The sequence below is a fragment of the Pseudomonas sp. TE3911 genome (genome assembly GCF_054062775.1).
The window spans coordinates 4,575,478-4,689,901 of record NZ_JBSSFP010000001.1; the positions used below are offsets into that span (position 1 = coordinate 4,575,478).

Here is a 114,424-nt window from a genome sequence, read left to right on the forward strand (position 1 = left end):
CGATGACACGGCCCTGGCGCTCGGAAGTTCGCGTCAGGAGCATTTCCTGAATGATGTCCGTCAGCGTCTCGGCTTCGGACTCCACCGCGCCCGTCAACGGGTAGCAGCCAAGGGTACGGAAACGTACTTTCTTTTTGACGATACGGGCTTTGTCTTCGTCGGACAGGTGCTCGAGGATGCGGTCGTCGTCGATCATGATCAACGTGCCGTTCTTCTCGATGACATCGCGTTCGGCGGCAAAGTACAGCGGCACGATCGGGATGCCTTCAAGGTAGATGTACTGCCAGATGTCCAGCTCGGTCCAGTTGGACAGCGGGAACACACGGATCGACTCACCCTTGTTGACGTTGCCGTTGTAGACATTCCACAGCTCGGGGCGCTGGTTCTTCGGATCCCAGCGGTGCTTGCTGTCGCGGAACGAGTACACGCGCTCTTTGGCACGGGATTTCTCTTCATCGCGACGGGCACCGCCGAAGGCAGCGTCGAAACCATGCTTGTCCAATGCCTGCTTAAGGCCTTCGGTCTTCATGATGTCGGTGTGTTTGGCGCTGCCGTGGGTGAACGGGTTGATGCCCTGCGCAACACCATCGGGGTTGACGTGGGTGATCAGGTCCAGGCCCAGTTCTTCGACCATTTTGTCGCGGAACGCGTACATCTCCTGGAATTTCCAGCGGGTATCGACGTGCATCACCGGGAACGGCAGTTTGCCCGGGAAGAAGGCCTTGCGTGCCAGATGCAACATCACGGCGGAGTCTTTACCGATCGAGTAGAGCATCACCGGGTTGTCGAACTCGGCGGCGACCTCGCGGATGATGTGGATGCTTTCCGCCTCCAGCTGTTTCAGATGCGTCAGTTTGTCGACCATGGCTACTCACGGAAAAACGATCTTATGGACGGCCAGCGGGCCGTGTTCGAGCGAGGCATGCTAGCACAGCACCTTCTTCTATTCAGGGAGCCAGCTAGATCGAAACGATATAAGAATATGCCCCCAGGTTTGGCGCTCAAATCGGGTTGGGACAATCGATAAACAGATGCTCCAGGGCGAAACGTCGCGCTAAATAATCTCCCAAAGCCTGCACACCGTAGCGCTCGGTTGCGTGGTGCCCGGCGGCGATGAAGCTGATGTCGTTTTCCCGCGCACTGTGGAAGGTTTGCTCGGAAGCTTCACCGCTGAGGAACAGATCGACGCCGGCGGCAATCCCATGGTCGATGTAGCCTTGGCCACCGCCGGTGCACCAGCCGACGCGGCGGATCATCTCGCTGCCTTCGATCAGCAGCGGTTCGCGGCCCATGACGTCCTGTACGCGGCGGGCGAAGTCACGGGGCGACAAAGGTTCGGCGAGGGAGCCGACGAGGCCGACGATCTTGGGGTTGCTTGGGTCCAGCGGGCCCTCGACGGTGATGTCCAACTGCTTGGCAAGCTGCACGTTGTTGCCGACGTCAGGGTGCAGGTCCAGCGGCAGGTGGTAGGCCAGCAAACTGATGTCGTGCTTGAGCAGGGTTTTCAGTCGCCGTTGCTTCATGCCGGTGATGCAGGGGTTTTCGCCTTTCCAGAAATAACCGTGGTGCACCAGGATCAAATCGGCCTGGGCTTCGACGGCTGCGTCCAGCAGGGCTTGGCTGGCGGTCACGCCGCTGACGATGCGCATCACCTGCGGGCGACCTTCAACTTGCAGGCCGTTGGGGCAGTAGTCGGGGATTTTTGCACTGCCGAGGTAGCGGTCTGCTTCCTCAACGAGGGTGGTAAGGGGGACGGCCATAAAAGACTCCTAAATATCCCGTTCCGAGGCGCTCGCAGCCTCGTATAATGCGCGACATTATGGGCGCTCTCCCGCCCCCTGCAACCTGTCAGGACTTACTTGATGCTCAAGGCACTGCGTTTTTTTGGATGGCCATTGTTGGCTGGCGTGCTGATCGCGATGCTGATTATTCAGCGTTTCCCCCAATGGGTGGGCTTACCGAGCCTTGATGTGAACCTGCAACAGGCACCGCAAACCAGCGCGGTGGTACAAGGCCCGGTGACATACGCGGACGCAGTGGTCATTGCCGCTCCGGCAGTGGTCAACCTGTACACCACCAAGGTCATCAACAAACCAGCGCATCCGCTGTTTGAAGACCCACAGTTCCGCCGCTATTTCGGCGACAACGGGCCCAAGCAACGGCGCATGGAATCCAGCCTGGGTTCCGGGGTGATCATGAGCCCCGAGGGCTACATCCTCACCAACAACCACGTGACCACCGGCGCCGACCAGATTGTGGTGGCCCTGCGTGATGGTCGCGAGACCCTGGCTCGTGTGGTGGGCAGCGACCCGGAAACGGATCTGGCGGTATTGAAGATCGATTTGAAAAGCCTGCCGTCCATCACTCTCGGCCGCTCCGATGGACTGCGGGTGGGTGATGTGGCACTGGCCATCGGCAACCCGTTCGGGGTGGGACAGACGGTGACCATGGGCATCATCAGCGCCACCGGACGCAACCAGCTGGGGCTTAACAGCTACGAAGATTTCATCCAGACCGACGCGGCGATCAACCCTGGCAACTCCGGCGGCGCGCTGGTGGATGCCAATGGCAACTTGACCGGTATCAACACGGCGATTTTCTCCAAGTCGGGCGGTTCCCAGGGCATCGGTTTTGCGATCCCGGTGAAGCTGGCGATGGAAGTGATGAAGTCGATCATCGAGCACGGCCAGGTGATTCGCGGCTGGCTGGGGATCGAAGTGCAGCCGCTGACCAAGGAACTGGCCGAGTCATTTGGCCTGACCGGGCGCCCAGGCATTGTGGTCGCCGGGATCTTCCGCGACGGTCCGGCACAAAAAGCCGGGCTGCAATTGGGTGACGTGATCCTGAGCATCAACGGCGAACCGGCGGGTGATGGTCGCAAATCGATGAACCAGGTGGCACGGATCAAGCCGACCGATAAGGTGACGATCCTGGTGATGCGCAACGGCAAAGAGATCAAGTTGTCGGCGGAAATCGGACTGCGCCCGCCGCCGGCTCCGGTTAAAGAAGAGGAATAAGCCGCTTCGCTCAGGTGCCCGTTCGCGGGCACCTACAAGCCAACATTTCATAGCGATTCATTCTCATTGGTCATGTTATATTGTTTCAATATCGCTATTGGAACGCTCTATCATGCCGTCTCGAAGAATTGCCCCCTTAGCTGGCCTGGCCTTGGGCTTGCTGCTTGATCCCGCTTTTGCCGAAGAAACCACCGTCGAACTCGATACCATCAGCGTCACCACCGACGCCTATGAATCCGCAACCGGCCCAGTGAAGGGCTACCGCGCCACGCGTTCAGCCAGTGCGACTAAAACCGACACGGCCCTGCGCGATATCCCACAATCCATCAGCGTTATTCCGGCAACGGTGCTCAAAGACCTGGGCAGCACCAACGTGGAACGCGCCCTGGAATTCGCGGGCGGCGTATCCAAGCAAAATAACTTTGGCGGCCTGACACTCTACGAATACAGCGTGCGCGGCTTCACCACCTCAGAATTCTATCAAGACGGTTTCAGCGCCAACCGTGGTTACCCGAGCACACCGGACGCGGCCACTATCGAACGCATCGAAGTGCTCAAAGGCCCCGCGGCCAGTTTGTACGGGCGTGGCGACCCAGGGGGCACCGTGAATATCGTGACCAAAAAACCTCAGCCAGAAGCCTTCACTACCCTGCAAACCAGTGCCGGCAGTTGGGACCGTTATCGCACCGCTCTCGACGTCAACACGCCGCTGGACAACGAAGGCCACGTGCTGTCGCGGGTCAACCTGGCAGTCGAAGACAACCACAGCTTCCGCGATCACGTGCAGAGCAAGAGCGTGTTCGTCGCGCCCTCGTTCAGTTGGCAATTGGACCCAAACACCAGCCTGCTCGTCGAAAGTGAATTCGTGCGCCACAGCTCAACCTTCGACCGTGGCATCGTCGACGCCCCCGGCCTGTCACGCGAAACCTTCCTCGGCGAACCCAACGACGGTGACATCGACAACCACAACAATCGCATCCAGGCGACCCTCGAACATCACCTAAACGACGCCTGGAAACTGCGCCTGGCCAGCCACTACAAACAAGGTAGCCTGTGGGGCGACGCCTCGGAAAACCGAGCTCTCAATGCAGATGGCCATACCCTAAACCGCCGCTACCGCGAACGCGCCATGGGCTGGCACGACAGCATCACCCAGTTGGAACTGCGCGGCCTGTTCGACGTCGGCAGCTGGCAGCATGAACTGTTGATCGGCACTGAATACGAGGACTACCGCAAGAAGGAACGCGTGACGGCCATCGCCGGCAGCCCCGGTAGCTCGTACGCCATCGACATCTACAACCCGGTCTACGGCCAAACCAAACCCAATGGCATACGCTCCGGCACCGACTTTTTCGAGCACACCAAAAGCCACGCGCTTAACCTGCAAGACCAGATCGTCTTTACCGATCGCCTGCGCGGCATGGTTGGCGCACGCTTCGAGCATTTCCAGCAAACCGTCGACGACTTCACTCGAAATGTCCCACCGAGCCGGCAAACTCACCACGCTCTCACCCAGCGCGCCGGCCTGCTTTATCAACTCACCCCGAAGTCGGCGTGTTCGCCAATGCCTCCACTTCGTTCAAACCCAACAGCGGCCTGGACGCGACAGGTAACACCTTCAAGCCCGAGGAAGGCGTAGGTTATGAAGTTGGGATCAAGAGCGAGCTGTTCGACGACCGCCTCAGCGCTACCCTCGCGGCGTTCCATATCGAAAAGTAAAACGTATTGGCCCTGGACCCGGCCACCAACACCAACCGTGCAATGGGCAAGGCGCGCAGCCAGGGCTTTGATCTGCAACTGACCGGACAACTGACCGACGCAGTGCGAGTGATCGGCGCCTTCGCCTACATTGACGCCGAGGTGACCAAGGGCGACAAGGCCATTCCGGCGGGCAACCGTATTCTCGGCGTGGCCAAGCGCAGCGGCAGTCTGTTGGGGGTGTATGAATTCCAGGACGGCGCCTTGCGCGGCTCAGACGTGGGCGCGGCGTTCACCTATGTGGGTGACCGCTCGGGTGAAGCCGGCAGCAGTTTTGAACTGCCGGCCTACCACACCGTGGATTTGCTGGCGCACTACAAAGCCACCGAGAACGTGACTGTGGGCCTGAATCTGAACAACCTGTTTGACGAGAAGTACTACGAGCGGTCCTACAGCAACTACTGGATCAGCCCCGGCGAACCGCGCAATCTCACCGTCAGCTTGAGCCTCAGCCTATAGGGACAACGGCGCTCTTTCGCACAAAGTATTGAGCGCCGCCGCCCACTGCGGATCATCATTCAAGCACGGCACCAACACCAACTCCTCGCCCCCCGCCTCACGGAATTGCTCCAACCCCCGATCGCCAATTTCTTCCAGGGTCTCGATGCAATCGGCCACAAACGCCGGGCACATCACCAGCAGCTTTTTCACGCCTTGCTGGGCCAGCGCCTCCAGGCGAGCTTCAGTGTAGGGCTCGATCCACTTCGCACGGCCCAGACGCGATTGAAACGCCACCGACCATTTGCCATCCGGCAAACCCAGACGGGCGGCCACATCGCGGGCAACACTGAAACATTGTGCGCGATAGCATTTGGCAAGCACTTCAGGCGAGGCTTTCTTGCAGCAGTCGGCATCCTTGAAACAATGCTGGCCGGTCGGGTCGAGCTTAGTCAGATGGCGCTCGGGCAAACCGTGGAAGCTCAGCAGCAAGTGATCGTAATCCTGCTCGACATAACGCCGTGCGCTCGCCGCCAGGGCATCAAGGTATTCCGGCTGGTCGTAGAACGGCTGCAGAATCGAGAGTCGCACATTCAGTTTCTTGCTTCGCACCACGCGCCGGGCTTCTTCGATCACCGTGGTCACGGTGCTGTCGGCGAACTGCGGGTACAACGGCGCCAGGGTGATCTTCTGAATACCCTGGGTGGCGAGGCGCGTCAGTGTCGTTTCCAGGGACGGCTCGCCATAACGCATGGCCAGTTCCACCGGGCCTTGTGTCCACTGCGCCGTCATCTGCTGTTGCAGGCGACGACTGAGCACAACCAGCGGCGAACCTTCATCCCACCAGATCGACGCATAGGCATGGGCCGACTGCTCGGGGCGCTTGATCAGGATCAGCGACACCAGCAATCGACGTACCGGCCACGGCAAGTCAATCACATAAGGGTCCATCAAAAACTGGTTAAGGTAGCTGCGCACATCCGCCACCGAAGTGGACGCCGGTGAACCCAGGTTGACCAGTAACAACGCGTGATCCGTCATGCAACATCCTATTTCTAGAGGCGGCTGGACAAGTCATCCAAAGCCGTATGCAACTCAGTGAACTGGAAAGTGAAACCGGCGGCCATCAAGCGTTCGGGAATCGCCTTCTGCCCGCCCAGCAACAGCCCCGACAACTCACCCAAGCCTACCTTCAGCGCAAAGGCTGGCATCGGCATGAACGCCGGGCGGTGCAGTACCTGGCCCAGGGTCTTGGCGAACTCGCGGTTACGCACTGGGTGTGGGGCGCAGGCATTATAAGGACCGCTGGCGTCATCCTTGTGCAGAAGAAAATCAATCAGGGCGATTTGATCCTTGATATGCACCCATGGCATCCACTGCCGACCATTACCGATAGGCCCGCCCAGCGCCAGTTTGAACGGCAGCAGCAGCCGCGACAAAAAGCCGCCCTCGGCCGCCAATACCAAACCGGTGCGCACCAGAACCACGCGCATGCCCAAAGCTTCGGCACGCTGGGCGGTTTCCTCCCAGGCGATACAGAGCTGGCTGGGAAAATCGTCCTGTACCGGACCACTGGCCTCGGTCAGTTCGCGCTCACCACCGTCGCCGTACCAGCCCACCGCCGAGCCGGAAATCAACACCGCCGGCTTTTGCGCAAGACCTTCCAGCCACGCCAACAGGGTTTCGGTAAGACCGATGCGACTGCTCCACAACAGCGCCTTGCGTTTGTGGGTCCAGGGACGATCGGCGATGGCGGCGCCGGCGAGGTTGACCACAGCGTCCACGACGCCGATCACCTCTTCCAGGCGCGCAACGCCCAGCACCTCGGCGCCACACAAGGCGGCAACCTCTTCGGGATGACGGCTCCACACGGTCAGGCGATGGCCTTGACCGAGCCAGTGTTGGCAGAGTTGGCGGCCGATCAAGCCGGTACCGCCGGTCAGCAAAATGTGCATGGGATCTTCCTCATGTAACGTTCGCCGCCGATCACTGGTCTATTTTATAAGCAGGGATCAATTTGTAATCGTGCGTGACTGTTGTTTAAGCCTCAGCTTTAACCATAGGCCACGCCACACGTTCAGGTACGCCAAAACTTATACCAAAAAACAATATTGTACAGCTATTGGTGTCGGCGTAGTCTGTACCCAACGGTAGAACGAGGCCCTCCATGACTGTCCCCATCGCGATCATCGGTACCGGCATCGCCGGTCTCTCCGCCGCCCGAGCGTTACGAGACGCCGGGCACGCTGTGCAACTCTTCGATAAAAGCCGCGGCAGTGGCGGCCGCATGTCCAGCAAGCGCAGTGATGCCGGTGCGCTGGACATGGGCGCCCAATACTTCACCGCCCGCGACCGACGCTTCGTCAATGAAGTGCAACGCTGGCAAAGCAACGGCTGGGCCGAGCAGTGGAAACCGCAGTTGTACAACTTCAAATCCGGCCAGCTCACCCCTTCCCCCGACGAGCAGATCCGCTGGGTAGGCTCACCGCGCATGAGCGCCATCACCCGTGCCCTGCTCGATGACTTGCCGGTGGAGTTCGGTTGCCGCATTACCGAGGTGTTCCAAGGGACTCAACACTGGAACCTGCTCGACGCTGACGGTGGCAATCATGGACCATTCAGCCACGTGATCATCGCCACGCCAGCGCCACAAGCCACCGCCCTGCTCGCTGCTGCGCCAAAGCTGGCCAGCGCCGCCGCAGGGGTAAAAATGGACCCCACCTGGGCCATCGCCCTGGCCTTCGACACCCCCCTTGATACGCCAATGGAAGGCTGCTTCGTGCAGGACAGCCCCCTCGACTGGCTGGCGCGTAACCGCAGCAAACCTGGACGCGACACCACCCTCGACACCTGGGTGCTGCACGCCACCAGCGCCTGGAGCAAAGCCCACTTGGACCTGTCCAAGGAAGCCGTGATCGAACACCTGCACGGCGCCTTCGCCGAGTTACTGCACAGCGCCATGCCTGCGCCGTCGTTCAGCCTGGCGCACCGCTGGCTCTATGCGCGGCCGTCCAGCAGCCATGAATTCGGTGTGCTGGCCGATGCCGACCTGGGTCTGTACGTGTGTGGCGACTGGTGCCTGTCCGGTCGAGTGGAAGGCGCCTGGCTCAGTGGCCAGGAAGCCGCGCGACGCCTGATCGAGCACCTGCAATGAACCGCATCAACCCCGCCAAGCTGCTGCTGTCAAAGTGGACAGCAGCCCATCCCCTTAATAAGGAAAAACACTTTTTGGTCACCGAGCTGTTTCGGGATGAAGAAGGCACGGTGCTGGAAATCGAGCTGCAAGCCATCATGACCAAACGCGGCGAACGCCTTCCGTGGCAGACCTTGCAGAATGCCGAGGCATGGAAAATGGGCTGGAAATAGTCCCCCGCAAAAAAACCTGTACAAATAATTTGACTTGTACAGCTTCAGACCTATGATGAGATTAGTTGTACAGAAATCAACGCTTGTACAAGAATCTTGCAGAGGTTTGGCCATGTCCAGCAGCGCAAAACCGAAGATCGCTATCAGCGCCTGCCTACTAGGCGAGAACGTGCGCTTCAATGGCGGCCATAAACAGTCCCTGCTCTGCAGCCAAACCCTCGCCGACTACTTCGACTTTGTGCCCCTGTGCCCCGAAGTTGCGATCGGCCTGGGCATCCCCCGCGAACCGATCCGCCTGGTTGGCGACCCTGCCCATCCGCAGGCCGTGGGCACTGTGCGCCGCGAACTCAACGTGACCCAGCCCCTGAACGAATACGGCCAGCAGATGGCTGAAGAACATACCGATCTGTGCGGCTACATCTTCATGCAGAAGTCGCCGTCCTGTGGACTGGAGCGAGTCAAGGTGTACCGCGAAAACGGCACACCGGTCGACGGTGGCGGACGCGGCATCTATGCCCAGGCGTTTTGCGCGCGCCACCCCAACCTACCGGTCGAAGAAGACGGCCGACTTAACGACCCGGTGCTGCGGGAAAACTTCCTGACCCGCGTTTTCGTCTACGCCAGTTGGCAAAAGCTGCTGGCCGAAGGGCTGACCCGTCACCGCCTGCTGGCCTTTCACTCGCGCTACAAATACCTGCTGATGGCCCACAGTCCCGCCCATTACAAAAGCCTGGGTCACCTGCTGGGCAGCATGGGCAAAGGCACCGACCTCAATGAACTCGCCGAGTCTTACTTCAGCGATTTGATGACCGGCCTGACCAAATGCGCCACTCGCGGCACCCACACCAATGTGCTGCAACACATCAGCGGCTACCTCAAGCAGGTGATCAGCGCCGATGACAAGCAGGAAATGCAAACCGTCATCGGCCAATACCGCCACGGCATCGTGCCGCTGGTGGTGCCGCTGACGCTGCTCAAGCATCACTTTCGCCAACACCCGGACCGCTACATCGCGCAGCAGGCGTACCTGCAACCGCACCCGGAAAATCTCAGCCTGCGTAATGCGATCTAGACCATGAAAGCTGCCCTGCAAGACGAACCCGGCGAAGACATCGCTCAAGCCCTGGAAGACGGCTGGCTGCCGATCCGCGAAGTGGCGCGCCAGACCGGCGTCAACGCTGTGACCCTGCGCGCCTGGGAGCGTCGCTATGGCCTGATCGTGCCCCAGCGCACACCCAAGGGCCATCGGCTGTTCAGCGCCGACCATGTACAACGCATCCACGCCATCCTCACCTGGCTCAATCGCGGCGTGCCGGTCAGCCAGGTGAAGCACCTGATCGACTCTGCCCAGGCCAACACCGACACGTCGCAGAATGAATGGCACACCCTGCGCCAGACCTTGATACAGGCCATCAGCGAACTGACCGAACGCCGGGTCGACGATGCCTTCAACCAGGCCATGGCACTGTACCCACCGCGCACCCTGTGTGAACAACTGCTACTGCCCCTGATCAAGGAGCTGGAGCAGCGTTGGCAGGGCCAGTTCGGCGCGCAGATGGAGCGGGTATTTTTCCTGTCCTGGCTGCGCAGCAAGTTCGGTGCGCGCATCTACCACAACAATCGCCAGTTGCACGGTGCGCCGCTGCTGCTGATTAACCAGTCCGACCTGCCCCTGGAGCCGCATTTGTGGCTCAGCGCCTGGCTGGCCAGCAGCGCCGACTGCCCCGTGGAAGTGTTTGACTGGCCGCTGCCCGCCGGCGAGCTGGCCCTTGCAGTCGAGCACCTGCAACCGCGCTCGGTCTTGCTGTATTCGAGCAAAGCCCTACACCTGCCGGGCCTGACCAAGCTGCTCACGGGCGTCAGTCGCCCGACGCTGCTCGTCGGACCAACGGTCTGCATCCATCAGGCGGAGTTAGCCGTATTAACCCATGACACTCCTGAATTATTCGTGGCCGAAGATGTGTTGTCGGCCCACCAGCTACTGATACAGCGTGGACTTATTTAAATGCACTTGATCTGGCTGCGCACCGACCTGCGCCTACACGACAACACCGCCTTGGCCGCCGCGACCCAGCGAGGCCCGGTTGCCGCCGTGTACCTGATCACGCCTGAGCAATGGCTGGCCCACGATGATGCTCCGTGCAAGGTCGACTTCTGGCTGCGCAACCTGCAGCACTTGAGCAAAGACTTAGGCGAGCTGAACATTCCCCTGCTGATCCGCACAGCTGCCACCTGGGACCAGGCGCCCAGCGTGCTCAGCGAACTGTGCCGGGACCTGTCGGCGCAATCGCTGCACGTCAACGAGGAGTACGGCATTCATGAAAGCCGTCGTGACGCCGCCGTGGCCCAGGCGCTGGAAGCCGAGGGCGTGACCTTCCACAGTTACCTTGATCAATTGTTCTTCCAACCGGGCAGTGTGCTGACCAAGACCGGCACCTACTTCCAGGTCTTCAGTCAGTTCCGCAAGGTCTGCTACACACGGCTGCACAGCGCGCTTCCACAGTTAGTGCCCACGCCAAAGGCCCAGGCCAAACTCGACCTTAAAAGCGATCCGGTGCCGACCACCGTCGCAGGCTTCGAGCCGCCCAGCGACACCCTGCGCGCCCTCTGGCCCGCCGGTGAGGACGAAGCCCGGCGGCGCCTCGATGCATTCGCCGACCAGCAGATCAGCTACTACAAAGACGAACGCGACTTCCCCGCCAAGCCCGGTACCAGCCAGCTGTCGGCCTACCTCGCTGCCGGCGTGGTTTCGCCGCGCCAGTGCCTGCATGCAGCGTTGCAGAGCAACCAAGGCGAATTCGAAAGTGGCGACATCGGCGCCATCACCTGGATCAACGAACTGCTCTGGCGTGAGTTCTATAAACACATTCTGGTGGGCTACCCACGGGTGTCCCGTCACCGTGCGTTCCGCCCCGAGACCGAGGACGTGGCCTGGCGTGATGCGCCCAAGGATCTGGCAGCCTGGCAAGAAGCTCGCACTGGCCTGCCGATCATCGACGCCGCCATGCGTCAATTGCTGGAAACCGGCTGGATGCACAACCGCCTGCGCATGGTAGTGGCAATGTTCCTGACCAAAAACCTACTGATCGACTGGCGTGAAGGCGAGCGCTTCTTCATGCGTCACCTGATCGACGGAGACTTGGCCGCCAATAACGGTGGCTGGCAGTGGAGCTCGTCCACCGGTACCGACTCGGCGCCCTACTTCCGGATTTTCAGCCCGCTGAGCCAGTCAGAAAAATTCGACAGCGAAGGCGTGTTCATCAAGCACTGGCTGCCGGAATTGGCCGCACTGAATAAAAAAGAAGTGCATAACCCCGAAGCCGCCGGTGGTCTGTTCGGCGTGGCAGATTATCCGCGCTCGATTGTCGACTTGAAGAAGTCCCGCGAGCGCGCCCTGGCCGCTTTCCGCAGCCTGCCTTCACGTCAATCGGTCGTCGAACATGAGTGACTTCCTGCAACGCTTCGCCCAAACCTTCGCCACGCTGGACAAGCACAACCTGCACCTGCTCGACAGCCTGTACAGCAAGGACATTGCCTTTACTGACCCGCTGCACGAGGTCCATGGGCTGACCGCGTTGCACAGTTATTTCGCCGAGTTGTACAGCAACGTCAGCCAACTGCGCTTCGACTTCCACGGTTTCGACCAAGTGGCCGAAGGCGAAGGCTACCTGCGCTGGAAAATGAGTTTTTGCCACCCACGCCTGGCCAACGGCCAAGTCATCCGGGTGGAAGGATGCTCGCACCTGATGTGGCGGGACAAGGTGTACCGCCACCGCGATTACTTCGATGCCGGCGCCATGCTCTACGAGCACCTGCCCGTGCTGGGCAGAGTCGTCAGTTGGCTCAAAAGGAGAGTGGGATGAACGCAGTGTCGCCACGTCGTTATTGGCTGACCGGTGCCAGCAGTGGGATCGGCGCCGCCTTGGCCGTGGAGCTGCTTAACAGCGGCGCCCATGTCGCCTTGAGTTCTCGCACCCAGGCACCGCTGGATGCGCTGGCTCTACGCTACCCCGGCCAAGTGTTGGTGGTGGCCGGTGACCTGACCAACAGCCAGACCGTGCGCGAAATTGGCGAGCACATCGGTGACGTCTGGGGCTCGCTCGACACCGTGATCCTTAACGCCGGCACCTGTGAATATGTCGACGCCAAGCAGTTTGATTCATCGATCATCGAGCATGTGGTGCGCACCAACCTGCTGGCCAGCAGTTATTGCATCGAAGCGGCCCTGCCGTTGTTGCGTGTCGGGCGTGCACCGCATCTGGTGGGCGTCGCCAGCGCCGTGACCTACCTGCCGATGCCCCGCGCAGAAGCCTATGGCGCGTCCAAGGCCGGCCTGCGTTATCTGTTCGAGTCCCTGCGCATCAGCCTGTCGCCGGAAAATATCGATGTCACCGTGATCAGCCCAGGCTTCGTCGATACGCCACTGACCGAGCGCAATGACTTCCCGATGCCCCTGAGCTGGCCGGCCGACAAGGCTGCTCGGCATATATTCTCCAAGCTGGACAAACGCCCACTGGAAATCGCCTTCCCGGCCTTGTTTATCGCCACCCTGTGGCCGCTGTCGAAACTGCCTAATCGCGCGCAATTGATCATCGGCAAACGCATGCTGCGCAGCCCGCCACCGAAAAAGGACGACCTGTGAAGATCGCCATTATCGGCAGCGGCATTGCTGGCCTGACCAGCGCCTACCTGCTTAGCCGCAGTCACGAAGTCACCGTGTTCGAAGCGGGCGACCGTATCGGCGGGCATACCCATACGGTCAACGTCAGCGTCGACGGCAAAAGCTACGCAGTGGATACCGGCTTCATCGTGTTCAACGACTGGACCTACCCCAACTTCATCCGCCTGCTGGGGCAGATCGGTGTCTCGTTCAAACCCACCGAAATGAGCTTTTCGGTGTGTGACGAAAAAACCCGGTTCGAATACAACGGCAATAACCTCAACAGCCTGTTCGCCCAACGCCGCAATATCCTGTCGCCGGGCTTCTGGGGCATGTTGCGCGACATCCTGCGGTTCAACCGCCAGGCACCGCTGGACCTGCAGGAGCAACGCATCAGTGCCGAGATGACCTTGGGCGATTACCTCACGGCCGGCGGCTACGGCGAGCGCTTTGTGCGGCACTACATCGTGCCGATGGGTGCGGCGATCTGGTCGATGTCCCTGGCGGACATGCTGAGTTTTCCGCTGCAATTCTTTGTGCGCTTCTTCAAGAACCACGGCTTGCTGTCGGTGAACAACCGGCCGCAGTGGTGTGTGATCGAAGGTGGATCCAGCAGCTATATCGAACCGCTGACCCGCGGCTTTCGCGAGCAGATCCGCCTCAACAGCCCTGTGCATAACGTCGAGCGCACCGAGCAAGGCGTAGTTATCCACAGTCCTGCCGGCAGCGAGGCATTTGATCGGGTGGTATTCGCCTGTCATAGCGACCAGGCGCTGGCATTGCTCGCCGACCCAAGCCAGGCCGAACAAGAGATTCTCGGTGCCCTGCCCTACGCCGACAACGACGTGGTTTTGCACACCGACACGCGCCTGCTGCCCGACCGCAAACTGGCCTGGGCCAGTTGGAATTACCGGCTGAGCGGTAACATCCAGACTCAGGCCGCCGTCACCTATGACATGAACATCCTGCAAGGCATCGACAGCGCCACCACCTTTTGCGTCAGCCTCAACCAGACGCCGATGATCAACCCGCTGAAGATCCTCGCGCGCTTCACCTACGCGCATCCGCAATACAGCCTGGCGGCGGTGGCCGCGCAAAACCGCTGGGAAGAACTGGCCGGCGTGCGCAACACGTTTTATTGCGGCGCCTACTGGGCCAATGGTTTCCACGAAGACGGCGTGGTCAGTGCGCTGCGCGTGGCCCAGGCCTTTGGGGAAACCCTGTGAACAGCGCCCTGTACAGCGGCTGGATTGCCCATCGACGGTTTGCGCCCAAGGCCCATGCCTTTCGCTACCGCATCGGCCTGCTGTACCTGGATTTGAGCGAACAAGACGAAGTCCTCGGACTGTCACCGTTGGCCGGACCAAGTCGCCTGGCGCCCTTCGGCTTTCGTCAGCAGGACTATCTGCGTGAATTCACGCGTCACGGCATGAGCTTGAGCGATGCCGTGCGCCAGGAAGTCGGCAAGGCTCTGGGGCATACGCCTCAGGGCGTTATCTGCCTACTGACCCAGGCCCGCAGTTGGGGCCTGGCTTTTAATCCCGTGAGTTTCTTCTACTGTTTCGAGGCCGATGGGCAACTGGCCGCGATCTTGTGTGAAGTGACCAACACCCCGTGGCGCGAGCGCTACCACTACGTACTGCCGGCCCAAGCCCTGGGCGCTGATGAGCACCGGCATTTCGCGGTGGCCAAGGCCTTCCATGTGTCGCCGTTCCTGCCTCGCGACCTGGAATACCGCATGAGCTTCAGCCCGCCCGCAGACAGGCTCGGCGTGCACATGGCCGACTGGCAGGGCGAGCTGAAAGTCTTCGACGCCACCTTGAGCCTGCAAAAGGAAGCGCTGACCCGCGCCAGCCTGCATCGCTACTTGTGGCGATTTCCGTGGATGACCGCCAAGACTTGCCTGGCCATTTACTGGCAGGCGATACGCCTGTTTCTTAAACGCACACCGATTTTTTCCCACCGGGCCGCCGATGGCGCCTCTCGTACAGCAGTCGGGTATACCAAGGATCGCCGCCATGAAATCCCCTAGCTTATCGGTCAAGACCAGCCGCCTGAACGTCAACGGCGTGACCAGTGCGCTGCTGCGCAAGGGCGTACTGCGCCAACTCAGCCAATTGCGCCATGGCCAATTGGTGGTGATCGAGGACGGCGAACGGCAGGTGTTCGGCGCACGGGAAGCGCACTTGCTGGGGGAAATCCAAATCCTCGACCCTGCGGTGTGGGGCCTGGTGGCGGCCAACGGTTCCATCGGCGCCGGCGAGGCGTTTATTCACGGCTATTGGAGCAGTCCGGACCTGACCGCGGTGGTACGTGTGATGGTCAGCAACCTGGACGTGCTCGACGCCATGGAAGGTGGCCTGGCGCGGCTGGCACGCCCGTTCACCCAAGGTCTGCACTGGCTCAACCGCAATACGCGCAAGGGCTCGCAGAAAAACATCGCCGCGCACTACGACCTTGGCAACGACCTGTTCGAAGAATTCCTCGACCCGACCATGATGTATTCGGCGGCGCAATTTCTGAGCGACGACGACACCCTGGAACAGGCGCAACTGAATAAGCTTGAACGCATCTGCCAGAAACTCGCGCTCAAACCCACCGACCACCTGCTGGAAATCGGCACCGGCTGGGGCAGCATGGCGCTATACGCGGCGCAACACTATGGCTGCAAGGTCACCACCACGACCTTGTCCAAGGAGCAATTCGCCTACACCGAAAAACGCATCGAAACCCTCGGTTTGCAAGGCAAGGTCACGCTGCTGCTGAGCGACTATCGCGACCTCACCGGCCAATACGACAAGCTGGTATCCATCGAGATGATCGAAGCCGTGGGCCATCGCTTTCTGCCCACCTATTTCAAGCAGTGCGCGCATTTGCTCAAGAGCGATGGGCTGATGCTGCTGCAGGCCATCACGATCCGTGAGCAACGGTTTGAGCAGGCCAAGAACAGCGTGGACTTTATCCAGCGCTACATTTTCCCCGGCGGCGCCTTGCCCAGTGTGCAGAACATGTTGCAGATCGTCAGCCGCGACACCGATATGAACCTGCTGCACATGGAAGACTTTGGCCTGCACTACGCGCGAACCTTGCGCCTGTGGCATGAGAACTTTCGCCGCGCCCACGGCCGTCTGACGGAGCTGGGCTATGACGAATACTTTTTGCGGTTGTGGGAGTTTTACCTCTGCTACTGCGAAGGTGGCTTTATGGAGCGCACTATCGGCACCGCGCAATTGCTGCTGGCCAAACCGGCAGCCATCAACCCGCCGTTGCTCGGGCGCTTCAATGCTTAAAACCCTGGCCAATGCCGCGCTGTTCCAGTGCGGCTGGTTTGCCTGTGTGCTGGGCGGCGACAGCCTATGGCTGCTGGTTGGCCTGGCGGTGCTGGCCGTTCACCTGCTGTGGATAAGTGCGTGGGCCAAGGACGGTGTACTGATCATCAGCGTGATGCTGGTGGGCACCGCAGTGGACACGCTGTTGCGCGCCGTAGGGGTTTTCCAGTTCAGCGAGCCGGGGCCATTGATTCCGTTCTGGTTGATGCTGCTATGGGCATTGCTGGCGACCACCCTGCGCCATTGCCTGGCCTGGAGCGCGCGGCCGTGGTGGCGTGCCGCACTGCTGGGCGCGATGGGCGGGCCGTTGTCCTACTACGCGGGGAGCCAATTGACCGATGTTCAATTTGGCTATGGCGTGGGCCCTACAATGGCCGGCCTTGCCGTGCTTTGGGCGGTGCTTTTTGTCGGGCTGCACCGGCTGGCACGCTGACGTCCGTCAGAGCATTCATACGCAAATGACCGGCTTGCCTTACACTGCTCGCCTATGACCAACATCCCCCACACCCAAATCACTGAGCCCACCGTCACCTGCTCAACGTGCGCGGCCTGCTGCTGCCAGCTGGAAGTCATGTTGATCACCGACACCGGCGTGCCGGAGCGCTATATCGACACCGACGACTGGGGCGGCGAAGTGATGCTGCGCCTGGACGACGGCTGGTGCGCGGCGCTGGATCGGGACACGATGATGTGCACGATTTATGAGCGTCGGCCGCTGATTTGTCGGGAATTCGAGATGGGCGCACCGGAGTGCCTGACCGAACGCGAAGGAATCGCCACGGCGTACCGCTGATCTCAGGCCAGTGACGACCTCAATGTGGAAGGGGGCTTGACCCCGATAGTGGTGGATCAGTTGGAAAATTCCGCGACTGACACTCCGCCATCGGGGCAAGCCCCCTCCCACAAGGTTTTGAATTACAGCGGCATCGTGTAGTGCAGTGAGTAGCTTTCTACACCGTCGTTATTGCTGCTGATCCCGGCATTAGAGTAGTGCGTGGCGCGAATGCCCACTTCATGCCCACCGGTGAAGCGCAGGCCGAAACCCAAGCGGTCTTCGAACTGGAAAGCCTGGCCGATGTTGTTGTCCTCCAGCTTGGTACGGGAGAACACCGCCACGCCAATCCCGGCTTCGATGTAGGGCTTGACCGACTGACCGGCAAATTCATACACAAAGACAGGCGAGAACGACAGGCTGCTGGCGCCTGCACGGTCATCACCTTCCCAATAGGTATAGGCGCCGCTCCAATAGCCGGTCAGGCGACCGACATCACTTTGCATCCAACTCTTGTCCCAATCCGACGTCAGCCCCAATCGATAGGTGAGCGTCGAATCACTGGTGGCCCCCAGGCCAAACTCAAGCCCGGCGGCCTGCGCCGAAAAAGAGTGTCCCACCACAGCGGCCGCAATCGCAGCCAAACAGAACAAGCGCTTCATAAGAAACATCCTTTCCGAACGAAGTTATATGGTTTTGTACAAGCAATCTGGCTATAGAAGCCTACGCAGTGCCAGAAGTTCAGCGTCTAATGGCGATATTTCACGAAATTTTCACGCGCCAAAGCTTCGCACAACTCCGGAATATTTCCACAGTGTCGGTAGGATATTTCTTAGGTGATACACATCACCGCTGGTCCAGAACTGCGCAGGCTCAGGATCACCGTGGGCAAGCAGGTCGCGCTCGCCCAATAAACGCTTGAGCTGGCGAGCCACGGCGGCGCCGGTGTCGATGAGGATGATGCTGGGGGGCAGCATCTGCGCCAGGAGCGGCTTGAGGAAGGGATAGTGGGTGCAACCGAGGATGAGGGTGTCGCAACCGGCGCTTAGCAGCGGCTCGATGTAGCCGTGCAACAACTGACGCAGGGCCGGGCTGTGCAGATCACCGGTTTCAATCAGCTCCACCAGGCCCGGGCACGGCTGGGTGATCACCTGCACATCGGTGGCGAAACGGTCGAGCAACGCGGCGAACTTGGCACTTTGCAGAGTACCGGTGGTGGCCAGCACACCGACCACGCCACTGCGCGTGGCGGCAGCCGCAGGTTTGACGGCGGGTTCCATGCCCACCAGCGGCCAATCGGGATAGTCCTGGCGCAAGTCGGCTACGGCGGCGACGGTCGCGGTATTGCAAGCGATCACGAACGCCTTGGCGCCCCGTTCGCGGAAAAACTCAGCGACCCGCCGTGAACGCTCACGAATAAATTCGGGGGTTTTCTCGCCATAGGGGATATGCCCGCAATCGGCCACGTACAGCAGCGATTCGTGGGGCAACAGTTGCTGGATTTCATCCAGCACCGACAAGCCGCCGACCCCGGAATCGAACACACCGATCGGCGCGTCCTTAACCATGTTGCGTCCCACAGACACTGCAACCAGGATCACGCTTGACCCGCAATTCACGAAAGCGCGTGGTCAAGGCATCAATCAATAACAAGCGACCCACCAACGGTTCACCAAAACCGGCCAGCAGCTTCAAGGCTTCCAAGGCTTGCAGGCTACCGACCAGCCCCACCAACGGCCCGACCACCCCCGCTTCGCTGCACGTAAGCTCGGTGTCGCTGCCATGCCCGTATAAACAGTGGTAACACGGGCTTTCAGCGCGACGCGGGTCGAAGACAGACAATTGGCCTTCAAGCCGAATTGCCGCGCCGCTGATCAACGGCTTGGCTGCGACGACGCAGGCGGCGTTGACCGCTTCGCGTGTGGAGAAGTTGTCGCTGCAATCGAGCACCACGTCTACCGCCGCCACTGCGGCCGCCAGGGAGTCGGCGTCCAGCGCGGTGCGATGGGCAACCAACGTGATTTCAGGGTTGATGGCGGTCAGACGGCGCAACGCCGAGTCGACCTTGGTCTGCCCGACGCTGTCGGTGTCATGGATGATCTGGCGCTGCAGGTTGGTCAGGTCGACGGTGTCGAAGTCAGCCAAATGCAGCTCGCCCACGCCCGCTGCGGCCAGATACAGCGCCACCGGCGCGCCCAGGCCACCGAGCCCGACGATCAGAGCACGGCTGTTTTTCAGGCGTAATTGGCCCTCGATGTCGACATGTTGCAACAGAATCTGTCGGCTATAGCGCAACAGCTCCTGATCAGTCAGCACGGGCGACGTCCCAGGGTGATGCGTTCGTGACCACCGAGGTCGAGACGGCTATGCACTTCGTCAAAACCCTGGCTCAGCAACAGATCACGTACGGCCAAGGCCTGATCGTAACCGTGTTCGAGCAGCAGCCAGCCACCCGCATTCAGGTGGGCCGGCGCCTCGTTGATGATCAATCGCAAGTCGTCCAGACCATCATGGCCCGCCACCAGCGCACTGGCCGGTTCGAAACGTACATCGCCTGCGACCAGATGCGGGTCGTTGTCGGCAATATAAGGCGGATTACTGATGATCAGATCGTAGCTGCGACCTTGCAGTGAGCTGAACCAATGACTGCTCAGCACTGTGGCGTTATTCAAGTGAAGACGCTGGCGGTTGCGTTCGGCCAGAGCCACGGCTTCAAGCACACGGTCGACGGCCGTGACTTGCCAGGCCGGGCGCTCACTGGCCAGGGCCAGGGCGATGGCGCCGCTGCCGGTGCCGAGGTCGAGAACCTTGGCTGGCGTGGCCGGCAGTAATTCCAGGGCCGCCTCCACCAGCAGTTCGGTTTCCGGACGCGGGATCAGCGTGTGAGGCGCGACCTCCAGGTCCAGCTTCCAGAAGCCTTGCTGGCCGAGAATATAAGCGACCGGCTCACCCCCGCGGCGGCGCTGGAGATAGTCGGCAAAGGTCAGAGCGTCTTCGCTGCTGACGATTTTTTCCGGCCAGGTGTGCAGGTAGCTGCGGGATTTGCCCAGGGCAGCCGCCAGCAACAATTCCACATCCAGGCGCGCAGTGGGCGAGTCTGGCAAATCAGCGGCACGCAGCAGGCTGGCGATGATGGTCATTTATTCACCTATCGCGGCCAGTTGATCGGCCTGGTATTCGGCGAGCAAGGGCTCGATCACCGCATCGACGCCACCGGCGAGAATCTCGTCGAGGGAGTACAGGGTGAGGTTGACCCGGTGGTCGGTGACCCGGCCCTGGGCAAAGTTGTAGGTGCGAATGCGCTCTGAACGGTCGCCCGACCCCACCAGCAACTTGCGCTCACTGGCAATCGCATTGGCGGCGGCGCTGGTTTGCTGGTCGTTGAGTTTGGCCGACAACCAGGACATGGCCCGTGCACGGTTCTTGTGCTGGGAACGCTCTTCCTGGCATTCCACCACGATGCCCGACGGCAAGTGGGTGATGCGGATCGCCGAGTCGGTCTTGTTGACGTGTTGCCCCCCGGCACCCGACGAGCGATAAGTGTCCACGCGCAAGTCCGCAGGGTTGATCTCGATGGCTTCCTGCTCGTCAGGCTCAGGCAGTACGGCCACGGTGCACGCGGAGGTGTGGATACGGCCTTGGGATTCGGTCGCTGGTACACGTTGTACGCGGTGCGCGCCGGATTCGAACTTCAGCTTGCCGTAGACATTTTCGCCTTCAACCCGCGCGATGACTTCTTTATAGCCGCCGTGCTCGCCCTCGTTCTCGGACAGGATCTCCACACGCCAGCCACGTCGCTCGGCATAGCGCGAATACATGCGGAAGAGGTCGCCAGAGAAAATCGCCGCCTCGTCACCACCGGTGCCGGCGCGGATTTCGAGGAACACGTTGCGTCCGTCGTTGGGATCCTTGGGCAGCAGCATGCGTTGCAGGTCGCCTTCCAGCGCGATCAGCTTGTCCTTGGCTTCGCGGACTTCTTCGACGGCCATTTCGCGCATGTCCGGGTCGCTGTCCTTGAGCAGCGCCTGGGCGCCTTCAAGGTCGGCCTGGGTCTTCAGCCATTGCCCGTAGGTGCTTACGATCGGCTCAACTTCCGCGTATTCCTTGGAATAGGTACGGAATTTGGTCTGATCGGAGATGACTTCGCCATCGCCGAGCAAGGCGGTCAGTTCTTCGAAACGGTCCTGGAGCACGTCCAGTTTATTGAGCAGTGACGCTTTCATTGCGATTTTTTATCCGAAGAGCTATCTGACGCGCCCTCACCGAGGGCAAAGAGTTCCTGGGCCATGGCCAGCGCATCGAGGCGGCCTTCGGCAGTCAATTTTTTAAGCTGCACGCTGGGGGCGTGGAGTAACTTGTTGGTCAGGCCACGGGCCAGTTGCATCAGCACCTCTTCGGCGCTACCGCCGTTGGCCAGCAAACGCTGGGCCTTGAGCAGCTCCTCGTCGCGCAGCCGTTCGCCCTGCTGACGATACGCCTTGAGCACATCCACCGCCGCCAGTTCACGCAGGCGCACCATAAAATCTTCGGCACCGGTGCTGACCATCTCCTCGGCAGCCTGGGCAGCCCCTTGGCGACTCTTGAGATTTTCGGCGACCACTTCGTGCAGATCGTCGACGCTATAGAGGTAAACGTCGTCCAACTCGCCGACTTCGGGCTCGATATCCCGGGGAACGGCGATATCCACCATGAAAATCGGTTTATGCTTGCGCAGCTTCAGCGCACTTTCGACCGCGCCTTTGCCCAGAATCGGCAATTGGCTGGCAGTGGAGCTGATGACGATATCGCTGCGCACCAGTTCAGCCGGAATATCCGCCAGCAGCACGGCGTGGGCACCGAATTGTTCGGCGAGGATGCTAGCGCGCTCCAGGGTGCGGTTGGCGACCACGATGCGCTTTACACCCAGGTCATGCAGATGACGGGCGACCAGGGTGATGGTCTCGCCGGCGCCAATCAGCAAGGCCTGGCTGCGCTGCAAGTCGCTGAAAATCTGTTTGGCCAGGCTGACGGCGGCAAATGCCACGGACACCGGGTTTTCGCCGATGGCTGTATCAGTGCGCACTTGCTTGGCGGAATTGAACGTGGCCTGAAACAGCCGACCCAGCAACGGACCAACGGTACCGGCCTCACGCGCCACGGCGTAGGCGGACTTCATCTGGCCCAAAATCTGCGGCTCGCCCAACACCAGCGAATCGAGACCAGCGGCCACACGCATCATGTGACGAACTGCCGCATCCTCTTCGTGCACATAAGCGCATGCGCGCAGGTCGTCGAGGCTCAAATGGTGGTAATCGGCCAGCCAGCGCAGGACGACATCCGCTGAAAGATGTTCCTGCTCTATATAAAGCTCGCTGCGATTGCAGGTCGAAAGGATCGCAGCTTCGCGGCTGTCGGTGAGCCGGCAGAGCTGCTGCAAGGCCTCAACCAACTGCTCTGGCGTAAACGCCACGCGCTCGCGCACGTCTACGGAGGCAGTCTTGTGGTTAATACCGAGTGCGAGGAAGGCCATTCAATATCGCTGATGATGTCGGGAAGCCGACAATTGTCCTACTTCGAAAGATTCAGAACAACCACCGTCGTCTATTGTCCTAATGCCTTGTGTCTATAAAGGCATCAACTGAGACTCGGTTATGTTTGGCCGAAGGCTTGTGTCATGATGATCCGACCGCAGGTTAGTCGTCCTCTTCCTATATGAATAGATCCTCCGCGTTGCTCCTTGCTTTTGTCTTCCTCAGCGGCTGCCAGGCCTTGGCCCCCGTGTCGTCGGACGGTACGCCGCCGGTAGAAGACAGCACCCCCGCCCCTGAAAAGCCCAAGGTTTATTCCTCGTTCAGTGAAGAAACGGTGTTCAGCCTGCTGAGTGCGGAACTGGCTGGCCAGCGCAATCGCTTCGATATTGCGCTGGATAACTATGTGACCCAGGCCATCAACACCCAGGATCCAGGCATCTCCGAACGCGCATTTCGCATCGCCGAGTACCTGGGAGCCGATCAGGCTGCGCTGGATACCTCGCTGATCTGGGCGAAAAACGCACCGGACGATCTGGAGGCACAACGTGCCGCAGCCATTCAACTGGCGCGGGCCGGGCGCTATGACGACTCCATGGTCTATATGGAGAAAGTCCTGCAAGGCAAGGGTGATACCCATTTCGACTTCCTCGCGCTGTCGGCTGCCGACACCGACCAGGACACGCGCAATGGCCTGATGAAGAGTTTCGACCGCCTGCTTCAAAAGCATCCCAAGAACAGCCAACTGATTTTCGGCAAGGCCCTGTTGCTGCAACAGGACGACGAGCCTGACGCCGCGCTAAAGCTGCTGGAACAGAACCCGCCGGACGATGGCGAGATTGCGCCGATCCTGCTGCGTGCGCGCCTGCTGCAAAATCTCAATCGCGGCAAGGAAGCCATTCCGCTGCTGGAAAAAAGCATCAAGAAGTACCCGGACGACAAACGCCTGCGATTGACCTATGCGCGCATGCTGGTTGAGCAGGACCGTATGGAGGACGCCAAAGTGCAGTTCGCCAATCTGGTCCAGCAATACCCGGACGACGATGAGCTGCGTTACTCCCTGGCGCTGGTATGCCTGGAGGCCAAGGCCTGGGATGAGGCCAAGGGCTATCTGGAAGAGCTGATCGAGCGTGAAAGCCATGTGGACTCCGCACACTTGAACCTGGGCCGTATCGCGGAAGAACGCAACGACCCACAAGCTGCCCTGCTCGAATACGCTCAGGTTGGCCCCGGCAACGACTACCTGCCCGCCCAATTGCGCCAGGCCGACATCCTGATGAGTAACGGGCGCACTGATGAGGCGGAAAAACGCCTGACCGCGGCCCGCGATGCCGAGCCGGACTACGCGATCCAGCTGTACCTGATCCAGGCCGAGACCTTGTCGGCCAACAATCAGGGCGAGCGCGCCTGGAAACTGCTGCAACAAGCCTTGTTGCAATTCCCCGACGATTTGAACCTGCTGTACACCCGTGCCATGCAGGCGGAAAAACGCAATGACCTGGCGCAGATGGAAAAAGACCTGCGCCTGATCATCAAGCGCGACCCCGACAACGCCATGGCTCTCAACGCCCTGGGCTACACGTTGTCTGACCGCACCACGCGCTACGACGAAGCCAAGGTGCTGATCGAACAAGCGCACCAACTCAACCCGGAAGACCCGGCCGTACTCGACAGCCTGGGCTGGGTGAATTACCGCTTGGGCAACCTGGATGAGGCCGAACGCTTGCTGCGCCAAGCGCTGGAGCGCTTCCCCGATCAGGAAGTCGCGGCGCACCTGGGTGAAGTGCTGTGGGCCAACGGCAAGCAGCGCGAAGCACGTCAAATCTGGGAAAAATTCCTCAAGGAACAACCCGAAAGCCCCATCCTGCGCGGCACCATCAAGCGCCTGACCGGATCCGAGACCCTTTAAGCTTATGTTCTTGCGCCACGTTGTAGTCTTCAGTCTTATTGCCCTGCTCGCCGGTTGCGCGGGCGTAGGCACCCGTGAATCCGTTGAAGGCCAGGGCAACCCGGCGCAATGGAAACAGCATAAGGATCAGCTCAGCAGCATCGATGGCTGGCAGATCGAAGGCAAAGTCGGCGTTCGCGCCCCCAAGGACTCGGGCAGCGGCACCTTGTTCTGGCTGCAACGCCAGGACTACTACGACATTCGTTTGTCGGGCCCGCTGGGCCGTGGTGCCGCTCGCCTGACGGGTCGCCCGGGTCAGGTCAGCCTCGAAGTGGCCAACCAAGGTCGCTATGAGGCGACTTCGCCGGAAGCGCTGCTTGAAGAACAGATTGGCTGGAAGCTGCCCGTATCGCACCTTGTGTGGTGGGTGCGTGGCTTGCCCGCGCCCGATAGCAAGAGTCGACTGAGCCTTAATGGCGACAGCCGCCTCGCCTCGCTGGAGCAGGATGGCTGGCAGGTCGAATACCTCAGCTATACCGAACAGGGCGGTTACTGGCTGCCGGAGCGTATCAAGCTGCATGGCACTGACCTTGACGTCACGCTGGTGATCAAGGACTGGCAACCGCGCAAGCTGGGGCAATAACGTGACTGTAGAAAAACTGACCCTGCCCTCCCCCGCAAAACTCAATCTGATGCTGCACATTCTCGGTCGTCGTGAAGACGGCTATCACGAGTTGCAGACGCTTTTCCAATTTCTCGACTACGGCGATGAACTCACCTTCGCCGTACGCGACGACGGCGTGATTCAACTGCACACCGAATTCGAAGGCGTGCCCCACGACAGCAACCTCATCGTGAGGGCAGCAAAAAAACTTCAGGAACAATCCGGTTGTTCGTTGGGCATCGATATCTGGATCGATAAAATTTTGCCCATGGGCGGCGGAATCGGTGGTGGCAGCTCAAATGCCGCGACGACATTGCTGGGCTTGAATCACTTATGGCAACTCGGTTGGGACCATGATCGCTTAGCAGCGCTGGGCCTTACGCTGGGGGCCGACGTCCCGGTTTTCGTGCACGGACACGCCGCTTTTGCTGAGGGTGTAGGGGAGAAACTCACCCCGGAATACCCCGAAGAGCCGTGGTATGTCGTGCTTGTGCCGCAAGTATCTGTAAGTACAGCAGAAATTTTTTCAGATCCGTTGTTGACACGTAACTCTTCTCCCATTAAAGTGCGCCCCGTTCCCAAGGGAAACAGTCGAAATGACTGCTTACCGGTTGTAGCAAGGCGTTATCCAGAGGTACGTAACGCTTTGAATTTGTTAGGTAAATTTACCGAAGCAAAATTAACCGGAACTGGAAGTTGTGTGTTTGGGGGCTTCCCAAGCAAAGCTGAAGCTGATAAAGTCTCGGCCCTTCTTACAGAGACCCTTACAGGGTTTGTAGCAAAGGGAAGCAACGTTTCGATGTTGCATCGCAAGCTGCAAAGTCTGCTCTAAAAGGAACCGAGTACTGGGTACTCGTTGCAACAGATACAGGGGCGTCGCCAAGCGGTAAGGCAGCAGGTTTTGATCCTGCCATGCGTTGGTTCGAATCCAGCCGCCCCTGCCATTTTCTAATACTCATCCAGGTTACCCTCAGCCTCTAGGTACTGCGCGTGTCCAAGATGATGGTCTTTACGGGGAACGCCAACCCCGATCTGGCTCGACGTGTCGTACGTCAGCTGCATATCCCTCTCGGTGACATCTCTGTCGGTAAATTTTCCGACGGCGAAATTACAGCCGAGATCAATGAAAACGTCCGCGGTAAAGACGTATTCATTATTCAGCCGACCTGCGCTCCGACCAACGATAACCTGATGGAACTCGTCGTGATGGCTGATGCCTTCCGCCGCTCCTCAGCGACTCGAATCACAGCTGTAATCCCTTATTTTGGTTATGCCCGTCAGGATCGCCGTCCGCGTTCCGCACGTGTGGCTATCAGTGCGAAAGTCGTTGCTGACATGCTCACCGTGGTAGGTATCGATCGTGTTCTTACGGTTGACCTGCACGCTGACCAAATCCAGGGGTTCTTCGATATTCCAGTAGATAACATCTACGGCTCGCCAGTATTGGTGGACGATATCGAAGACCAGCGCTTTGAAAACCTGATGATCGTGTCCCCGGACATTGGTGGCGTCGTGCGTGCACGGGCTGTTGCCAAATCCCTGGGCGTTGATCTCGGGATCATCGACAAACGCCGCGAGAAAGCCAATCACTCTGAAGTGATGCATATCATCGGTGATGTCGAAGGGCGTACCTGTATTCTGGTTGATGACATGGTCGACACCGCCGGCACCCTGTGCCACGCGGCGAAAGCCTTGAAAGAGCACGGTGCTGCAAAAGTGTTCGCCTACTGCACACACCCTGTGCTGTCGGGCCGCGCGATCGAGAACATCGAGAACTCTGTGCTGGACGAACTGGTGGTGACTAACACCATCCCGTTGTCCGCTGCTGCACAAGCCTGTGCGCGTATCCGTCAACTGGATATCGCACCGGTAGTTGCCGAAGCGGTTCGCCGCATCAGCAATGAAGAATCGATCAGCGCGATGTTCCGCTAAGGGTCAAACCTTCGGATCACCTCACTGACGAAAAGCGCCCCGCCCCAGCATTCTGCTGGGGCGGGGCTTTTTTGCCCATATCGCCTTTAGCGCTGGTCGCAAACGCTGGGGCGAATGTGGTTATTTTGGAGATACAACATGAACGATTTTACTCTGAATGCTGAAGTGCGTTCCGACCTGGGGAAAGGTGCGAGCCGCCGCCTGCGTCGTCTCGCAAGCCTGGTTCCAGCTGTAGTTTACGGTGGCGAAAAAGCCCCTGAATCCATCAGCATGCTGGCTAAAGAAGTTGCCAAACTGCTCGAAAACGATGCTGCCTACAGCCACGTTATCGAACTGAACGTTGGCGGCAAAAAGCAAAACGTCATCATCAAAGCTCTGCAACGTCACCCATCCAAGGGTCACGTCCTGCACGCTGACTTCGTACGTGTCGTAGCCGGCCAGAAACTGACCGCTATCGTGCCTGTGCACTTTGTTGGTGAAGAAGCTCCGGTCAAGAAAGGTGGCGTTGTTTCCCACACCACTACCGAGCTGGAAGTAAGCTGCCTGCCGAAAGATCTGCCTGAGTTCATCGAAGTCGACCTGTCGGCTGCTGAAATCGGCACCATCATTCACCTGTCCGACCTCAAGGCCCCTAAAGGCGTTGAGTTCGTTGCACTGGCTCACAACGACGACAAGGCTGTTGCCAACGTCCACGCGCCACGTGTTGTAGCAGAAGATGAAGCAGGCGAAACCGCTGCAGAGTAATGCTCTCTGCGGCATCGGAGCTTGAGGAAACATCGCGGACCGAAACGTAGCGAGAAAGCGGGCGATAACGCGAAGTTTATCTCTGGATAAGTGAGCTCCTGTCGTCCACTTTCGCCGCACTCCGGTCAGGCGATGTTATCCACAACTCCAAAGGAAGGGCCCCTGTCGTGACTGCCATTAAACTGATCGTTGGCCTGGGAAATCCAGGCGCCGAATACGAACAGACCCGGCATAACGCGGGGGCCCTTTTTGTTGAGCGTATCGCCCATGCCCAAGGTGTAAACCTGGCGGCCGATCGCAAATATTTTGGCCTGACCGGGCGCTTTTCGCACCAGGGTCAGGATGTTCGTCTGCTGATTCCCACCACCTACATGAACCGCAGCGGCCAAGCTGTTGCGGCGCTTGCGGGCTTCTTTCGAATCAAACCCGAAGAAATCCTGGTGGCCCATGACGAACTGGATCTGCCACCCGGCGTAGCCAAGCTCAAGCTTGGCGGCGGGCACGGCGGGCACAACGGCCTGCGCGACATCATCGCGCAGTTGAGTAATCAGAATAATTTTTACCGTCTGCGGCTCGGCATTGGCCACCCAGGCGTTGCGAGTATGGTTTCAAATTTCGTCCTGGGTCGTGCGCCACGCGCCGAACAGGAAAAACTCGATGCCAGCATCGACTTTGCCCTCGGCGTGCTGCCGGATATCTTCGCCGGTGAATGGAACCGCGCGATGAAAAACCTGCACAGCCAGAAGGCCTGACTTTTTTCCGAGGGGAAACACCATGGGATTCAATTGCGGCATCGTCGGCCTGCCCAACGTCGGCAAATCCACCTTGTTCAACGCTTTGACCAAGTCCGGTATTGCGGCGGAGAACTTCCCCTTCTGCACCATCGAGCCTAACAGCGGTATCGTGCCGATGCCGGATACACGCCTGGACGCTCTGGCAGCGATCGTCAATCCGAAGCGTGTACTGCCGACCACCATGGAGTTCGTCGACATCGCAGGCCTGGTAGCCGGCGCATCGAAAGGTGAAGGCCTGGGCAACAAGTTCCTGGCCAACATCCGCGAAACCGATGCCATCGCCCACGTGGTCCGCTGCTTTGAAGACGAGAACGTGATTCACGTCTCCAATAGCGTCGACCCGAAACGCGACATCGAGATCATTGACTTGGAATTGATCTTCGCTGACCTCGACAGCTGCGAGAAGCAACTGCAGAAAGTCGCGCGCAACGCCAAGGGAGGCGACAAAGACGCCGTGGTCCAGAAAGGCCTGTTGGAACAGTTGATCGCGCACTTCACCGAGGGCAAGCCGGCACGCAGCCTGATGAAAAGCATGGGCGCTGACGAGAAGGCCGTGATCAAGGGCTTCCACCTGCTGACCACCAAGCCAGTGATGTACATCGCCAACGTGGCTGAAGACGGTTTCGAGAACAACCCGTTGCTCGACGTGGTCAAGGCCATCGCCGACGAAGAAGGCGCCATCGTGGTGCCGGTTTGCAACAAGATCGAAGCGGAAATCGCCGAGCTTGATGACGGCGAAGAAAAAGACATGTTCCTCGAGGCCCTGGGCCTGGAAGAACCAGGTCTGAACCGCGTGATCCGCGCCGGCTACGAAATGCTCAACCTGCAGACTTACTTCACCGCTGGTGTCGAAGAAGTCCGCGCTTGGACCGTCAAGGTCGGCGCCACCGCGCCACAAGCTGCTGGCGTGATCCACACCGACTTTGAAAAAGGCTTTATCCGCGCAGAAGTGATCGCCTACAACGACTTCATCCAATTTAAAGGTGAAGCCGGTGCCAAGGAAGCCGGTAAGTGGCGCTTGGAAGGTAAGGAATATATCGTCAAGGATGGCGACGTGATGCACTTCCGCTTTAACGTGTAAGCAGCCGCCGCAAATAAAAAAGCCGATGCAATGCATCGGCTTTTTTGTGGGCGACGATTAAAACTCAGACAAAGAAAACACCCACGCTCAATTATCAGATTCCCCCTACTCACTTCCCAGGCTTATAGATACAACAACACTCAAACAACTAAATAGCTATAACCAACGATGTTTTCCTACACCATTGCAGTACATACCCGCTTTAAGCGCACATCATAATCCTTATACGCTTCACTTTAGCGATCGGCGTCTGGATAACGCCGTTAAACAGTGAAACACTCGCAACAATGGAGCGCCCAGTTAATGCCGGCCCACTCTAATGGGGAAAATGAATCGACCATCTTACTCAATGATGGCCCGGATATTGAAAATACACTTAACAGTACGGCATCCCTCAACATTGACATTTTACTACTGGGGGAAACCGGTACTGGCAAAGATACATTGGCACAACGGGTTCATCGCTTATCGGGACGACGGGGTAATTTTGTTGCCGTGAACTGCGCAGCTATTCCTGAAAGCCTCGCAGAAAGCCAATTGTTCGGAGTCAACAGCGGTGCTTATACCGGGGCAATGCAATCACGGGCCGGATTTGTCGAAGCCGCCCATCTAGGTACCCTGTACCTCGACGAAATCGACAGCATGCCATTGTGCTTGCAAGCCAAACTGCTACGAGTGCTGGAGTCGCGTGGGGTGGAACGCTTGGGCTCAACCCGTTTTATCCCGGTGGACATGCGTGTCATTGCGTCCGCACAGCATTCGCTTTATCAGATGGTCGAGCACGGCACTTTCAGGCGTGACCTGTACTTTCGCCTGAATGTCGTCAACATCCAGCTCCCGCCGCTGCGCGATAGGCGAGAACGCATCATCCCGCTGTTTCTGGAAATGATCCAACAAGAAGCTGCCCAGTTCAAATGCAATGCCCCGCCACCGCCTGGTGGGCTGTTGCAACAGCTGCTGTGCCACCCCTGGCTAGGCAATGTTCGTGAACTACGCTCGACGGCCAAAAGATTCGTGCTGGGCCTGCCACCGCTTTCGACGTCGTCGAGCCAGTTGCAGGATAACCAAATGAACCTTAAGGCACGCCTGCAGCACATTGAAAGGGCATTGATTGAAGAGTCCTTGTGCCGCCATCTCTACTGCGTGGATACCGTGGCGATTGAGTTGGGTATTGCGAAGCGCACGCTGTACTACAGGATGAAACAATTGGACATCTCATTGGCTTGAGGACACAGAGCTCATTAAAGGCTAAGTAAGGGGGCCATGCTTCTACCCTCAGCACTCCAATCATCCAGAAATATCTAGCCATAGACACATCAGGAACGCTTTAGCGTTGCGAGCCACATATTCAAAGCCTGGTTCAAGTTACAAAAAGTTCCAGACATCAGGGCTTGGTTCACGACACGTGAATCAACGTTCAAAATATCCAAATCGGAGTCTTATTATGAATGGTATATCCGGTAGCAGTTCATACGGTGGATACGCATACGGCAACAGCATGATGTCCAGTGAACTCGATGGAGTACAGAGTGGCATTGGTTCCCGTTCCGCTTCTGAACGCGCAGAGGAAGTCGCCGAGCTTACGTTCCAAGAAAGTTTGAAATCAAAGATGATTTCGGGCTTGTACGCCGCGGCTAAAGAAATTCGCTCGTAACATGATTACCTCCCTGGCTCATTAGCCGGGGAGGTTGTCATATGAGTCGATGTAATAAATGCGGCATCAGCCATTATCAAGAACCTGCTTCAGACACCTCACCGCAGGCCCTATATGCAGATAGAAGCATTTGACTTTTCAACGCCAAACAAACTTCACAGCAACACGGGCGTCACTCGGGAACCTTCGGCTTCTAGTACGGATGTTGGTTTCTTCACCTCAATGCTCGAAGGTTCGATATCAAACACGCCTGCCTCCGCCAACCATACTGTATTGGCCATGCTGACAGAGCCATCAAAACATATCGTAGATGCCAAAGATCGCCTTGCACGCGCGTTGAAATCATCAAGTAAAGGGATGGACGCTGACAAGTTCAGAGAGTATCCGCAGGAACTTTCTAATGTAGCGCTAACGACCCAACTTTTAGTAAAGAGCCTTGGCAAGACAAGCCAATGCATCGACAAAATCTGTAACCTGCAATAGTGAACATGACTAAATACCTGCCTGCCGCCCTACTTCTGACTTTTGCATTCATGCTAAACGGTTGCAGCGACCGCGTTGAACTTCATCGACAGCTTTCTGAGCAAGAAGCCAATGAAGTGGTAGCGGAATTGGCAGACAAACATATTCGCGCCCAAAAAATCCCGTCCAAAGACGGTGTCGTCGTGGCGGTTAACACCGCCGATATCGGGCGTGCCGTACGTACATTGGAAGCCGCAGGATTACCTAGAGTGGCACGAACCACGCTGGGCGATACCTTTCGCAAGGAAGGGGTTATTTCCACTCCACTGGAAGAACGAGCACGCTATATCTACGCCTTATCCCAGGAGCTTGAAGCCACCTTATCCAACATTGACGGGGTAATTATTGCCCGGGTGCACGTGGTATTGCCCGAACGCATCGCACCGGGAGAACCAGTCCAGCCCGCTTCAGCGTCAGTATTCATTAAGCATGACCCACGGCTGGATCCCGATAATATTCGCGCGCGCGTTCGCAGGATGGTGGCGAGCAGCATTCCAGGCATGACCACTGCAGTGGATAACCTGCAAAAACTCAGCGTGATCTTTGTACCTGCCACCACCTACCAAGAGCAGCAGCGGCTGGTGTATTTCGGCCCTTTCCTGGTGCCAAGCGATGATCTTGGGTTTTGGCGAGGCAGTGTTATCGCGGTACTGCTTGGCGTGGCGTCCTCCTTGGTTGCCGGGCTATTCCTGTTCAGCCGCCGCCAACATCCTCCGCAAGAGCCGCGCATAGCCCGCGAACAGGATGGCACCTCTCATGACACCTGAGCTGGATCACTCCATGAGTGAACATCTGGCCTGGGCTCAATGGTGGGCGTTCCCCTGGAGGCACGCCCACGAGGACTGGAGGGGCGACAAGTACCCCGCAATTAAAGTGCTTTATCGCAACAGGCGGTCCGCGCCGGACGACCTCACTGGCATTGTTGCGTGCTTGCCTCCTGCCCCTCACCCGACGGTACTTCGCCTGGCCCTTGCTTCAACGGAACAACTCAACCTGGCGCTGACACTGGTTCACGACACGTTCAACCCTGAAGCGGCGACGCCGTTGAGCGAGAGTCAGCACCTGTGGTGCATGCGTTTATCCAAGGCGCTGCCCCCTACCATGCTGTCGCGCGATGCTGATCCATTGCAATTGCTCTCCAGCTGGGTAGAGCCCGATACCTGGCGGCGCCTTCGACTGAGATTCCCCCGTAACCGCGTACAGGCGGTTGAGAAAAGTACCGTCTCACTCGAAAACGCAAGCAGTCGACTGAACACGCTATGGCAAGCCGTAGTCTGGCGCGTGACGACATTGGCAAACGCCCCCCTGTCACCTGACCCGAACGCGTAAGGAAAACAGCGATGTTATGCCGACACACCATTGAGTTGCTCAAGGATGCTTCGGAATTGCCACGTTGCCTGATCCCCCGGGAAGAGCTTGCAAACTGGGCACACGCTAACCAACTCATCAGTCGCGCCAAGGCACAGGCCGATGAACTGGTAATCCAGGCAGAGAAGCGATGCGAAATGCTGCTGGAAAAGGCGTCCCTGGATGTCTGGCAACGCGCAGACGCCCAACTCAAGCGCTGGGAGCGTGACCGTCAAGCGATGTGTGACAACCTGGAGGTGTATGCAACATCAATCACCAACCAGGCGATTCGCCGCCTGCTTGACGACACGGTGCCCCCCGAGCGGCTGGCCGCCCTTCTGAGGCAACTACTGGCAAACCAGATTCATGAGATCAACGCCTCGCTGCTCTGTCACCCACAGGACATTGAGGAGATAAAACAGTGTCTCGCCAATCAACAGGCAACACTCTGGAAGCTTCAGCCCGACGAAACAATCCCTGCGCAGACCCTTGTATTGAAAACCGATGAGGGTGATTTCCGTATTAGCTGGCACTCGATGCTCGATGCTTTTTTCAATCACGCAAAGGAATGCCGGATAGACATTTAATTGCATCCGCCTGGCGTCCTGCACAACGCTACTTAACAACAATTGATCCACCCATGCACGTCCACCCAAGACAAAGGAACGCCCATGAGTCTTTCCAACAATCTCTCACAAGAACTTTCAAGAAGCAGCAGTATCGCCCACAAGCTGTATAAGCAGAGTTCAAGCAACGGCTCTAAAGATGGGGCTGACGCTGAATTATTCTATGAACTTGCCGTCAAGAACACCCTTTCCCAAATGGCGTATCTGGAACATAACCGCGTTTCGCATATGTTGCTCAAAAGTACTTTTGAGAGTTTCCAATAACATGCAATCGCTAGTTCGTGATTGGTTAAGTGGCTGTAGAGAACAACTCAGTTTGTTTGAGGGTGATGACCAAATCATGCTGAAACGTCAGGGAGACGCTTTGTTACTTAGCGCTCAACTGACCTCAATCCGCGCAGACACCACCACCTTGCAGCACTGGATGCGCCTGGGCGCGGCCAGCCTGAATCATTTCCATGGCGCACTGGCTCAAAAAGCTGACAGCGGCGCTTTATGGCTGATTCAGAAACTGCCAGGTGGGCAGGGAGAGGCTTACGTGCTCGGTTGCCTTGAGGCCCTGCTGAACCAACGCGACACCTGGCGCGCCACAGTCGCGCGCTTTGCTCGCCCGACTCAAAACCTCAAACCCACCTCGCTACGCTCACTGTCGTACTAACCCGAGAACCGACAATGCATAACAAGAACCATGAGCACAGTCGCTTACGCCGTGCTTCGCCCAAAGAATTTCCCTGGCGTAACGCTATTCTGCTTTCCTGGCTGCTGATCCCGGCACACACCGCATTGGCCGCCATCCCTTCCGATTGGAAAAACACCGCTTACGCTTATGAGGCAGAACATAAGCCCTTGCGTGACGTGCTCGTCGATTTCGCTCAAGCCTTTGGTACTCAACTGCAAGTCGAGGGGCTGCTGGAGGGCAACGTCAATGGCAAGATCCGCGCTAATACCCCGCAATCGATGCTCGACAGGTTGGGGGTGGAACACCGTTTCCAGTGGTACATGTACAACAACACCCTCTATATCAGCACGCTGGACCAGCAAGAGTCTGCGCGCCTGGAAGTCTCTTCCGAGACCATTGCCGATCTCAAGCAAGCGCTCACGGATATCGGCTTGCTCGATAGCCGCTTCGGTTGGGGTGAGTTACCAGAAGACGGCGTAGTACTCGTATCTGGCCCTCGTCGCTATATCGAGCAAATCAAACAGTTCAGCAGTCAGCGTCGTTCGCCGGATGAAAAACAAAGTGTGTTGAGCTTCCCGCTCAAGTTTGCCAATGCAACGGACCGGCAAGTGGATTATCGCGGCGAGAAACTCAACATTCCGGGGGTGGCGAGCATTTTGCGAGGGTTACTGGAGCCGCGCGCCAACTCGACCCTCAATCGACTGAATCAGAGCTCCACCTCACAGCCTGCGCCCCTTGTGCCGAACATCCCAAGATTGGGCAACCCGTTGCTGGGGCAGATGCTGGGTGCAAACGGCCATACCGCGCCGTTGGACGCTCCACCCACACTCACACCGCGCGCTGCGGCGCCTGGCAGCCGAATTCGCGTTGAAGCCGATGTGCGCAACAACGCCGTGCTGATTTACGACCTGCCTGAACGCCTGGCCATGTACCGCGAGCTGATCACCCAACTCGATGTCGCGCGCAAACTGGTGGAAATCGACGCGATTATTCTCGATATCGAGCGCACGCAATTGCGAGAGTTCGGGGTGAACTGGGGCTTTCAGAACAGTCGGTTCCGCGGCGGCGTCAATATGGCTCCGGGCACTTCGTCGCAGCTGTCGATTGAAAACCGCGAGCGCTTCTACGCGGATATACGCGCGCTGGAAGCCAAAGGGTTGGCAAGCATGGTGTCCAACCCCTCCGTTCTCACGCTGGAAAACCAACCGGCGGTAATTGACTTCAATCGCACCCAATACCTGACACCGGGTCGAGAGAATGCCACCATTTTACCGGTCACTGTGGGCACCAGTTTCCAGGTTGTTCCCCGTGTCATCACCAGCCGTGGCGGTCACCAGATCCACCTGGCGGTGGATATTGAAGACGGTAATTTCGACGAAACCAACCCATCTCCCGGCAATCTGGATGTGCGCCGAGGCAAGGTCAGCACCCAGGCGGTCATGGAGGAAAAACGCTCGCTGGTGGTCGGAGGCTTCCACGTCACCGAAAGCAGCGACCAGCGCAACAAGGTGCCCTTGCTGGGCGATATTCCATTCATAGGCAAGGCGCTGTTTTCGTCGACCGAACGGCAGAACAACCGGCGTGAACGCTTGTTCATCCTCACTCCGCGCGTCATTGGCGATCAAGCAGACCCTTCTCGCTACCTGCCCCAGGCGGACCAGGTCGAATTGCAAGCGGCCCTTGCACCTCTGGCCAGGCGCGATGCCCCTCACCCGCCCGTGATAAAGCGCAGCGATATCATCAGCACACTGGCGCATATGGTCAGTGGTGAAATCCCCAAGGGCTTCAAGTCTGCGCCAATGCCACTGGGGCTGAACACCTTGTGCAGCACCCGCGACATCCTGGCACTGAACACCGAACGCAGCCAGTGGTACACCGGCCCGGATTACAACGTGGCGGTGGTAGTGCTGAGCAACCAGTCCAAGCGCTATGCCCGTATTGACGAAAATGAGTGCAGCACGCCGCAGACCCTGGCTGTGAGCGTGTGGCCGCGTGCCTGGCTGAAGCCGGGTGAAGAAGCCGAGGTATTTATCGCCATGCGCCCAGTGGTGAAGGATGAACACCTCAGCGTGCCCCGCCCCTCCTTGATCACTCCTGCTCCGAAGGCCACACCATGAAACATCGCCTATTGTGCGTCACCCTGATCGGCACGGCACTGCTCGTCGCCGGCTGCACGCCCACCTGCAAGGGCGACTCCTGCTCACGCCCTCAATCGAGCAAAGACAAGATGGTGATCTGGTGGCCACCTCAGATGCGCGCCGAACCTGGCCCCGCCGGGGAACGGGCGGACTACCAGACCATCTCGCTGGAACGGTGAGTCTCCAAGAAATGCCCGACACTCAACGCGAGCATCCCCACCGAAGCGATCATCCAGCTCTTGGGCTCGCTGGTCATTTGCCGGGCGATTTCAGCGCCCATGTTGCTGACGCCCTTGCGCCCCTCCGGTGCAACACGGGTGATGATCATGCCGGCAGTCAGGGAGATCAGCAGCGCCGGAATCTGCGCAATCAGGCCATCGCCGATGGTCAGGACCGAATACAACGCCATCGAATCAGCCGCACTCAAACCGTGCTGAAACATGCCCGTAGAGAAGCCGCCCAAGAGGTTGACCACAACGATGATTAACCCCGCGATGGCATCACCCTTGACGAACTTCATGGCCCCATCCATGGCGCCGAACAATTGGCTCTCACGGGACAACTGCTCCCGCTTGTCTCGTGCTTGCGCGCCGTCAATCAGACCGGCACGCAAGTCGCTGTCGATGGACATCTGCTTGCCCGGCATGGCATCCAGACTGAACCGCGCCGCAACCTCGGCAACCCGCTCCGAGCCCTTGGTGATCACCAGGAAGTTGACCAGGGTAAGGATCAGGAAAATCACCATCCCCACCGCCAAGTTGCCTCCCACCACGAAATTGCCGAAGGCCTCGACAATGTCGCCGGCGTCTTGCTCCAGCAGGATCAAACGCGTGGTTGCAATCGACAGTGCCAATCGAAACATGGTGGTCAACAACAGGATCGACGGGAAGGACGAAAATGCCAGGGGGCCCGGCAGGTAGAGCGCAAGAACGATCAACAGGCACGATATGCAGATATTGAGGGCAATCAGAATGTCCACCAGCCAGGTGGGCAGCGGCACGATAAAGATAAATACGATGGCCATGACCACCACAGCGCCCAACACCTCGGCGCGCTGTGCCACTTTGAGCAATATACGGTTGACGGCTGACACAGCCGTCACGTCATGGGCCTCGGCTCACCGGAAAACCGTAAGGGGCCACGCACGGCTCGGTCCAACTCACCGATCAGCGTCAAAAGAATCTCCAGGGACTCCTGACGGACCCGCTTGTCGGGCCACAAGGCCAAGGGCAACTGCTGAAACAGCGGGTAGAGCGCATTGAGGGATGCCATTTGTCGGTCAACCGGACCGCCACCCAAATCGTTTCCCAACCGAAGCATTTCATCGACAGAGATACCGCCGCCGGCGTACCCCAGTATGCGTTGCAGCAAGCTCACGGCGTCATGCTCAATACTCAAACGCTGGATCAACGTGTGACAACCGGATAACACCGCGCTCAACTGCCCGCAGCTTTGCAGACCCAGCAGCAAAGTGCGCAACAAAGGTGTGGGCATTGACGACACCAGGGCCGCCAGGTCATCCGCCAAGGCCTTACGCATCGCGTTGAGCACGTCGCGAAACCGCTCGCCACCGTAATCACCCAGCAAAGCCTGCATCATGGTTGCCAAGGACTGGCGCGTGACCACACTGGCGTAGTAAAGCTGGCGCAGTTTCTGGCGCTCATGCGGGTCGGCCACAGCTGCCTGCAACGCCGTAGCAATGTTCAGGCCTGCCTGAATTTCCCCTTTGAACCGGAGTTGCAGCTGGGCAATGGCATCGCGTGCCAATGCAGCCTCGGACGGACGCACTTCGCTGTCTGCCTGGGCCGTCACGTAGTTGAGCACTACGAACGCGCGTGCTGGGTCACCTCCCGCGAGGCTGACCAATTCCTCAGTACTGACGCTCTTGCGCAACTGCTCAATGATGCTTCGTGAAATGGAAGCCATGCTCTTCTGGGCCGGATGGCCCAACTGATTATAAAGCTGCACAAGCTGCTCAACCGGGGACACACGCAACCCCATCTTCCGCCCGCTCAGCGCCCGGCTATTGAGCTCCACCTCCTGATTGAAAATATGTCCCATCTCATCAACGCCCTTCGCGGGCACAGGCACTGAGGAGGGGCTGGTAACCGCTTGATCCAAGGGGCGGATTGTTTGCACATCGTTGTTGGATTCAACTTTCATGGGCACGCCAGTACAGGGAGAGAGTGTGTCCCTCTGTGGCAGTGCCTATGCATACGGTTCCATCGAAATCTGATCGCACACACCGTGTGAAAAAATTTGCACGAGCCTTCCGTGCTCCATGCAAAGTACTGCGTGAAATCGTCACGATTAAAAATATTTATATAAATAAATCAATAACTTACGATTTTTTTCTTTTGGCACAGGGAGTGCAAAAGGGTGCTGTCGACTCCCGCTCGACTGCGTCTACCCTAAGGAAAAAAATCATGAATATCCCTATCGGAGCTTTAGCTCAGCTCGTTGGCAGTTCACCTCAATTCATGCTTCACCTGACAGACGACCAGCAAAAAAAACTCAAACGTTTCATTCACAAGCGCGTACTCAATCCGGAAGATGCGGATGATCTTCTGCAACTCACGTACCTGGAAGCCTGGCGCAACCGCGAGCGATTCTGCGGGAATGCTTCGCTTAGCACCTGGATGTGCGGCATCGCACAGAACCTGATCCGCAATCACTTCAGGCGCATGTACGCCAAACCCGTACATTGCGAATTTGATGAGTCGTTGTGGCATGGCCACGAGGAAACCAACAACCTGGATTGGGAATTTGAGATCAACCGCCGCTTGGAGAACACGCTGAGCGCCATCGACCATTTGCCGACGGAAATGCGAAAGACGATGTACGCCTCGCTGGAAACCGACGGCAGTTACCAGGATACGGCCAACGTATTGGATATCCCTATCGGTACCGTTCGCTCCCGTCTGTCGCGTGCACGCGAACAGCTCAAGCGCGCCACCCACAACCCTTTTCAACCTTAAATCTGGCTGACTAGCCAAACGTTGGGCGACAGGGATATTTGCCCAACCGAATCAGGCCTCTTGCATGCGCGCAAGAAAGAGCGCCAATCTCCCAAACAGCGTAAAGACCGAGCCCAGTGTGTAAACCCACTTGATGTCATCATCATCCGCCCGGTGTCCCAGCAGCGCCGTCATCCCGGTAAAACCAAACATCCGCCCGAGCAATCCCCCGGCAATCATCCGCACGTTGCCCAGCCCCATACCTGTGTAGACGCCGCCTACGGCCAGCCAACACGACCATTTTCGATAAACAATTGAAAGCGTAGAAAAATTCTTAATAAAAATGCTTGACGCATTCCCGTTCTGCGCGAATAATGCGCGCCACTTGGCTACATAGCTCAGTTGGTTAGAGCATAGCATTCATAATGCTGGGGTCCGGGGTTCAAGTCCCTGTGTAGCCACCAAGTACTAAAAACGGCTTACCGAAAGGTAGGCCGTTTTTTTATGCCTGTAGAAAAGTGCTGAGGCATACTCGCAACGGTCTACCTCCACGACGCGGCGCTGAACCCCACAGGACATCCCTTCATGAGCCTTGATGTGTTCGTAATCATCATGCTGGGCGCTGCGCTGCATGCCACGTGGAATGCAGTGGTCAAGGGGGGTGACGACAAGCTGTTGACCACGTGCATGATCGCGTCCTTCGCTTCACTGATCGCGCTGGCGGTCATTCCGTTCCTGGCAGTGCCTGCGACGCAAAGCTGGCCCTTCATCGGCGCGTCGGTGATATTCCAGGTGCTGTATTTCGTACTGGTCGCCTCGACCTACCGCGTTGCCGACATGAGCCAGACCTACCCGATCATGCGGGGCACCGCGCCGTTGCTGGTGGCGACGGCGAGCTTAGGGCTGCTGTCCGAATCCTTGTCCGCATTTGCCTGGCTCGGCATTGCCGTGATCTGCATCGGTATTTTGAGCATGGCAGCAGCCCCTTCAGCCGGTCAGCGTAAAGGGATACTCCTTGCGCTGCTTAACGCGGCTGTCATCGCGGGCTACACCCTCATCGACGGAATAGGTGTGCGCAAATCCGGTGCCCCGGCGGCCTACACGTTGTGGATATTCCTGTTGACCGGCATCCCACTCGGCGCATGGGCATTGGCCCGCCGTCGACGCGAATTCAGCCGCTATCTGGCGCGTCACTGGCGCCCCGGCGTGATAGGTGGCTTCGGAACCGTCGCGTCCTATGGCCTGGCGCTGTGGGCTATGACCGCGGCCCCCATTGCCACGGTTGCGGCGCTCAGGGAGACCTCGATTCTGTTTGGCGTGGTGATCTCGGCGCTGGTGCTCAAAGAGCAGTTGACCCGCGCCCGCATCGTGGCCGCGTGCATCATTGCCGCCGGGGCGATGGTGTTGCGACTAGGCTGACGCGTCGACAAACAAATCTTCCATCACCCTATCAAATGAGACAGCTTCTCATTAGTATGCCCGCTATCCGCGCAATGCAGCATCAAGGTATCAGGGGCCATGGAGACAGGGACGCCAGGGGATCAGGAAAAACTCAGCGCCGTTTTCATCGGGCAGCGCAGTGCGTTAATCCGTATGCTGTCGCGCGTCGTCGGCTGTTCGAGCCAGGCGGAGGACCTGGCCCAGGAAACCTATCTGAAGGTAGCTAAGGCGCTGTACACCCGCCCGATCGAACACTTGAAGCCGTTTCTTTATCAAACTGCGCAGTATCTGGCCTTTGATCATTTGCGCAGTGTGCGCAGTAAAAGGCGCTACGAGTGCCACTTGGCCGAAAGCCTGGTTGTCGAGGTGCCCACAATGGCACCCGGACCGGAGAGCCAGGCTCAGGGCCAGCAGCAACTGCAGCGGTTTCAACAGGTGCTCGCTACCTTGCCCAAACGCCAGCAACAAATCCTGGTATTGCATCGACTGCACGACCTGTCCCAAGGCGAGATCGCCCAGCGCCTGCAGGTGTCGTTGAGTACGGTGGAAAAAGACCTGCGCCAAGCCCTCACTGCCTGCGTCAAGCAAACGACCTACCATGATTGACCGTCCCGTCATTCCCGAAGCAGTACGTGAGCAGGCGGCTGATTGGTTCGCCCTGCGCGATGAAAGTGCGCGCAACCTCATCACCCGTCAGCGCTTTGAGCAGTGGCGCGCGGCCGATCCCCTGCACGCCACCGCCTATGCCGAAGTGGAGACGCTGTGGGAAAACCGCGCCTTCGAACAAGCCTTGAAAGACCTCGCCGTCGACCTAGAGTTGCCCTCTTCCCCGGTAACCGCCAAGCCTCCCAAGACACGTTTTGTGGCTGCCGCCGCGACCCTGTTGCTCGCACTGGGCATCGGTTGGATGGCCGACGTGCCGATGCGCCTGCAAGCCGATCACATGACCGACGTCGCGCAGCTGGAACGCTTTGACCTGGAAGATGGCTCTCACATCGTGCTGGGCAGCCACAGCGCAATCAGCACCGCCTTCGACGGCGCCCAGCGGCGCATCAAGCTATTGCGTGGCGAGCTCTACGTCGAGGCCGCCCACGACTCTAAACGCCCACTGAGCATCGAGACCAACGAGGCCAGCGTAACCGTGGTCGGCACGCAATTCAGCGTCAGCCAGCGAGACTCGGAGGTCACTGTCGCCGTGCGCGAAGGCCAGGTGCGCTTCGCCAACCGCAAGGGCGAGCAGAGCCTGCTGCAGGCGGGTAACTGGCAACAGCTACGAGATGGTCAACTGCAACCGCTGTCCCTGGAAGGCAGTGAACGGCAGATGGCCTGGATCAACGGGCGACTGTCATTCCAGAACGCGCCATTGGTGCAGGTGCTGAAAGAGATCCAGCGTTACTACCCGGCGCCGATCCTGTTATTCAACGATGCCGCCGCCGGTGAGCGGGTCAGCGGGAATTATCAGTTGGACGATCCCCTGGCGATCGTACAGGCGTTGAGTAAAGTCACGTCCACCCACGCCCAGCGACTGCCCGGTGGCATCCTGGTGATTCGCTGACACAGAGCCCCGATACCTTCGAAAAGTTTTACGGCTTTCGAAGGTTCAACCCGTCAAGAACTTTGCCTTTGCAAATCATTCCTATTTCTAACGGGGCTCACATGCACTTTCCAACACTCAATCCGACCCATGCCCGCAGCATGCTCGCGCTCGCCATCTGCCTGGCGTGCAGCCCGGCGGTTGCGGTGGAGCCAGCAGGCCAGCCAGCCACTCGCGAAGCGGCGGACACCCGCAGCTTCGCGATAGCGCGTCAGTCGCTGGTCAATGCCCTGGATCAATTGAGTGTGCAGAGCGGGCTGCAAATTGCCTACGCGGCGGACCTCGCTCAGGGCGTCGAATCCCCCGGCGTCAGCGGCCGCATGACCGCCCTGGAAGCGCTGGCCCAACTGCTCAAAGGCACGCCCCTGAGCTTCGAGCCCAACGGCCCCAACGCGGTGATACTGAACCGCACCGAACAACCGGGCGCGGCCTTGCAACTCGGCACCACCACGGTGATCAGCAACCAACTGGGCACCGTCACCGAAGGCACTGGCTCCTACACCCCGGGGACCATCGCCACGGCTACGCGCCTGGTACTGACGCCCCGGGAAACACCACAGTCCATCAGCGTCGTCACGCGCCAGCACATGGATGACTTCGCCCTCGACAGCGTTGACGACGTGATGCGCCACACGCCCGGTATCACCGTTTCGGCCTACGACACCGACCGCAGCAACTACTATTCGCGCGGTTTCTCGATCAACAATTTCCAGTACGACGGCATCCCCTCGGCCGTGCGCAACGTGGCCTATTCGGCTGGCAACACCCTGAGCGACATGGCGATCTATGACCGTGTCGAAGTACTCAAAGGCGCCTCTGGCCTGCTCAGCGGCGCCGGTTCCCTGGGCGGCACCATCAACCTGGTACGCAAGAAACCCACGTCGGAATTCCTCGGCCATATCACCACCGCGGCGGGCACCTGGGATCACTACCGCACGGAAGTGGACGTCAGCGGCCCACTGACCGAAACCGGCAATGTGCGCGGGCGGGCGGTAGCGGCATATCAGGACAACAAGTCCTGGATCGACCGCTACTCCAACAAAAGCTCAGTGTTCTACGGCATCCTCGAATTCGATCTATCGCCCGACACCCTGCTCACCGTGGGCGCCGATTATCAGGACAGCAAACCCAAAGGCTCGACCTGGTCCGGCAGTTTCCCGCTGTTCAACTATTCGGGTGCGCTCAACGACGCCAAGCGGTCTTTCAGTAATGCCACCGACTGGAGCAGTTGGCAGCAATACACCCGCACGGTGTTCGCGAACCTGGAGCACGACCTCGGCGACGGCTGGGTCACCAAGCTGCAACTGGACCATAAGCTTAATGGCTACGATGCCCAGATGGGTGCGATCCAGTTCTACCAGCCGGCAGCGGATGGCACTGCCGACATTAACGCCCAGCGCTACAAAGGCGAGACCACCAGCGATTCCGCCGACCTGTACCTCAGCGGTCCGTTCAACTTCCTCGGTCGCGAACACGACCTGGTGGTCGGCGGCTCCATCAGCACCGCCCACTGGAAGGGCAAGGGCTACTGGGACGAAACCTTCCCCACGGCCAACCTGGTCGACTACTTCAACTGGCACGGCAACCTGGCCAAGCCGGACTGGGGCGTGGCCTCACAAGTCATCGACGACACCATTCGCCAGACCGGCATGTACGTCACCACCCGCTGGAACCTCACCGACGATCTGAAACTGTTGCTCGGCGGGCGCGTGGTCGACTACACCCTGACCGGCACCACTGACACCTACCGAGAGACCGGGCGCTTCATTCCCTATGCCGGGGCCATCTATGACCTCACGGACAACCTGTCGGCCTATGTCAGCTACACCGATGTGTTCATGCCCCAGGAAAGCTACAACCTCGACCGTAACCGCAAGCTGATCGACCCGGACGAAGGCGAGAACTATGAAGTGGGCCTCAAGGGCGAATTCCTCGACGGTCGCCTGAACGCCAGCCTGGCGTACTTCGAAGTCAAGGAAAGCAACCGCTCCCTGCCCGACGATGCATACAACAACCAGACCCCAACCCCGCCCAACTTTGCCTTCAAGGGCACCGACGCGACGACCAAGGGTTATGAGCTGGAGCTGTCCGGCGAAATCGCCCCCGGCTGGCAGTTGCAGGGCGGCTACACCCACAAAGTGGTGCGCGACGACGCCGGCAAAAAAATCTCGACTTTCGAGCCCGAGGACCAGGTGAGCATGTTCACCATCTACAAGCTCAAGGGCGATCTGGACAAAGTCAGCGTCGGCGGTGGCCTGCGCTGGCAGAACACGGTGTGGCAGGACATCTACAACGGTCCCAAAGGAACGACGGACGCGTTTTCCCAGGAGTCCTATTGGGTGGTGGACTTGATGACGCGCTACCAATTCACCAAAAACCTGTCGACGACGCTGAACCTGAATAACGTATTCGATAAGTACTACTACACCAACGTGGGTTTCTATAACTCCGCCATCTACGGCGCGCCGCGTCACTTCATGCTGACCACCCGCTGGGACTTCTGATCACTTGAGCCACACGGCCTATCCCAGGGTAGGCCGCTTTTGACGCCCTCCTTTGCCACTGTTAGTGTCCAGCCTCCCCACACACGGAGTGCTCACTGCGACGCACCTGTAAACCGCTGCCCCCAAGGACAACAGATCATTCTCAAAATGAACGGAGTTCAGCACGTGCTTTCGATTTCTCGCCGTCAGTTGTCGGTTATTGCCGCAGCCCTGGCCCTTGCGGCCTGTCACACCCCGGTCAACGAACAGCCGCCGGCACCGGAGCTGGGCTCGGGCTATCGCACCGATCTGATCACTCAACACGCCGAACGCCATATGGCCGCCGCCGCCAACCCGCTGGCCGCCGAAGCCGGGCGCGAGATGTTGCGCAAAGGCGGTTCGGCGATTGATGCAGCGATCGCCATGCAGGCGGTGTTGACCTTGGTGGAGCCGCAATCCTCCGGCATTGGCGGCGGCGCGTTCATCATGCTGTGGGACGGGAAAAAGGTGCACGCCTATGACGGTCGGGAAACGGCGCCGGCAGGCGCGACGGAGCGGTTGTTCCTGAACGCCGACGGCACACCGATGACCTTCACCGACGCGCAGATTGGCGGGCGCTCGGTGGGTACGCCCGGTGTGCTGCGCGCCCTGGAGATGGCCCATAAGAAGACCGGTCAACTGCGATGGGCCGAGCTGTTTGAGCCAGCGATTCGTTTGTCGGAACAGGGCTTCGCCATTTCACCACGCTTGCACAGCCTGATCGCGGCTGACCGATTTATTGCGCAATCGCCGGAGATGGCCGCCTACTTTCTGAATGCCGATGGCACACCCAAAGCCACCGGCACGCTGCTGAAAAACCCGGCGCTGGCCGCCGTGTTCAAGCGCATCGCCAACGAGGGCCCTGACGCGCTGTACCACGGGCCGATTGCCGATGAAATTGCGCGCAAAGTGCAGGGCAATCGCAATGCGGGCAGCCTCTCCCAGGCCGACCTGAAGGGTTACGCCGCCAAGGAGCGCGAACCGCTGTGCACCGACTACAAACGCTGGAAAATCTGTGGCATGCCGCCGCCGTCGTCAGGCGCGGTTGCGGTCGCGCAGATCCTTGGTACGTTGCAGGCCCTGGAAGCCCGCGACCCGCGCCTGGCTATCGCACCGATGACACCGATAAAAAGCGCGTTGCCTGCCGGGTTTGAGCCGACGCCCGAGGCCGTGCACCTGATCGCCGAAGCCGGTCGCCTGGCCTTCGCCGACCGCGCGCTGTACCTGGCTGATTCAGACTTTACGCCGGTGCCGACCGCCGGCCTTGTCGCGCCCAACTACCTGGCCCAACGCGCCGCGCTGATCGGTGAGCGCAGCATGGGCATCGCCAAGCCAGGCCAGCCTGCGGGCATACAAGTGGCCTACGCGCCGGACCGTTCGCCATTGCGCATTTCCACCTCCCAAGTGGTGGCCGTGGACGACATGGGCGGCGCCGTGTCGATGACCACCACGGTGGAAGCCGCGTTTGGCTCCCATGTGATGGTCCAGGGCTTTTTGCTCAACAACCAGATGACCGACTTCTCATTCATCCCCGAAGAAAACGGTCAGCCGGTAGCCAACCGCGTACAACCCGGCAAACGCCCGCGCTCGGCCATGGCGCCGACCCTGGTGTTCGACCGCGAGAGCGGTGAGTTGCTGGCCACGGTCGGTTCGCCGGGCGGCTCCCAAATCATCGAGTACGTGAGCAAATCCCTGGTGGCCATGCTCGACTGGAACCTCGACCCCCAAGCCGCCATCAGCCTGCCCAACTTCGGCAGTCGCAATGGCGCTACCGAGTTGGAGGCCGGTTTGTTCAGCCCAGGGCTGAAGCAGGCGTTGAAGGACAAGGGCCATGCACTGAGCGAGATCGACATGACCAGCGGCATACAGGCCATCGTGCTCAAGCGGGACGCCCAGGGCAAGGTATCGCTGAGCGGTGGCGCCGACCCTCGTCGCGAAGGCGAAGCGCTCGGCGACTGACTTTATTGAACGGAGGTGATCCCTTGCATCAGGCTGAAAATCTCGCTGCCATCCCTGGCATCGACCACGGTTTCTGTTCGATAGATGACCCACTGCGCCCGGATGACGTGTTCATCTGCAAGCAAGTGCACAGCGCCTCAGTGATTGAATGGCAGGCGGGCCAGGTACCCAACACGATCGAGGCCGATGGTGTGTTGACGCACCACGCTCACCCGATCGCGGTGATCACCGCAGATTGCCTGCCCATTCTGTTCGCATCGAAAACGGGCGAACGGGTCGCCGCAGTACATGGCGGCTGGAAGGGGCTGCAACGCGGGATTATCGCCAACGTCATGCAGCGCTTTGCCGCCGAGGGGATACCAGCCAACCAGTTGCAAGTGGGTATCGGCCCTTCGATCAAGCCGTGCTGTTATGAGGTGAGCGAAGGGTTTATCGCCGAGTTCCAGATTGACCAGGGGCACCTGTGGCAACACGGCCTGGCACCGTGGAGCTTGGAGCAACCGGCACCGCTGCGGTCACCGGAAATTAGCCCGCCCCATGCAAGGCAAGCAGGTAGCGCATGGTTTGACTTGAGCGGCTATGGGTTGTTGTTGCTGCAAGCGGCGGGTATCAAGCGAGAGCAGATCGACGTGAGCGAGGTATGCACTTACTGCACCTCGCCGACGTTTGCCAGCTATCGCAGGAGAACCCATCACCCGGCGGAAGCGAAGACGTTGATTTATTCGTGGATTGCTCGTAAACCCTGACGAACCTACGCCCCCTTGTGGCGAGCGGGCTCGCCACAGGTATTTACCCCATCCGTTAGCGGCTGATCTTCAAGCCCTTACGCCCCGCATGCCGCTCCAACGCCAGCTCAATCAACCGGCTCACCAACTCGCTGTAGCTCATCCCCGCCGCCTGCCATAACTTGGGGTACATGCTGATGCGGGTGAAGCCGGGCAGTGAGTTAATTTCGTTGATCAGCACTTCGCCGTCGTCGGTCAAGAACACATCGACCCGCGCCAACCCTGCGCAGCCGAGCACGTCAAACGCTTCAAGGGCCAAGCGGCGAATACGCTCACTGGCTTCATGGCTGATATCAGCCGGCACCACCACCTGGGCCGCCTGGCCGTCGATGTATTTGCTGTCGTAGGAGTAGAAACCGCTGCTCACCACGATCTCGCCGCAGCCGCTTGCGACGGGGTTTTCGTTACCCAGCACCGCGCATTCTATTTCGCGGCCGCGCACGGCGGATTCCACCAGCACCTTTTGATCAAACCCCAGCGCCAGTTCAACGGCGGTGTGGTACTCGGCCTCGTTGCCAACCTTGCTCACACCCACCGAAGAGCCCTGGTTGGCCGGTTTGACGAACATCGGCAGGCCGAGTTTATTCACCGCAGTTTCAAAGGAAGTACGCGCGGCGTTGCTGCGGGTCAGGGTAATGAACGGCGTCACGGCAATGCCGGCGTCGCGCAGCAAGCGCTTGCTGATGTCCTTGTCCATGCACACTGCCGAGCCGAGCACGTCGGAGCCGACGAAAGGCAAGTCAGCCATGCGCAGCAGGCCTTGCAGGCAGCCGTCTTCGCCGAGGGTGCCGTGGACGATGGGGAAGATCACGTCGATGTGTGCCAGCAGGCCGTTGCCGGAGGTTTCCACAACCTGCTGGCTGGCTTTGCCGGGCACCACCGCCAGTTCGCGGTTGGATTGGTTAAGGGCGATGAGTGCCGGGTTTTCCTGGTTGATCAGGAAGTTCGAGGTGTCGTTGAGGTGCCAGTGGCCGGCCTTGTCGATGCCGATCAGGACCGGCTCAAAGCGTGCACGGTCAAGTGCATCGACAATATTGCGCGCCGACTGCAACGAGACCTCGTGCTCAGCCGAACGACCACCAAAAATAATCCCCACCCGCACCTTGCTCATGACTCGCCTCACTGTTGAAAGTAAGGCTTCTTACCACGGGCGGTCAGCGATTCGCTACCAGATGTGCGCCGAACAACACGTAGCAACCACCGGCAAAACGATCGAGCCATTTGCGTGAGCGACTGTAGAGGTTGGCCATGCGCGCACTGGAAAACACCAACGCCACGCAGGAATACCAACTGAACGACAAGCTGGCCATGGTGATCACCGCCAGGGTCAGCAGCATCGGCGACGGAGACGGCGGCATGGTGGAGGCGAAGATGGTGGCGACGAACAACGCGGCCTTGGGATTAGACAGGTTGCCCAACAACCCCAGGCGCCACGCGGAAAACAGCGAACGTCGCGTGTCATCCGGCAATAGGCTCTGGCCCATCGCCGGTGCCGAGCGCTTGAACAGTTTCAGCCCTAGGTAAATCAGGTAGCAGCCGCCGATGATCTTGAACGCCAGGTACAACATGGGCGCAGCGGTAAACAGCGATTTGATGCCCAGGCCACCCGCCAGCCCCCACATGATCGTGCCGGTGGACACGCCCGCCGAAGCCACCACGCCATGGCGGCGCGAACAACTGGCAGCCAACTGTGCCGTGTTGAAGAAGTTGGGCCCAGGCGTGACCACCGCCACCGTCCACAACAGGGCCAGCGAGACCAGGGGAGCCACGTAGGCGGGGTTGATAACTTCCATTGGGCGGCTCCATCAGCGCAGGGACGAGCAAGGAGCATAGACCTCGCCAATCGCCTGCACAATCGTACAAGACCCCGGCAGACAAGGGTTGCAGACTGGGTTAACGTATTTCCATCTCTTCTTGTGACACGCCACCATGGGCAACCCTAGCCACACTCTCGACTGGCTGCACCGCGCCCCGCATGCCAGCGGCCTGGATCGTATCGAGGCGTACTTTGCGGGCTTTGCGTTCGACCCCCATCGCCATGACACCTACGCCATCGGGCGTACCTTGTCTGGCGTGCAGAGTTTTCACTACCGCGGCGACATGATCCACAGCCTGCCCGGCACGACCATGGTGCTTCATCCCGACGAGACCCACGACGGCCACGCCGGCAGCGACGAAGGCTTCAAGTACCGGATGATCTACGTGGAGCCGTCACTGATTCAGCAGATACTCGGCGGCAAGCCGCTGCCGTTTATCCCCAGTGGTTTATCCACTGACCCAAGGCTGTTCCGCGCCAGCGAAGTGCTGCTGCAGAACCTCGATCATCCGATTGACCCGTTGCAGGAACAGGACGCGATGTTCGACCTGGCCCATGCGCTCAACAATGCGTCGGGGGCGATCGTCAGCCGTAAGACCTTCGATTACGTAGCCGCCGAGCGCGCCCGGGAGTTTATCCACAGCACCCTGGGCCGCAGCATCACCCTGGACGAAATCGCTGATCACGCTGGCCGCGACCGCTGGGCATTGTCGCGGGATTTTCGCGTGCTGTTCGGCACCAGCCCCTACCGCTACCTGACGATGCGCCGGCTGGACCTGGTGCGCAGTCTGCTGGCGCAGGGACAGTCGCTGGTGGACGCCGCGCTGATCGCCGGCTTCACCGACCAGAGCCACATGACCCGGCAGTTTCGCAGCACCTACGGCATGCCGCCGTCCCGGTGGGTGAAGATGCTCGGGCGCTGAGTCAGCGTTTTAAACATGCACTCTAAATGGGGGCTTGCTGTGATGAGTTCGACATGGGATGGCGCTCTTTCAGCGCCAGCACCAACACCGCTCCCACCAGCGCAATCGCCGCACTCCACCACAACGCCAACTCGATCCCACCCGCATTGGCCACCGACACCAACACCGCCAACCCCAACGCGCCACCAATCTGCTGGCTGGTAGACGCCATCCCCGCCGCCACGCCCTGCTCCCCAGGACGGATGCCTAGCCCGGCTGCCACCCACATCGCCGTCCACGTCATGCCCTGGCCAATGCTCAGGATGAAAATCCCCGGCAGCAGCGACCAGAATCCCACCCCGGTGGGCAATGCCCAACACACCAGCGCAATCCCCACCGCGCCGGCCAATTGCCCGCTGACCAAGGTGTTGCGCAGCCCCAGCCGCGCCATCGAGCGCTCCGCTAGCCAGATGCCAAATGTGCACACCAAGGTTGCCGGCAAAAACGCCAAGCCCGCTTGCAACACGCTATAGCCGTAGACCTGCTGGTAATACAGCGCCAGGAAGTAGTACTGCACGCCAAAGCTGCTCATGAACACTGCCGTCAGTACCATGGCCATGCGCAATTCTCGATAAGCCAGCAAGCGCAGCGGCATCAGCGGATCGCGGCCGCGATGTTCAATCCAGGCGAACAGCCCCAGCAATGCCACAGCCAAGGCGATACAACCGAGGGTCGACGGTGCCGCCCAGCCCCACTCGGGGCCTTGCACCAGGGAAAACACCAGCAACGTACCGCCGACGGTCACGGTCAGCGCGCCGCTGATATCGAAATTACGGCCGTGGGCCCGCGCGCAATCGGCAGGAATCCAATAACGCGCCGCCCATGCACAACCGCCAGCCAACGGCACGTTGACCAGAAACACCGCCTCCCAACCCCACACCTGGGTCAGCACACCGCCGAGCAAGGCGCCGAGCGCCAAACCCGCGGCTGACGCTGCGCTCCATACCGCGAACGCACGGTTGCGTGCCGGCCCTTCGGCGTAGTGGGTGTTGATCAACGCCAGGGTCGCCGGGAACAACAGCGCGCCGCCCACGCCCTGCACTGCTCGCGCCAACACCAGCAAGACCGCGCTGCCGCCGACCACTGCCGCCAGCGACGACAGCGCATACAGCGACTGGCCCACGCGATACAGGCGGCGCTTGCCCAACAAGTCAGTGGCACGGCCACCCAGCAACAAGAAACCGCCAAACGCTACGCTGTAGGCACTGACCACCCACTGCAATTGCTGGGCAGAGAAATCCAAGTGAGTGCCGATCTGCGGCAGCGCCACAAATACGATGGTGGCATCAAGGGCGATGATCAACTGAGCGGTGGCCAGTAACGCCAGCATCCAGCCTGAAGGTCGTGAGGGAGACATCACAGCGTCCTGTCCGAAAATGAAGTGCCGCCAGTGTCTTTTATGCGGGCCAAGTGATAAATAGCCCTACCACTCTTTCAGTAATGACTTTAATCATGGATCTGAATGCTGTTCGCCTACTGGTCCGCGTGGCCGAAGCCCGCAGTTTTACCCGTGCGGCGGGTGATCTGGGGCTCACTCAGTCGGGCCTGTCCCGCGCCATCTCACGCCTGGAAAACGAATTGGGCGTGCGCCTGCTGCAACGTAATACGCGCAGCGTCAGCCTGACCCCCGATGGCCAGATGCTCTACGAGCGCAGCGCGCCGCTGCTGGCGGAACTGGCCGAAACCGAAAAGCTGATGCTCGACCGTCGCTGCAGCCCATCGGGCCTGTTGAAAATCAGTACACCTTCATTGTTCGGCCGCAAGGTGGTGATGCCGGTCATCGGCGAGTTGACCTTGCGTTACCCCGAGTTGCGCATCGAAGCCGTAATGACCGACCGCCTGGTGGATATCGTCGATGAAGGCTTCGACGCGTTGTTGCGCACCGGAGAAATCCAGGACCAACGCTTGATCGCCCGCAACCTGGCACCCCTGCGATGGATCACCGTTGCCGCACCCGCCTATCTGGCGCGCTTTGGTACTCCGCAGACAATTGATGAACTCAAGGACCACCACTGCCTCACCGTGCGCAACTTACGTACCGGCCGTATGGTGGATTGGCAATTCATGATCGACGGCAAAGTGCAGGACGTCAGTGTCGAGGGGCGGCTGATCTTTGATATCGGTGATGCGATGGTCGACGGCGCCGTGGGAGGCTTTGGCATTGCCCAGGTAATGGATTTCGCCGTGCGGGATGACCTGGCCACAGGACGCCTGGTGCCAGTATTGGAGACAGTCGCCGGGCGCAGCCGGGGCATCTCGTTGGTCTACCCGCCATCCCGGCAGTACTCGCCAAAATTGATGGCGTTTGCCGAGGCGCTGGCAAACGCACGCTGGTGAGGCTTAGAGCTGCCGCCCCACAATCGGCTGGCCGATGCTTAGGAAATTGCCGCCGGCTACATGGTGCAAAGTGCGCAACTCATCATGACCTTCAAAGTGCCAGTGGCCTTCACTGAACACCCGCTCGTCGGCATAGGCCGCGACCACTTCGCCGAGGAACAGGTCATAGGTCTGCTGGTTGTGGGGTTCGGGAAGCAGGCGACATTCCAGCCAGGCTACGCAGCCTTCCAGCAAGGGCGCATCGGTGTGTTCACCGCTGAAGGTTTGCAAGCCATACGTGGCGAACTTGTCGCGCTCGGTGCCGGTGGTATTGCCGACTGTCTGAACCAGGTCGGCCTGGGCCACGCAGGGCACCTGCAGCACGAACGTGCCGGCGCCTTCCAACAGCTGACGGGTCCAGGTGGCCTTGTCCAGCACCACAGCGACTTTCGGCGGTTCGAAGTCCAGCGGCATGGCCCAGGCCGCCGCCATGATATTGCGCTGGCCGTTGTGGGCCGCACTGACCAGCACGGTCGGGCCGTGGTTGAGCAAGCGATAGGCCTTGGACAGCGGAACGGGGAGGCAGTGGGCAGGGCTCATGGAGGATCGGCTCTTCTAAACGGAAAAAACCTACGATACCTCAAGCATGAGCCCTACGGGTCAGGTCGACAGTTGGTTAGCGAATTGCCCCACAGCGCTGACCACCTTCTGTGCGCCGTCCTGGATCTCCACAATCACCGTGCCCGCTTCCGCCGCCAGGGCCAGACCTTGCTCGGCTTGCAGACGGCCGTCGGTCATCAGGGCTACCGCATCGCGGGCCATGTCCTGGTTCTGACGCACCACACCGACGATTTCCTCGGTGGCTTTGCTGGTACGCGACGCCAACTGGCGGACCTCATCGGCCACTACCGCAAAACCGCGGCCCTGCTCGCCAGCGCGCGCCGCCTCGATGGCCGCGTTGAGCGCCAGCAAGTTGGTCTGCTCGGCGATGCCGCTGATGGTCTTGACGATGGTGCCTATCACCTGGGATTGCGCGTTCAGCGCCTCAATGCCTTCACCGGCCTGTTGCATGTGCGTAGCCAGATCGCGCATCACTTCCACCGCCTGAGTCACCACCGTGGTGCCGCGTTGGGCGCTGTTGTCGGTTTGCAGGGAGGTGGTGTACGCAATGTTCGCGGCGTCGGCCACCGTTTGTTCACGGTTGACCTGATCGGTGATCACCGTAGCGAACTTGACCACTTTGTACAGGCGTTCATTGGCGTCCATCACCGGGTTGTAGGTAGCTTCCAACCACACCACATGCCCACGGCTGTCCACACGCTTGAAGCGAGCGGCGACGAACTCACCGTTGTTCAGACGATTCCAGAAGTTCTGGTACTCGGCGCTGTTGTACTCCTGCGGCTCACAGAACATACGGTGATGTTTGCCCTGGATCTGCGCCAGGCTGTAACCCATGCCGCCGAGGAACCGATCATTCGCGGTGAGCACATGGCCGCCCAGGTCGAACTCGATCACAGCGGTGGAACGCACCAGTGCAGTAATCAGGTTTTCATGCTCGCGCGATGCTTCGATGGTGCGGGTCAGGTCGCTGGCGTAAATCGAAAAATGCTTGATGCGCCCATCGGAACTGCGCACCGGCTGCACGATCGAGCGCAGCCACACTTCCAGGCCATTGCCACGCATCAACCGCACAGTGCCAGCGAAGTGCTCGCCACGTCGCAGTGCGTTGTTGAAGCGCTGCTGGAACTCATCCCTGCGTACATGAACTGGTACCAAATCTTCGATGGGGCGCCCAACAATATTGCTCGACTGGTAAGCCAGCTCCTGCAGGAAATTGGCATTCGCCCATTCCACCCGACCTTCGGCGTCCAGCGTCAGGCACAACATTTCGCTTTCCAGGCTCTCCTTAACCTGCTGCAAGCTGGACAATTCTTCGCGAAGAGCCGACAGCTCCTGCTTCAAACGGGTGTTGAACATTGGTCACCGATGGTCAAATGGAGAAAGAAAGATCTGACATGCATCGGCCCTGCGGAGCCTTTCTGAAGCGTACTTTAGTGCCATTCCCGACTCTTTTTTTTGACGCCATTAACTGCCGTTATTTCGACACACGCCCATGACTTGATATTCCAAGGTAGTGAGTGTTCCGCTGGAGTCCTCATAGGTCATGCGCGAGGGCACAGGGTTACAGGCGCGGATCGGCGGTGTGACGTTGACCACCTTGGCAATGTCCAGGTCCATGCCATAGCGATACACCTGCACCTGGGGCGCGGGTTTGCCGTTTTTCTCCGCGTAGGCGGCCATGGCTTTTTCATTGCGCTCCATCATTCGGTCAAAGGTGCGGTCACCGCCGCCTTCGGCCAGTGCCCCGAATGACAACGTAGCAATCAATACACCCAAGCCAATGCGATAAAAGTTCATGGTTAATTCCTCGACTGAAAGTTCAGTGCCGAGACTAACCAACCCACCCTGTCACGATGTTCACCAGAACATTACTTATTTGTTAGGCGGCAGGGAGTTTCCAGAATTGTAATGTTCAAGCCATCCAATCGTTATCCACGGTTTGCAACTATCAGCCCGGGCCAAATCAATAAGAACGCCCACCTCCATAAGAAGCTGATAACTGCCAATACCGAGGAGCGAAACATGCAGATCCGTTATTACACCCTTCCCCTATCACTGTGCGCCGCTTTACCCCTGGCGGCGGTAGCGGTTGAAGACACGCCCGAAGGGTTTATCGAAGGCAGCAGCCTGAACGTGCTGGCGCGCAATTTTTACTTCAATCGCGATGATCGCAAGGGCCAATCCAGCCCGACCGGCAATGGTTATTCGGAAGCCTGGGCCCAGGGTTTGATCGGTAAATTCGAGTCTGGCTTTACCCAGGGCACAGTGGGGTTTGGCCTGGACGCCTTCGCCATGGTCGGCGTGAAGCTCGACTCGGGCACCGGCCGCAGCGGCGGCAAGGGCTCGTTCGGCGTGATGCCGGTGGACAGCAACAACCATCCCGAAGACAGCTACAGCAAAGTGGGCGGCGCGGCGAAATTGCGCGTATTGGACACGGTGATCAAGGCCGGCGACGTGTTCCCGCTTACGCCGGTGGTGGCCTACGGCGATTCACGGGTGCTGCCGGAAACCTTCCGTGGCGTGACCGCGCAGAACACCAGCCTGGAAGGCCTGACCTTGCAGGGCGGGCGCCTGAGCGGCATGAGCCAACCGGCTGAAAGCGGCATGAACAAAGGCTTTGCAACGTTTTACGCGGGCCCCGTGGACTCGCCCTGGATCGCCTATGGCGGCGGCGATTACCAGCTCAACAAACACCTCAGCCTAAGCCTCTATAGCAGCCGACTCAAAGACGCGTGGAACCAGTATTACGCGGGCAGCGCGGCCAGTTATCCGCTGAGCGACGACGTCTCGTTGTTCGGCGACGTCAACGTCTATAAGGCTGTGGACGAAGGTAAAAAACTGCTCGGTGAATTCGATAACACCATCTGGAGCGCCCGACTCGGCGTGAAGGTCGGCGCCCACAGCCTGGCCGTGTCCCATCAACGCAACAACGGCGATGACGACTTCGACTACCTGCGCAACTCGGACTCGATCTTCCTCAACAACTCGATCCAGTACAGCGACTTCAACTCGCCCAAGGAACGCTCGTGGATGGTTCGCTATGACCTGGACATGCAGGCCTTCGGCATCCCCGGCCTGTCGTTCATGACCCGCTACGCCAAAGGCACCGGCGCCGATTACAGCAACGCCAACGCGGTGTACATGCGCCGCGATTCAGCCGGCGATCCGCTCACCGATCAACGCCGATGGGAGCGGGATATCGAAGCCAAGTACGTGGTGCAAAGTGGCAACTTGAAAGATCTGTCGCTCAGGCTGCGCCAGGCCACCGTGCGTTCAAGTGCGTTCGAGTCGGACCTGGAAGAAGTTCGCGTGATTATCGAGTATCCGTTGGCCGTGCTCTAGGTGTTCCACTTACATTCAGTTGCCGATGCCGTACATCTGTTCACAAGTTGAAGTCTGTCAGAACTGTAATATCGGCCCCACCTTCTCGTTAAGTTGCACTTTTTATACTGCACATCGAACACACTTCATCTCTGCAGCTTTTGTGTAGCTCCTTTGGAACAGAGATGAATTTTTACGCCCCATCTGGGGCGTTTTTTTTGTGCGTGTGTTCAGCGACGAATCGTCGCAGCGGCCTGGGCTGCCTTGACCCTAAAGCTACTTCAGGCTTCAGAGTTTTCCTACAGATCCCTCAGAGCCTCTATGAGGCCATCTCCTTTCGTTTCCTTGAAGGTAAATCCCCATGCGTATCCTTGTGGTTGAGGACGAGCAGAAAACCGCCGATTACTTGCAGCAAGGCCTGACCGAAAGCGGTTACGTCGTCGACTGCGCCGCCAGCGGCATCGACGGTCTGCACCTGGCCAGGCAAAACACCTATGAACTGGTGATCCTCGACGTCAACCTGCCCAACACCGACGGTTGGGAAGTGCTGGAGCAACTGCGCCGTGAGGGCAATCAGCGCGTGATGATGCTCACAGCGCGCGGGCGCCTGGCCGATAAGATCAAGGGCCTGGACATGGGCGCCGACGATTACCTGGTCAAACCCTTCGAATTTCCCGAGTTGCTCGCCCGCGTGCGCACCCTGCTGCGGCGCAGTGAACATATCCCGCTGCCGGAGGTGCTGCGCGTCTCGGACCTGGAGTTGGACCCACGCCGGCATCGTGCCTATCGCGGCAACCGGCGCATCGACCTGACCACCAAGGAGTTCGCCCTGCTGCATGTGCTGATGCGCCAGACGGGCGAGGTGATGACCCGCACGCAGATTATTTCCCTGGTGTGGGACATGAACTTCGATTGCGACACCAACGTGGTGGAAGTCTCCATCAGCCGCCTGCGCGGCAAGGTCGATGACCAGAGCGAGGTCAAGCTGATCCACACCATTCGCGGCGTGGGTTATGTGCTGGAAGCGCGCCAATGAAGACCAGCAGCCTATCGATGCGCCTGGGCCTGACGGTCAGCCTGATGGGCGCGGGGCTGGTCGTACTGCTCGCCACCCTCGCCTACCTGGCCCTGACCCACGAATTGGAAAATCTCGCGCGCAAAGGCCTGGAAAACAAGATGGAGCAGTTGGAACACAGCCTGCGCCAGGATTTAAGACCCCACGACATCGCCGCCCGCCCTCACTCGTTGCTGGACTTGGTGATGGGCCACGACAACATCTACCTGACCATCACCGGCACCCAGCCTGACGCGCCGGTGCTGCTCAGCGTTGGCGCCAAACCTCAGCAGCCGCTGTTGCTCGACGCCCCCGCCGGCAAAAACCTGGCCTACGTGAATTGGGTGGACGGTCGCGACAATCGCATCCTCACCGCCACCCACGTGATGCCCTTGCGCGGCGGCGAGTATGTGCGGGTATTGCTGTCGCTGGACCGCTCCGACGATGAAGCGTTACTCAGCGCCTACCTGCGCTCCACGGTGATCGCCTTGCCGTTGTTGTTGATCCTGATCGGCATGGGCGCCTGGTGGCTGGTGCAACGCGGCTTGGCGCCATTGAAGCAGTTCAGCCATGTGGCGGCCCAAGTCACCACCCAGGACCTGACCCATCGGTTGTCTGTGGATAACCTGCCCAAGGAACTGGGCGAGTTGGCCCAAGGTTTCAACGTGATGCTCAATCGCCTCGATGCCGGGGTGCAGCAGCTGTCGCAATTCTCCGACGACCTGGCCCACGAACTGCGCGCGCCGTTGACCAACCTGATGGGCAAGGCCCAAGTGACCCTGTCCCGCGAGCGCCCTTCGGACGAGTACAAAGCCGGGCTGGAATCCTGCACCGAGGAAATGGAACGCCTGTCGCGCATCGTCTCCGACATGCTGTTTCTTGCCCAGGTCAGCCACCCGGCGGCACGGGCCGGGTTTGGCGCGGTGTCACTGGGGGACGAAGCGCAGCGGGTGATCGAACTGTTCTCCCTGAGTGCCGAGGACAAGCAGGTCACCCTGAGCCTGCGCGGCGACGCGTGGGTGACCGGGGATCGCCTGATGATCCAGCGCGCCATCTCTAACCTGCTGTCCAACGCGATCCGCCACACGCCCAGCGGCGCCAGCGTGTTGCTGCTGGTGGAAACCTACGACCAGAGCGTGGCGCTGTCGGTGGGCAACCCCGGCCGAGGCATAGAAACACAGCACCTGCCGCACCTGTTCGAACGTTTCTACCGCGCCGACAGCAGTCGCACCCGCGCCGAAGGCGGCACCGGGCTGGGACTGGCCATCGTGCAATCGATCATGCACCTGCACCAAGGGCACGCCGACGTCAGCAGCCAACCAGGGTGCTTTACGCGGTTCAGACTGGTGTTTCCCCTTCCTTGAACACGCCGTTTTTAGTGATCAGCCTTGTTGTGGTGACCGGGCTTATTGTGGTCACCGCACTTGTTGTGCCGATCGAGCTTATTGCGGTCACCGCACTTATTGTGCCGAGCGGGATTATTGTGGTGAGCGGGCTTGCCCCGCGCTGGGCTGCGAAGCAGCCCCAAAAACAGGCGCTGCGGTTTGTCTTGAAAACCTCGGTAGCCGGATTAGGGCCGCTTCGCAGCCCAGCGCGGGGCAAGCCCGCTCACCACAGACACTACAGAAGCCCCGCTTCAACTACTTCAAACATTGCCCTCTTCCTTGCGATGCGCCCACTGGTAAAACGCCGGCAACACCAACAAGGTCAGCAACGTGATCGGGCTTATTTTGGTCACCGCACTTGTTGTGGCGATCGAGCTTATTGCGGTCACCGCACTTGTTGTGCCGAGCGAGCTTATTGTGGTGAGCGGGCTTGCCCCGCGCTGGGCTGCGAAGCAGCCCCAAAAACAGGCGCTGCGGTTTGTCTTAAAAACCCCGGTGTCCGGATTAGGGCCGCTTCGCAGCCCAGCGCGGGGCAAGCCCGCTCACCACAGACACCACAGAAGCCCCGCTTCAACTACTTCAACCATTGCCCTCTTCCCTGCGATGCGCCCCCGGGTACAACGCCGGCAACACCAGCAAGGTCAGCAACGTGATCGGGCTTATTTTGGTCACCGCACTTGTTGTGGTGAGCGAGCTTATTGTGGTGAGCGGGCTTGCCCCGCGCTGGGCTGCGAAGCAGCCCCAAAAACAGGCGCTGCGGTTTGTCTTAAAAACCCCGGTAGCCGGATTAGGGCCGCTTCGCAGCCCAGCGCGGGGCAAGCCCGCTCACCACAGACACCACAGAAGCCCCGCTTCAACTACTTCAACCATTGCCCTCTTCCTTGCAATGCGCCCACTGGTACAACGCCGGCAACACCAGCAAGGTCAGCAACGTGATCGGGCTTATTGTGGTCACCGCACTTGTTGTGGCGATCAAGCTTATTGTGGTCACCGCACTTATTGTGCCGAGCGGGATTATTGTGGTGAGCGGGCTTGCCCCGCGCTGGGCTGCGAAGCAGCCCTGAAAACAGGCGCTGCGGTTTGTCTTGAAAAACTCGGTAGCCGGATTGGGGCCGCTTCGCAGCCCAGCGCGGGGCAAGCCCGCTCACCACAGACACCACAGAAGCCCCGCTTCAACTACTTCAACCATTGCCCTCTTCCTTGCAATGCGCCCACTGGTACAACGCCGGCAACACCAGCAAGGTCAGCAACGTGATCGGGCTTATTTTGGTCACCGCACTTGTTGTGGCGATCAAGCTTATTGTGGTCACCGCACTTATTGTGCCGAGCGAGATTATTGTGGTGAGCGGGCTTGCCCCGCGCTGGGCTGCGAAGCAGCCCCAAAAACAGGCGCTGCGGTTTGTCTTGAAAACCTCGGTAGCCGGATTGGGGCCGCTTCGCAGCCCAGCGCGGGGCAAGCCCGCTCACCACTGACACCACAGAAACCCCGCTTCAACTACTTCAACCATTGCCCTCTTCTTTGCGATGCGCCCACTGATACAACGCCGGCAACACCAGCAAGGTCAGCAACGTCGAAGAAATAATCCCCCCGATTACCACTGTCGCCAGCGGCCGTTGCACCTCGGCCCCGGTGCCGGTGGCCAGGGCCATGGGGATAAATCCGAGGGACGCCACCAGCGCGGTCATCAACACTGGGCGCAGTCGGGTAAGAGCGCCTTCGTTGATCGCCACCGACAATGAGCGCCCTTCCTCGCGCAGGTTGCGGATAAACGCAATCATCACCAGGCCGTTGAGCACCGCCACACCGGACAACGCGATAAAGCCCACCCCTGCCGAGATCGACAGAGGAATATCCCGCAGCCACAAGGCCATGATCCCACCCGTTAACGCGAACGGAATGCCGGTAAACACCAGCAGCCCGTCCTTGAGGTTGTTGAACATCATAAACAGCAAGCCGAACACCAGCAGCAACGCCACCGGCACCACGATGCGCAAGCGCTCGGAGGCTTCCTTGAGCTGTTCGAACTGGCCGCCCCAGGTGGTCCAGTAGCCCGCCGGTACTTTCACCTGATCGGTGATGGCCGCTTCGGCCTCTGCCACAAACGAACCAATATCGCGCCCACGCACGTTGGCGCTGACGATCACCAGGCGCTTGCCGTTCTCGCGGCTGATCTGATTCGGACCGAGCACCAGGTCCAGGCTGGCAACTTGGGACAAGGCAATAAAACCCAGTTGCCCGGAGGCCAGCGCCGGCACAGGGATCAGCAGCCGCGACAGGCCGTCGATATCGGTGCGCAGGGCGTCGGACAAACGCACAACCATGTCAAAACGGCGGTCGCCTTCATACAACGTACCGGCCTGGCGCCCACCGACGGCCACCGCAATAGTGTCCTGCACATCACCGACATTCAGGCCAAAACGCGCAGCCTTGTCGCGGTCGATATTGATGGTCAGCACCGGCAAACCGGAGGTCTGTTCCACCTTCACTTCCGAGGCCCCATCAAGCTTCTGCAAGGTCTCGGCGATTTCCCCGGCGGTCTTGTTCAACACCGCCATGTCATCGCCAAACACCTTGACCGCCACATCACTGCGTACCCCGGAGATCAGCTCGTTGAAGCGCAGTTGGATCGGTTGCGACAGTTCATACGCGCTGCCTGGCACGATCGCACTGGCGCGCTGAATGTCCGCAATCAGCGTTTCGCGGGTTTTGTCCGGATCGGGCCATTGGTCCTTGGGTTTAAGCATCACGTAGCTATCGGAAATATTCGGCGGCATCGGGTCAGAGGCGATTTCTGCGGTACCGGTGCGCGCAAACACCCGCTCGATTTCCGGCACCTGGGCCATCAATACTTTCTCAAGTTGCTGCTGCATCTGCACCGATTGCGTGAGGCTGGTGCCGGGCACACGCAGGGCCTGTTGGGCGAAATCGCCCTCGCTGAGGCTGGGGATAAATTCACTGCCCATGCGGCTGGCCACCGCGCCCGAACCGACGATGGTCAGCAGCGCCAGACCGAACACCAGCGGACGGCGCGTCATCACCCAATCCAGCACCGGCGCGTAGACCCGGCGTGCGCTGCGCATCACCAGGTTTTCCTCTTCCTTGACCTTGCCGGTGACAAACAGCGCAATCGCCGCCGGTACGAAGGTCACCGACAGAATCATCGCGCCCAGCAGGGCGATCACGACAGTGAAGGCCATGGGGTGGAACATCTTCCCGGCCACACCGGTGAGGGCGAAGATCGGCAGGTAGACGACCATGATGATCAACTGCCCAAAGATCAACGCACGCCGTGCCTCCTTGGCGGCGGCGAACACTTCGTGCAGGCGCTCGCTGCGGGTCAACAGACGACCGTGGCGCTGTTGCGCGTGGGCCAGGCGGCGGATGGCGTTCTCGACGATCACCACCGCGCCGTCGACGATAATGCCGAAGTCCAGCGCGCCGAGGCTCATCAGGTTGGCGCTGACTTTGTTGGTGAACATGCCGGTGAAGGTGAACAGCATCGCCAGGGGAATCACCATCGCGGTGATCAACGCCGCCCGGATATTGCCCAGGAACAGAAACAGCACCGCGACCACCAACAGCGCCCCCTCAAAGAGGTTCTTCTTTACCGTGGCAATGGCTTTTTCGACGAGGTTGGTGCGGTCGTAGACCGTCACCGCCACCACACCTTCGGGCAGCGAGCGGTTGATGTCTTCGAGTTTTTTCGCCACGGCCTGGGACACGCTGCGGCTGTTTTCGCCGATCAACATAAACACCGTGCCCAGCACCACTTCACGGCCGTTTTCCGTGGCGGCGCCAGTGCGCAGTTCACGGCCGATCTCGACCTGGGCCACATTACGCACGCGAATCGGCGTGCCGTCCGCAGACGTGATGACGATATTGGCGATGTCATCAATGGACGCCAATTGCCCCGGTGCGCGGATCAGCAGTTGCTCGCCACTGCGCTCGATATAACCGGCGCCGACGTTGGCGTTGTTGCGCTCCAGCGCGGTGACGAGATCGTTCAAAGTCAGGTTGTAGGCCGCCAAACGCTTGGGATCTGGGGCGATCTGGTATTCCTTGGCAAAGCCGCCGATGGTGTTGATCTCGGCCACGCCGGGCACGTTGCGCAGTTGCGGCTTGATAATCCAGTCCTGGATCACCCGCAGGTCCGTCGGTGTGTAAGGCGTGCCGTCGTCCTTGAGTGCGCCGTCCTTGGCTTCCACGGTCCACAGGAAGATTTCCCCAAGCCCGGTGGAGATCGGTCCCATCGCCGTTTCGATGCCGCTGGGCAATTGCTCGCGCGCGACTTGCAAGCGTTCGTTGACCAATTGACGGGCGAAGAACAGATCGGTGCCGTCCTTGAAAATCACCGTGACCTGGGACAAGCCGGAGCGCGACAGCGAACGCGTCTGCTGCAAACCCGGCAGACCGGCCATGGCAGTTTCGATGGGAAAGGTAATGCGCTGCTCGGTTTCCAATGGCGAGAAACCAGCCGCCGCCGAGTTGATCTGAACCTGCACGTTGGTGATGTCAGGCACCGCGTCGATGGGCAATTTCTGATAGCTGGCGATGCCGACACCGGCCATCAACAGCACCGTCAGCAGCACGATGATGCGCTGCTCAATGGCGAATTGGATAAGGCGCTCAAACATGGGGAATCACTCGCAGGATCAATGGGCGTGCTCGGCCGAGCCTTTGCCCAGTTCGGACTTGAGGATGAAGCTGCCGACCGTGGCCACCTGCTCGCCGGCGTCCAGCCCCTGGCGCACTTCGACGTAGCCGTTTTCACTGACGCCCAGTTCAAGATGGCGAGTGATAAAACCGTCCGGGGTGCGCACGAACACCGAGGGTTTGTCCTCGACGGTCTGGATCGCTTCCTGCGGTACGGTGACCTTGGCCTGGGCGGTGTCCGTGGCCAGTTGCACCGTGACAAACAGCCCAGGGCGCCAGGCATCGTCAGGGTTGGGCACGCTCACGCGCACGGTGGCGGTGCGCGTTTGCTCGCCGAGTAGATTGCCGACGTAGGCCACGGTGCCGCGCACGTGGGTACCCATTTCCGTGGAACTGACGGTCACCGGTTTGCCGATGCGAACCTTGTTCAAGTCCTTGGGAAACACGCCGAAGGTGACCCACACCTGGGACAAGTCCGAGAGGGTAAAGGCGTTACTGGTTTCGCTCACGACCTCGCCAACACCGAGGTGTTTTTCAACCACCACACCGGCAAACGGCGCACGCAGCTCATACCGATTACCGCCGACCAACACCGCACTGCCGCTGAGGGCGGTCATCTTCTGGCGGGCATTGTTCAGTGCGATTTCGGCCTCTTGCAGGGCCTGGCGCGCCAGCAGGTAATCCTGCTCGGCGGAGATCTTGTCCTGCCATAACTGGCGCTCACGCTGGAAGGTCGTACGCGCCAGTTCCACCCGGCGCTCGCTGGCAGCCAGCTCGCTGCGCTGGTCAGAAATCTGTTGGCTGGCGATCACCGCCAGCAACTCGCCCGCCTTCACTGATTGACCGAGATTGACCTTCACCGACTCCACAACCCCGGCAGCACGCGGGACGATGTGCGAGGTGCGGTCTTCGTCAAACCGCACTTCTCCCGGCAGCGTCAGCAAAGTACTGATCGGCCTGGGTTGGGCCTGGGCAAGTTGAATGCCGGCAGCCTCGATTTGCTGCGCGGTGAGTTCGAGTGCGCCTTCTTCTTCCTCGGCATTTGCCAGGCTGGACAGCATCAGGCCCAAGGCGACGGCAAGCGCCACGCCGTGTTTTCTATTCATAGGGGACTCCAGAAAAAATCAGAACCGGGCGAGGTCGCCGTAAATCCGCTCGATGCGCAGCCAGGCGTCGGTGGCCTGGGAGGTGGCCGTCAGGTATTGGGTGCGTGCCGCAATCAGGGTGCGCTGGGCGTCGAGCACGTCGAGGAAGTTGAACTTGCCCATCTCGAAGCCACGGGTGGCGGCGTCTACCGCGCTTTGGGCGGCGGGGAGGATCTGCTGGTTGAACGCGCGCACCTCGTTATTGGCGGCTTGCCACAGGTCGAGGGCCTGGCGGGTTTCGGTGCGCAGGCGAAGTTCGGCGGCATTGCGCAGATCGCGGGCCTGATCAGCGCGGCGGGTGGCGGCAAGCACGTTGCCCTGGTTGCGGTTGAACAGCGGGATCGGCATCGACACCCCCACCAGGTTCACGCGCTCGCGCACGCTGGCGTCGTATTGGCTGCCGATGGACACATCGAGATCGGGAATCCGCTGGGCTTTTTCCAGGCCCACATTGGCCTCGTTCTGCAGGATCTGCAGTTCGGCCAGGCGCAGCTCGGTGGTTTGCTCAAGGCGCGCCAGCAATTGCGCAGCGGGCGGCAACGCGGGTGTGGATTGACTTGGCGGGGCGACGGACGCGAAGTCGGCGCTGGCGCTGCCCGTGCTGGCGGCCAGGCGGCGATAGGCGTCGGTAAGGCCGATCTGTGCGCGGTTGAATTCCAGGCGGATTTCCGACAACTGCACTTGCGCGCGCGTGGCTTCCACCGGAGACGACTTGCCTGCGGTGACGCGACCATTGGCGATCACCAGACCACGCTCGGCCAAGGCCAGGGAGCGTTGCGCCAGATCGAGCCGCTCCTGGGCGCGAAGGGCCGCGTAATAGCTGTCGATCACGTCAGTGCGCAGGCTGTTGCGGCGCTGTTCCAGGGTCAGCGCGGCGGCGTCCTGAGTACGGGAAGCGACATCGATGCGTGCACCGCGCTTGCCGCCCAGTTCCAGAGTCTGGCTGAGCTTGACGGTGGTGGTGCGTGAGTCGCGGCGAGTGTCTTCGGCGTCCCAGGAAGCGACCGGATTGGGGATCAGCCCAGCCTGTTGGCGACCACCCGCAGCGATGTCAATTTCCCACTGCGCAGCGGCCAGGTCCGGGTTGTTGGCGAAGGCGTTTTGCAGGGCGCTATCGAGGGTCAGGGGTTGCGCCAGGGCCGCGTTTGCAGCCAACCACAACACTGTCGCCCCCATCAGTTTTTTAACGGAAATTGCCATAACGAGAGTTCCACGGCCATGAAGTCCAAGCGCTGGCAATGTAGCGCTCGCGACTTATCAGGTCGGTGGAGCAAAGATTACAAAATCGACAGCAAGGGCTCTGGGGCGGGCTTTTTCGTTGACGCTGCAAACGACCGTTTCAGTGACCAGGTTGATCAGTGCTCGGGCACGTTCCTAGCTGATCTTCACGCGGCTAACGTGTGACGCTTGCCAAACAGCGCCACACTCGCCACCCCCACCGCCCCCATCACCACGCAATACCCCACGCAAATCCATGGGCTGGTAGGCATTAACGCGATCAGCATCAGCGGTGTGGTGCTCGCCCACAGCGCATAGGCAATGTTGTAGGTAAAGGAAATCCCCGACACCCGCACCTGCGCCGGAAACAGCCCCACCATCACCGAAGGCACCGCACCCACCACGCCGCAGCTCAAGCCCGCCAAGGCGTACGCCGCGCCCAGCCACACGCCGCCATTGATCAGGCTGGCGTACAACACCGCGATGCCCATTGGCAGCAACAGGCTGTAAACCAGCACCGCGCGCCAGGCGCCGATGCGGTCAACCAGCAGGCCGGCGAGGACGCAGCCGATGTTCAGGAACACGATGCCCAAGGCGCTCAGGGCGAAGGTGTGGCTGGGGCTCATGCCGAAGGTTTTTTGCATCATGGTCGGGGTGATGACGACAAGGACCACCACCGCAGAGGTGAGCACACAAGTGAGGATCATCGCCGGCAACAATACGGCGCGGTGGTCGCGCAGTACGGTGCGCAGGGGCAGTTCGGCAGCGGCTTGGCGGCGGGCCTGCATTTCGAGGAACACCGGGGTTTCGCTGAGCCAGCGGCGCAGCCATACGCCGATCACGCCGAACACACCGCCGAGCAGGAACGGGAAACGCCAGGCGTAATCGAGGATTTCGGCCGGGGTGAAGACTTGCGCCAGCAGCGTGGCCGTCAAGGCACCGAGCAGGTAACCGAAGGTCAGGCCAGCTTGCAGGAAGCCCAACGCATACCCACGGTGATTGCGCGGTGCGTGCTCGGCGACGAAGGTCCAGGCACTGGGCACTTCGCCGCCCACCGCCGCGCCTTGCAGCACGCGCAGCGCCAGCAGGATCAGCGGGGCGAAATAACCGATTTGCGCGTAGGTCGGCATAATCCCGATCAGCAGGCACGGCAGCGCCATCATCAGGATGCTTAGGCTGAACACGCGCTTACGCCCCAGGTGGTCAGCAAAATGCGCCATCAGGATCCCGCCCAACGGGCGCGCCAGGTAGCCGGTGACGAAGATGCCGAAGCTTTGCAGCAGGCGCAGCCACTCGGGCATTTCCGGGGGGAAAAACAGTTGGCTGAGGGTCAGCGCAAAAAACACGAAAATAATGAAATCGTAGATTTCCAAGGCACCGCCCAAGGCGGCTAGGCCCAGGGTTTTGTAGTCGGAGCGGGAAAAACGCTGCGCCTGTGAGGAAAAGGTGGCAGTCATGTAGAGGCTCGGCAGACAAACAAAATGGCGTGCAGGTTATGAGGTGAGCCGAAGGATGGCAATCGCCGCAGATATATTTGTTTTCCTCATGGATCGATGAAGATAACTGCATTCCCATATCAATGGCCGTGGAGGAACATGCGCGAAAACTGCCGCCCTCATAATAAATACAAGAGGTATGACCCGTGGCCGATGCTATCGAAGAAAGCCGCTATGCCCGATTTGCCCTGCGCTGTTCCAACTTCGCCGAACGCTGGTTCCCTGACTCCTGGGTATTTGCAGCCCTCGCGGTGATCATCGTCGCTGTGGCGACCCTGGGCATGGGCGCTGCGCCCACCGAGGCCGCCAAGGCGTTTGGCGATGGGTTCTGGAGCCTGATCCCGTTCACCATGCAGATGGCCTTCGTGGTGATCGGCGGTTACGTGGTCGCCAGTTCGCCGCCGGCAGTGAAACTGATTGACCGCCTGGCGCGCATCCCCAAGAACGGCCGTTCGGCCGTGGCCTGGGTGGCGTTGATTTCCATGGTCGCGTCGTTGCTCAACTGGGGCCTGTCCCTCGTGTTCGGCGGCTTGCTGGTACGGGCACTGGCGCGGCGTACGGATCTGCGCATGGATTACCGCGCCGCGGGTGCTGCGGCCTATCTGGGCCTGGGCGCGGTGTGGGCACTGGGCTTGTCGTCGTCGGCCGCTCAATTGCAGGCCAACCCGGCCAGCTTGCCGCCGTCGATTCTGTCGATCACCGGGATGATCCCGTTTACCGAGACCATCTTCCTGTGGCAATCCGGCGTGCTGTTACTGGCGCTGATCGTGGTGTCGCTGATCATCGCCTATGCCACCGCGCCCGGCCCGAACAGTGCCCGTGACGCCAAGGCCTGCGGCGTCGACCCAGCCTTCAACCTGCCCAAGCCGCAAGCACCGACCCGGCCTGGCGAATGGCTGGAACACAGCCCGCTGCTGACCATCTTGTTGGCGCTGCTGGCGGCCGGTTGGCTGTTCCATGAGTTTTCGACCAAACCGGCGATCAGCGCCATCTCGGGACTCAACACCTACAACTTCCTGTTCATCATGGCCGGCGCCCTGCTGCACTGGCGCCCGCGAAGCTTCCTGGATGCCGTGGCGCGCGCAGTGCCGACCACCACTGGGGTGCTGATTCAATTTCCGCTGTACGGCTCGATTGCGGCCCTGATGACGGTGGTTAAAGGCGGCGACGGCCAGACCCTGGCGCACCATATCTCGACCTTCTTCACCTCCATCGCGTCCCACGACACCTACGCGCTGCTGATGGGCGTGTACTCGGCGGTGCTGGGCTTCTTTATTCCGTCGGGCGGCGGCAAGTGGATCATCGAAGCACCGTACGTGATGCAGGTGGCCAATGACCTGCAATACCACTTGGGCTGGGCGGTGCAGATCTACAACGCAGCCGAGGCGCTGCCGAATTTGATCAACCCGTTCTATATGTTGCCGCTGCTGGGTGTGTTGGGGCTGAAGGCACGGGATCTGATCGGTTTTTCGTTTGTGCAGTTGCTGGTGCACACACCGCTGGTGTTGTTTTTGCTGTGGGCATTGGGGACAACGTTGAAGTATTTGCCGCCAGTAATGCCGTAGGTCACGATGTTTCTGATGAAACGCATAGGGGTTGTCCCACGCCATGCGGCGACAACCCCTGACTCCTCCTGCCAGCGCCCTTGATTAACCTGACCCGGATAAATCCTCACACTAGACCAAGGAATATCCGATGACCCCTCTATCCAAGACCCTGGAAACGCTGCTCAACGAAATTTACCAGGACGACAACGTATCGTTCGTCGAGTACAAGACCCTGCGCGACGAGGCCGATCGGCGCATGGACGCTGTTATCAAGGAGTTCGGCCTGCACAACAACGTGACGGCCTTCCAGAAAGCCATCGATGTGGCCATGCAGTTGCTGCAGACCAGCGTCATCGACGCCAAGAAAGACAAACTGACCGACACGGGCGAGGCCATCGTAAAAGATGCGATAACAGCCCAAGTAGAGTACTTGCGTGCCGGCAGCCAGTTGGCGCTGCGGCTGCTTTAAGCGCCTGTCTTCGTTCCGTCATATTGCGTTGCTACCGTCCTGCGAAATATCTTGCAACAACTCGCCAGCAAGGACTCCCGCAATGAGTGACGAGCACGAAGACCGCCCTTCCCCTGATTCCATCCCCCAACCATCTGTAGACAGCAGCCGCCGGCGTTTCCTGGGTGGTGCGGCGGTGTTGGGGGTGGGTGCGACCTTGAGTGCCTGCGGCAACACCAGCGAAGCGCCCGGAAAACCGGTAGCGCGACCGCTCACACCTCAAGAGCTGGACAAGGCCTTGCACGACCAGGTGAAAACCGTGGTAGTGATCTATGCCGAGAACCGCAGTTTCAACAATCTCTTTGTTTGCGGATTTCCCAGGTGTCGAGAAACCGCTCTCCGCGCTTTCCGCGACCGATACTCAGCAACGCGACCGCGACGGCAGCCTGTTGACCACCCTGCCACCGACCTGGGGCGGTGTGCTGCAAGTCGGTCCGCAAACCGTGGACGGGGTGACCTACCCCAGCGAAGTGCAATTCCAGGAAAACCTGCCCAACGCCCCTTTCGACCTCAAGGGCCCGAGTGGCGAGGACCTGCCCTTGAGCCTTGTCACCCGCGACTTGTGGCATGTGTTTTACCAGAACCAGATGCAGATTAACGGCGGCAAGAACGATGGCTTCGTTGCCTGGGCGGACTCCGGCGGGCTGGTGATGGGCCGTTACGCCCAAAGCCGCTATTCCCTGCGCCTGTGGGACGTGGCCAAGGAGTTTGTGCTCTGCGATAACTTCTTCCAGGGCGCTTTCGGCGGTTCATTCCTTAACCATCAATACCTGATCAGCGCTACGGCGCCGGTGTATCCGAACGCAGCAGCGTCGGTGGCCAAGGCGCAGATCGCCACGCTGCAAAGCGATGACCCCATCGACACGCGCCTCAAACCGCTGGAAAAATCTCCAGCAAGCGCCATGACCGGTCCACCGCAATTCGGCCCCAGCGCGCTGACGCCGGACGGTTACGCAGTAAATACCCTGGCCCCGCCCTACTGGCCGACCTGGATTCGCGACCCGCAGAATCCGGACTATTCCAAGCCCGACCTGCCCAACGTGCTGGTGCCACAGACCCACGAGCACATCGGCGACAAGCTGTCGAAAAAAAACGTCGACTGGGCTTGGTACGCCGGAGCCTGGCAAGCGACGCTGGATCAGTTCAAGGATTCGGGAGGTATTCCGAAAATCCCGAATTTCCAATACCACCACCAGCCGTTCAACTACTTCAAAAAACAGGGCCCCGAGAACCGTGCCGAGCGCGACAAGCGCCTGCGCGATGGGGGATTGGGCGATGAGTCCAGCACCAACAAGTTTTTCGCCGATGCCCAGGCCGGCAAGCTGCCGGCGGTGACGTTCTATAAACCCCAGGGCAACCTGAACATGCACGCTGGTTACGCCGACGTGGCCTCGGGCGATCGCCATATTGCCCGCGCCTTGAAGGTACTGCAGGAAAGCCCACAGTGGAAAAACATGGTGGTGGTCGTCACCGTCGATGAAAACGGCGGCTGGTGGGACCACGTCGCACCGCCTAAGGGTGATCGCTGGGGCCCTGGCACGCGGGTTCCGGCGCTGGTGGTATCGCCGTTCGCACGTAAAGGCACGGTGGACCATACGGTATACGACACCGCATCAATCCTGCGATTGATCACCCGAGTCTTCCAATTGGAGACGCTGGACGGTCTCAAACAGCGCGATGATGCAATGATCGCCCGTGGTCAGAAGCCCATGGGCGATTTGAGCAACGCGTTGCAGTTCAACGTGTAGGACGCTTATCCAATAGCGACACGCCCAGCGATTTAGCACGCGGTTTTCCTGGTCAGCCGCTACTGTGAGGAGGTGGGCTTTCATCCCGCGCAGACGGGCTTTCGCTGACAAGGAACCAACTATGCTTACATCGACCAGGCTGTATTTGACCCTGGCCGCACTGATGGCCAGTGCGGTCATTCAAGCCGATATCGAAGTACCGCTGGGCAGCACGCAGCGTGTCACCCAGTTGTTCGCTTACCCCAACAACTGCAACGTCATCTGCTTTCGGCCTTGGACGCTGGAGCAGACCGTCGAGCACTACCTGAACCAGAGCGTGCAGCGCGACGGCTACAGCCGGGCCAAGGTCAGCGTCAAAGTCCATGATGGCCTGGTGGCCGCGACCTTCAGCGGCGTACCTGACAGTTATGGCCAGCCCCTGACGGCACTGCTCAATACCGCCGACCTCGCCTACCAAGGCGCCAGCAAGCTCAACAGCGACGGTAAATGGGCGTTTAACTGGTACCTGTTCCTGCCGTTGGGCATGGCGTTGGAAAACCGCAAAAGCATCGAGTTGATGCACTTCCCGCCGGACTACTCACTCACTCAGGCACAGGATTACCTGGAATCGAAAACCACGGATCGCTGGGCCGACTTGCTCACCGACAACGGGGTGCCGGCCGCCGAAACCCCGGCCTACCAGACCATGATCGACATCGCCCCCATCGCCGCACCGTCCACGGCGGGCAAAGAGCTGGAGGGCGTCTACAGCTACTTCACCAATTATCAGACCCGTATGGTCAAGGAACTGAGCCTCCAGCCCGACGGCTCGTTGCCGATGGTGGCGTTCGGGGCACCGGTGCGTAGTTGGATCAAGCAGCAATACGGACAAACCGTGAATGTGCTCGGGCTGGCGCAGATAAGCCCGGCCGAGGGCAAAAGCGTTTCAGTACTGGGTTCCAACCATCCCAGCTACATCTGGTATGCAGCCGACCCCGAGTCTTATGACGGCGATGAGCAAAAGGCCGACGAGGCGGGCTTGAAGGTGATGGGCCAGGATCTTAGCGCCGCCTGCTGGCAGGCCGGGATGGGCCAGAAACCGGCGAGCGATCCGAATGTGCTGCTTAAAGCCTGCATGAATACCTGGCAGGTCACGCGCAAAGAACAGACCTGTGAATTGTTCTACACCTCGGTGCGCAAACTGAGCCAGGAGCAAGCCAATGCCAAGTGTGCAACGCCAGCAATAAAAACTCAGTTGAAACAATTGAGGAACGCCGCTCCTGCCCCCGTCAACACGGAACCTGCGTTGTAAATCCCACAAAAAAAAGATCCGATTTCTACTGTCAGATTTGACAGTAGAAATCGGATCCAACTTAAGCGAATGTTTAGCCGCGCCCATCCGCTGCAAGACTGGTAGTCAGACACCACCCGCAGGTCGATGCAGCCTAACCAAGGAGAGTTATGAAAACTCAGGCCATGGACAAGGCTAGAACTGCTGTGACTGAATGCTTATATCCGTTCAAGACGCTGCGAATTGAGCAAGGCTACCCCTCGTCCGAGCATTTCAAAGTCGTAAGCACCGCAAATGACATGGAAGGCGGGGTCAAGGCGCGCACAGCCTTTGACAGCCGCATACGCATTGCTCATGTCTCCGGCTATGCCGTGGGCGAGAGACGCCCGCATACGCTGCAGCTATCACCGCGCATCCACTTGTACGATTGCTGGTTCTGCGGCCTGTTGCGGCACTCCTGCAATCCGAATGTATTCTTCGACACGACGTACCTGGAACTCTGGACCGTGCAACCTATCGCCGCCGGCGCCTGGCTGACCCTGGACTACGCGAGCACTGAGGACGTGCTGTTCCGGCAGTTCGCTTGCCAATGCGGCGAACTGAACTGCCGGGGCTGGATCACTGGCAGCCAGGAGCCATTGAACGCCGAAGGCCAAGCGTTCATGGCGCAGTGGCGAATGCGCAAACGACCTTAGGCTTCGCCCAACGGCCGCAAGCGATATTGCGGCGGTAGTTGCTCGAAGCCACTGATGGTGGTGTTCAAACTCTTCCAGCGGCCATCCTTGATGCCGTAGATGCAACCATGGATCGACAGGCTTTGCCCCCGGTGCCAGGCGTTTTGCACAATGCTGGTGTGGCCTACGTTGGCCACCTGCTGAATCACGTTCAGCTCGCACATGCGATCGACGCGTTCCTCTTCGGTCGGCAATTGGGCCAGCACGTCGCGGTTTTCGTAATACAAGTCGCGAATGGTGCGCAGCCAGCCGTCGATCAGGCCGAACTGGCGATCCTGCATAGAAGCACGCACACCGCCACAGCCATAGTGGCCGGTAACAAGGATGTGTTTGACCTTGAGCACGTCGACCGCGTACTGGATCACCGACAGGCAGTTGAGGTCGGTGTGCAACACAACGTTGGCCACGTTGCGGTGCACGAACAGATCACCCGGCAGCATGCCGACGATCTCGTTGGCCGGTACGCGGGCGTCGGAGCAGCCGATCCACAGGTATTCCGGGGTTTGCTGGCGGGCGAGCTTGGCGAAGAATTCGGGATCTTCCTGTTTGATCGCGTCCGCCCAGCGTTCATTGTTATCAAGCAGGTCTTGTAGTTCGTTCATCAGGGAAAGCCTCAGGAATGATGCGCAGTTTTGTGACTGACGACCTTTCGTCCAGGTCACGCGATGCGCAAATTAGCTTGAATCTTTGGCGAGCCGTGCCTGTCCACACACTATAAGCCCCACAGTATGAGGATTGGCCATGACTGAATCACGACGTCCCTACGGCGCTACACAGCCCGAACCGATTGACGACAACGAAGATCGCATGGGCTCGATGCGCGAGCTGGATTTTGACGAGGAGGCGCCGACGGCGGAAATCGGCGATGAAATCCCGCCCCGCGAACGCGAACACCTGATGCCCGACGAACGGGTACGTGAAGCCGGTCTGACTGGCGCTTCGACGGATGACCACGAGCCGACCGATGACGATATGAGCCCGGAAACCCTGATCCATGAAGATGGCGCACGGGATGCCCGGGAGGCGGGTGAAGACAACCCGGCAGATTTTGACCTGAGCATTGTGGATGAAGATGAAATTGGCGGCGGCAATGGCCTGGATGAAGCGGAGCTGGCTGATCTGGACCCGGTAGACGGAAACCGCTGACACTGCGCAAATCCAAATGTGGGAGGGGCGGTAAGACGATTCGACTTGCCTCTCCCACACTGGATCGCGTGTTTAATCGACCAAAGTGCAGGCCATGACGACCGCATCTTCGCGCCCGCCGACAGCCGGGTAGTAGTCCCGGCGACGCCCAATCTCGTTGAACCCATAACGCTCATACAGACGGAACGCGCCGGTATTGCTGTCGCGCACTTCCAGGAAGCATTCGCGTGCCTTGGCAGCATAAGCGCGGGACATCAGGTGCTCCAGCAACGCCAAACCCAGGCCACGGCCCTGGTTTTCCGGTTTGACAGTGATGTTCAGCAAATGCGCCTCATCAAGGATGATCTGCACTACGCCGTGGCCCACTTGCTGCTCGCCTTCGAACATCAGCCAGATCTGGTACTTGCCCAGCCCATCGAGAAAGATCCCGCGAGTCCAGGGGTGGCTGAACGCCGCGTATTCGATTTTCAGCACGGCATCGAGGTCAGCCTCGGTCATCGGGCGGAAGGATAAAGCCTCACTCATCGGTTGTTTTCCAGCGCGCCATCAGCCGGCGCATGGCTTGCCAGACATCAGCCTTACGCTGTGGCTCTTCCATTAATAATTCCAGGCCCGGCAGGGCCCATACAGAACCCAGGCCCTCGACCTGCAGTTCGCGGTACCAGGACTCGGCATTCGCCTCGCCGGCAAACCGCACGGCGGGGAGGCCGATCAGCCACAGGCAGACACAGGGTTCGTCTTCCAGGCGCGCCGAGACAAAGCCTTGCACAAAGTCCCGCGCCGCTTCAGGGCCTTGGTCCATGGTGCCGCGTACCAACAGCGGCCAGCGTACCGGGTCCCCGACGATTTGCGGGCTGTCAGGCAGACCCGCAGCGCGCAGCATGTCTTTGAGCAGCATGTAGGCGGGGTCGCGCGTCTGGAAGCGTTCACCGGTGGGCAATTCCACCAACAGCAGACAGCGCCCGGCCCGCAGCAATTGCAGGGCAAAGCGCGGCGGCGGCACTACCGGGGCCTTGACCACCGGGGCTTCTGCTTCGGCGACCACGGGCTTGGCCACCGGCGACGGACGTGGCACTTCGATCTTGGTGCGTTCGACCGCCGGGCGCGCCTGCGGCTCTGGCTTGACGACTGCCACCGGTGCAGCGGCCTCCTCGCCCGAAGTCTCGAACGCGTCATAAGGCTCAAGCGCCTGCAGCAACTCGGGCCGCGACGGCGCGGCAAACGGCAGTTCGGTGCGGGGCAGCCAGTTGACCACCTGCATGGCGGTCAAGTAAGCGCGACGTCGGGACTCGATAAGCACAGCTCGGCCACTTGTGGATAAGTAAAGAGCGGGGATTCTACCGCTGTTCGGTAACAATCGCCCACTGCGCACTGACCGGCTGTGGATAAATCCCACGCCTGATGCAGTACAATCGCGACTTTTAATCGCCAACCAGCCGGCCATTCCCATGATCGAACCCAAGCGCGTCCTGCGCGCCCTCGCCGAACACTGGGCCTTACTTGAGCCACTGTGCGAACACTTCGACCAAGGCACCCTGAGCCTGAGCGAGCTGCGCGCACAACTGGCCGCCCAACAACTGGACAGCACGCCCCAGGACATCACTAGCCTGCTGGACGTGTGGATTCGCTTGGATATCCTGGTGCCTGTCGCCAAGAGCCCGAACCGTTTCGAGCTCAACGCGCAGATCCACGACTTCCTGGCGTATCTTCGCAAGGAGCACCGGCTTGGCCTGTGCCTGGAAATCGAAGCTTACCTGCGCCACCTTGAGCGCCTGGCCGGTTATATCCAGGACGCCTTCGACATCCGCGATGGTCACGACCTGGCCCGCCAACTGCGCCTGCTGGATATGCGCGTGCGGGATGTGCTGAAAAAACTCGCCAACGACGAACAAGCCCTCGCGGCCGTGGCCGACCGTGCCAAGACCAGCGACCGGCAGATCCCGTTGCGCCAGCGTTACGCCGAAGTCCTGGCGACCTGGGACGAATATGTCGAACCGATGATCCAGTTGGTGAACGCCGACGGCGCCTTCGAGCAAGGCGTGCGCAAGGTCGAGAATGTGCTGCTACGCATGCTCACCGAGCAGCAGCGCCTTGGCCACCTGGTGGACGACGACATGCTGCTGCGCACCCACGCGCGCATCCTCGAAATGCAGACCAGTGCCCAACTGACCTTGCGTCATGCGCGGGAGCTGCTGTTGCCGCTGCGAGAGGAAGCACGCCGGCACAATGCCGTAACCCGTGGCGCCGCGCTGGCATTATCGGCCATCCGCCGTAAAGGCCTGGACGCTGTGCCGCAGGCGGCGATGCCCATGTTCACCCGGCCGCAAAGCACCTTCCTGGGCAGTGCCAGCCAGGTCGAGGCCTATGTGTACGCCCTGGCGAATTTCGAGCCGAAACCGGCGCGATTCCCCAAGGCGCACAAATCCCACAAGGGCGAAGCCCAACGCGCGCCGCGTACGGTCAAGGAAATGCTGGAGCGTTGCGAAGATGCTCTGCCGATGCCGGACCTGATGAACTGGCTGCTGGAGCAGGAACCGGACGGCGCCACCGACGAATTGCTGTACTGGTTCTCGCGGCTCTCGCGGGAAAAACGCTTCAAGCGCGAACGCCTGGAACGCCGCGATTACCACACACACGAGCACCAGGTCAGCCTGCGCTCCTTCGCCCTGCTCCCGGCCAGCACCGACTCCGCCGAGAATTCTGCGAGCACCCCTTATGCATCTTGATCTATCCGAACTGTCCCAGCTGGCGCCGATCTTTCGCGAGCTGTTCAAGGGTTACCACGTCAGCCGCCGCGACCCGGAGCTGTACGCGCAACTGTCAAACTTCCAGGACCAGTACCGCACGCTGTTCCGGGCGCTGGGTTTTGAGCTGGTCTGCGATACACGAGGCTTCTACTACTTCGTGCCGGACTCCGCGATCGCCAGCGCGCAAGTCAACAAGACAGCGCAGCGCCTGGCGCTGTTCACCTTCATCATCGTCGAGCACTTGGCCGACCAGGGCCGCGATCCGATCGCCGTGCTCGACGGCGGCAGCCTTGGACGGGATGAGCTGCCGTCGCTGCTGGAAAAATACCGCGATCTGTTTATCCAGGCCGAAGTGCAGACCCAGGAAGAACTCGAAGAAAAAATCATGCGCCGCATGACGCAGTTGGGTTTTGCCAGCGAAGACAACGGCATCTATCGCTTCCTGCCGCCGATGCACCGTTTCCTCGACGTGTGCCTGTCGGTGCAACAAGACCGTGACCTCGCCGCCAGCGTGCACAGCGTATTGCCATTGCCAGCGCCAGTGATCATCGACGAAGACAGCGATGAAAAACTGCTGAAAACCGATGATCCGCTGGACCTAAGCGACTTCGCAGAAGAAAGCGAAGAAGACGCACTGGCCCGTGCCATTGCCGAAGAACAGGAGACCGACGCATGAGCAAGGAACGCTACGGCATCCGCCGCTTCGCCCTATTGAACACCGCCGGTTACAGCCTCGGTTTGTTCCCCCTGGAAGAGCCGCTATCGGTGTATGGCGCGAACAACCTGGGTAAATCCGCATCGATCAACGCCTTGCAGTTCCCGATCCTGGCGCGCATGTCGGACATGAGTTTCGGCAAGTACACGTTGGAGCAATCGCGCCGTTTCTACTTTGCAACCGACACCAGCTACATCCTGGTGGAAGTGTCCCTGCCCCACGGTCCGCACGTGATCGGTGTGGTAGGACGCGGCCCGGGTGGCGGTTTCGGTCACCAGTTCTTCGCTTACGCGGGCAAGCTGGACCTGGCTCACTACCAAAAGAACGACACGTGCCTGCGTCAGAAAGAACTGTTTACCAACCTTGAGCGCGAGGGTCTGAAAGCCTACGAACTCAAGCCGGATGAACTGCGCCGTTTGCTGGTGGGCGGCCACACGTCGATCCCCCTGGACCTTACGCTGATCCCGCTGCGTTCCACCAGCGAACAGAGTCTGAAGACCTTCCGCGCGCTGTTTATCAACTTGCTGCATATGCGCGAAATCACGGCGGCCAAGCTCAAGCAATTGTTCCTCGATGCCTTCGAACACAGCCTGCGTTCCGGCAGTGTGGACTACATCGCCGCGTGCGAAGAAGCCTTCCGCGATGTGCGACGTATGGAACAGGATTACAACTCCCTGGTCGCAGCCGGCCCGTTGGTCGAGGCACTGGCCAATGGCGTTCGGCAGCGCGACACATTGCGCGGCAAACTGCATCGCCTGTCGCCATTGCTCGACTCGTTGCTGGGCACCTGGTCGGACTACGCCAGTGCACGTAAGGAAGAGCTGACGATCCAGGCCGAACACTATCGCAACGAGCAGGACGCGCTGCAGAACGACCAGCGTGGCGGCACCCAAGAGCTGATGCGCCTGGAGCGTGAGATCAGCGGCATCCAGCGTTGGTTGGGCGAGCTGTCGGTGCTCAAGCATCGCTTTGCCCTGGTGGATGACGTGAAGGTCCTGGAGCAACAACTGCTGGCGGCCAAGGATGCTCACGATGAACTGGCCGGCGCTTTGGCGCAGTCACGCCAGTTCAGCGCCGAGGATTTGGACGAGCGTCTGCGGGATCTGGAAAAGCGTTTGAAGTCGGTCAAGCAGCAGCTTGATCACGCAGACAACAACAGCTACGCCAAGCTGCGGGAAGAATTCTCACAGCAGGATGTCGAGCGTCTGATGCGTCTGTTCAACAGTTCGTTGTTCAGCCTCCCGTTGGGTGAACACGGCATCACGCTGGATGAGGACGGCCAGTGGGTCAAATCCCTGGAGCAGATCCTCGATGGCTTCAAGGGCGAGCGTTTCGAAGTGCCGGGGCTGTCCATCGACATCTCGCACATCGAACCACCGGCGTTGCAGGCCCTGGCAGATCGCGCCGCATTGCGCGACCAGAAAGAGCGCCTGGAAAAAGAACTCAAGCAGCTCAAGACGCAGCAGGCTGTAACTTCCGACCGCGCGGCGAGCAAGACCCAAACCGAGGCGCTATACCTGCAAGTGCTGGACGCGCAAAAGGCCTTGGAAGATTTCCGCCGTGCGCAAACCCTGAGCGCCGAAGAAGGCGAGAAGCTGGAAAACCTGGCGCAGATGGAAGCCGCTCAGGACGAGTTGAAGCGGTCCAGTGATGCATTTACCGAGCGCGTTCAGCAACTGTCGGCCAAGCTCCAACTGGTCGGTCGGCAGATCGGTGATATGGAAGCCAAACAGCGTACGCTTGATGACGCCTTACGCCGTCGTCAGTTGCTTCCGGCGGACTTGCCGTTCGGTACGCCGTTCATGGATCCGGTCGACGACTCCATGGACAACCTGTTGCCATTGCTCAACGACTATCAGGACAGCTGGCAAGGTCTGCTGCGCGCTGATGGCCAAATCGAGGCGCTGTATGCGCAGGTGCGCCTCAAGGGCGTCGCCAAGTTCGACAGCGAGGATGATGTCGAGCGTCGCCTGCAACTGTTGATCAATGCCTATGCGCACCGCACCGATGAGGCGCTGACCCTCGGCAAGGCCCGCCGTGCGGCGGTCACTGATATCGCGCGGACCTTGCGTAACATCCGTAGCGACTACGACAGCCTTGAGCACCAACTGGCGCTGTTCAACCGCGAGATCAACAAGCGCCAGGTGTCCAACCTGCAAAGCTTCCGTATCGTGCTGGCGCCGAATAAGGAAGCCCTCAAGCATATCGACCAGATCATCCACAGCGCGGGTCAGTACGAGGAAGGTGAAACCTTGTCGGTCTTCGACCTCAGCCAAAGCGCCGAGCAAGACAACAAGAACGAAGAGGCCAAGGAATACCTCGCACGCCTGGTGGCGGCTAACCATAACCAACTGGGCCTCAAGGATCTGTTCGAGCTGGCTTTCGAGATCACCAAGGTGCATGGCCAGCCGGTGATTCACACCGACATCGACGGTGCAGCATCCAACGGCACCACCATGACCATCAAGGCGCTGACCAACATGTATTTGTTGCTGCACTTGATGGACCGCGACCAGGCCGGGCGTGTGCGCTTGCCGTATTACCTTGATGAAGCAGCGGACATCGATGAAAAGAACCAGGCCGCATTGCTGGAAACCAGCTTGCAGCTGGGCTTCGTGCCGATCCTGGCCAGTGTGAAGCCGCAGGTGTCTGCCCAGGTGGCAATCGACCTGGAAGGCGGCAGCGGGCCGAACGGGATCTACATCGATGAGGCGGACTGGAAGTACATTCGTCGCCATGACGCAGTGAAGGCGACGGTGAATGCGCAGGCGGATGAGCCGGAGTTGGATGAGGTCTGACGTGTTGCGCTGAAATGCAAAAAGGCCGCGATCTTATGGATCGCGGCCTTTTTTTAGGACAGGTTTTTGCAGTGCTTTTGAGGGCGCTATCGGACCTACTTGCCGAGCGGAATTTTAGGCGCCCAGGTCAGCCATTCATCCTCAACCTTGTCGAACAGCGGAAAGGTTTGCTGCGGCCGTGCAGCGTTGCCCATGCGCTCGCCGTCTGGCGTGGCGAAGGCGATACCGCCGGAAACCAGCGTCTCAAGGGATTCGGTGCGCACGGTGGCGCCTTTGAACAGGCCGAAGTCGAGACCGAAGCCACTGGTATTCCAGAAACGACTGCCACCGCGCACCAGCGATGCGTACTTGGGCTCGATCAGGATATGGATCAGCACACGGTCAGCGGTTTGGCCCAATTCGTAGCCAGTGACTTTGCCCACGGTAACTTCGCGGTAGGTAACGGGGACACCTTCCTTCAACGAGCCACGACGTGCGGCGCTGAGCGTGAGGCTCAAACCGTCTTCTCGTCGGACAGCTTCAGGCGGCTGGTCCAAGGCGACAAAGCTCTTTTGCGGACCGGAGCTTTTTACCGCTGGTTGCACTTCGATGTATTGGCCAGTGACCAGGGTTTCCAGGTTGGAGGTTTTCATCAGGCCCAGTTCCGGCTTGACCACCCAGAACTGGCTACCTGCACGCGCGATGCGGTCTGCCACCTGAGTGATGCGGGCGCTGAGGAGCACCGACTGCATATCGGCACTCAGGTCGACACTCTCGATCTTGCCGACATCAAGGCCTTTGAAACGTACGGCAGTGCCTGGGCGCAGGCCGTCGGCGCGGTCGACCTTGATGGTCACCAGCGTGCCATGCTGATTGGCGGCTTCACGGTCAGCGAACAAACGGAAACGCGGAATACGTTTTTTCAGCGGCACGTTTGGCTGGGGGGTTTCGAAGGCGATACCACCGGCCATCAGGCTGGCCAGAGATTCACTCTTGACCTGGATGCCGCCGGTGAGGCCGCCGGTCAGGGTGACGCCGCTGGCATTCCAAAAGCGCGTGGAGCCATTGACCAGGTTTTCGTATTCCTTCTCGATGTGAACGCCAATCACCAGTTGCTTGTTCTTGCGCGAGAACTGGTAGCTCTGCACCGAACCGACCTTGACCTGCTTGTAGAGGATCGGGCTGCCAACATCCAGGGAGCCGAGGTTATCGGTGAACAGCACCATGTGCAGGCCCGGTGAACGCAGGTCCAGTGGCGGCGCTTTGGCGCGGGCAACGTATTCGCGCTGCGGGGCGCTGCCCTTATCGCCAGGGCGGATGGCGATGTAGTTACCTTTTACCAACGCTTCCAGACCGGTGATGCCTGCCAGGGAGATGGACGGTTTCACAACCCAGAATTGGGTGTCCTGCACCAGGTAATCTTCGGCCAACGGATCGAGAGTCAACTCGGCATTGGCGCTGGAGAGGTCCGGGTCGATCTTCAGGGTTTTCAAACTACCCACCTGGATGCCTTTGTACATCACCGGCGTACGCCCAGCCTGCAGGCCTTCGAAGTCGGTGAGCTTGACCTTGACCCTGATGCCAGCAGCGGCGGCGTCGAAGTCTTCATACAGACGGAAAGGCAGGCTTGGGTCGGTCGGGGGGCTGTCTTTGCGGTTCTCCGGCGTGGCGAAGGCGATACCGCCCGCGACGATGCTGGAAAGAGACTCGCTGCGCACTTTCACACCGGAAAGGTTAGCGTCGATGCTGATGCCGCTGGCGTTCCAGAAACGCGTGTGTTTGCGCACCAGGTTGGCGTAAGTCGGCTCGATGTAGACCTTGATTTCAACGGTACTTTGATCTTCGGACAATAGGTAGCTTTTGACCTGGCCGACTTGGATTTGCTTGTAGAAGACTGGGCTGCCACGGTTCAGCGAGCCGAGACGATCAGCCTTGATGGTCAAGTGCAGACCGGGCTTGGCGTCGGATAACGGGGGCTCTTCAGAGAGCGCTTTGAATTTACGTGTGGGCTCACCATCGCCAGGGCTGGCGGCGATGTAGTTACCCGAGACCAGGGTTTCCAAGCCGGTGATGCCGGCGAGGCTGACGCTGGGTTTGACCAGCCAGAAGCGCGTGTTGGTCTTGAGGTATTGATCGACGTCCTTGTTCATCTCGATGGTGGCGATCACCCCGCGATTGTTGCCCTCGTCATCCAAAGCCAAGGCTTTGACCTTGCCCACGGGCATGCCCTTATAGACCACTTCAGTCTTGTTGACCTGAATGCCTTCGCCACTTTCGAAGCGCACTTGGATCTCGATGCCCTGTTGGGAATAGGCACGCCATCCCAGCCAGCCGCCGATGATCAGAGCAATCAGGGGCAACACCCAAATGGCCGACCAGTTGGAGGCTGGGCGGGTTTTAGCTTTAGGCAATTCACTCATGGTCGTCGTCCGACTCCGTGTTATCCCAAATCAGTCGGGGATCAAAAGTTACAGCGGCAAGCATCGTCAAGATCACCACACTGGCGAACGCCGCTGCGCCGAGGTTGGCCTCGACGCTGGCAAGCCGTCCAAAGTTTACGACCGCCACCAGGATGGCGATCACGAAGATATCCAACATGGACCAGCGCCCAATGAATTCGATAAAGCGGTACATCACAATGCGTTGTTGTGCAGAGAGCGGCTGGTGACGCTGCACCGAGAACAGTAGCAGGCCAATGCCAACCAGCTTGAATGTCGGCACCAGAATACTGGCGATAAATACCACGGCGGCGATGGGAAACATACCGTGCTGCACCAGTTGGATCACGCCAGCCATAATGGTGCTGGGGTCTCCCTGGCCCAATGAGTTGATGGTCATGATTGGCAGCAGGTTGGCGGGGATATATAGAATTGCGGCAGTGATCAGCAATGCCCAGGTGCGGGTAAGGCTGTTGGGACGGCGGGCATGGATCAGCGCACCGCAACGCGTGCAAATTTGCTCATCGGTATCTGCTTGCTGCTTGTTTAACTCGTGGCATTCGGTACAGATCAGAATGCCCGCATCAATCGCCCGCATGATCATCTTCCCCTGACAGTGCTTGCCAGATCTGATGCGGCGACATCACCACCTCAAGCAGAACCTGAACCATTAATAGACTGACGAAGCAGACCAAACCCAGGCCAATCGTGATGGAGGCCATGTCGGCAAGTTTTACGATAGCTACCAGTACGCCCATCAGGTAGACCTCCAACATTCCCCAATCTTTCATGTGGTGGTAGATGCGGTACAGCAGCAGGCCGTAACTACGCCCGATTTTCCAACGAATACTGAGCAGCACCGCCAATTGGCAAAGCAACTTGAGCAAGGGAATGCCCATGCTGCATAGAAACACTACAGCTGCGACGCCCTGCATGCCGGTGTCGAACAAGCCAACTACGCCACTCCAGACGGTGTCCTCTGAGGACTGCCCGAGTAGATTGAGCTTCATGATGGGAAGAAAGTTCGCGGGGATGTACAGCAACAGCGCCGCGAGAACCAGCGCGAGGCTACGTTCGACGACATTGTGGCGATGAGCGTACAGCTCGTAGCCGCAGCGCGGACATTGCGCTTTTTCGCCGAGGGCGAGCACGGGTTTGCGCATCAGCAAGTCACACTCATGGCATGCCACTAGATCGTCCAGTGGTAAATCCGACACCTCAAGGGCATCAACCGGATCGGGCATAGTAGGGCTCTGGCTCTAAAAAAGGTTAGGTGCCTATTCTAGTGGTCTGGTTCAGAAATAACTGTGCAAATTTGTCGTGGACCTCTTCGCACTTTCCGCCCGCCCAAAACAAAACCCCATCTGCTTTCGCAAATGGGGTTTCGGAATTTAATCTTGACGATGACCTACTCTCACATGGGGAAACCCCACACTACCATCGGCGATGCATCGTTTCACTACTGAGTTCGGGATGGGATCAGGTGGTTCCAATGCTCTATGGTCGTCAAGAAATTCGGGTACTGAGTCGTGACCAGTTGGCCTCGCTTCAGCAAATTGGGTATGTGATAGCTTTCGGTGTTTGCAAGAGTCGAACTTTCGGTTCATTTCGTCTTCACACACCGCAATCTGGTGCTCTTTCGCTTTTAAGCTCGAAGCAAGCAAATTGCTTGGGTGTTATATGGTCAAGCCTCACGGGCAATTAGTATTGGTTAGCTCAACGCCTCACAGCGCTTACACACCCAACCTATCAACGTCGTAGTCTTCGACGGCCCTTCAGGGAACTCAAGGTTCCAGTGAGATCTCATCTTGAGGCTAGTTTCCCGCTTAGATGCTTTCAGCGGTTATCTATTCCGAACATAGCTACCCGGCAATGCCACTGGCGTGACAACCGGAACACCAGAGGTTCGTCCACTCCGGTCCTCTCGTACTAGGAGCAGCCCCTCTCAAATCTCAAACGTCCACGGCAGATAGGGACCGAACTGTCTCACGACGTTCTAAACCCAGCTCGCGTACCACTTTAAATGGCGAACAGCCATACCCTTGGGACCGGCTTCAGCCCCAGGATGTGATGAGCCGACATCGAGGTGCCAAACACCGCCGTCGATATGAACTCTTGGGCGGTATCAGCCTGTTATCCCCGGAGTACCTTTTATCCGTTGAGCGATGGCCCTTCCATACAGAACCACCGGATCACTAAGACCTACTTTCGTACCTGCTCGACGTGTCTGTCTCGCAGTCAAGCGCGCTTTTGCCTTTATACTCTACGACCGATTTCCGACCGGTCTGAGCGCACCTTCGTACTCCTCCGTTACTCTTTAGGAGGAGACCGCCCCAGTCAAACTACCCACCATACACTGTCCTCGATCCGGATAACGGACCTGAGTTAGAACCTCAAAGTTGCCAGGGTGGTATTTCAAGGTTGGCTCCACGCAGACTGGCGTCCACGCTTCAAAGCCTCCCACCTATCCTACACAAGCAAATTCAAAGTCCAGTGCAAAGCTATAGTAAAGGTTCACGGGGTCTTTCCGTCTAGCCGCGGATACACTGCATCTTCACAGCGATTTCAATTTCACTGAGTCTCGGGTGGAGACAGCGCCGCCATCGTTACGCCATTCGTGCAGGTCGGAACTTACCCGACAAGGAATTTCGCTACCTTAGGACCGTTATAGTTACGGCCGCCGTTTACCGGGGCTTCGATCAAGAGCTTCGCGTTAGCTAACCCCATCAATTAACCTTCCGGCACCGGGCAGGCGTCACACCCTATACGTCCACTTTCGTGTTTGCAGAGTGCTGTGTTTTTAATAAACAGTCGCAGCGGCCTGGTATCTTCGACCGGCATGAGCTTACGGAGCAAGTCCTTCACCCTCACCGGCGCACCTTCTCCCGAAGTTACGGTGCCATTTTGCCTAGTTCCTTCACCCGAGTTCTCTCAAGCGCCTTGGTATTCTCTACCCAACCACCTGTGTCGGTTTGGGGTACGGTTCCTGGTTACCTGAAGCTTAGAAGCTTTTCTTGGAAGCATGGCATCAACCACTTCGTTAACTAAAAGTTAACTCGTCATCAGCTCTCGGCCTTAAGATCCCGGATTTACCTAAGATCTCAGCCTACCACCTTAAACTTGGACAACCAACGCCAAGCTGGCCTAGCCTTCTCCGTCCCTCCATCGCAATAACCAGAAGTACAGGAATATTAACCTGTTTTCCATCGACTACGCTTTTCAGCCTCGCCTTAGGGACCGACTAACCCTGCGTCGATTAACGTTGCGCAGGAAACCTTGGTCTTTCGGCGTGGGTGTTTTTCACACCCATTGTCGTTACTCATGTCAGCATTCGCACTTCTGATACCTCCAGCAAGCTTCTCAACTCACCTTCACAGGCTTACAGAACGCTCCTCTACCGCATCACTTACGTGATACCCGTAGCTTCGGTGTATGGTTTGAGCCCCGTTACATCTTCCGCGCAGGCCGACTCGACTAGTGAGCTATTACGCTTTCTTTAAAGGGTGGCTGCTTCTAAGCCAACCTCCTAGCTGTCTAAGCCTTCCCACATCGTTTCCCACTTAACCATAACTTTGGGACCTTAGCTGACGGTCTGGGTTGTTTCCCTTTTCACGACGGACGTTAGCACCCGCCGTGTGTCTCCCATGCTCGGCACTTGTAGGTATTCGGAGTTTGCATCGGTTTGGTAAGTCGGGATGACCCCCTAGCCGAAACAGTGCTCTACCCCCTACAGTGATACATGAGGCGCTACCTAAATAGCTTTCGAGGAGAACCAGCTATCTCCGAGCTTGATTAGCCTTTCACTCCGATCCACAGGTCATCCGCTAACTTTTCAACGGTAGTCGGTTCGGTCCTCCAGTTAGTGTTACCCAACCTTCAACCTGCCCATGGATAGATCGCCCGGTTTCGGGTCTATTCCCAGCGACTAGACGCCCTATTAAGACTCGCTTTCGCTACGCCTCCCCTATTCGGTTAAGCTCGCCACTGAAAATAAGTCGCTGACCCATTATACAAAAGGTACGCAGTCACCCAACAAAGTGGGCTCCCACTGCTTGTACGCATACGGTTTCAGGATCTATTTCACTCCCCTCTCCGGGGTTCTTTTCGCCTTTCCCTCACGGTACTAGTTCACTATCGGTCAGTCAGTAGTATTTAGCCTTGGAGGATGGTCCCCCCATATTCAGACAAAGTTTCTCGTGCTCCGTCCTACTCGATTTCATGACTAAGAGATTTTCGCGTACAGGGCTATCACCCACTATGGCCGCACTTTCCAGAGCGTTCCGCTAATCTCAAAGCCACTTAAGGGCTAGTCCCCGTTCGCTCGCCACTACTAAGGGAATCTCGGTTGATTTCTTTTCCTCAGGGTACTTAGATGTTTCAGTTCCCCTGGTTCGCCTCTTACGCCTATGTATTCAGCGTAAGATAACCATCTTATGATGGCTGGGTTCCCCCATTCAGACATCTCCGGATCAAAGTCTGTTTGCCGACTCCCCGAAGCTTTTCGCAGGCTACCACGTCTTTCATCGCCTCTGACTGCCAAGGCATCCACCGTATGCGCTTCTTCACTTGACCATATAACCCCAAGCAATCTGGTTATACTGTGAAGACAACATTCGCCGAAAATTCGATTTGGCTCTTTCGAGCCACTCACAAATTTTACCTTAGCCTGATCCGTTACCAGTGAAAGTAACGTTCAGTCTATCTTTCTATCACATACCCAAATTTTTAAAGAACGATCTAATCAAAGACTAGAAATCAACATTCACCATCATCACAATGGAATGCTCATTTCTAAGCTTTCAACAAACAGAAGCAGTAGTGGTGGAGCCAAACGGGATCGAACCGTTGACCTCCTGCGTGCAAGGCAGGCGCTCTCCCAGCTGAGCTATGGCCCCGTATTTCTACAGGCGTTTCCCACACAAAATTGGTGGGTCTGGGCAGATTCGAACTGCCGACCTCACCCTTATCAGGGGTGCGCTCTAACCAACTGAGCTACAGACCCAATTTCGGGCTGCTTCTTTATCGTCTTCTTCAATGAATCAAGCAATTCGTGTGGGAACTTATGGAGCAGCTGATGTCGTCGATTAAGGAGGTGATCCAGCCGCAGGTTCCCCTACGGCTACCTTGTTACGACTTCACCCCAGTCATGAATCACACCGTGGTAACCGTCCTCCCGAAGGTTAGACTAGCTACTTCTGGTGCAACCCACTCCCATGGTGTGACGGGCGGTGTGTACAAGGCCCGGGAACGTATTCACCGCGACATTCTGATTCGCGATTACTAGCGATTCCGACTTCACGCAGTCGAGTTGCAGACTGCGATCCGGACTACGATCGGTTTTATGGGATTAGCTCCACCTCGCGGCTTGGCAACCCTCTGTACCGACCATTGTAGCACGTGTGTAGCCCAGGCCGTAAGGGCCATGATGACTTGACGTCATCCCCACCTTCCTCCGGTTTGTCACCGGCAGTCTCCTTAGAGTGCCCACCATTACGTGCTGGTAACTAAGGACAAGGGTTGCGCTCGTTACGGGACTTAACCCAACATCTCACGACACGAGCTGACGACAGCCATGCAGCACCTGTCTCAATGTTCCCGAAGGCACCAATCTATCTCTAGAAAGTTCATTGGATGTCAAGGCCTGGTAAGGTTCTTCGCGTTGCTTCGAATTAAACCACATGCTCCACCGCTTGTGCGGGCCCCCGTCAATTCATTTGAGTTTTAACCTTGCGGCCGTACTCCCCAGGCGGTCAACTTAATGCGTTAGCTGCGCCACTAAGAGCTCAAGGCTCCCAACGGCTAGTTGACATCGTTTACGGCGTGGACTACCAGGGTATCTAATCCTGTTTGCTCCCCACGCTTTCGCACCTCAGTGTCAGTATCAGTCCAGGTGGTCGCCTTCGCCACTGGTGTTCCTTCCTATATCTACGCATTTCACCGCTACACAGGAAATTCCACCACCCTCTACCATACTCTAGTCAGTCAGTTTTGAATGCAGTTCCCAGGTTGAGCCCGGGGATTTCACATCCAACTTAACAAACCACCTACGCGCGCTTTACGCCCAGTAATTCCGATTAACGCTTGCACCCTCTGTATTACCGCGGCTGCTGGCACAGAGTTAGCCGGTGCTTATTCTGTCGGTAACGTCAAAACAATCACGTATTAGGTAACTGCCCTTCCTCCCAACTTAAAGTGCTTTACAATCCGAAGACCTTCTTCACACACGCGGCATGGCTGGATCAGGCTTTCGCCCATTGTCCAATATTCCCCACTGCTGCCTCCCGTAGGAGTCTGGACCGTGTCTCAGTTCCAGTGTGACTGATCATCCTCTCAGACCAGCTACGGATCGTCGCCTTGGTGAGCCATTACCTCACCAACTAGCTAATCCGACCTAGGCTCATCTGATAGCGCAAGGCCCGAAGGTCCCCTGCTTTCTCCCGTAGGACGTATGCGGTATTAGCGTCCGTTTCCGAACGTTATCCCCCACTACCAGGCAGATTCCTAGGCATTACTCACCCGTCCGCCGCTCTCAAGAGAAGCAAGCTTCTCTCTACCGCTCGACTTGCATGTGTTAGGCCTGCCGCCAGCGTTCAATCTGAGCCATGATCAAACTCTTCAGTTCAAACATCTTTGGGTTTTTAAGAAACCCTAAACTTGGCTCAGCAATCGTTGGTTACATCTTTGATTTCTCGCGGAGTAACTTGTGATGCTGATAATCTTGTTGACTATCAGTCTGACTCCACAAGCACCCACACGAATTGCTTGATTCAGTTGTTAAAGAGCGGTTGGTTAAGATCTTTCGTCTCAACCGAGGCGCGCATTCTACAGCAGCCTCATTTGCTGTCAAGTGATTATTTTCAGAAGCTTTCGAAGATTTCTTCAACAACTTCAACCACTTGCGCTTCTGATCTCTCATCAGCGGGAGGCGAATTCTACAGCGTTACACGCTGCTGTCAACACCTCTTTTTTAACTTCCTTTCGGCTTCGATGAACTGAAGCAACTTACCGCCGAAAACTGCGCAACTCATTGTTTACCAAGGAGTTTTCCGTTTCGACTGCGCGGGAAGTGGGGCGAATTATAGGCTCCTAGAATCTGTGGTCAACCTTCTTTTTCATATTTTTGCCATATAACTCAAAAAAAGCCCTAGAAACGAAAAAGCCGGCCCAAAAGGGCCGGCTTTCTGCTCATAGAGCCTTACAGACTAGGGAAAGCAAACTGCGACGCCTCATGACTGGCCCGCTGAGGCCAGCGCTGGGTAATCGCCTTGCGCCGGGTGTAAAAACGCACGCCATCCGGACCGTACGCATGTAAGTCACCAAACAGCGATCGTTTCCAGCCACCAAAGCTGTGATAAGCCACCGGAACTGGCAGTGGAACGTTCACCCCAACCATACCCACTTCAATCTCATCGCAGAACAGACGGGCCGCCTCACCATCACGGGTGAAGATGCACGTACCGTTCCCATACTCATGGTCGTTGATCAATTGCATCGCCGCCTCCAGGCTGCTCACCCGGACCACGCACAACACCGGACCGAAGATCTCCTCCTTATAGATGCGCATCTCAGGCGTCACACGGTCAAACAGGCTGCCACCGAGGAAGAAGCCATCTTCATTCCCGGTAATACTTAGCCCACGGCCATCGACCACCAACTCTGCACCCGAAGCAACACCGTCTTCTATGTAGCCGCTGACCTTATCCCGCGCCTGACCGGTTACCAGCGGCCCCATATCCAGCCCACACGTCGTGCCCGCACCTATCTTCAGCGCCTTAATCTGCGGCACCAGCTTGGCGATCAACGCATCAGCTACTTGGTCACCTACGCAGACGGCCACAGAGATGGCCATGCAGCGCTCCCCGCAGGAACCATACGCCGCGCCCATCAGCGCACTGACCGCATTATCCAAGTCCGCATCTGGCATCAGTACGGCGTGGTTCTTCGCCCCGCCCAGCGCCTGCACGCGCTTGCCGCGCTTGGTCGCTTCGGAATAGATGTACTCAGCAATCGGCGTCGACCCCACAAAACTCAGCGCTTTGACTTCCGGCGCCTCAATCAATGCGTCAACCGCGCCCTTATCACCGTGCACCACACTCAGTACGCCTTTAGGCAGACCGGCTTCCTGCAACAGTTGCGCAATCAGGAGCGTCGAACTCGGATCACGCTCCGAAGGCTTCAGGATGAAGCAGTTACCGCACACGATTGCCAGCGGATACATCCACAGCGGCACCATCGCCGGGAAGTTGAACGGCGTAATACCCGCTACCACGCCCAACGGCTGGAAGTCCGACCAAGCATCAATGTTCGGCCCAACGTTGCGGCTGTACTCGCCCTTCAGAATCTCCGGCGCCGAGCATGCGTACTCAACGTTCTCGATGCCACGCTTCAACTCACCCGCCGCGTCTTCCAGGGTCTTGCCATGCTCCTCGCTGATCAACTGCGAGATTCGCGCTTCGTTCTGTTCCAGCAACTGCTTGAAACGAAACATCACCTGGGCACGCTTGGCCGGCGGGGTATTACGCCACGCCGGGAATGCGGCCTTGGCCGAGTCGATCGCCTGTTGAATGGTTTCACGGCTGGCCAGCGGAACTTGGTGAATCACCTGGCCGGTGGACGGGTTATATACGTCGGCACTGCGACCACTGTCGTTGACCAACTCACCGTTGATCAAATGCTGGATAAGGCTCATGCAGGGCTCCTGAAAAGTTGTTCTATATAGAAAGAGAAATCAGTCGATCTTGTTCAGCACTTCGCCGACCGCATCAAACAGACGATCCAGATCCTGCGGCTTGCTGTTGAAGGTTGGCCCGAACTGCAGGGTGTCGCCGCCAAAGCGCACGTAGAAACCCGCCTTCCACAAAGCCATGCCTGCCTCGAATGGACGCACGATGGCATCACCGTCACGCGGGGCAATCTGGATCGCGCCGGCCAAGCCGTAGTTGCGAATGTCGATCACGTTCTTGCTGCCCTTCAAACCGTGCAGCGCATTCTCAAAGTGCGGAGCGACTTCGGCTACGCTCTGCACCAGGTTTTCCTTCTGCAACAGGTCGAGTGCCGCCAGGCCAGCCGCGCAAGCAACGGGGTGCGCCGAGTAGGTGTAGCCGTGTGGAAATTCCACCGCGTACTCAGGCGTCGCCTGGTTCATAAAGGTCTGATAGATCTCGCTGCTGGCAATCACCGCGCCCATGGGGATCGCGCCATTGGTGACTTGTTTGGCGATGCACATCAGATCCGGAGTCACGCCGAAGCTGTCGGCGCCGAACATCGAGCCGGTACGGCCAAAACCGGTAATCACTTCGTCAAACACCAGCAGGATGTTGTGCTGGTCACAAATCTCTCGCAGGCGCTTGAGATAACCCTGCGGCGGCACCAACACGCCAGCGGAACCAGCCATCGGTTCGACAAACACTGCCGCGATGTTGGAAGCGTCATGCAGCTCGATCAGCTTGAGCAACTCATCGGCCAATGCGATGCCGCCCAGCTCAGGCATGCCGCGGGAGAAGGCATTGCTTGCCAGCAAGGTGTGCGGCAAATGGTCAACGTCCATCATCGCCTGGCCAAACATCTTACGGTTGCCGTTCACGCCGCCCAGGCTGGTGCCCGCGATGTTCACACCGTGATAGCCACGGGCGCGGCCGATCATCTTGGTCTTGGTGGCTTGGCCCTTCAGGCGCCAGTAGGCACGCACCATCTTCACCGCAGTATCGGCACACTCGGAGCCGGAGTCAGTGAAGAACACATGATTAAGGTTGCCTGGGGTCAGGTCGGTAATCTTTTCCGCCAGCTGGAAGGACAACGGATGACCGTACTGGAAGCCCGGGGAGTAATCCAACGTACCCAATTGCTTGGCCACCGCTTCCTGGATTTCCTTGCGTGTGTGCCCGGCGCCGCACGTCCACAGGCCAGACAACGAGTCGTACACCTTGCGGCCTTTGTCATCGGTCAACCAGCTACCTTCGGCGGCCACGATCAGGCGCGGGTCACGCTGGAAGTTGCGGTTGGCCGTGTAGGGCATCCAGTGCGCGTCCAACTTCAGTTGGCTGGCCAGGGACGATGGGGCGTTTTCAGGCATGTTCATCAGCAAAACCTCGCAGGGCAAAAGGCCGCGTCGGGATTGAAACGCGTTGTTGCAGCTAAATTGCCACGGCGATAAAGTCGGTGAAATTCAACTCTTCTAACCTTCAGTCAGGCCTTCACTAAACTATGAGCAGCCGTCGACCCGATCCCCTCGCCCAAGTGAGCGACTTTGATATTCGCCTGCTGCGCATCTTCCGGAGTGTGGTGGAATGCGGCGGCTTCTCGGCAGCGGAAACCGTGCTCGGCATCGGGCGCTCGGCCATCAGTCAGCAAATGAGCGACCTTGAACAGCGTCTCGGATTGCGCCTCTGCCAACGTGGCCGCGCGGGGTTCTCACTGACCGAAGAAGGCCGTGAGGTCTATCAGTCAGCCCTGCAACTATTAAGTGCACTGGAAAGTTTTCGCACCGAGGTCAACGGTCTGCACCAGCATTTGCGCGGCGAGTTGATCATTGGCCTCACCGACAACCTCGTCACCCTGCCCCACATGCGCATCACTCACGCCTTGGCCCAATTAAAGGAGCGCGGCCCAGACGTGCAGATCCAAATCCGCATGATCGCCCCCAATGAAGTCGAACAAGGCGTACTCGATGGTCGTTTGCATGTGGGCGTAGTGCCCCAGGCCAGCGCCCTTTCGGGATTGGAGTACCAACCGCTGTACAGCGAACGCTCGCTGCTCTATTGCGCAGTCGGCCATCCGTTGTTTTACGCCGAAGACAAGCAGTTGGGCGACGAGCGCATCGACAGCCAGGACGCCATCGCTCCAACATTCCGTTTGCCTGCCGAAATCCAGGCCCATTACCAAGCGCTCAACTGCACCGCCAGCGCCTCGGACCGCGAAGGCATGGCGTTCCTGATCCTGACCGGCCGCTACATCGGCTACCTGCCCGACCACTACGCCAGCCTCTGGGTACAACAAGGCCGACTGCGTGCGCTGAAATCGGCTACGCGTTTTTACGATTTAAGCCTCGCATCGGTCACACGCAAGGGCCGTCGCCCTCATTTGGTGCTTGAAAGCTTCCTCGACAGCCTGGCCACAACGCGCTAGCTCAGGCTTTACGCTAAAAGCTGAGCAACTGGACAGCTTTTTGCAAGAACAGATGGAACTTGACCATCCGCCTTGAGTTAGCCCGCCATGCCACCAGAATCCTCCACCCCCAGCGACCTGATCTACGGCCTCAACGACCGCCCCAAACCCGCCCCGGCATTTCTGGCCGCACTGCAGCACGTGCTGGCCGCTTTTGTCGGCATCATCACTCCGCCACTGATCATCGGCTCCACTCTGGGCCTGACCGCCCATTTGCCCTATCTGATCAGCATGGCGTTGATGGTGTCCGGTGTCGGCACATTCATCCAGGCGCGTAGGCCATTTGGGATAGGCGCCGGGATGATCTGCCTGCAAGGCACCAGCTTTGCCTTTCTCGGCGCGGTACTGTCGGCAGGCTTCCTGGTGAAACAACGGGGCGGCAGCCCGGAAGACATCATGGCGATGATCTTCGGCGTGTGCTTTTTCGGCGCGGCGGTGCAGATCGTGCTGAGCCGTTTTATCGGCCAATTGCGTCGAGTCATCACGCCTTTGGTGACAGGGATTGTCATCACGCTAATCGGCATCAGCCTGATCAAAGTCGGCATTACCGACCTCGGCGGTGGCTTCAACGCCCCTGACTTCGGCGCGCCCACCAATCTTGCATTGGGCCTGTTCGTGGTGCTGACGATCATTCTGCTCAACCGTTCCAACACGCCCTGGGTGCGGCTCTCGGCGATCATTATCGGCCTGGCCCTTGGCAGCCTAGCGGCGTGGTTCAGCGGCAAACTCGTGCCCCAAGCCCTGCCGGACTTACCTCTGGTGAGCCTGCCGATTCCGTTTCGCTTTGGGTTCAACTTCGACTGGAGCGCTTTCCTACCGATCGCGCTGATTTACCTGATCAGCAGCATCGAGACCGTCGGCGACCTCACCGCCAACTGCATGATCGCCCGCCAGCCCATCAGCGGCCCTTCTTATATAAGCCGACTCAAGGGAGGCGTACTGGGTGATGGCGTGAGCTGCATGATCGCGGCCACTTTCAGTGCCTTCCCCAACACCACCTTTGCTCAGAACAACGGCGTGATCCAACTCACTGGCGTGGCCAGCCGATACGTTGGCTTATATATAGGCGTGGTGCTGTTTTGCCTCGGTTTGTTTCCGTTGATTGGCGCGGTGCTGCAGCAAATCCCCAAACCCGTATTGGGCGGCGCGACCCTGGTGATGTTCGGCAGTGTGGCCGCCGCTGGCGTGCGCATCCTCGCCCAGGCGCCGCTGGACCGACGCAGCATGCTGATCATCGCCACGTCGTTTGGCGTCGGCCTGGGCATCGCCGCCCAACCCAATCTGCTTCACCTGATGCCAACCCTGGTGCAGAACTTGTTCGACTCCGCCATCACCAGCGGCGGGCTGACCGCCATCGTACTGTGCCTGCTACTGCCGGAATCCAAGGCGATCGAAACTGCCGCAAACCAAGCGCCGGAAAGCGACACCTTGGAACTGCTTTAAGGGTTTTATTGCATCGGGACTTGTCTGAGGCTTGAGGGTGGGTTATCTGTGCACACGTCGTCTCTATCGATCAGCACGGTAATCTCCATGAGCCTCGAAGTTCCTGCCCACAGCAACCACGCCCGGTAAGCCCGCCAGCCGCATTCGGCAAAAGAACGAACAAGCGATTCTCCAGGCTGCTGAAGATGAATTCGCGCGCCATGGCTACAAGGGCACCAGCATGAACACTATTGCTGCCAGCGCCGGATTGCCGAAGGCCAACTTGCACTACTACTTCACGAACAAGCTGGGCCTGTATATCGCCGTGCTCAGCAATATCCTCGAACTGTGGGACAGCACCTTCAACACGCTGACCGCCGAGGACGACCCTGCCGTGGCCCTCTCCCGCTACATCCGCACCAAGATGGAGTTTTCGCGACGCCAACCCCAGGCCTCGCGGATCTTCGCCATGGAGATCATCAGCGGCGGCGAATGCCTCACCGAATATTTCAGCCAGGATTACCGCACGTGGTTCAGTGGCCGGGCGGCAGTGTTCCAAGCCTGGATCGACGCCGGCAAGATGGACCCCATCGACCCCGTGCACCTGATCTTCCTGCTGTGGGGCAGCACCCAGCACTACGCAGACTTCGCCACCCAGATCTGCCGCGTCACCGGTCGCACCAAGCTGACCAAGCAAGATATGGAAGATGCCGGCACCAACCTGATCCACATCATTCTCAAAGGCTGCGGCATCAAGCCGAGCCTCTAGACGAAGTCACTTATGCCTTTCACGCTCACCGGCCTTTGCGAGTTTCGTGAAGAAATACGCAAAAGCCGCTTCATCACCCTCGCCGCCCCGATCACCAGCCCGCAGGACGCTCAGGCTTTTTTCGAGCAACACAGCGACCTGAACGCCACGCATAACTGCTGGGCCTGGAAGCTGGCCGACCAATACCGCAGCAGTGACGACGGCGAACCCGGTGGCACTGCCGGGCGGCCGATTCTCGCAGCCATCGAAGCCCAGGGTTTTGATCAAGTCGCGGTATTGGTGATTCGCTGGTACGGCGGCATCCAATTGGGCACCGGCGGCCTCGCCCGTGCCTATGGCGGCGGAGCGAACAAATGCCTGCAGAATGCCGAGCGTCTCGAACTGATCAGCCGCGTACCACTGAGTTGCGCCTGTGGATTCTCCGAACTGAACTTGGTGAAGCTACGCGTTGCTGAACTTGGCGGGCTAGTGGTGGAAGAAAACTTCACCGCCAACGGTGTGGAGTTGCAACTGGCACTGGGTGAGGCGCACATCGACACGCTCCAAGCCCAACTCGCCGACCTGAGCCGTGGGCGTATCCTGCTGCAACGCTGAAACTGTTACTGTTATTTGCTGAATCCCCCTGAACCGCGACTCTAAAGGAAGCTTTTCATGTCTACGCCAAAAACCGCACTGATCATCGGCGCCTCGCGCGGGCTGGGCCTTGGCCTGGTCAAGCAATTGCTCCAGGACGGCTGGGACGTGACCGCCACCGTGCGTGATCCGAGCAAGGCTGATGCCCTTAAAGCGGTGGGTCCGGTGCAGATCGAAAAACTGGACATGGACGATCAGCAAGCCGTGATCGCCCTGGCCCAGCGCCTCAAAGAGCGCACCTTCGACCTGCTGTTCGTCAACGCCGGCGTCAAGGGTCCGGCCAACCAGGAGCCCGGTCACGCCACTCTCGCGGAAGTCGGCCAGTTGTTTTTCACTAATGCCGTGGCGCCGATCAACCTGGCGCAGCGCTTTGTCGGGCAGATCCGCAAAGACAGCGGCGTGCTCGCATTCATGAGTTCGGTATTGGGCAGCGTAACGATCCCCGACGGCTCAGACCTGGCGCTGTACAAGGCCAGCAAGGCCGCGCTGAACTCCATGACCAACAGCTTCATCACTCAACTGGGCGACCACACACTCACTGTTCTGTCACTGCATCCGGGCTGGGTGAAGACCGACATGGGCGGCGAAAACGCGCACATCGATGTCGACACCAGCGTGCGCGGCCTGGTGGATCAGGTAAATGCCTACACCGGCAAAGGTGGTCACCACTTCGTGGACTACAAAGGCGACACCATCGCCTGGTAAGCGACGAGCAGCGTTATCGACTGATTGCCGTCGATAACGCTGCGCGCGTAGACTGCGCCCTCGCCCCAACCGGCGACCCTGGATCAGCAGACAGGGCAACACTGAGCTGGCAAACCTGAACCCATCATTCAGAGGAGCCGGCCAATGCCTGCGACCCGTATCTGGTTAAAAAACCCCCTCGCGATTTTCACTGCCAATGGCCTTGATGCCCGTGGCGGCCTGGTGCAGCAGGACGGTGTGATCACCGAAGTGCTGGGCTGGGGAAAAGAGCCCGCTGTGCCTTGTGGACAGGTGTTCGACGCACGCGAACACGTGATCCTGCCCGGCCTGATCAACACCCACCATCATTTTTACCAAACCCTCACCCGTGCCTGGGCGCCGGTGGTCAATCAGCCGTTGTTCCCCTGGCTGAAAACCCTGTACCCGGTGTGGGCGCGTCTGACGCCCGAGAAACTTGCTCTGGCCACCAAAGTCGCCTTGGCCGAATTGCTGCTCTCGGGCTGCACCACCGCCGCCGACCACCACTACCTGTTCCCCGACGGCCTGGAAAATGCCATCGACGTGCAAGTTGATACGGTGCGCGAATTGGGCATGCGCGCCATGCTTACCCGGGGCTCCATGAGCCTGGGCGAAGCCGACGGTGGCCTCCCGCCGCAACAGACCGTGCAACAAGGGCAGGTCATCCTCGACGACAGCCAGCGCCTGATCCGCGAATACCACCAACGCGGCGACGGCGCACAGATCCAGATTGCCCTGGCGCCTTGCTCGCCGTTCTCCGTCACACCGGAAATCATGCGTGCCAGCGCCGAACTGGCCAACAGCCTAGACGTGCGCCTGCACACCCATCTGGCGGAAACCCTCGACGAAGAAGATTTCTGCCTGCAACGCTTCGGCCTGCGCACCGTGGATTACCTCGACAGCGTGGGCTGGCTCGGCCCACGCACTTGGCTGGCACATGGCATTCACTTCAACCCTGATGAGATCGCCCGCCTTGGCGCCGCCGGTACCGGTATCTGCCACTGCCCAAGCTCAAATATGCGCCTGGCATCCGGCATCTGCCCTACCCTCGACTTGCTAGCCGCGGGCGCGCCCATCGGCCTGGGCGTGGACGGTTCCGCCTCCAATGATGCATCGAACATGATTCTCGAAGCACGACAGGCCCTGTACATCCAGCGTCTACGTTATGGCGCAGAAAAGATCACCCCCGAAGGCGTGCTCGGCTGGGCCACCAAAGGTTCGGCGCAGTTGCTGGGGCGTACGGATATCGGTGAATTGGCCGTGGGTAAACAGGCGGATCTGGCGCTGTTCAAACTTGATGAGCTGCGGTTCTCCGGTAGCCATGATCCGATTTCGGCGCTGCTGTTGTGTGGTGCGGATCGTGCGGATCGGGTGATGGTCGCGGGCAAATGGCGAGTGATCGACGGGCAGATCGAGGGCCTGGATCTGAAAGGTTTGATCGCCGATCACAGCCAGGCGGCGCGACGATTGATCGCAGGGACTTAAGTAAACACCGTTCAACATGCGGGAGGGGAACGTCGATTCGTCGCACAACCCCTCCCGCTTTTTATCTGCGGTGTTCTTACAATCCCAGCAGCGACAACATGATGAATGTCGCAAACAGCACAAAATGGGTCATCCCTTCGATAGCGTTGGTTTCGCCATCGTTGAGGTTGATCGCACTGACAATCAGCGTGATAAACACCATCACCGTTTGCACCGGCGTCATCGCCATCTGGAAAGGCTGGCCAGTGTAGAGCGCCATGGCCTCCATCACCGGTACCGTCAAAATCACCGTCGACAACGACGCTCCCAGTGCAATATTCACCACCGACTGCATGCGGTTGGCCAATGCGGCGCGCAAGGCCGTGAGAATTTCCGGTGCCGCCGAAATGGCTGCAACCACAATCGCCGTAATCACCGGCGGTGCGCCCGTGCCTTCCAGACCCAGGTCGAGGGTCTTGGACATCACCTCGGCCAACGCGCCAATCACAATCACGCCAAACACCAACGTGCCGATGGAGAACACCAGGTTCACCGGCGGCGTTTGCTCCTCTTCCGGCAGTTTTTTGCGGCGTTTTTCCGGATAGCTGTAACTGAAGAAATAACTGTGCGGCCCCACCTGCATGCGCAGGAACAAGGTGTAGAGCACCACCATCGCGCCAATGGTGAAGGCTGAGTAAATTTTCCAGTCAGCTTCGGGGATGAATTCCGGCACCACCATCGACACGCCCATGGCGGTGAGGATCATCACGCTGTAGGTGCGCGCCGAGTCGTCGTTGTAGGACTGCTCGCCGTGCTTGATGCCGCCCATCAAGGCGGCCAGGCCGAGGATGCCGTTGATATCCAGCATCACTGCCGAATAAATAGTGTCACGCACCAGGGTGGGCGATGGCTCATTACTCATCATGATCGCCAGGATCACCACTTCCACCAGCACGGCGGCCAGGGTAAGGATCATGGTGCCGTAGGGGTCGCCAACTTTCTCCGCCAGTTGCTCGGCGTGGTGGGCCACGCGCATCGACGCCACTACGATAAAACCAATCAGCGCCACGCCTGCCAACAGCGCGACTATTTGCCCGCTGTGCAGCATCCAGTGCTCCAGCGGGTAGGCGGCGATGGCGGCAATCAGCGCCAGTAGCATGAATTTTTCTTGCTTGAGGGAGGTGAGCATTCGGGGCCTTTTTCGTACAGCAAATCAGTCATTGATGGGGTACAGACTGCGCCACGCTGCTAACGTTTCGTTACACCTTAGTTCACAACCCTCTTGCGCGAATAAAACGAATACTCTCCTGCCGGTCAGGTTTTACCGATTATTTCGGCTATGCCCTGTAGAATGCCGCCATTGCACCTGATGAGAATTTAGACATGTACGATTGGCTCAACGCCCTGCCCAAGGCTGAACTGCACCTGCACCTGGAGGGCTCGCTGGAGCCTGAGCTGCTGTTCGCCCTGGCCGAGCGCAACAAGATTGCGCTGCCGTGGAACGACGTCGAAACCTTGCGCAAGGCCTACGCGTTCAACAACTTGCAAGAGTTTCTGGACCTGTATTACAAGGGCGCCGATGTGCTGCGCACGTCTCAGGACTTCTACGACCTGACCTGGGCCTACCTGCTGCGCTGCAAAGAGCAGAACGTGATCCACACCGAACCCTTCTTCGACCCGCAAACCCACACCGACCGTGGCGTGCCGTTCGAAGTCGTGCTCAACGGTATCGCCGCAGCACTCAAAGATGGCGAGCAGCAACTGGGCATCACCAGCGGGCTGATCCTCAGCTTCCTGCGTCACCTGAGCGAAGACGAAGCACAAAAAACCCTCGACCAGGCGCTGCCGTTCCGTGATGCGTTCGTGGCCGTGGGCCTGGACAGCTCCGAGATGGGTCACCCGCCGAGCAAGTTCCAGCGCGTGTTCGACCGTGCCCGCCATGAAGGCTTCCTCACCGTTGCCCACGCCGGCGAAGAAGGCCCACCGGAGTACATCTGGGAAGCCATCGACCTGCTGAAAATCCAGCGAATCGACCATGGCGTGCGCGCCATCGAAGACGAACGCCTGATGCAGCGCATCATCGACGAGCAGATCCCACTCACCGTGTGCCCGCTGTCCAACACCAAGCTCTGCGTGTTCGACGACATGGCCCAGCACAACATCCTCGACATGCTTGAGCGTGGCGTGAAAGTGACCGTGAACTCCGATGACCCTGCCTACTTCGGCGGTTATGTCACCGAGAACTTCCACGCGCTGTACACCTCCTTGGGCATGACCCAGGACCAGGCCAAACGCCTGGCGCAGAACAGCCTGGATGCGCGACTCGTAAAGCCCTGACGTGAGCGAATGTTGGAGTGAGCGCCTGTGACCACGGCGCCTGCTCCTACAGCGCGGCCAATCGGGCGATCTCTTCAAGCCCGACGTCGTTGACCACCACAGCCTGGGACTCGTTGACCAGGCTGATCCAGTTCGATTGCAGGAACAACTGAAACAGCCCAGCACCCAGCGCGCCCCCGAGGTGTGGTTGCTGCTGGCTCCAGTCAAAACAATCGCACAGCAGCGGCATTGCCAATGCTTGGGTAAAAATGCCCAGGCCCGCCATTTGCTGCGCGCCCTTGAATGTGACGGCGAGCCGTTGCTCATGGCGCTCGATCCACCTCGCCGCCATCATTCGTTCATACAACTGCGCCGCCAGCTCGCCACCAAGATGACCATGACACAGCCGAGCACGGCGTAATGACGGCGGCGCAACCAAGACCTGCGTTGAAACACCCGGCGCACTGCGTGTGGCACTGGCCAGGGTAGTACTGGCCAAGGCATGGATGGCGGCGCTGACATCGCCGTCTGCCAAGCGAAACAGTCGCTTGCCATACCGCGCTTCGGTTCGCAGCAAGCCGCTACTGGTCAGCCGCGCCAGATGTGCATTGGCCGAGGCCGACGGTAGACCGGTAAGTGCCGCCAGTTCCTTCGACGACTTCGCCGAGCCGTCCATCAAGGACCACAGCATGGCTGTGCGTTTTGGCTCAGCAAGCAAGCTGGCAATCTGACTAATGCATGGTGCTTCTTCCATCGATTCACTCCCTGTCGAATTACTTTTCTGATGCGGTAGGCGCCAGAGTATAAGTGCGCCAAGGGCGGGTTCCGTGGCGTCTGACAGCCAGAGTAGGGACGGGTTTTGAGTGAAATTTCCTTGCGTTACGGAGGCTATTACACGACGTCCAATCGCTCCGACAATTGAGCCGTCAATGTCGCACAGCGAGCTACAAGCATTTCCCGCAGCAGGTTGATGGGTTTGCTCAACTGCGCGCGATGGGCACACAGCAGGTTGAGCGGCGTGCGCTCGCCGCGCAGCTCCGGCAGGATCAGGCGCAGTCGTCCGGCCAGCACGTCGGTGCTCACATCCAGCCAGGATTTATAGGCAATGCCCATACCGGCCACGGCCCAGCGGCGCACCACATCGGCATCGTCGCTGAAGCGGTCGCCGCTGACCGTCAGGCTGACTTCGCGCTTGCCGTCGTGAAACGTCCAGTGGTCATGCACTCGGGTGCCGAGCATATACAGCAAGCAATTGTGCTGGGCCAATTGCTCCAGGTGTCGCGGCTCACCGTGGCGTGCGAGGTAACTGGGGGCTGCGCACAGCACACGAACGTTGCGCGGCGCGACGGGCAGTGCAATCAGGCTGGAGTCCTCGGGCTCACCATAACGCAGGGCAATGTCCACCGGCTGGCGGAACAGGTCGGCAATCCGGTCACCCAACAGCAGGCGTACGGCGAGCTGCGGATACTCACGCTGGAACTCGTCCAGCCACGGCAGCAGTTGGTTGCGGCCGAAATCCGAGGGCGCCGACAGTTGCAGCACACCGCTGACATGGTCCTGACCGCTGGCCAAAAGACGTCGCCCTTCATCAAGGGAGCTCAACGAGGCGCGGGCGTATTCCAGAAAGCCCTCGCCTTCGGCAGTCAGGCGCAGGCTGCGGGTGGAACGGGCCAGCAAGCGCGCGCCCAATTGTTGCTCGATACGCTTGAGCGCCGCGCTGGCCACGGCAGGCGACAGGTCCATCACCCGCGCCGCCGCCGACAAACTCCCCAAGTCCGCAGCGCGCACAAACAACTGCAAATCATCAAAACGCAGCATCCACCCACCCATTATCAAAATATTATTGAAACAGAGTGCTGTTTTAGCCGCTTTTATCTTCAGGGGAAATGACCAATCATCTGTCCATCCCGTTCATTACGTATCTGGAATTGAATATGCCCACAGCTTTTAACGTCATCGCAACGCTGATCGCCAAACCTGGCCAACAGGCCACCCTGGAAACCCTGCTGCGCGGCCTGCTGGAACCTACCCGCCTTGAAGCCGGTTGCGAGCAATACGACCTGCACCAAGACCTGCAACACCCCGAGACTTTCTACATGCTCGAACGCTGGAGCGATGACGCCGCACTGGCCGACCATGACCAAAGCGCACATATCCAAAGTTTTCGCGCCAAGGCCGCTGATGTACTCGAACACTTCGAACTCAAGCGCCTGAAGTTTCTCGCCTGATCACCGCCTTTTTCCGGAGCCCTCATGAAAGCCATTGCCTACTACGCATCACTGCCAATCACCGATGAAAAATCCCTGCAAGACATCGAATTGCCGGCGCCCGTCGCCGGCCCACGCGACCTGCTGGTGGAAGTCAAAGCCATCTCGGTGAACCCCGTGGACACCAAGGTCCGCCAGAACGTCGCCCCGGAAAACGGCGCCGCCAAAGTGCTGGGCTGGGACGTCGCCGGTGTGGTCAAGGCAGTCGGCAGTGACGTGAGCCTGTTCAAGGTCGGCGACAAGGTGTTCTACGCCGGCTCCTTGGTACGCCCAGGTGGCAACAGTGAACTGCACACTGTGGACGAGCGTATCGTCGGCCATATGCCCAAGAGCCTGAGCTTTGCCGAAGCCGCCGCGCTGCCGCTGACCGCCATCACCGCCTGGGAACTGCTGTTCGAGCGCCTGCAGGTGCGTGAAGGTAAAGAAGACGAAGGCCAGAGCCTGCTTATCGTTGGTGCCGCAGGTGGCGTGGGTTCGATCCTGACCCAACTGGCCAGCCAGCTCACCGGATTGAAAGTAATCGGCACCGCCTCGCGCCCGGAAACCCAGGAATGGACCAAGGCCCTCGGCGCCGACCTGGTGATCGACCACAGCCAACCGCTGAGTGAAGCGTTGAAACAAGCCGGCCACCCGCAGGTCACCCACGTCGCCAGCCTGACCCAAACCGAGCATCACCTGGACCAGTTGGTCGAAGCGCTGCAACCTCAAGGCAAGCTGGCACTGATCGACGACCCCAAGGCGTTGGACGTGAGCAAACTTAAGCGCAAGAGCCTGTCGCTGCATTGGGAGTTTATGTACACGCGCTCGATGTTCGAGACGCCGGACATGATTGAGCAGCACAACCTACTCAATCGCGTGGCCGAGCTGATCGACGCTGGCACCTTGAAAACCACGGTGGGCGAGCACTTCGGCGTGATCAATGCGGCGAATCTGCGCCGGGCCCATGCACTGCTGGAAAGCGGCAAGGCCAAGGGCAAGATCGTGCTGGAAGGGTTCTAAAACAACGGCTGTCAGTGTTGTCCGTTATTCGTGTGAGTAATGGACGACACCGCTAGTCAGAGAGTTGATCTTTGTCATATTTGTGAGCGTATCCGGGGTTTATATTGGCCGCCTTTGCCACGATTCTTTTACGTGAGGAAGTCAGCAATGAAGATCCTGATAAAAGCGTTAGCAAAATCCCAGTGGGAGGTCCGTCTGGACCAGAAAGCCATTACTTTCCACACTGAAGCCGAGGCGCGCGCCTTTGCCGATACCCTGCAAGCGCGTATCAAGGCGCCCCACCGTTTTCCAATCAGCCAGCAACACTCCGCCGCTGGCTGACCCACCTCTCAGCCCTGCGCCTGCAAGGCTCTGGCCCGTTGCAGGCGTTGGGTCGACACGGCCACCGTCACCGCCAATACACCGCACAGGCTGATGACCATAGCCATTGGCATGGCCGTGCCATCGTGCAACACCCCCACCAGCGACGCCGCCCCCGCCGCCACACCGAACTGGATGCAGCCGAGCAATGCCGACGCACTGCCTGCCCGAGCGCCCTGCCCGCTCATGGCACACGCCGAGGTGTTGGGCAAAATGCAGCCCAGACTGGCGATGCAGATAAACAGCGGCACCAGCAATGGCCATAGCGCATCGGTGCGCAACGCCGTGATGCCCAGCAGCGTCAGACCCGCCAGCAGATACACCCACACCGAACGCGACAGCAAAAACGCCGGGCCACGCTTGGCCAGCAAGCGAGCGTTGAGCTGCGCCACAAGGATGAAGCCAGCGGCGTTGGAGCCGAATACCCAGCCGTAATGCTCAGCGGGCACGCCATACAGTTTGATAAACACGAACGGTGAACCCGCGATGTAGGCAAACATCCCGGCAATCGACAGCGCGCCGGTAAGGGCGTAACCGAGGTAAACCCGGTCGGACAACAGCCCAAAATAGCGGCGCAACGAGCCCGACAACGGCTGGCGTGGCTGATGGGCTGGAAAGGTTTCAGGCAAGCCGAATGCCACGGCGATAGCGGCCATCACACTGAAGACCGTCAATGCCAGGAAAATCGACTGCCAGCCCCACAACCCGACCATCACCCCGCCGGCCAGCGGCGCAAGAATCGGCGCCAGGCCGGTCACCAGCATCAACTGGGAAAACACCTTGGCCGAGCCCACGGCATCGCATTTGTCGCTGACCACCGCGCGGGAAATCACCATGCCCGCGCAACCGCCCAGGGCCTGCACGAAGCGCGCGCCAATCAGCCAATCGAGGGAGGGCGCGTAGGCGCAGGCGAAGGACGCCAGGGTAAACAGGGTCACGCCGCTGAGCAGCGGCCCGCGCCGACCAAAACGGTCCGCCAGCGGGCCATAGATCAATTGGCCAATGGCCAGACCGGCGAAGTACACCGCCAGGGTCAGCTGGATGTGTTTTTCATCGGTGGCAAACGCCGTGGCCATCGCCGGGAAGCCCGGCAGGTAGAAATCGATCGCCAGCGGCGCAAAGGCGCTCAAGGCACCCAGAATCAGGATTATGCGAAGGTTCATCAGGCACCCAAGAGAGTCGGCAGCCCGACAGTCTAGCCGGGCCTGGATGCCTTGAACATAACGATAGCTCGCTAACTATTAAAATCAGGCGAGCTTGGCGCTGTAGCCTTCCTCAGTGATCAAGCTGATCACCTCTTCGGCAGACAAGCGGCTTTCCACGCCCACTTCCTTGGCGGCCAGGTCGACCTTCACACTGGCGCTTGAATCCTTACTCTGTACCGCCTGGGTCACCGCCCGGACGCAATGGCCGCAGGTCATTCCTTCAACACTGAATACTTGCATGACATAACTCCTTTGATGAGGTTGAACCCAGTCTCGACCTTGCCACAATGGCAAGGTCAAGTTCTGAAAAAATCGGCCGGGCTGGTATTCGGCGGCACTGTCGGCCAAGCTTGAACCATCTTTGATTCACACCACGGAGCATTCGCCATGCGCTGGTCGTATTTTGCCCTTGCCGGCTTGATGAGTTTGTCTGCCGCTGCGCCCATGGCCAGTGCCGATCAAGACTATGCGGTGTTGATCATTTCCCGGGAACGCCTGGAAGTGCTGACCAATTGCGAGATCGGCCTGTACATCCAAGACCAGTTGGCCGGGCGCCTGTACCAGGAGCAGGCCACCTCGTTCAACCTGCCCGCCGGCAATGTGTCACTGCGCCTGAAGCTGCTGCCGGGCCAAGCTGCGGGCTGCCTGCCTGGCCTGCTCGCCCCGCCCGCGCAAAACATCACGCTCAAGGCCGGTGACGTACGCAAGTTACGGATCGCCCAGGGCCCGGATGGCATGTACCTCAAAGCGGCTGCATTGGATTACTGAAGGCGCTTGACCTTACCCACAGGTCAAGGTTGATGCTAGGGGCAACTTCTTCTGGAGGAATGCCCCATGAATGGATCCACCACCTTTGATCTGCCCATCAGCGGCATGACCTGCGCCAGCTGTGCCGGGCGTGTCGAGCGTGCGCTGGGCAAGGTGCCGGGGGTGCAAAGCGTCAGTGTCAACCTGGCCAACGAGCGCGCCCACGTCGAAGTGCAGGGCCAAATGGACCCCGCCGTGCTGATTGCGGCGGTCGACAAGGCCGGTTACAGCGCCAGCCTGCCTCAAAGCGAAATCGCCACCGATACCGATCAAGCCCAGCGCCTGCACCGCGAGCGTTGGTCGCTGCTGCTGGCCATTGCGCTGGCATTGCCGTTGGTGCTGCCGATGCTGGTGGAGCCCTTTGGCCTGCACTGGATGCTCCCGCCCTGGGTGCAGTTCGCCCTCGCCACGCCGGTGCAATTCATTTTCGGTGCGCGCTTCTACATAGCCGCCTGGAAAGCCGTACGCGCCGGCGCCGGTAATATGGACCTGCTGGTCGCCATCGGCACCAGTGCCGGTTACGGCCTGAGCATTTATGAATGGCTCACCGCACATGCGGGTATGGCGCCGCACCTGTACTTCGAAGCTTCAGCGGTGGTAATTGCCTTGGTATTGCTGGGCAAATACCTGGAAAGCCGTGCTAAACGCCAGACTGCCAGCGCCATCCGTGCGCTGGAAGCCCTGCGCCCTGAACGTGCACTGCGTGTGCAGGATGGCCGTGAAGAAGACGTCGCCATCAGCGCGTTGAAGCTCGATGACCTGGTGTTGGTCAAACCCGGCGAGCGTTTCCCGGTGGACGGTGAAGTGATCGAAGGCCAAAGCCATGCCGACGAGGCGTTGATCAGCGGTGAAAGCCTGCCGGTGCCGAAACAACCCGGCGATAAAGTCACCGGCGGTGCCATCAACGGCGAAGGTCGTCTGCTGGTGCGCACCACCGCCCTTGGTGCCGAAAGTGTCCTGGCACGCATCATCCGACTGGTGGAAGACGCTCAAGCCGCCAAGGCGCCGATTCAGAAACTGGTGGATAAAGTCAGCCAGGTCTTCGTCCCGACCGTGCTGGTACTGGCGGTGCTCACGCTAGTGGGATGGTGGCTGTACGGCGCGTCGCTGGAGACCGCGATTATCAACGCCGTGGCCGTGCTGGTGATCGCCTGCCCTTGCGCCCTTGGCCTGGCCACGCCGACTGCAATCATGGCCGGCACCGGTGTCGCCGCCCGCTACGGCATCCTGATCAAGGACGCCGAAGCGCTGGAGCGCGCCCACGCAGTGAGCGCCGTGGTCTTCGACAAGACGGGCACCCTCACCTCCGGCACGCCAAAAATCGCGCACTTGGTCGCGGTGGATGGCAATCAAGCCCTGCTGCTGCAACAGGCCGGCGCGCTGCAACGCGGCAGCGAACATCCCCTGGCAAAAGCCGTGTTGGATGCCTGCAGCGAACAAGGGCTGAAGGTGCCTGATGTAAGCGTCAGCCAATCCCTGACCGGGCGCGGCATTGCCGGCACCCTCGACGGTCGGCCACTGGCACTGGGCAATCGCCGTCTGCTGGAAGAAATCGGCTTGAGCGCGGGTGACTTGGCAGGTGTCGCCAGCGATTGGGAGTCCGAAGGCCGCACCCTGTCCTGGCTGATCGAACAGGGTCCACAACCGCGCGTACTCGGGTTGTTCGCCTTTGGCGACACCCTCAAACCCGGTGCGTTGGAAGCCGTTGAGCAACTCAAGGCCCAGCACATCAGCAGCCACTTGCTCACCGGCGACAACCGCGGCAGCGCCCGCGTGGTGGCGCACGCACTGGGCATCGAAGATGTTCACGCTGAAGTGCTGCCCGCCGATAAAGCCGCCACCGTCGCCGAGCTGAAAAAAACCGACGTGGTGGCGATGGTCGGCGACGGCATCAACGACGCCCCGGCCCTGGCGGCGGCCGATATCGGCATCGCCATGGGCGGAGGCACCGACGTGGCCATGCATGCTGCCGGTATCACCCTGATGCGCGGCGATCCACGCCTGGTGCCGGCCGCTCTGGAGATCAGCCGCAAGACCTACGCAAAAATCCGCCAGAACCTGTTCTGGGCGTTTGTGTATAACTTGATCGGTATTCCCCTGGCCGCATTCGGCCTGCTCAACCCGGTGCTGGCGGGCGCGGCTATGGCCTTGTCCAGCGTCAGCGTGGTGAGCAATGCACTGTTGTTGAAAACCTGGAAACCCACTGACCTGGAGGATCAACGCCCATGAACATCGGCCAAGCCGCACGCCAAAGCGGGCTGAGCGCCAAGATGATTCGCTACTACGAATCCATCGGCCTGCTCAAAGCCGCCCAACGCACCGACAGTGGCTACCGTGTGTACGGCCCGGACGACTTGCACACATTGGCGTTTATCAAACGCTCGCGGGATCTGGGGTTTTCATTGGAAGAGGTCGGCAAGCTGCTGACCCTGTGGCAGGACCGGCAACGGGCCAGCGCCGACGTGAAAGCCTTGGCGCGCCAGCATATCGAGGCGCTGAACCAGAAGATTCTGGAGCTGGGGCAGTTGCGGGATACGTTGCAAGATCTGGTTGAGCACTGCCAGGGCGATCATCGGCCGGATTGTCCGATTCTCAAGGAGTTGGCGTCGGGAAGCTGCTGCGCGTGAGGCTCTAACTGACTGACTACAAAACCAATGTGGGAGGGGGCTTGCTCCCGATGGCGGTGGGTCAGTCTCAATATCTGTAACTGACACACCGCTATCGGGAGCAAGCCTCCTCCCACATTTTGATCTTCATTTACCCGAAGATCATTGCATCCAAGGCGGCGGTGGCGGTTCTTCGGACGCTTTGCTCGGCGGAGCATCATCTGCCGCCCGAATCGCTTGCTTGCGCTCTTCATCCAGCCGCGCCGCTTCAATCTCGCGAATCACACCGCCCACATCCGCCAACTCTTCCGGCTCGTCGAACTCGCCGGTCAAGACGCTGGCCGGGTGCAAGGTACCGGCTTCGTACAGCGCCCACATTTCCTTGGCGTACTTGGTCTTCTTCAACTCCGGGGCAAAACGCCCGAAGTAGGAGGCCATGTTGCCCACATCCCGTTCCAGCATGTTGAACGCGTGGTTGTTGCCCGCCGCATCCACCGCCTGGGGCAGGTCAATAATCACCGGGCCCGTGGGGGTAAGCAGTACGTTGAACTCGGACAAGTCACCGTGTACCAGGCCGGTACACAGCATCAGCACGATCTGGGAAATCAGGAAGGCGTGGTATTCGCGCGCCTGGTCCGGCTCCAGTGTCACGTCATTCAGACGCGGCGCCGCATCGCCGTACTCGTCGGCCACCAGCTCCATCAACAGCACGCCTTCGAGGAAGTCGTAGGGCTTGGGCACGCGAACGCCCGCGCCGGCCAGGCGGAACAGTGCCGCCACTTCGGCGTTCTGCCAGGCATCTTCGGTTTCTTTCTTACCGAACTTGGAGCCCTTGGCCATGGCCCGGGCCTGACGGCTGTTACGGACCTTACGGCCTTCCTGGTATTCGGATGCCTGACGAAAACTTCGTTTGTTCGCCTCCTTGTAAACCTTGGCGCAACGCAATTCGTTGCCGCAGCGCACCACATAAACAGCTGCTTCTTTACCACTCATGAGAGGGCGCAGCACTTCGTCGACCAGACCGTCTTCGATCAGGGGTTCAATGCGTTTAGGAGTCTTCATCAGCTTTTATTGTGGGTCCTTTATTACCAAATACGCGTATGGCACTCGTTATACGGCAATCGGCTCGCCGGTGGGAGGGGCTACCGATCTTTGACCACTCAAGAATGCATCCTATATGCCAGTTTCGGCTGCAATCAACGCTCAATGATCGCCGTCACCCCTTGACCGCCCGCCGCGCAGATCGAAATCAGCCCTCGGCCCTTGCCCGCCGCATCCAGCAACTTAGCCAGGTTGGCGACGATACGCCCGCCGGTGGCGGCAAATGGGTGCCCGGCGGCCAGGGAGCTGCCCTTCACATTCAACCGGCTGCGGTCGATGGCGCCCAACGGCGCGTCCAGCCCCAGGCGGGTCTTGCAGTAATCCGCATCTTCCCAGGCTTTTAGCGTGCACAACACCTGGGCCGCGAATGCTTCGTGGATCTCGTAATAATCGAAGTCCTGCAGCGTCAGGCCATTCCTCGCCAACAGACGCGGCACCGCATACACCGGAGCCATCAACAGGCCTTCGGCGCCGTTGACGAAATCCACCGCCGCCGCTTCGCCATCGCGCAGATACGCCAGGATCGGCAGCCCCCGCTCCTTCGCCCAAGCCTCACTGCCCAGCAGCACAAGAGATGCACCATCGGTGAGCGGTGTGGAGTTGCCGGCGGTGAGCGTGCCCTTTTCGCTGCGCTCGAAGGCGGGCTTGAGGGCGGCGAGTTTTTCCAGGGTCAGGTCGGGACGCAGGTTGTTGTCGCGGGTCAGGCCCAGAAACGGGGTGAGCAGATCGTTGTGCCAGCCTTCGGCATAGGCGGCCGCCATTTTCTGGTGGCTCTCCAGCGCAAGCTGGTCTTGCTCGGCCCGGGGGATCTGCCAGGTCTGCGCCATCAACTCACAGTGCTGGCCCATGGACAAACCGGTACGCGGCTCGCCATTGCGCGGCAGTTCTGGCTTAAGGTGATGGGGACGAAGTTGTAACAGGACTTTTAATTTATCCGCCATGGATTTGCTGCGGTTGGCTTGCAGCAGGATCTTGCGCAGCCCTTCATTCACCCCAATCGGTGCGTCTGACGTGGTGTCCACCCCACCGGCGATGCCGCATTCGATCTGGCCCAAGGCAATCTTGTTGGCCACCAGCAATGCCGCCTCCAGCCCGGTGCCGCAGGCCTGCTGGATGTCATAGGCCGGGGTCTGCGGCGACAGGCGCGAGCCCAGCACGCATTCGCGGGTCAGGTTGAAGTCGCGCGAATGCTTGAGCACCGCGCCGGCGGCCACCTCGCCCATGCGCAGGCCGTGCAGGTTGTAGCGTTCGATCAAGCCTTCCAAGGCGGCGGTCAGCATCGCCTGGTTGCTCGCCGTGGCGTAGGGGCCATTGGAACGGGCGAAAGGAATGCGGTTACCGCCAATGATCGCTACACGGCGCAATTGAGTCATGGAAAGCTCCCTCTGTCTGTTATGGGCTTGATCACTGAGCCTAGTCGAACGACTGCTACCCTGGGATGGTCAACCCTTTGAACCCCAGCCTTCGGAGAGCGTTCCATGTCTGACCGTTATATCGACTTCGCCAACTCAAGCCTCGGCCATCGCCTGGTCGCCGCCCTTGGCCTGCCGTCACCGGTACGCCTGGAACGCTGGCAAGCCGGACGCCTACGCCCGGTAGACGGTGCACTGCTGCTGGGCGGTGGAGCCCTGACAAGCAAGGTGCAGGCATTTGCCAACAAACTCACCGACGCGATTTATACCTACGGCGCCGAGTCATCGACGTGGATTCCCGGGCACGGCCCCAAGCTCAAGGCCGTGGTGTTCGATGCCAGCGAGCTGCAACACACCGACCAGCTCAAGCAACTGCGCGAGTTCTTCCAGCCCCTGCTGAAAAACCTCGATAACAGCGCCCACCTGGTGATCCTCGGCCGCGCCCCGGAAAGTCTCAGCGACCCGTTTGCCGCCAGCGCCCAGCGGGCCTTGGAAGGGTTCAGCCGCTCCTTGGCCAAGGAACTGCGCAACGGCGGCGTGTTGCAATTGCTCTACGTCGGCGAAGGTGCCGAAGACCAGCTGGAAGGCGCGCTGCGTTTCTTCCTCTCACCGAAAAGCGCCTACATTTCCGGCCAGGTGATTCGCCTGGAGGCTTGCGCCACGCCCGTTGAGGACTGGACCCGCCCACTGGCCGGGCGCAAGGCGCTGGTCACGGGTGCGGCGCGTGGCATCGGCGCGTCTATCGCTGAAACCCTGACCCGCGACGGCGCTGAGGTCATTCTCCTTGACGTCCCCCAGGCCAAGGCCGACCTCGAAGCCCTGGCGGCGCGCCTGGGTGCTCGCACGGTGGTGCTGGATATCTGCGCCGAAGACGCCGCCAGCCAGTTGATCGAACACCTGCCCGATGGCCTCGATATTCTGGTGCATAACGCCGGTATCACCCGTGACAAAACCCTTGCCAACATGACCCCGGAATACTGGGATGCGGTGCTCGCGGTCAATCTCAATGCACCGCAGGTACTGACCAAAGCGCTGCTCGACAGCGGCAGCCTGCACGACAACGCCCGCGTGGTGGTGCTGGCGTCCATCAGCGGCATCGCCGGTAACCGTGGGCAAACCAACTATGCCGCGAGTAAGGCGGGTTTGATCGGCCTGGTGCAGGCGTGGGCGCCGTTGCTCAAGGAGCGCGGGATCAGCATCAATGCCGTGGCGCCAGGCTTTATCGAAACCCAGATGACCGCACACATCCCGTTCGCCCTGCGTGAAGCCGGGCGCCGCATGAGCTCCCTGGGCCAAGGCGGTTTGCCGCAGGACGTCGCCGAAGCTGTGGCCTGGCTGGGCCAGCCCGGTTCCGGCGCGGTCAGCGGGCAAGCATTGCGGGTGTGC

The 114,424-nt window shown here is 59.4% G+C and carries 101 protein-coding genes, 4 tRNA genes, 3 rRNA genes and 5 pseudogenes (2 of these 113 running past the window's edge); 69 read left to right on the forward strand and 44 right to left on the reverse strand.

The features are described from left to right. Together cysD and ACVWXD_RS20820 are read right to left on the reverse strand one after the other, a co-directional pair. Positions 1-865: the 5' portion of a sulfate adenylyltransferase subunit CysD gene (cysD, locus tag ACVWXD_RS20815; RefSeq protein WP_032886164.1), read on the reverse strand. 53 nt of this gene lie to the left of the window's left edge; only the first 865 of its 918 coding nucleotides appear in the window; its start codon is at positions 863-865; its stop codon lies off the left edge, out of view. Positions 866-1,001: 136 nt separating this feature from the next. Beyond that, positions 1,002-1,760 carry a Nif3-like dinuclear metal center hexameric protein gene (locus ACVWXD_RS20820; RefSeq protein WP_032886163.1) on the reverse strand — a complete coding sequence of 253 codons (759 nt, stop codon included), beginning with the start codon at positions 1,758-1,760 and terminating at the stop codon, positions 1,002-1,004. Between the two features lie 102 nt (positions 1,761-1,862). On the opposite strand from ACVWXD_RS20820, the gene algW reads away from it, so the two are divergent. Both algW and ACVWXD_RS20830 read left to right on the forward strand, forming a co-directional pair. Continuing rightward, positions 1,863-3,017: a Do family serine endopeptidase AlgW gene (gene algW / locus ACVWXD_RS20825; RefSeq protein WP_032886161.1), complete on the forward strand. Its 1,155-nt coding sequence runs from the start codon at positions 1,863-1,865 to the stop codon at positions 3,015-3,017. A gap of 112 nt (positions 3,018-3,129) precedes the next feature. Further along, positions 3,130-5,234 (forward strand): annotated as a pseudogene (locus ACVWXD_RS20830) (TonB-dependent siderophore receptor). Here the strand turns inward: ACVWXD_RS20830 and hemH are convergent. Further along, complete coding sequence (gene hemH, locus ACVWXD_RS20835) at positions 5,229-6,254, reverse strand: ferrochelatase (RefSeq protein WP_032886152.1); 1,026 nt, start codon at positions 6,252-6,254, stop codon at positions 5,229-5,231. The pseudogene ACVWXD_RS20830 and the gene hemH sit on opposite strands and share 6 nt — an antisense overlap. A 14-nt stretch (positions 6,255-6,268) precedes the next feature. Then, positions 6,269-7,168 carry a TIGR01777 family oxidoreductase gene (locus tag ACVWXD_RS20840; RefSeq protein WP_032886147.1) on the reverse strand — a complete coding sequence of 300 codons (900 nt, stop codon included), beginning with the start codon at positions 7,166-7,168 and terminating at the stop codon, positions 6,269-6,271. A 212-nt stretch (positions 7,169-7,380) separates the two neighbouring features. On the opposite strand from ACVWXD_RS20840, the gene ACVWXD_RS20845 reads away from it, so the two are divergent. From ACVWXD_RS20845 to ACVWXD_RS20900, 12 genes are all read left to right on the forward strand, one after another. Beyond that, complete coding sequence (locus tag ACVWXD_RS20845; RefSeq protein WP_095183781.1) at positions 7,381-8,367, forward strand: NAD(P)/FAD-dependent oxidoreductase; 987 nt, start codon at positions 7,381-7,383, stop codon at positions 8,365-8,367. Next, on the forward strand, positions 8,364-8,579 hold the full coding sequence (locus ACVWXD_RS20850; protein ID WP_181642871.1) for a TIGR02450 family Trp-rich protein: 216 nt from the start codon (positions 8,364-8,366) through the stop codon (positions 8,577-8,579). The genes ACVWXD_RS20845 and ACVWXD_RS20850 overlap by 4 nt, the downstream gene beginning before the upstream one ends. 112 nt (positions 8,580-8,691) lie before the next feature. After that, positions 8,692-9,651, forward strand: a complete 960-nt coding sequence (locus ACVWXD_RS20855) for a YbgA family protein (RefSeq protein ID WP_095183780.1) — start codon at positions 8,692-8,694, stop codon at positions 9,649-9,651. 3 nt (positions 9,652-9,654) lie between these two features. Beyond that, on the forward strand, positions 9,655-10,584 hold the full coding sequence (locus ACVWXD_RS20860) for a MerR family transcriptional regulator (protein ID WP_457371293.1): 930 nt from the start codon (positions 9,655-9,657) through the stop codon (positions 10,582-10,584). Further along, positions 10,585-12,027: a deoxyribodipyrimidine photo-lyase gene (phrB, locus tag ACVWXD_RS20865; RefSeq protein ID WP_122764711.1), complete on the forward strand. Its 1,443-nt coding sequence runs from the start codon at positions 10,585-10,587 to the stop codon at positions 12,025-12,027. Further along, entirely contained in the window at positions 12,020-12,442 is a 423-nt protein-coding gene (locus ACVWXD_RS20870; RefSeq protein ID WP_032886136.1) for a nuclear transport factor 2 family protein, read from the forward strand. Before phrB ends, ACVWXD_RS20870 begins: the two co-directional genes overlap by 8 nt. After that, positions 12,439-13,221, forward strand: coding sequence for an SDR family NAD(P)-dependent oxidoreductase (locus ACVWXD_RS20875; RefSeq protein ID WP_032886135.1), 783 nt, complete (start codon positions 12,439-12,441; stop codon positions 13,219-13,221). The genes ACVWXD_RS20870 and ACVWXD_RS20875 overlap by 4 nt, the downstream gene beginning before the upstream one ends. Continuing rightward, positions 13,218-14,465, forward strand: coding sequence for an NAD(P)/FAD-dependent oxidoreductase (locus ACVWXD_RS20880; protein ID WP_181642873.1), 1,248 nt, complete (start codon positions 13,218-13,220; stop codon positions 14,463-14,465). The genes ACVWXD_RS20875 and ACVWXD_RS20880 overlap by 4 nt, the downstream gene beginning before the upstream one ends. After that, a complete protein-coding gene (locus ACVWXD_RS20885; RefSeq protein ID WP_457371294.1) occupies positions 14,462-15,271 on the forward strand; it encodes a DUF1365 domain-containing protein in 810 nt (269 codons plus the stop codon). Before ACVWXD_RS20880 ends, ACVWXD_RS20885 begins: the two co-directional genes overlap by 4 nt. Beyond that, the gene (locus ACVWXD_RS20890) at positions 15,258-16,529 is read left to right on the forward strand and encodes an SAM-dependent methyltransferase (RefSeq protein WP_181642874.1); all 1,272 of its coding nucleotides are present in this window, start codon (positions 15,258-15,260) and stop codon (positions 16,527-16,529) included. The genes ACVWXD_RS20885 and ACVWXD_RS20890 overlap by 14 nt, the downstream gene beginning before the upstream one ends. Further along, positions 16,522-17,001 (forward strand): DUF2878 domain-containing protein, encoded by a 480-nt coding sequence (locus ACVWXD_RS20895; RefSeq protein ID WP_457371295.1) that lies wholly within the window; start codon positions 16,522-16,524, stop codon positions 16,999-17,001. Before ACVWXD_RS20890 ends, ACVWXD_RS20895 begins: the two co-directional genes overlap by 8 nt. Before the next feature lie 54 nt (positions 17,002-17,055). Then, entirely contained in the window at positions 17,056-17,361 is a 306-nt protein-coding gene (locus ACVWXD_RS20900) for a YkgJ family cysteine cluster protein (RefSeq protein ID WP_032886126.1), read from the forward strand. Between the two features lie 122 nt (positions 17,362-17,483). Here ACVWXD_RS20900 and ACVWXD_RS20905 read toward each other — a convergent pair whose 3' ends face one another. The 6 genes from ACVWXD_RS20905 to hemA all read right to left on the reverse strand — a co-directional run bounded on the left by ACVWXD_RS20905 (position 17,484) and on the right by hemA (position 22,849). Then, positions 17,484-18,002, reverse strand: a complete 519-nt coding sequence (locus tag ACVWXD_RS20905) for an acyloxyacyl hydrolase (RefSeq protein ID WP_032886125.1) — start codon at positions 18,000-18,002, stop codon at positions 17,484-17,486. Positions 18,003-18,113: 111 nt separating this feature from the next. Then, positions 18,114-18,908: a glutamate racemase gene (gene murI / locus ACVWXD_RS20910; RefSeq protein WP_181642875.1), complete on the reverse strand. Its 795-nt coding sequence runs from the start codon at positions 18,906-18,908 to the stop codon at positions 18,114-18,116. Next, entirely contained in the window at positions 18,901-19,656 is a 756-nt protein-coding gene (locus ACVWXD_RS20915) for a molybdopterin-synthase adenylyltransferase MoeB (RefSeq protein ID WP_032886123.1), read from the reverse strand. The genes murI and ACVWXD_RS20915 overlap by 8 nt, the downstream gene beginning before the upstream one ends. Further along, complete coding sequence (prmC, locus tag ACVWXD_RS20920) at positions 19,650-20,480, reverse strand: peptide chain release factor N(5)-glutamine methyltransferase (RefSeq protein ID WP_032886122.1); 831 nt, start codon at positions 20,478-20,480, stop codon at positions 19,650-19,652. The genes ACVWXD_RS20915 and prmC overlap by 7 nt, the downstream gene beginning before the upstream one ends. Further along, on the reverse strand, positions 20,481-21,563 hold the full coding sequence (gene prfA / locus ACVWXD_RS20925; protein ID WP_032886121.1) for a peptide chain release factor 1: 1,083 nt from the start codon (positions 21,561-21,563) through the stop codon (positions 20,481-20,483). Continuing rightward, complete coding sequence (gene hemA / locus ACVWXD_RS20930; protein WP_032886119.1) at positions 21,560-22,849, reverse strand: glutamyl-tRNA reductase; 1,290 nt, start codon at positions 22,847-22,849, stop codon at positions 21,560-21,562. The genes prfA and hemA overlap by 4 nt, the downstream gene beginning before the upstream one ends. Before the next feature lie 182 nt (positions 22,850-23,031). Here hemA and ACVWXD_RS20935 point away from each other — a divergent pair, with 182 nt between their 5' ends. From ACVWXD_RS20935 to hrpT, 17 genes are all read left to right on the forward strand, one after another. Next, positions 23,032-24,756 carry a tetratricopeptide repeat protein gene (locus ACVWXD_RS20935; RefSeq protein WP_032886118.1) on the forward strand — a complete coding sequence of 575 codons (1,725 nt, stop codon included), beginning with the start codon at positions 23,032-23,034 and terminating at the stop codon, positions 24,754-24,756. 4 nt (positions 24,757-24,760) lie between these two features. Next, on the forward strand, positions 24,761-25,378 hold the full coding sequence (gene lolB, locus ACVWXD_RS20940; RefSeq protein WP_095183772.1) for a lipoprotein insertase outer membrane protein LolB: 618 nt from the start codon (positions 24,761-24,763) through the stop codon (positions 25,376-25,378). A 49-nt stretch (positions 25,379-25,427) separates the two neighbouring features. After that, a complete protein-coding gene (gene ispE, locus ACVWXD_RS20945) occupies positions 25,428-26,231 on the forward strand; it encodes a 4-(cytidine 5'-diphospho)-2-C-methyl-D-erythritol kinase (protein WP_185159987.1) in 804 nt (267 codons plus the stop codon). A 37-nt stretch (positions 26,232-26,268) separates the two neighbouring features. Further along, positions 26,269-26,343, forward strand: a tRNA-Gln gene (locus ACVWXD_RS20950). Between the two features lie 46 nt (positions 26,344-26,389). Next, positions 26,390-27,331, forward strand: coding sequence for a ribose-phosphate pyrophosphokinase (locus ACVWXD_RS20955; RefSeq protein WP_003171603.1), 942 nt, complete (start codon positions 26,390-26,392; stop codon positions 27,329-27,331). Positions 27,332-27,469: 138 nt separating this feature from the next. Continuing rightward, positions 27,470-28,075 carry a 50S ribosomal protein L25/general stress protein Ctc gene (locus ACVWXD_RS20960; protein WP_032886113.1) on the forward strand — a complete coding sequence of 202 codons (606 nt, stop codon included), beginning with the start codon at positions 27,470-27,472 and terminating at the stop codon, positions 28,073-28,075. Positions 28,076-28,242: 167 nt separating this feature from the next. After that, positions 28,243-28,827: an aminoacyl-tRNA hydrolase gene (gene pth, locus ACVWXD_RS20965; protein ID WP_181642876.1), complete on the forward strand. Its 585-nt coding sequence runs from the start codon at positions 28,243-28,245 to the stop codon at positions 28,825-28,827. 22 nt (positions 28,828-28,849) lie between these two features. Continuing rightward, positions 28,850-29,950 (forward strand): redox-regulated ATPase YchF, encoded by a 1,101-nt coding sequence (gene ychF / locus ACVWXD_RS20970; protein WP_095183770.1) that lies wholly within the window; start codon positions 28,850-28,852, stop codon positions 29,948-29,950. Positions 29,951-30,253: 303 nt separating this feature from the next. After that, positions 30,254-31,177, forward strand: coding sequence for a sigma 54-interacting transcriptional regulator (locus tag ACVWXD_RS20975; RefSeq protein WP_099601942.1), 924 nt, complete (start codon positions 30,254-30,256; stop codon positions 31,175-31,177). 541 nt (positions 31,178-31,718) lie between these two features. After that, the gene (locus tag ACVWXD_RS20980) at positions 31,719-32,087 is read left to right on the forward strand and encodes an EscI/YscI/HrpB family type III secretion system inner rod protein (protein WP_099601941.1); all 369 of its coding nucleotides are present in this window, start codon (positions 31,719-31,721) and stop codon (positions 32,085-32,087) included. Between the two features lie 5 nt (positions 32,088-32,092). Further along, positions 32,093-32,893 (forward strand): type III secretion system inner membrane ring lipoprotein SctJ, encoded by an 801-nt coding sequence (sctJ, locus tag ACVWXD_RS20985; RefSeq protein ID WP_181642877.1) that lies wholly within the window; start codon positions 32,093-32,095, stop codon positions 32,891-32,893. Positions 32,894-32,906: 13 nt separating this feature from the next. Next, a complete protein-coding gene (locus ACVWXD_RS20990) occupies positions 32,907-33,455 on the forward strand; it encodes a type III secretion protein (protein WP_122680441.1) in 549 nt (182 codons plus the stop codon). Between the two features lie 11 nt (positions 33,456-33,466). Then, the gene (gene sctL, locus ACVWXD_RS20995; protein WP_457371296.1) at positions 33,467-34,060 is read left to right on the forward strand and encodes a type III secretion system stator protein SctL; all 594 of its coding nucleotides are present in this window, start codon (positions 33,467-33,469) and stop codon (positions 34,058-34,060) included. An 84-nt stretch (positions 34,061-34,144) separates the two neighbouring features. Beyond that, a complete protein-coding gene (locus ACVWXD_RS21000; RefSeq protein ID WP_032886104.1) occupies positions 34,145-34,363 on the forward strand; it encodes a hypothetical protein in 219 nt (72 codons plus the stop codon). A 76-nt stretch (positions 34,364-34,439) separates the two neighbouring features. Then, complete coding sequence (locus tag ACVWXD_RS21005) at positions 34,440-34,757, forward strand: type III secretion protein (RefSeq protein ID WP_326490173.1); 318 nt, start codon at positions 34,440-34,442, stop codon at positions 34,755-34,757. A 14-nt stretch (positions 34,758-34,771) separates the two neighbouring features. Beyond that, a complete protein-coding gene (gene sctC / locus ACVWXD_RS21010) occupies positions 34,772-36,895 on the forward strand; it encodes a type III secretion system outer membrane ring subunit SctC (protein ID WP_339482462.1) in 2,124 nt (707 codons plus the stop codon). Then, positions 36,892-37,095, forward strand: a complete 204-nt coding sequence (gene hrpT / locus ACVWXD_RS21015) for an HrpT family type III secretion system protein (RefSeq protein ID WP_095183767.1) — start codon at positions 36,892-36,894, stop codon at positions 37,093-37,095. Before sctC ends, hrpT begins: the two co-directional genes overlap by 4 nt. 17 nt (positions 37,096-37,112) lie before the next feature. Here the strand turns inward: hrpT and ACVWXD_RS21020 are convergent. Both ACVWXD_RS21020 and ACVWXD_RS21025 read right to left on the reverse strand, forming a co-directional pair. Then, positions 37,113-38,018, reverse strand: a pseudogene (locus ACVWXD_RS21020) (FHIPEP family type III secretion protein); the annotation flags it as partial. Further along, positions 38,015-39,079, reverse strand: a complete 1,065-nt coding sequence (locus ACVWXD_RS21025; protein WP_457371297.1) for a TyeA family type III secretion system gatekeeper subunit — start codon at positions 39,077-39,079, stop codon at positions 38,015-38,017. The gene ACVWXD_RS21025 and the pseudogene ACVWXD_RS21020, both read right to left, overlap by 4 nt. A gap of 263 nt (positions 39,080-39,342) precedes the next feature. Between ACVWXD_RS21025 and ACVWXD_RS21030 the strand changes: the two genes are divergently transcribed. Next, positions 39,343-39,894, forward strand: a complete 552-nt coding sequence (locus ACVWXD_RS21030; protein ID WP_032886085.1) for an RNA polymerase sigma factor — start codon at positions 39,343-39,345, stop codon at positions 39,892-39,894. 51 nt (positions 39,895-39,945) lie between these two features. Here the strand turns inward: ACVWXD_RS21030 and ACVWXD_RS21035 are convergent, their stop codons facing one another. Then, on the reverse strand, positions 39,946-40,293 hold the full coding sequence (locus ACVWXD_RS21035) for a hypothetical protein (protein ID WP_457371298.1): 348 nt from the start codon (positions 40,291-40,293) through the stop codon (positions 39,946-39,948). On the opposite strand from ACVWXD_RS21035, the gene ACVWXD_RS21040 reads away from it, so the two are divergent. From ACVWXD_RS21040 to ACVWXD_RS21070, 7 genes are all read left to right on the forward strand, one after another. Beyond that, positions 40,261-40,337: transfer RNA gene (locus tag ACVWXD_RS21040), tRNA-Met, on the forward strand. The genes ACVWXD_RS21035 and ACVWXD_RS21040 overlap by 33 nt on opposite strands. A 133-nt stretch (positions 40,338-40,470) precedes the next feature. Continuing rightward, complete coding sequence (locus ACVWXD_RS21045) at positions 40,471-41,292, forward strand: EamA family transporter (protein WP_338104068.1); 822 nt, start codon at positions 40,471-40,473, stop codon at positions 41,290-41,292. A gap of 99 nt (positions 41,293-41,391) precedes the next feature. After that, positions 41,392-41,919, forward strand: a complete 528-nt coding sequence (locus ACVWXD_RS21050) for an RNA polymerase sigma factor (protein ID WP_099601919.1) — start codon at positions 41,392-41,394, stop codon at positions 41,917-41,919. Continuing rightward, positions 41,912-42,868 carry a FecR family protein gene (locus ACVWXD_RS21055; RefSeq protein ID WP_401383178.1) on the forward strand — a complete coding sequence of 319 codons (957 nt, stop codon included), beginning with the start codon at positions 41,912-41,914 and terminating at the stop codon, positions 42,866-42,868. Before ACVWXD_RS21050 ends, ACVWXD_RS21055 begins: the two co-directional genes overlap by 8 nt. A gap of 101 nt (positions 42,869-42,969) precedes the next feature. Further along, complete coding sequence (locus ACVWXD_RS21060) at positions 42,970-45,411, forward strand: TonB-dependent siderophore receptor (protein WP_081797674.1); 2,442 nt, start codon at positions 42,970-42,972, stop codon at positions 45,409-45,411. A gap of 147 nt (positions 45,412-45,558) precedes the next feature. After that, on the forward strand, positions 45,559-47,388 hold the full coding sequence (gene ggt, locus ACVWXD_RS21065) for a gamma-glutamyltransferase (protein ID WP_032886074.1): 1,830 nt from the start codon (positions 45,559-45,561) through the stop codon (positions 47,386-47,388). A gap of 23 nt (positions 47,389-47,411) precedes the next feature. Beyond that, positions 47,412-48,134 carry a polyphenol oxidase family protein gene (locus ACVWXD_RS21070; RefSeq protein ID WP_181642885.1) on the forward strand — a complete coding sequence of 241 codons (723 nt, stop codon included), beginning with the start codon at positions 47,412-47,414 and terminating at the stop codon, positions 48,132-48,134. A gap of 55 nt (positions 48,135-48,189) precedes the next feature. On the opposite strand, the gene ddlA is transcribed toward ACVWXD_RS21070, so the two are convergent. After that, positions 48,190-49,284, reverse strand: coding sequence for a D-alanine--D-alanine ligase (ddlA, locus tag ACVWXD_RS21075; protein ID WP_095183755.1), 1,095 nt, complete (start codon positions 49,282-49,284; stop codon positions 48,190-48,192). Between the two features lie 43 nt (positions 49,285-49,327). Then, on the reverse strand, positions 49,328-49,966 hold the full coding sequence (locus ACVWXD_RS21080; protein ID WP_095183754.1) for a LysE family transporter: 639 nt from the start codon (positions 49,964-49,966) through the stop codon (positions 49,328-49,330). Positions 49,967-50,102: 136 nt separating this feature from the next. Here ACVWXD_RS21080 and ACVWXD_RS21085 point away from each other — a divergent pair, with 136 nt between their 5' ends. After that, positions 50,103-50,912 carry an AraC family transcriptional regulator gene (locus ACVWXD_RS21085; protein ID WP_122764703.1) on the forward strand — a complete coding sequence of 270 codons (810 nt, stop codon included), beginning with the start codon at positions 50,103-50,105 and terminating at the stop codon, positions 50,910-50,912. 22 nt (positions 50,913-50,934) lie between these two features. On the opposite strand, the gene ACVWXD_RS21090 is transcribed toward ACVWXD_RS21085, so the two are convergent. Continuing rightward, positions 50,935-52,281 (reverse strand): MFS transporter, encoded by a 1,347-nt coding sequence (locus ACVWXD_RS21090; RefSeq protein ID WP_260367775.1) that lies wholly within the window; start codon positions 52,279-52,281, stop codon positions 50,935-50,937. A 122-nt stretch (positions 52,282-52,403) separates the two neighbouring features. Here ACVWXD_RS21090 and ACVWXD_RS21095 point away from each other — a divergent pair, with 122 nt between their 5' ends. Continuing rightward, positions 52,404-53,288, forward strand: coding sequence for a LysR family transcriptional regulator (locus tag ACVWXD_RS21095; RefSeq protein ID WP_032886062.1), 885 nt, complete (start codon positions 52,404-52,406; stop codon positions 53,286-53,288). Between the two features lie 3 nt (positions 53,289-53,291). Here the strand turns inward: ACVWXD_RS21095 and ACVWXD_RS21100 are convergent, their stop codons facing one another. The 4 genes and pseudogenes from ACVWXD_RS21100 to ACVWXD_RS21115 form a co-directional block, all read right to left on the reverse strand. Next, positions 53,292-53,867, reverse strand: coding sequence for a flavin reductase family protein (locus ACVWXD_RS21100; RefSeq protein WP_457371299.1), 576 nt, complete (start codon positions 53,865-53,867; stop codon positions 53,292-53,294). A gap of 60 nt (positions 53,868-53,927) precedes the next feature. Further along, positions 53,928-54,359, reverse strand: coding sequence for a methyl-accepting chemotaxis protein (locus ACVWXD_RS21105; protein ID WP_371926554.1), 432 nt, complete (start codon positions 54,357-54,359; stop codon positions 53,928-53,930). Positions 54,360-54,470: 111 nt separating this feature from the next. Continuing rightward, positions 54,471-55,244: pseudogene (locus tag ACVWXD_RS21110) on the reverse strand (PAS domain-containing protein); the annotation flags it as partial. A 108-nt stretch (positions 55,245-55,352) separates the two neighbouring features. Beyond that, positions 55,353-55,685, reverse strand: coding sequence for a DUF2790 domain-containing protein (locus ACVWXD_RS21115; protein ID WP_032886058.1), 333 nt, complete (start codon positions 55,683-55,685; stop codon positions 55,353-55,355). Positions 55,686-55,910: 225 nt separating this feature from the next. On the opposite strand from ACVWXD_RS21115, the gene ACVWXD_RS21120 reads away from it, so the two are divergent. The 5 genes from ACVWXD_RS21120 to ACVWXD_RS21140 all read left to right on the forward strand — a co-directional run bounded on the left by ACVWXD_RS21120 (position 55,911) and on the right by ACVWXD_RS21140 (position 61,121). Further along, entirely contained in the window at positions 55,911-57,230 is a 1,320-nt protein-coding gene (locus ACVWXD_RS21120; protein ID WP_122680442.1) for an OprD family porin, read from the forward strand. A gap of 340 nt (positions 57,231-57,570) precedes the next feature. Then, positions 57,571-58,245 (forward strand): heavy metal response regulator transcription factor, encoded by a 675-nt coding sequence (locus ACVWXD_RS21125; protein ID WP_032886055.1) that lies wholly within the window; start codon positions 57,571-57,573, stop codon positions 58,243-58,245. Next, a complete protein-coding gene (locus tag ACVWXD_RS21130; RefSeq protein ID WP_095183748.1) occupies positions 58,242-59,627 on the forward strand; it encodes a heavy metal sensor histidine kinase in 1,386 nt (461 codons plus the stop codon). Before ACVWXD_RS21125 ends, ACVWXD_RS21130 begins: the two co-directional genes overlap by 4 nt. Before the next feature lie 902 nt (positions 59,628-60,529). After that, entirely contained in the window at positions 60,530-60,712 is a 183-nt protein-coding gene (locus tag ACVWXD_RS21135; RefSeq protein ID WP_457371300.1) for a hypothetical protein, read from the forward strand. Positions 60,713-60,848: 136 nt separating this feature from the next. Continuing rightward, positions 60,849-61,121 (forward strand): hypothetical protein, encoded by a 273-nt coding sequence (locus ACVWXD_RS21140; RefSeq protein WP_457371301.1) that lies wholly within the window; start codon positions 60,849-60,851, stop codon positions 61,119-61,121. 27 nt (positions 61,122-61,148) lie between these two features. Here the strand turns inward: ACVWXD_RS21140 and ACVWXD_RS21145 are convergent, their stop codons facing one another. The 4 genes from ACVWXD_RS21145 to ACVWXD_RS21160 form a co-directional block, all read right to left on the reverse strand. Further along, complete coding sequence (locus ACVWXD_RS21145; RefSeq protein ID WP_457371302.1) at positions 61,149-64,283, reverse strand: CusA/CzcA family heavy metal efflux RND transporter; 3,135 nt, start codon at positions 64,281-64,283, stop codon at positions 61,149-61,151. Between the two features lie 18 nt (positions 64,284-64,301). Continuing rightward, positions 64,302-65,408 carry an efflux RND transporter periplasmic adaptor subunit gene (locus ACVWXD_RS21150; protein WP_032886049.1) on the reverse strand — a complete coding sequence of 369 codons (1,107 nt, stop codon included), beginning with the start codon at positions 65,406-65,408 and terminating at the stop codon, positions 64,302-64,304. A gap of 18 nt (positions 65,409-65,426) precedes the next feature. Further along, the gene (locus ACVWXD_RS21155; RefSeq protein WP_032886047.1) at positions 65,427-66,647 is read right to left on the reverse strand and encodes a TolC family protein; all 1,221 of its coding nucleotides are present in this window, start codon (positions 66,645-66,647) and stop codon (positions 65,427-65,429) included. A gap of 185 nt (positions 66,648-66,832) precedes the next feature. Next, the gene (locus ACVWXD_RS21160) at positions 66,833-68,122 is read right to left on the reverse strand and encodes an MFS transporter (protein ID WP_032886045.1); all 1,290 of its coding nucleotides are present in this window, start codon (positions 68,120-68,122) and stop codon (positions 66,833-66,835) included. Positions 68,123-68,307: 185 nt separating this feature from the next. On the opposite strand from ACVWXD_RS21160, the gene ACVWXD_RS21165 reads away from it, so the two are divergent. The 5 genes and pseudogenes from ACVWXD_RS21165 (at position 68,308) to ACVWXD_RS21185 (ending at position 73,929) form a co-directional block, all read left to right on the forward strand. After that, the gene (locus ACVWXD_RS21165; protein WP_032886043.1) at positions 68,308-69,726 is read left to right on the forward strand and encodes a short-chain fatty acid transporter; all 1,419 of its coding nucleotides are present in this window, start codon (positions 68,308-68,310) and stop codon (positions 69,724-69,726) included. Between the two features lie 130 nt (positions 69,727-69,856). After that, positions 69,857-70,177, forward strand: coding sequence for a hypothetical protein (locus ACVWXD_RS21170; RefSeq protein ID WP_032886041.1), 321 nt, complete (start codon positions 69,857-69,859; stop codon positions 70,175-70,177). Positions 70,178-70,259: 82 nt separating this feature from the next. After that, positions 70,260-71,964: pseudogene (acpA, locus tag ACVWXD_RS21175) on the forward strand (acid phosphatase). Between the two features lie 121 nt (positions 71,965-72,085). Continuing rightward, complete coding sequence (locus tag ACVWXD_RS21180; protein ID WP_181642892.1) at positions 72,086-73,255, forward strand: hypothetical protein; 1,170 nt, start codon at positions 72,086-72,088, stop codon at positions 73,253-73,255. A gap of 149 nt (positions 73,256-73,404) precedes the next feature. Then, positions 73,405-73,929 carry an SET domain-containing protein-lysine N-methyltransferase gene (locus ACVWXD_RS21185; protein WP_095183741.1) on the forward strand — a complete coding sequence of 175 codons (525 nt, stop codon included), beginning with the start codon at positions 73,405-73,407 and terminating at the stop codon, positions 73,927-73,929. Here the strand turns inward: ACVWXD_RS21185 and can are convergent. Continuing rightward, complete coding sequence (can, locus tag ACVWXD_RS21190; protein WP_003188288.1) at positions 73,926-74,570, reverse strand: carbonate dehydratase; 645 nt, start codon at positions 74,568-74,570, stop codon at positions 73,926-73,928. The two genes, ACVWXD_RS21185 and can, sit on opposite strands and share 4 nt — an antisense overlap. 139 nt (positions 74,571-74,709) lie before the next feature. On the opposite strand from can, the gene ACVWXD_RS21195 reads away from it, so the two are divergent. Continuing rightward, positions 74,710-75,114, forward strand: a complete 405-nt coding sequence (locus ACVWXD_RS21195) for a hypothetical protein (RefSeq protein WP_032886036.1) — start codon at positions 74,710-74,712, stop codon at positions 75,112-75,114. 72 nt (positions 75,115-75,186) lie between these two features. Here ACVWXD_RS21195 and rimI read toward each other — a convergent pair whose 3' ends face one another. Together rimI and ACVWXD_RS21205 are read right to left on the reverse strand one after the other, a co-directional pair. Next, positions 75,187-75,639, reverse strand: a complete 453-nt coding sequence (rimI, locus tag ACVWXD_RS21200) for a ribosomal protein S18-alanine N-acetyltransferase (RefSeq protein ID WP_032886035.1) — start codon at positions 75,637-75,639, stop codon at positions 75,187-75,189. Then, a complete protein-coding gene (locus tag ACVWXD_RS21205) occupies positions 75,632-76,375 on the reverse strand; it encodes a hypothetical protein (protein ID WP_050442822.1) in 744 nt (247 codons plus the stop codon). The genes rimI and ACVWXD_RS21205 overlap by 8 nt, the downstream gene beginning before the upstream one ends. Before the next feature lie 187 nt (positions 76,376-76,562). Between ACVWXD_RS21205 and mksB the strand changes: the two genes are divergently transcribed. Genes mksB through mksF form a run of 3 tightly spaced genes read left to right on the forward strand, consistent with a single transcriptional unit; the run spans position 76,563 to position 81,374 of the window. Continuing rightward, a complete protein-coding gene (mksB, locus tag ACVWXD_RS21210; protein WP_032886033.1) occupies positions 76,563-77,840 on the forward strand; it encodes an Mks condensin complex protein MksB in 1,278 nt (425 codons plus the stop codon). Further along, complete coding sequence (gene mksE / locus ACVWXD_RS21215) at positions 77,830-78,537, forward strand: Mks condensin complex protein MksE (protein WP_032886032.1); 708 nt, start codon at positions 77,830-77,832, stop codon at positions 78,535-78,537. Before mksB ends, mksE begins: the two co-directional genes overlap by 11 nt. Then, the gene (mksF, locus tag ACVWXD_RS21220) at positions 78,534-81,374 is read left to right on the forward strand and encodes an Mks condensin complex protein MksF (protein ID WP_457371303.1); all 2,841 of its coding nucleotides are present in this window, start codon (positions 78,534-78,536) and stop codon (positions 81,372-81,374) included. Before mksE ends, mksF begins: the two co-directional genes overlap by 4 nt. A 95-nt stretch (positions 81,375-81,469) precedes the next feature. Here mksF and ACVWXD_RS21225 read toward each other — a convergent pair whose 3' ends face one another. From ACVWXD_RS21225 to ACVWXD_RS21270, 10 genes are all read right to left on the reverse strand, one after another. Beyond that, positions 81,470-83,773, reverse strand: a complete 2,304-nt coding sequence (locus ACVWXD_RS21225) for a PqiB family protein (protein ID WP_095183739.1) — start codon at positions 83,771-83,773, stop codon at positions 81,470-81,472. After that, positions 83,766-84,389, reverse strand: coding sequence for a paraquat-inducible protein A (locus ACVWXD_RS21230; RefSeq protein WP_032886029.1), 624 nt, complete (start codon positions 84,387-84,389; stop codon positions 83,766-83,768). Before ACVWXD_RS21230 ends, ACVWXD_RS21225 begins: the two co-directional genes overlap by 8 nt. Then, positions 84,376-85,035 (reverse strand): paraquat-inducible protein A, encoded by a 660-nt coding sequence (locus tag ACVWXD_RS21235; protein WP_032886028.1) that lies wholly within the window; start codon positions 85,033-85,035, stop codon positions 84,376-84,378. The genes ACVWXD_RS21230 and ACVWXD_RS21235 overlap by 14 nt, the downstream gene beginning before the upstream one ends. Before the next feature lie 151 nt (positions 85,036-85,186). Next, positions 85,187-85,302, reverse strand: a 5S ribosomal RNA gene (rrf, locus tag ACVWXD_RS21240). 169 nt (positions 85,303-85,471) lie between these two features. Continuing rightward, positions 85,472-88,363, reverse strand: a 23S ribosomal RNA gene (locus tag ACVWXD_RS21245). Between the two features lie 247 nt (positions 88,364-88,610). Continuing rightward, positions 88,611-88,686 (reverse strand) — tRNA-Ala (locus ACVWXD_RS21250). Positions 88,687-88,716: 30 nt separating this feature from the next. After that, a tRNA-Ile gene (locus ACVWXD_RS21255) sits at positions 88,717-88,793 on the reverse strand. A gap of 83 nt (positions 88,794-88,876) precedes the next feature. Beyond that, positions 88,877-90,413: ribosomal RNA gene (locus tag ACVWXD_RS21260) — 16S ribosomal RNA — on the reverse strand. Together the 16S, 23S and 5S rRNA genes with 2 tRNA genes alongside form the textbook arrangement of a ribosomal RNA operon. A 573-nt stretch (positions 90,414-90,986) precedes the next feature. Beyond that, positions 90,987-92,480: a CoA-acylating methylmalonate-semialdehyde dehydrogenase gene (locus ACVWXD_RS21265; RefSeq protein ID WP_032887095.1), complete on the reverse strand. Its 1,494-nt coding sequence runs from the start codon at positions 92,478-92,480 to the stop codon at positions 90,987-90,989. Between the two features lie 39 nt (positions 92,481-92,519). Further along, positions 92,520-93,869 (reverse strand): aspartate aminotransferase family protein, encoded by a 1,350-nt coding sequence (locus tag ACVWXD_RS21270; RefSeq protein ID WP_032887096.1) that lies wholly within the window; start codon positions 93,867-93,869, stop codon positions 92,520-92,522. Between the two features lie 125 nt (positions 93,870-93,994). Between ACVWXD_RS21270 and ACVWXD_RS21275 the strand changes: the two genes are divergently transcribed. The 6 genes and pseudogenes from ACVWXD_RS21275 (at position 93,995) to ACVWXD_RS21300 (ending at position 99,986) form a co-directional block, all read left to right on the forward strand. Then, positions 93,995-94,915, forward strand: a complete 921-nt coding sequence (locus ACVWXD_RS21275; RefSeq protein ID WP_032887097.1) for a LysR family transcriptional regulator — start codon at positions 93,995-93,997, stop codon at positions 94,913-94,915. A gap of 87 nt (positions 94,916-95,002) precedes the next feature. Then, positions 95,003-96,397, forward strand: coding sequence for a uracil-xanthine permease family protein (locus ACVWXD_RS21280; RefSeq protein ID WP_181644392.1), 1,395 nt, complete (start codon positions 95,003-95,005; stop codon positions 96,395-96,397). An 87-nt stretch (positions 96,398-96,484) separates the two neighbouring features. Beyond that, positions 96,485-97,145 (forward strand): annotated as a pseudogene (locus ACVWXD_RS21285) (TetR/AcrR family transcriptional regulator). A 12-nt stretch (positions 97,146-97,157) separates the two neighbouring features. Continuing rightward, the gene (locus tag ACVWXD_RS21290; RefSeq protein ID WP_032887101.1) at positions 97,158-97,739 is read left to right on the forward strand and encodes an IMPACT family protein; all 582 of its coding nucleotides are present in this window, start codon (positions 97,158-97,160) and stop codon (positions 97,737-97,739) included. Between the two features lie 57 nt (positions 97,740-97,796). Further along, positions 97,797-98,483, forward strand: coding sequence for an SDR family oxidoreductase (locus ACVWXD_RS21295; protein WP_032887102.1), 687 nt, complete (start codon positions 97,797-97,799; stop codon positions 98,481-98,483). A gap of 144 nt (positions 98,484-98,627) precedes the next feature. Next, positions 98,628-99,986 (forward strand): 8-oxoguanine deaminase, encoded by a 1,359-nt coding sequence (locus tag ACVWXD_RS21300; RefSeq protein WP_122753909.1) that lies wholly within the window; start codon positions 98,628-98,630, stop codon positions 99,984-99,986. Between the two features lie 76 nt (positions 99,987-100,062). Here the strand turns inward: ACVWXD_RS21300 and ACVWXD_RS21305 are convergent, their stop codons facing one another. Next, entirely contained in the window at positions 100,063-101,154 is a 1,092-nt protein-coding gene (locus ACVWXD_RS21305; RefSeq protein ID WP_032887104.1) for a calcium:proton antiporter, read from the reverse strand. Positions 101,155-101,348: 194 nt separating this feature from the next. On the opposite strand from ACVWXD_RS21305, the gene ACVWXD_RS21310 reads away from it, so the two are divergent. Further along, on the forward strand, positions 101,349-102,302 hold the full coding sequence (locus tag ACVWXD_RS21310; RefSeq protein ID WP_032887105.1) for an adenosine deaminase: 954 nt from the start codon (positions 101,349-101,351) through the stop codon (positions 102,300-102,302). 46 nt (positions 102,303-102,348) lie between these two features. Here ACVWXD_RS21310 and ACVWXD_RS21315 read toward each other — a convergent pair whose 3' ends face one another. Beyond that, positions 102,349-103,035: an ArsR/SmtB family transcription factor gene (locus tag ACVWXD_RS21315; protein WP_032887106.1), complete on the reverse strand. Its 687-nt coding sequence runs from the start codon at positions 103,033-103,035 to the stop codon at positions 102,349-102,351. 137 nt (positions 103,036-103,172) lie between these two features. Next, the gene (locus ACVWXD_RS21320) at positions 103,173-104,099 is read right to left on the reverse strand and encodes a LysR family transcriptional regulator (RefSeq protein WP_181644393.1); all 927 of its coding nucleotides are present in this window, start codon (positions 104,097-104,099) and stop codon (positions 103,173-103,175) included. A 116-nt stretch (positions 104,100-104,215) separates the two neighbouring features. On the opposite strand from ACVWXD_RS21320, the gene ACVWXD_RS21325 reads away from it, so the two are divergent. The 3 genes from ACVWXD_RS21325 to ACVWXD_RS21335 all read left to right on the forward strand — a co-directional run bounded on the left by ACVWXD_RS21325 (position 104,216) and on the right by ACVWXD_RS21335 (position 105,868). Next, a complete protein-coding gene (locus tag ACVWXD_RS21325; RefSeq protein ID WP_032887109.1) occupies positions 104,216-104,509 on the forward strand; it encodes a putative quinol monooxygenase in 294 nt (97 codons plus the stop codon). Positions 104,510-104,533: 24 nt separating this feature from the next. Beyond that, positions 104,534-105,547, forward strand: a complete 1,014-nt coding sequence (locus ACVWXD_RS21330; protein ID WP_122682039.1) for a zinc-binding alcohol dehydrogenase family protein — start codon at positions 104,534-104,536, stop codon at positions 105,545-105,547. 147 nt (positions 105,548-105,694) lie between these two features. Then, entirely contained in the window at positions 105,695-105,868 is a 174-nt protein-coding gene (locus ACVWXD_RS21335; protein WP_163033283.1) for a hypothetical protein, read from the forward strand. Positions 105,869-105,876: 8 nt separating this feature from the next. On the opposite strand, the gene ACVWXD_RS21340 is transcribed toward ACVWXD_RS21335, so the two are convergent. Beyond that, entirely contained in the window at positions 105,877-107,070 is a 1,194-nt protein-coding gene (locus ACVWXD_RS21340; protein WP_181644394.1) for a multidrug effflux MFS transporter, read from the reverse strand. Between the two features lie 84 nt (positions 107,071-107,154). Continuing rightward, positions 107,155-107,352 (reverse strand): heavy-metal-associated domain-containing protein, encoded by a 198-nt coding sequence (locus tag ACVWXD_RS21345; RefSeq protein WP_032887113.1) that lies wholly within the window; start codon positions 107,350-107,352, stop codon positions 107,155-107,157. Between the two features lie 147 nt (positions 107,353-107,499). Between ACVWXD_RS21345 and ACVWXD_RS21350 the strand changes: the two genes are divergently transcribed. From ACVWXD_RS21350 to cueR, 3 genes are all read left to right on the forward strand, one after another. Beyond that, positions 107,500-107,880, forward strand: coding sequence for a hypothetical protein (locus ACVWXD_RS21350; protein WP_032887115.1), 381 nt, complete (start codon positions 107,500-107,502; stop codon positions 107,878-107,880). 66 nt (positions 107,881-107,946) lie between these two features. Then, positions 107,947-110,148 carry a heavy metal translocating P-type ATPase gene (locus tag ACVWXD_RS21355; protein WP_181644395.1) on the forward strand — a complete coding sequence of 734 codons (2,202 nt, stop codon included), beginning with the start codon at positions 107,947-107,949 and terminating at the stop codon, positions 110,146-110,148. Next, positions 110,145-110,546 (forward strand): Cu(I)-responsive transcriptional regulator, encoded by a 402-nt coding sequence (cueR, locus tag ACVWXD_RS21360; RefSeq protein WP_181644396.1) that lies wholly within the window; start codon positions 110,145-110,147, stop codon positions 110,544-110,546. Before ACVWXD_RS21355 ends, cueR begins: the two co-directional genes overlap by 4 nt. A 141-nt stretch (positions 110,547-110,687) precedes the next feature. Here cueR and ACVWXD_RS21365 read toward each other — a convergent pair whose 3' ends face one another. Then, a complete protein-coding gene (locus ACVWXD_RS21365; RefSeq protein WP_032887119.1) occupies positions 110,688-111,587 on the reverse strand; it encodes a PA4780 family RIO1-like protein kinase in 900 nt (299 codons plus the stop codon). Between the two features lie 134 nt (positions 111,588-111,721). Further along, positions 111,722-112,999 (reverse strand): acetyl-CoA C-acetyltransferase, encoded by a 1,278-nt coding sequence (locus ACVWXD_RS21370; protein ID WP_032887120.1) that lies wholly within the window; start codon positions 112,997-112,999, stop codon positions 111,722-111,724. A gap of 105 nt (positions 113,000-113,104) precedes the next feature. On the opposite strand from ACVWXD_RS21370, the gene ACVWXD_RS21375 reads away from it, so the two are divergent. Further along, positions 113,105-114,424, forward strand: partial view of a 3-oxoacyl-ACP reductase gene (locus ACVWXD_RS21375; RefSeq protein WP_179179566.1) — the 5' portion only. It continues 24 nt past the right edge of the window; 1,320 of the gene's 1,344 nt are visible here — the first part of the coding sequence; the start codon lies at positions 113,105-113,107; the stop codon falls past the right edge of the window.

What these genes read in the sequence shown, in the direction of transcription:
- ACVWXD_RS20820 (WP_032886163.1), bottom strand. Translation starts at nt 1,760, where the DNA reads ATGGCCGTCCCCCTTACCACCCTCGTTGAGGAAGCAGACCGCTACCTC.
- algW (WP_032886161.1), top strand. Translation starts at nt 1,863, where the DNA reads ATGCTCAAGGCACTGCGTTTTTTTGGATGGCCATTGTTGGCTGGCGTG.
- hemH (WP_032886152.1), bottom strand. Translation starts at nt 6,254, where the DNA reads ATGACGGATCACGCGTTGTTACTGGTCAACCTGGGTTCACCGGCGTCC.
- ACVWXD_RS20840 (WP_032886147.1), bottom strand. Translation starts at nt 7,168, where the DNA reads ATGCACATTTTGCTGACCGGCGGTACCGGCTTGATCGGCCGCCAACTC.
- ACVWXD_RS20845 (WP_095183781.1), top strand. Translation starts at nt 7,381, where the DNA reads ATGACTGTCCCCATCGCGATCATCGGTACCGGCATCGCCGGTCTCTCC.
- ACVWXD_RS20850 (WP_181642871.1), top strand. Translation starts at nt 8,364, where the DNA reads ATGAACCGCATCAACCCCGCCAAGCTGCTGCTGTCAAAGTGGACAGCA.
- ACVWXD_RS20855 (WP_095183780.1), top strand. Translation starts at nt 8,692, where the DNA reads ATGTCCAGCAGCGCAAAACCGAAGATCGCTATCAGCGCCTGCCTACTA.
- ACVWXD_RS20860 (WP_457371293.1), top strand. Translation starts at nt 9,655, where the DNA reads ATGAAAGCTGCCCTGCAAGACGAACCCGGCGAAGACATCGCTCAAGCC.
- phrB (WP_122764711.1), top strand. Translation starts at nt 10,585, where the DNA reads ATGCACTTGATCTGGCTGCGCACCGACCTGCGCCTACACGACAACACC.
- ACVWXD_RS20870 (WP_032886136.1), top strand. Translation starts at nt 12,020, where the DNA reads ATGAGTGACTTCCTGCAACGCTTCGCCCAAACCTTCGCCACGCTGGAC.
- ACVWXD_RS20875 (WP_032886135.1), top strand. Translation starts at nt 12,439, where the DNA reads ATGAACGCAGTGTCGCCACGTCGTTATTGGCTGACCGGTGCCAGCAGT.
- ACVWXD_RS20890 (WP_181642874.1), top strand. Translation starts at nt 15,258, where the DNA reads ATGAAATCCCCTAGCTTATCGGTCAAGACCAGCCGCCTGAACGTCAAC.
- ACVWXD_RS20895 (WP_457371295.1), top strand. Translation starts at nt 16,522, where the DNA reads ATGCTTAAAACCCTGGCCAATGCCGCGCTGTTCCAGTGCGGCTGGTTT.
- ACVWXD_RS20900 (WP_032886126.1), top strand. Translation starts at nt 17,056, where the DNA reads ATGACCAACATCCCCCACACCCAAATCACTGAGCCCACCGTCACCTGC.
- ACVWXD_RS20905 (WP_032886125.1), bottom strand. Translation starts at nt 18,002, where the DNA reads ATGAAGCGCTTGTTCTGTTTGGCTGCGATTGCGGCCGCTGTGGTGGGA.
- murI (WP_181642875.1), bottom strand. Translation starts at nt 18,908, where the DNA reads ATGGTTAAGGACGCGCCGATCGGTGTGTTCGATTCCGGGGTCGGCGGC.
- prmC (WP_032886122.1), bottom strand. Translation starts at nt 20,480, where the DNA reads ATGACCATCATCGCCAGCCTGCTGCGTGCCGCTGATTTGCCAGACTCG.
- prfA (WP_032886121.1), bottom strand. Translation starts at nt 21,563, where the DNA reads ATGAAAGCGTCACTGCTCAATAAACTGGACGTGCTCCAGGACCGTTTC.
- hemA (WP_032886119.1), bottom strand. Translation starts at nt 22,849, where the DNA reads ATGGCCTTCCTCGCACTCGGTATTAACCACAAGACTGCCTCCGTAGAC.
- ACVWXD_RS20935 (WP_032886118.1), top strand. Translation starts at nt 23,032, where the DNA reads ATGAATAGATCCTCCGCGTTGCTCCTTGCTTTTGTCTTCCTCAGCGGC.
- lolB (WP_095183772.1), top strand. Translation starts at nt 24,761, where the DNA reads ATGTTCTTGCGCCACGTTGTAGTCTTCAGTCTTATTGCCCTGCTCGCC.
- ispE (WP_185159987.1), top strand. Translation starts at nt 25,428, where the DNA reads ATGCTGCACATTCTCGGTCGTCGTGAAGACGGCTATCACGAGTTGCAG.
- ACVWXD_RS20960 (WP_032886113.1), top strand. Translation starts at nt 27,470, where the DNA reads ATGAACGATTTTACTCTGAATGCTGAAGTGCGTTCCGACCTGGGGAAA.
- ychF (WP_095183770.1), top strand. Translation starts at nt 28,850, where the DNA reads ATGGGATTCAATTGCGGCATCGTCGGCCTGCCCAACGTCGGCAAATCC.
- ACVWXD_RS20975 (WP_099601942.1), top strand. Translation starts at nt 30,254, where the DNA reads ATGCCGGCCCACTCTAATGGGGAAAATGAATCGACCATCTTACTCAAT.
- ACVWXD_RS20980 (WP_099601941.1), top strand. Translation starts at nt 31,719, where the DNA reads ATGCAGATAGAAGCATTTGACTTTTCAACGCCAAACAAACTTCACAGC.
- sctJ (WP_181642877.1), top strand. Translation starts at nt 32,093, where the DNA reads ATGACTAAATACCTGCCTGCCGCCCTACTTCTGACTTTTGCATTCATG.
- ACVWXD_RS20990 (WP_122680441.1), top strand. Translation starts at nt 32,907, where the DNA reads ATGAGTGAACATCTGGCCTGGGCTCAATGGTGGGCGTTCCCCTGGAGG.
- sctL (WP_457371296.1), top strand. Translation starts at nt 33,467, where the DNA reads ATGTTATGCCGACACACCATTGAGTTGCTCAAGGATGCTTCGGAATTG.
- ACVWXD_RS21000 (WP_032886104.1), top strand. Translation starts at nt 34,145, where the DNA reads ATGAGTCTTTCCAACAATCTCTCACAAGAACTTTCAAGAAGCAGCAGT.
- ACVWXD_RS21005 (WP_326490173.1), top strand. Translation starts at nt 34,440, where the DNA reads ATGCTGAAACGTCAGGGAGACGCTTTGTTACTTAGCGCTCAACTGACC.
- sctC (WP_339482462.1), top strand. Translation starts at nt 34,772, where the DNA reads ATGCATAACAAGAACCATGAGCACAGTCGCTTACGCCGTGCTTCGCCC.
- hrpT (WP_095183767.1), top strand. Translation starts at nt 36,892, where the DNA reads ATGAAACATCGCCTATTGTGCGTCACCCTGATCGGCACGGCACTGCTC.
- ACVWXD_RS21025 (WP_457371297.1), bottom strand. Translation starts at nt 39,079, where the DNA reads ATGAAAGTTGAATCCAACAACGATGTGCAAACAATCCGCCCCTTGGAT.
- ACVWXD_RS21030 (WP_032886085.1), top strand. Translation starts at nt 39,343, where the DNA reads ATGAATATCCCTATCGGAGCTTTAGCTCAGCTCGTTGGCAGTTCACCT.
- ACVWXD_RS21035 (WP_457371298.1), bottom strand. Translation starts at nt 40,293, where the DNA reads ATGCTATGCTCTAACCAACTGAGCTATGTAGCCAAGTGGCGCGCATTA.
- ACVWXD_RS21050 (WP_099601919.1), top strand. Translation starts at nt 41,392, where the DNA reads ATGGAGACAGGGACGCCAGGGGATCAGGAAAAACTCAGCGCCGTTTTC.
- ACVWXD_RS21055 (WP_401383178.1), top strand. Translation starts at nt 41,912, where the DNA reads ATGATTGACCGTCCCGTCATTCCCGAAGCAGTACGTGAGCAGGCGGCT.
- ACVWXD_RS21060 (WP_081797674.1), top strand. Translation starts at nt 42,970, where the DNA reads ATGCACTTTCCAACACTCAATCCGACCCATGCCCGCAGCATGCTCGCG.
- ggt (WP_032886074.1), top strand. Translation starts at nt 45,559, where the DNA reads ATGAACGGAGTTCAGCACGTGCTTTCGATTTCTCGCCGTCAGTTGTCG.
- ddlA (WP_095183755.1), bottom strand. Translation starts at nt 49,284, where the DNA reads ATGAGCAAGGTGCGGGTGGGGATTATTTTTGGTGGTCGTTCGGCTGAG.
- ACVWXD_RS21080 (WP_095183754.1), bottom strand. Translation starts at nt 49,966, where the DNA reads ATGGAAGTTATCAACCCCGCCTACGTGGCTCCCCTGGTCTCGCTGGCC.
- ACVWXD_RS21085 (WP_122764703.1), top strand. Translation starts at nt 50,103, where the DNA reads ATGGGCAACCCTAGCCACACTCTCGACTGGCTGCACCGCGCCCCGCAT.
- ACVWXD_RS21090 (WP_260367775.1), bottom strand. Translation starts at nt 52,281, where the DNA reads ATGCTGGCGTTACTGGCCACCGCTCAGTTGATCATCGCCCTTGATGCC.
- ACVWXD_RS21095 (WP_032886062.1), top strand. Translation starts at nt 52,404, where the DNA reads ATGGATCTGAATGCTGTTCGCCTACTGGTCCGCGTGGCCGAAGCCCGC.
- ACVWXD_RS21100 (WP_457371299.1), bottom strand. Translation starts at nt 53,867, where the DNA reads ATGAGCCCTGCCCACTGCCTCCCCGTTCCGCTGTCCAAGGCCTATCGC.
- ACVWXD_RS21105 (WP_371926554.1), bottom strand. Translation starts at nt 54,359, where the DNA reads ATGCGCGATCTGGCTACGCACATGCAACAGGCCGGTGAAGGCATTGAG.
- ACVWXD_RS21115 (WP_032886058.1), bottom strand. Translation starts at nt 55,685, where the DNA reads ATGAACTTTTATCGCATTGGCTTGGGTGTATTGATTGCTACGTTGTCA.
- ACVWXD_RS21120 (WP_122680442.1), top strand. Translation starts at nt 55,911, where the DNA reads ATGCAGATCCGTTATTACACCCTTCCCCTATCACTGTGCGCCGCTTTA.
- ACVWXD_RS21125 (WP_032886055.1), top strand. Translation starts at nt 57,571, where the DNA reads ATGCGTATCCTTGTGGTTGAGGACGAGCAGAAAACCGCCGATTACTTG.
- ACVWXD_RS21130 (WP_095183748.1), top strand. Translation starts at nt 58,242, where the DNA reads ATGAAGACCAGCAGCCTATCGATGCGCCTGGGCCTGACGGTCAGCCTG.
- ACVWXD_RS21145 (WP_457371302.1), bottom strand. Translation starts at nt 64,283, where the DNA reads ATGTTTGAGCGCCTTATCCAATTCGCCATTGAGCAGCGCATCATCGTG.
- ACVWXD_RS21150 (WP_032886049.1), bottom strand. Translation starts at nt 65,408, where the DNA reads ATGAATAGAAAACACGGCGTGGCGCTTGCCGTCGCCTTGGGCCTGATG.
- ACVWXD_RS21155 (WP_032886047.1), bottom strand. Translation starts at nt 66,647, where the DNA reads ATGGCAATTTCCGTTAAAAAACTGATGGGGGCGACAGTGTTGTGGTTG.
- ACVWXD_RS21160 (WP_032886045.1), bottom strand. Translation starts at nt 68,122, where the DNA reads ATGACTGCCACCTTTTCCTCACAGGCGCAGCGTTTTTCCCGCTCCGAC.
- ACVWXD_RS21170 (WP_032886041.1), top strand. Translation starts at nt 69,857, where the DNA reads ATGACCCCTCTATCCAAGACCCTGGAAACGCTGCTCAACGAAATTTAC.
- ACVWXD_RS21180 (WP_181642892.1), top strand. Translation starts at nt 72,086, where the DNA reads ATGCTTACATCGACCAGGCTGTATTTGACCCTGGCCGCACTGATGGCC.
- ACVWXD_RS21185 (WP_095183741.1), top strand. Translation starts at nt 73,405, where the DNA reads ATGAAAACTCAGGCCATGGACAAGGCTAGAACTGCTGTGACTGAATGC.
- can (WP_003188288.1), bottom strand. Translation starts at nt 74,570, where the DNA reads ATGAACGAACTACAAGACCTGCTTGATAACAATGAACGCTGGGCGGAC.
- ACVWXD_RS21195 (WP_032886036.1), top strand. Translation starts at nt 74,710, where the DNA reads ATGACTGAATCACGACGTCCCTACGGCGCTACACAGCCCGAACCGATT.
- rimI (WP_032886035.1), bottom strand. Translation starts at nt 75,639, where the DNA reads ATGAGTGAGGCTTTATCCTTCCGCCCGATGACCGAGGCTGACCTCGAT.
- ACVWXD_RS21205 (WP_050442822.1), bottom strand. Translation starts at nt 76,375, where the DNA reads ATGCAGGTGGTCAACTGGCTGCCCCGCACCGAACTGCCGTTTGCCGCG.
- mksB (WP_032886033.1), top strand. Translation starts at nt 76,563, where the DNA reads ATGATCGAACCCAAGCGCGTCCTGCGCGCCCTCGCCGAACACTGGGCC.
- mksE (WP_032886032.1), top strand. Translation starts at nt 77,830, where the DNA reads ATGCATCTTGATCTATCCGAACTGTCCCAGCTGGCGCCGATCTTTCGC.
- mksF (WP_457371303.1), top strand. Translation starts at nt 78,534, where the DNA reads ATGAGCAAGGAACGCTACGGCATCCGCCGCTTCGCCCTATTGAACACC.
- ACVWXD_RS21225 (WP_095183739.1), bottom strand. Translation starts at nt 83,773, where the DNA reads ATGAGTGAATTGCCTAAAGCTAAAACCCGCCCAGCCTCCAACTGGTCG.
- ACVWXD_RS21230 (WP_032886029.1), bottom strand. Translation starts at nt 84,389, where the DNA reads ATGCGGGCGATTGATGCGGGCATTCTGATCTGTACCGAATGCCACGAG.
- ACVWXD_RS21235 (WP_032886028.1), bottom strand. Translation starts at nt 85,035, where the DNA reads ATGCCCGATCCGGTTGATGCCCTTGAGGTGTCGGATTTACCACTGGAC.
- ACVWXD_RS21265 (WP_032887095.1), bottom strand. Translation starts at nt 92,480, where the DNA reads ATGAGCCTTATCCAGCATTTGATCAACGGTGAGTTGGTCAACGACAGT.
- ACVWXD_RS21270 (WP_032887096.1), bottom strand. Translation starts at nt 93,869, where the DNA reads ATGAACATGCCTGAAAACGCCCCATCGTCCCTGGCCAGCCAACTGAAG.
- ACVWXD_RS21275 (WP_032887097.1), top strand. Translation starts at nt 93,995, where the DNA reads ATGAGCAGCCGTCGACCCGATCCCCTCGCCCAAGTGAGCGACTTTGAT.
- ACVWXD_RS21280 (WP_181644392.1), top strand. Translation starts at nt 95,003, where the DNA reads ATGCCACCAGAATCCTCCACCCCCAGCGACCTGATCTACGGCCTCAAC.
- ACVWXD_RS21290 (WP_032887101.1), top strand. Translation starts at nt 97,158, where the DNA reads ATGCCTTTCACGCTCACCGGCCTTTGCGAGTTTCGTGAAGAAATACGC.
- ACVWXD_RS21295 (WP_032887102.1), top strand. Translation starts at nt 97,797, where the DNA reads ATGTCTACGCCAAAAACCGCACTGATCATCGGCGCCTCGCGCGGGCTG.
- ACVWXD_RS21300 (WP_122753909.1), top strand. Translation starts at nt 98,628, where the DNA reads ATGCCTGCGACCCGTATCTGGTTAAAAAACCCCCTCGCGATTTTCACT.
- ACVWXD_RS21305 (WP_032887104.1), bottom strand. Translation starts at nt 101,154, where the DNA reads ATGCTCACCTCCCTCAAGCAAGAAAAATTCATGCTACTGGCGCTGATT.
- ACVWXD_RS21310 (WP_032887105.1), top strand. Translation starts at nt 101,349, where the DNA reads ATGTACGATTGGCTCAACGCCCTGCCCAAGGCTGAACTGCACCTGCAC.
- ACVWXD_RS21315 (WP_032887106.1), bottom strand. Translation starts at nt 103,035, where the DNA reads ATGGAAGAAGCACCATGCATTAGTCAGATTGCCAGCTTGCTTGCTGAG.
- ACVWXD_RS21320 (WP_181644393.1), bottom strand. Translation starts at nt 104,099, where the DNA reads ATGCTGCGTTTTGATGATTTGCAGTTGTTTGTGCGCGCTGCGGACTTG.
- ACVWXD_RS21325 (WP_032887109.1), top strand. Translation starts at nt 104,216, where the DNA reads ATGCCCACAGCTTTTAACGTCATCGCAACGCTGATCGCCAAACCTGGC.
- ACVWXD_RS21330 (WP_122682039.1), top strand. Translation starts at nt 104,534, where the DNA reads ATGAAAGCCATTGCCTACTACGCATCACTGCCAATCACCGATGAAAAA.
- ACVWXD_RS21335 (WP_163033283.1), top strand. Translation starts at nt 105,695, where the DNA reads ATGAAGATCCTGATAAAAGCGTTAGCAAAATCCCAGTGGGAGGTCCGT.
- ACVWXD_RS21340 (WP_181644394.1), bottom strand. Translation starts at nt 107,070, where the DNA reads ATGAACCTTCGCATAATCCTGATTCTGGGTGCCTTGAGCGCCTTTGCG.
- ACVWXD_RS21345 (WP_032887113.1), bottom strand. Translation starts at nt 107,352, where the DNA reads ATGCAAGTATTCAGTGTTGAAGGAATGACCTGCGGCCATTGCGTCCGG.
- ACVWXD_RS21350 (WP_032887115.1), top strand. Translation starts at nt 107,500, where the DNA reads ATGCGCTGGTCGTATTTTGCCCTTGCCGGCTTGATGAGTTTGTCTGCC.
- ACVWXD_RS21355 (WP_181644395.1), top strand. Translation starts at nt 107,947, where the DNA reads ATGAATGGATCCACCACCTTTGATCTGCCCATCAGCGGCATGACCTGC.
- cueR (WP_181644396.1), top strand. Translation starts at nt 110,145, where the DNA reads ATGAACATCGGCCAAGCCGCACGCCAAAGCGGGCTGAGCGCCAAGATG.
- ACVWXD_RS21365 (WP_032887119.1), bottom strand. Translation starts at nt 111,587, where the DNA reads ATGAAGACTCCTAAACGCATTGAACCCCTGATCGAAGACGGTCTGGTC.
- ACVWXD_RS21370 (WP_032887120.1), bottom strand. Translation starts at nt 112,999, where the DNA reads ATGACTCAATTGCGCCGTGTAGCGATCATTGGCGGTAACCGCATTCCT.